Here is a 114,127-nt window from a genome sequence, read left to right as displayed (position 1 = left end):
ACAGGTCCTGTCTTCGTGGTCTTCGGTCATCCAGTATTGCCATGCCGCCATGGCGCACGAGACCCGCGAACAGTTCCGCGTCCTCTTCCTCGACAAGCGCAATGTGCTGATCGCCGATGAGGTGCAGGGCCGCGGCACGGTCGACCATACGCCGGTCTATCCGCGCGAGGTGGTCAAACGCGCGCTCGAGCTTTCGGCAACGGCGATGATCCTCGTCCACAACCATCCCTCCGGCGACCCGACCCCATCGCGCGCCGACATCGACATGACGAAGGTGATCATCGATGCCGCCAAGGCGCTCGATATCACCGTCCACGACCACGTCATCATCGGCAAGGACGGCCATGTCAGCCTGAAGGGGCTGAAGCTGATCTGAAAGGCACAGATCCGGCGGAATCGGCGGTCGTAAAACAATCTGTAACATTGACCGGCTAACGATGGACGGGCGACATTTTGCGTCGCAATATGATTCCTTTCCAATCCGGGGCTTGATGATGCTTCAGTACGATCTCGTTGTGGTGGGCAGCGGTCCCGCAGGGCGCCGCGGCGCGATCCAGGCGGCAAAACTCGGCAAGAAAGTGCTTGTCATCGAGCAGGGCAAACGCGTCGGCGGCGTGTCCGTGCATACCGGCACCATCCCTTCCAAAACGCTGCGCGAGACCGCGCTTAATCTTTCCGGCTGGCGCGAACGCGGCTTCTACGGCCGGTCTTACCGCGTCAAGGAAGAGATCAGCGCAGATGACCTGCGCCGCCGCCTGCTGATTACGCTCAACCACGAGGTCGAGGTGCTGGAACACCAGTTCGCCCGCAACCGCGTCCAACATATCCGCGGCGAGGCGAGCTTCATCGATGCGTCGACGCTGCAGGTGATCAAGGATGACGGCGAGACCACGCAGGTCACCGCCGCCAGCGTGCTGCTTGCCGTTGGCACAAAGCCGTTCCGCCCCGATTACATGCCCTTCGACGGCAAGACCGTTCTCGACAGCGACGAACTGCTCGACATCCAGGACCTGCCGCGATCGATGGTCGTCATCGGCGCCGGCGTCATCGGAATCGAATATGCGACGATCTTCAGCGCGCTCGACACGGCTGTCACCGTCATCGACCCGAAGGCGACGATGCTCGACTTCATCGACAAGGAAATCATCGAGGATTTTACCTACCAGCTGCGCGACCGCAACATGAAGCTGCTGCTCGGTCAGAAGGCCGACAAGGTGGAGAGGCTCGAAAGCGGCAAGGTCGAACTGACGCTCGACAGCGGCCGGCGCCTGACAACCGACATGGTGCTTTTCGCCGCCGGCCGCATGGGGGCGACTGATGCGTTGAACCTTCAGGCTATAGGCCTCGAAGCCGACAGCCGCGGCCGTCTCAAGGTCAATCCGGAAACCTTCCAGACATCGGTTGCCAACATCTATGCCGCCGGCGACGTCGTCGGCTTTCCGAGCCTTGCCTCGACCTCGATGGAACAGGGCCGCATCGCTGCCCGCGTCGCGGTCGGCGCGGTCGCCAAAGAGCCGCCGAAATATTTCCCCTACGGCATCTATGCCGTGCCGGAGATTTCGACCTGCGGCCTGACCGAAGAAGAGATGAAGGAGCGCGGCATTCCCTATGAATGCGGCATCGCCCGCTTCCGCGAGACGTCGCGCGGTCACATCATGGGACTCGACACCGGGCTTTTGAAGCTGATCTTCTCGCTGAAGACCCGCCGCCTGCTCGGCGTGCATATCGTCGGCGAAGGCGCCACCGAGCTGGTCCATATCGGCCAAGCGGTGCTGAACCTCAAAGGCACGGTCGAATATTTCGTCGAGAACACCTTCAACTATCCGACGCTCGCCGAAGCCTACAAGATCGCTGGGCTCGATGCCTGGAACCGGATGGGCGACATCAAGTCGGAGCTTTAAAACGCATCATGTAGACGGCGGAGCTGTCGTCTAAATCTGGCCGCCAAAACGGAGCCGAATGACATTGCGCATCATTTCGCTGAACGCATGGGGCGGCAGGCTGCATGAGGCCTTGATCGGCTATGTCAGGCAAGCCGATCCGGATGTCCTGTGCCTGCAGGAAGTGCTGCGGGCGCCAGGTACGGGCGGCGGATGGTCGATCTATCGGGACGCGGGGCTGGAGCTGCCGCAGCGCGCCAATCTGTTTACTGAGATCAGCACCGCCCTGCCCGGCCACGACGGCTTTTTTTGCCCGACCTCGAGAGGCGAGCTTTTCGATGGCGATACCGCGATTGTCGCCGAATTCGGGCTGGCGACCTTCGTGCGCAAGACGCATTCCCTCATCGCAGAAGGGCTGGATTTCGTGCACGGCCGTTTTTCCGCCGATGGCTGGGGCGAACATCCGCGACCACGAAACGCCCATTGCATCCGCCTCTTCAGCCATGAGCATGCTTCTACCGTGACGATCGCCCACATGCATGGCTTGCGCGATCCCGCAGGCAAGGGCGATACCGCAGCGCGCGAGGAGCAGGCCGCAGCGTTGGTCAGGCTCATCGAGCGCGTCTGGCCCGGCGGCGAAAATCTCGTCGTCTGCGGCGATTTCAACGTGTTGCCTGACAGCGCGACCTTTGCGATTCTCGCCAGACTCGGGCTTTCCGATCTCGTCACCGGAAACGGCCTTGTAGACACGCGAACCTCCTACTATCTGAAGCAGGGCCGCTTTGCCGACTACATGCTGGTGACGCCGGGGGTCAAGGTTGCCAAATTCGAGGTGGTCGAGGCGCCCGAAGTCTCCGACCATCGCGCATTGCTGCTCGATATCGGGTAGTATATTGAGGAGTGATACACTTCGCGAAGCGTTTGCGCGCCGTGCCTTTTTTTACGCCTTAGTTTGAACCCTCATAAATGGCATTGATACGCCGTGCCTGATATATGCCTTCAACGCCATTTTGCCTTCGGGCAAAAGCTTCTAGAGAAAGATAGATAGTCTTGTCCCATGTCTTGGAAGCTGCGCGCAGACGTTTTCAGCTGATCCTGATCAAGCCGTCGCATTATGACGATGACGGCTACGTCATCCGCTGGTGGCGGGCGATGATCCCCTCCAATTCGCTGGCGGCTCTTTATGGCATCGCCGCCGAATGCGCCGAGCGTAAGGTGCTCGGCGACGATACGGCGATCGACATCACCGTGATCGACGAGACCAATACGCGGATCGATATCGCCGGACTGCTGGCGCAGTTCAAGCGTCACGACAATTTCGGCATGATCGCGCTCGTCGGCGTCCAGACCAACCAGTATCCGCGCGCTCTCGATATCGCCCGTCCCTTCCGCGATGCCGGCCTGCCGGTTTCGATCGGCGGCTTCCATGTTTCCGGTTGCCTGTCGATGCTGGATGGCAAGGCCGTCGGGCTCGACGCCTGCCGCGACATGGGCATCTCGATGTTTGCCGGCGAAGCCGAGGGCCGGCTCGACATGGTGCTGCGCGATGCCGCCGCCGGCGAGCTGAAGCCGCTCTATAATTTCATGAACGACCTTCCCGGCATCGGCGGCACGCCGGTTCCCTTCCTGCCGAAGGACAATATCCAGCGCACGCTCGGGCTCAGCACCAGCTTCGATGCCGGACGTGGCTGTCCCTATCAGTGCTCGTTCTGCACCATCATCAACGTGCAGGGACGCAAGTCGCGCTTCCGTTCGGCCGACGACGTCGAAAAGCTGGTGCGGATGAACTGGGCGCAGGGCATCCACAAATTCTTCATCACCGACGACAATTTCGCCCGCAACAAGGATTGGGAATCGATCTTCGACCGGTTGATCGAACTCAAGGAGCGGGACGGTATCCCACTCGGCCTGATGATCCAGGTCGACACGCTCTGCCACAAGATCCCCAATTTCATCGAGAAATCCCGGCGCGCCGGCGTCACCCGCGTCTTCATCGGCCTTGAGAACGTCAATCCGGACAATCTGACCGCCGCCAAGAAGAACCAGAACAAGATCACCGAATACCGCAAGATGCTGCTCGCCTGGAAGGCACAGGGCATCATGACGCTTGCCGGTTATATCCTGGGCTTCCCGGCCGATACGCCGGAATCGATCCGCCGCGACATCGCGATCATCCAGGAAGAGCTGCCGCTCGACGTCATCGAATTCTTCATCCTGACGCCGCTGCCCGGCTCTGAGGACCATCAGGTCCTGTGGAAGAAGGGCATCGAGATGGATGCCGATCTCAACATCTACGATGTCGAGCACGTCTGCACCGCGCATCCCAAAATGAGCAAGCAGGAATGGGAAGACATCTACCACGAGGCCTGGTCGCTCTATTATTCGCCTGATCATATGAAGACGCTGCTGCGCCGCGCCGTGGCGACCGGGGTACCGCTGGCAAGGCTCGTCAAGGTTCTGGTCTCCTTCGCCACCACCGTGCCGCTGGAAAACGTGCATCCGCTGCAAAGCGGCCTGCTGCGCCTGAAGACGCCGTCGGAGCGGCGCCCCGACCTGCCGCGCGAGAATCCGCTGGTCTTCTGGCCGCGCTTTGCCTGGGAAACGTTCAGAAAACATGCTTCGCTCGCAGGCACGATCATAGGCCTGACGATTTCGGCCTTCCTGATTTCAAGGGATGCCAAGTCGAAGACCTATATGGATCAAGCTTTGACGCCGGTTGCCGACGACGAAGAGGAAACTCTCCACCTCTTCACACAGACCGCCGGCGGCGCCGCAGCCGTCAGCCATGTCAGGAAAGTGGCGCAACTGACAGCGCATTGAGCGGGAATTCTTGCAACGGCAGCTGACCGCCCTGGCGGCGGAAAACATGGACGGCATCAAACTCTAAAGCGCGGCGCAATCTTTCAGATTCGCTCCTCGCGCTTTAAGTCTTTGTTTTACGCATGTCGTTGTCGCAAAACCGCTGTACACTTTTGCGCGACATGCTTAGGCCAATGCATGTCGCTAAAGCGCGTCGCCTGAATCAAGTTTGACAACGCTTCGAAGGCTCCGACCTTGGTGGCCGTTTAAGCAACTTGGATCATCTTGGCCGTCTCGGCCACTTGCAGCGTGTCGACGAATTCGACGATCTTGACCAGTTTCCCATTCCGGAAATGGATCTTGTCGATGAATTCCGTATGGAAGCTCACGCCCGATGGGATGTGCCTGACCTCGCCTTCGCGGTGGGCAAAGACCATCTGCTCATCTTCGTCCACATAGATGCCTGTCCTGATCTTCGATAGATCCCATACTGTGATAAGCTGCGCTATCGCTTGGCGAAAATCATGCCCGCTTGATTCAGTCGAAATAGGCGCCAGCCGTGTATTGCCGACGATGCGGAAGGTGCAATCCTCGCCGATCAGCGCCAGCGTAGCTTCGACGTCGCCGCGGTCACGCACGGCATAGATTTCTTCCACCAGCTTCTTCATGTCATGCTTTGCAGTCATTTTCAGGTCCTCCCCCATCAGCGAATTTTTGCATCTAATTATACTTCAATGCAACTCTTTGTTGTTCAGGATGAATAAACACAATGGAGTAGCGTTCGAGAATGAACTGACCTGGACAATAGAAAAAGGCCCCGCACGATGGCGAGGCCCCTCCAAACTTCTGAACTGAAAAGCGATTATTCGGCGCTTTCGTCAGCCGCCTTCTTCTTCGGAGCAGCCTTCTTCTTCGGCGCGGCTTCTTCGCCTTCACCGGCGTCAGCTGCCTCGGCCTTGGCGGCAGCCTTCTTCTTCGGCGCGGCCTTCTTGGTCTCGGCCTTCGCTTCGCCTTCTTCCTCGGCGAGCAGCTCTTCCTTCGTCACCTTCTTGTCAGTAACGTCGATTTCGGTCAGCAGGTGATCGATGACCTTCTCTTCGAAGATCGGCGCGCGGATCGAAGCGGCGGCACCCGGCTGGCTGCGGAAGAATTCGAGGATCTGCTTTTCCTGGCCCGGATACTGGCGCAGCTGATCGTAGATGGCGCGCTGCATTTCGTCTTCGCTGACTTCGACGCCGGCCTTTTCGCCGATTTCGGAGAGAACGAGGCCGAGTCGAACACGGCGCTCGGCGAGCGTCTTGTATTCCTCGCGAGCCTTCTCCTCGGTCGTGTCTTCATCCTCGAAGGTCTTGCCGGACTGGGCGAGGTCGTTGTTCACCTGGCTCCAGATGCCGTTATATTCGGCGTCGACGAGCGAGTTCGGGGTCTCGAACTTGTACATCTCGTCGAGCTGGTCGAGGATCTGGCGCTTCAGCTTCTGGCGGGTCAGCGAGCCGTACTGCGATTCGATCTGGCCACGGACGATTTCCTTCAGGCGGTCGGCGGATTCGATGCCGAGCTTGGAGGCGAGTTCGTCGTTGATCTCGACGTCGGCAGGTGCGGCGACTTCCTTGACTGACACGTCGAAGGTCGCTTCCTTGCCGGCGAGATTCTTGGCCGGATAATCGGCCGGGAAGGTCACGGTGATGGTCTTCTCGTCGCCGGCCTTGACGCCGACGAGCTGGTCTTCGAAGCCCGGAATGAAGCGGCCGGAGCCGAGCACCAGTTCGGCGCCCTGGTCGGTGCCGCCTTCGAAGGCTTCGCCGTCGACCTTGCCGACGTAATCCATGGTGATGCGGTCGCCGTTTGCGGCCTTACCGGTCTTGGTCTCGTAAGCGCGGGCGCTTTCGGCGACCTTCAGGACCTGCTCGTTGACTTCGTCGTCCGAGATGTCGATGACTTCGCGCGTGACCTTGATGCCCTTGACCGACTTCAGTTCGATCGGCGGCAGCACTTCGTAGGAGAGCGTGAATTCGAAATCCTGCTCGGCGGCGAGGATCTTGTCGGCTTCGTCCTTGTCCTCCGTCATGGCGATTTCCGGCTGCGTGGCCGACTTCTCGCCGCGGCTGGACAGGATGGCGGCCGGCTGCTCGCGGACGATCTCGTTGACGAGGTCGGCCATGATCGACTTGCCGTAGACCTTCTTGAGGTGAGCAGCGGGTACCTTGCCCGGACGGAAGCCGTTGATGCGGACCTTGTCTTTCACATCGGCAAGACGCTCATTCATCTTGTCTTGCATGTCCTTGGCCGGGATAACGACCTTGATTTCGCGCTTCAGCCCTTCAGCGAGCGTTTCGATAACCTGCATGTCTTCCTACCTTCATTTCGTGGCGGCCGTGCCCAGACGCCGTTCGTTTCGATGAGCACGACGCCGGCGATCCTGCCGCGCGTGGCTTTTCCCAATTCCTGTATCATTCCGCCCACAGGGGAACGGCACTCGCGGGCTATTCGGGACAACTCTCGGCTGCCCTAAGCCAACCGATTTCAGTCTCCCGCCTGCAAACAGCTTGGTGCGGGTAGAGAGACTTGAACTCCCACGCCTTGCGGCACCAGAACCTAAATCTGGCGTGTCTACCAATTTCACCATACCCGCGTTCACAAAACCGCATGCCTATGCCTGCGCATGAGGCCTTCCGGAGCGCGGCGTCTCTATATCACCCGATTTGGTCGAGGCAAAGGAAAAATGAACGGCAAATGACAGGGGACTTGCGGCCCTGGAGCCGCCCTCCTCCGAAGTGCGGCCGGATCAGTAAAGTGGCTCGTCATAAACCGGCTTGCCGTCAACGAGAAGGCTGCGGATCTGTGCGCTTCCCGCTGGCGAGACGCGCACGGATATTGCGACATTGCCGTCGTTGCGGGCCTCCTCGATCGGCTTGCCCTCGCCTTCAGGAACGTAGTAGCGCTCGATGCCGTATTCGACACGCATGCTGTCGTCGGCGGCAAGTCCGCCGCTATAAAATGGCTGGCTGCGCAAGATCACAGTCTCCGGCTGCGGAGGCAGTTCGTGAAAGGACGATTCGGTCACCGTCCAGAAACCGTCCTCCTGCTTTTTCAACCGGACCCATAGCACACGTTCGCCGGCCTCAGCCGGAACGCCGTCGGAAACCGTCTGCACCGGCACCGAGGAAATGTCGTAGTTCAAGACGACATAATCACCGCGCAGGAAATCGCGCGGATCGACGGGCGCCGTCTTCAGCAGCACCTCGGCGCCGTCGCTGAGGATCGACGCCCGGCTCTGGATGATCGTGCCGAGAATCAGGGTCTGCAGACCGGCGACGATGATCGCCGAAAGCAGATAGCCCTTGCCGGATTGCAGCCTTGCCATGAACGAGCTCATGCGCGCTCCCCCTGTGCATTCGCCGAAAACCGCCGTTCGAGACGGATGACCATCCAGGCGACAAGCGCCACCACGAGACCGGAGAAAAGGAAGAGGCTCGACGTGCCAAGGATCGAGCCGACGGTGACGGAGGCGAGATAGAGCATCTCGGCGGCGAAAGTCGTATAGGCGAGATATCGCACGGCGCCGTTATCCCTGCCATGCAGGGCGATCGCCAGCACGGAAGCGGCAAGCGTCGCCACTCCGAGCACCACCAGCCGCCAGCCATCCTCGATCTCGATATGCAGCAGCAGCAAGCCGATCCCGGCCACAAGGAAGCTGTAGAAGGCCGGGGCCGCACCGGCGCTCCTGACCAAGGAGGCAATAGGCCGGAGCGGCAACGCCGTCAGCACGAAGGCCGCCATGCCACCGATCGCGAAGGCAAGCGCCACGGCGATCTCCTCATAGAGAGTATAGAGCCAGGCGAGCCAGCCGATCAGCAGCAGATAGGCGAGATGGCGGGCCCGCTCAGCGCCGGTAAAACGCACCAACCCGATGAGGATTACCGCCATGAGAGGCGCCATCCAGGGATCGAACCCTATCCAATGCGTGTCGTGGTTCTCAAGATAGACGGCGAAGGACGCCCAGGAGAGGAAGCCCGCGACGACGGCCACTGCGCCCGAACGGAACAGGATCGCCGAGATCGTCGCGATGGCGAACCAGAGATACATCACCGTCTGTTCGTCGCCGGAGAGATGATACATCTGCCCGACCAACGAGATGGCGCCGCCGAAGCTCATCGCGCCGATGACCAGCAACCCGCCTGCCGCCGCCGTCGCACCGCGGGCAAGCAGCCGGGCAGCGGCGATATGCACCACCCAGATCAGGGCAAGGATGGCGCCGACGCGGACGAGGCGCGGGATGGCCTCCCAGTTGGAGGCGATGACCAGCAGGATGGCAGCGGCAAGCAGCACCGCTGCCAGCGCCATCAGCACCCGGCCGAGGCTGAAGCTTGCCGGCCGGCTGTCATATTCGGCGAGAAGCGCACCTGCCGTTTCCTGCCCGAGCAGACCCTTACCCACCCAGAGCGAGAGATCCCGCTCCAATCTGCCGCGATACATGCTCAACCCCTCGATTTCCGCAACGTCGACTGCGGCGCTGCAGCTCACGCCGTTATAGACGCAGCACGGGTGTTCGCAAACGCTCTTGCGACAAATATACAAGTTCCTCATTGGTCTAAATAGTATCGAGTGTTAACCGGCCGCTAACGTCATAAGCGCTAATATAACCTATGAACGGAGAAAGGTATGCGGTTTTCGCATATCCCCCATGAATTTATTGCACTGCACAATACTCATTAGTCATACTATTGATCAACGCATCGAAGCGCGGGGATGGCGCCCCGGCCCGGCATTAGCCGGACGCCCGCGGATGCGTTGTCCGCGACGAGATTCGCAGCTGCGCACTCCTCCTCCCAGCGCGCTGCGATAGACTGACAACACTCCTCCTCCCAGTTGTCAGTCACCATAACACGCCCGCCGGATCCTCCCCCGGCGGGCGTTTTTGTTTAGCCAAAGCCTTGGCAGTGAGAGGATTTTCGTGGCATGGCGCCGTCATGCCACATTGCCGTCACGCCGCCCCACCAGCCTTGCGAAGAGGTGGGCGACGTCCGATCCGAAGCAGCACGCCTCTTTGCACCGGATGGACGCGGAACCGCCGGAGGGAGTAGCGTTTTTCCGCAACGAGGCCGCATTCGCCTCTCCAAATCGAATTGCTTTCCCAAAAGTCATTCTGCCTATTCGTTGACCAAAAAACGGTAAATCTGCGTCAAATACGCTTTGAGCATTGCAAGTCTCGCATAGGTGATCTGAAAACTTGGCTGTTTTAGTCTTTCGCGTCGCAACATATATTCCGGTGATCAAATAGAGGTCAGCGCCGATCGGTGGCTGCTGGCGGATGAAACCCTCGGAAAGGGGCTTAATATGAACTTCTCTCGCTCTTTCAATAACTGGCGCAAGTATCGTCAGACCGTCACGGAACTCGGCCGCATGACCAACCGCGAATTGCATGACCTCGGCATCGACCGTTCGGACATCAATCGCGTTGCCCGTGAGGCTTCTTCCCGCTAATTCAAGGCGATCGCTGCTCCTCCCAAGCACGATTGTTCTCGATCGAGACGCCCGCTGTACCCACAGCGGGCGTTTTCTTTTGTCTGAACGTGGTGGCCGCGGCGGTTGCATGTTTTCCCGTTTGATTAGCCCGCTCAAAAAATATTCACCGCCTAATTGTCGAGCATCATAGTGCACAATTGCATGGCAGACGCCTTTTATTTGCACTGCACAATCGGGCGGTTCTCGCCTATATAAACATCAACCGCAGAGAGACAGGCGATCCCGCCGTCCCGCGGACATAGGAAGAAGACAATGAACCCGATCCGCATTGCAAGAAGCTGGCTCAGCTACCGTCGTACGCTCAACGAACTTGGCGGTCTTTCCAACCAGACCCTGTCCGATATCGGCGTCAGCCGTTACGACATCCGGAATATCGCATCCCGCTCGTTCCGCTAATAGCGGGCGCGTTGCTTCCAAGACGGCGCCCCAGGGCGCCGTTTTTGATTCCGGGGTGTTGGATCGCACCGGCCGACATGGTATCAGCCCGGAATGAACACGATCTCCTCCTATTCCCCCATCCACGTCGTCGGCGGCGGGCTTGCCGGTTCGGAAGCCGCCTGGCAGATCGCCAGTTCCGGCGTTCCGGTCATCCTGCATGAAATGCGCGGGGTGCGCGGCACGGATGCGCACAAGACCGACGGGCTTGCCGAACTCGTCTGCTCCAATTCCTTTCGTTCCGACGATGCGACCAGCAATGCCGTTGGCGTCATTCATGCCGAGATGCGCATGGCGGGCTCGCTGATCATGGCCGCTGCCGATCGGTGCCAGGTACCGGCCGGCGGTGCGCTCGCCGTCGATCGCGACGGCTTCTCCGAGGCGGTGACCAGGGCGGTCCATGACCACCCGCTGATCACCGTCGTGCGTGAAGAGATTACCGGCCTGCCGCCTCACGACTGGGACCTGGCCATCGTTGCCACCGGACCGCTGACGGCGCCGTCGCTCGCGAGCGCCATCCAGGCGGAAACCGGCGAGGATTCGCTAGCCTTTTTCGACGCCATCGCGCCGATCGTCTACCGCGAGAGCATCGACATGGATATCTGCTGGTATCAGTCGCGCTACGACAAGGTCGGGCCCGGCGGCACCGGCAAGGATTACATCAACTGCCCGATGGACGAGGCGCAGTACAATGCCTTCGTCGACGCGCTGATATCAGGCGACACGGTCGGTTTCAAGGAATGGGAGGGCACACCTTATTTCGACGGCTGCCTGCCGATCGAGGTGATGGCCGAACGCGGCCGCGAGACACTGCGCCACGGACCGATGAAGCCGATGGGGCTGACGAACGCGCATAATCCGACAGTCAAGGCCTATGCGGTCGTGCAACTGCGGCAGGACAATGCGCTCGGCACGCTGTACAACATGGTCGGCTTTCAGACGAAGCTAAAATATGGCACGCAGGCAGAAATCTTCCGGATGATCCCTGGTCTGGAAAGTGCGGAATTTGCCCGTCTCGGCGGCCTGCACCGCAATACCTATATCAACTCCCCCACCCTGCTCGACCGGTCACTGACGCTAAAATCGCGGCCCGGCCTGCGTTTTGCCGGCCAGATCACCGGCTGTGAGGGTTATGTGGAAAGCGCCAGCGTCGGGCTGTTGGCCGGGCGTTTCGCCGCCGCCGAACGCAAGGGCGAGGCGATCTCGCTACCGCCGCCGACGACCGCGCTCGGCTCGCTGCTCGGGCATATCACCGGCGGGCACCTCGTCACCGACGAGGAGCCGGGCAAACGATCGTTCCAGCCGATGAACATCAATTTTGGACTGTTTCCGGAGCTCCAGCCGGGTTCGATCGTCCGGCCCGAAGGCGTCAAGCGCTTCCGCGGCAAGGACAAGACGATCATGAAGCGGCAGTTGATCGCACGGCGCGCACTTACAGATTGCGCCGCCTGGCTCGGTCAAGAATCGACGCTTGCCGAAAGCGCCTGACCGACGTTTTCAAGCGCGTCGCATCGCTGCACATTTTTGGCGACATGCATTACTGATTGTTGGCCGCCGAAATATTGCCGGTCGGCAGGTCTTTATCCGGCTCGGCGATATAATTGCCGAGCAGCCAGAGCGAGACCTCCGAGGCTTCCTTGGCGGAAGCGAATTCGAAATCGCCGTTGTGATAAGGTGCATCGAGGAAGTCGACCACCAGTCCCCGGCCCGTTTCCGAGCCCACGACGCGCACCCGACCCGGCTCGATCAGATGGCAGGCGAAATGGCGCGACATGTTGCGCATGAAGCCCGCCTTGTTGTCATGCAGGCGCACGAAGACCGCCTGACCGTTCTCCGTCGCCTGCAACTGACGGATCGCCTCGTTCGGAAAGGCGCGGCCGAATTCGATGATGGCGAGGCCCGTGTCATGCAGGCCGTCTTCCTTGTTCTGCGCGGCCATGCGCGTTGCCACAAAAGCAATGAAAATGACGATGGCGAAAAGAACGCACCAGACGATAATGCCCACGCCGAGTCTCTCCGTTCAAAGGGTAGCGGTGGAAGCCTTGTAACGCGCGAGACTTGCGCGAATTTGACCGATATTAGATTTTCCGGCGGGTTGCTGCCAGTCCCATTCGCAGCTGGCGGCTCCATTGCGGCGGCTGCAGTGGTCGGTCGAACAGCAAGGCGCCTCGTTTCTGCGCCCTGACGAGCACTGGTTCGGCAAGCGTCGCCGGCAGGAAGGCTGGAAAGACGGCCGGCGCAATCGGCCCCGCCGCCCTCGCCTTCACCAGATGTTCGCGACCAAGACCGGCGAAGGCCTCGATGGCGGCAGAGATGCGTGGCCTGTCTTTGCCGGCAAGGAAGGCATCGCGGTCGAGACCGGTGGCGGAAAGGATCTGCAGCGGAATATAGACCTGGCCGCGACGACGATGCAACGGCATCAGCAACAACAGTCCGGCGACCGCCTGGGCGACGCCGGCATGGCCGGCGGCGTCGGCCGAGCGTGCGGCTTGCTCCGGCGAAAGTACCAGGCTTGCGAGCTGGATCAGGGCCGATGCCGTTTCACCGGCATAGCCTTCAAGCGAAAGACGTGTCTCCATCGGATCGTCATAGAGATCGAAGGTGCGGGCTTCGATCATGTCGATCAGCGTCTTACGCGGCAGGCGGTGGGTTTCGATCGCGATCAGAAGGGCTGCGGCAATGGGATTGGCCGCTGTCGAGCCATGCGCGCTGCCCTCCAGAAGATCGTGCCAATATTGCAGCCGCACCTCGCCGGGCAACGGCTCATGCACGAGATCACGGATGCGGGCAAGCTCGGCATTGAAGGCATAAAGAGCTGCAAGCGCGCCGCGCTTTTCCTCCGGCGACAGCAGACAGGCGAGATAGCGGTCGCGATCGCTGTCACGCAGCATCGCCAGGCAGATGTCCTGGTTCGTCGCAATATGCGCTTCAGTCATCGTCAGACCGCAATCAATGCCGCGGCGACGGCGCGCTGTTCGGCAAGCATGATATTGAAGGTGCGCACTGCTGCGCCGGTGCTCATCGGATCGGAGGAAATGCCGCGCGACTTCAGCGCCAGCCTCAATTCCTCGGGCAGACGGCGAAGCTCGGTTCCGGTGCCGACGAGCAGAACCTCGATGTCGGCCGCCTCATCAAGCACTCGGCGGAAATTTTCAGGCGACAGCGGTTTCGACATATCCATGTCCCAGCCATGAATGCCGGACGGCAGGCAAAGGATCGAGCCGCGATGCGACATGTCGGCAAAGCGAAAACCGCCATTGCCGTAAGCGTCGATCGGGGCGCGTCCGGGGAAATGCGCGGCGCGGATTTCTATGCCTTTTGCCATGTTTTCAAACCACCGTACCGGATTTTACACCAGCATCCGTCTTGTTGCTCTCTTCCCCGTCGGGAGCCTCCGGCCGCAGCCGGAAGACGATCAAGACAGGAGCGGCGATATAGATCGAAGAGAAGGTACCGAGAGCGACGCCGAAGAGCATCGCAAAGGTGAAGGAGCGGATGACTTCGCCCCCGAAGAGAAAGAGCGCCAGCAAGGCGATCAGCGTCGTCGCCGCGGTCAGAATGGTGCGTGACAGCGTCTGATTGATCGAGGCATCGATCAGGATCGGCAGCGGCATCTTCTTGTATCGCTTGAGATTCTCGCGCATTCGGTCGTAGACCACGACCGTATCGTTAAGGGAATAACCGACGATGGTCAGCACCGCGGCGATGCTCGTCAGGTTGAACTCGATGCCGGTGAGGACGAAGAGACCGAGCATGATGATGACGTCGTGCAGCGTTGCGACGATGGCGCCGACCGCGAATTGCCATTCGAAGCGGATCCAGATGTAGATCAGGATCGCCGCAAGTGCCGCAAGCACGCCGAGCGTCGCCATCATCGTCAATTCGCCCGAGATGGCAGGGCCGACGACGTCGACACGGCGAAAATCATAATCTTCCTGGAGCTCACCGCGCACCAGCGTCGCCGCCGACTGCTCGGCATTCTCGCCGCCGCCCTGGGAAGCGATGCGGATCCGCGCGTTCGACGGCCCGCCCGTGCGCTCGACGCCCACGTCGCCGAGATTGAGATCATTGAGGCGCGAGTGGAGATCGGCGATGTCGGCATTGCCCTGCTTCGCCGTCACCTCGATGAGCGAGCCGCCGGTGAAATCGATGCCGAGATGCAGGCCGACGGTGGCAAAGGCGGCCATGGCGATCAGCGAGATGACCGCCGACGCCGTAAAGACATAGCGGCGGATTCCCATGAAGCGGATATTGGCATGCTCGAAAAGATGGGTCAGGACGCTCTTCGGCAGATGCCGGGGATGGCGCGCGCTCAGCCAGACGGCAACGATCGAGCGCGTCAGCGTGAAAGCCGTGAAAACGGTCGTCAGGATGCCGACCGCCAGCGTCACCGCGAAACCGCGGATGGATTCGCTGCCAAGGAAAAAGAGGATGATGGCGGCAATGAAGATCGTCACATTCGCGTCGACGATCGTTGAAAATGCGCGCGAGAAACCGCGGCCGACGGCCTCCGCAAAGAAATGGGTGGTTTTTTCCTCTTCGCGGATGCGCTCGTAGATCAGTACGTTCGAATCGACCGCCATGCCGACGATCAGCACGATGCCGGCAATCCCGGGCAAGGTGAGCGTCGCACCGACAAGACTGAGCACCGCGACGATGAGGATCAGGTTGAGGAAGAGCGACACGACGGCGATGATGCCGAGAATACGATAGAGGGCGATCATCAGTGCTGCGACCAGCACGACGGCGACAATGCCAGCAACGAGACCGTTGAAGATGGAATCGGCGCCGAATCTCGGGCTGACGCTGCGTTCCTCAACGCTCGTCAGCGTCGCCGGCAAGGCGCCGGCCCGCAGCGTGATCGCAAGATCGCGGACGCCGTCCTCGGAGAAGTTTGCCGAAATCCGGCCCTCGCCGCCGGTGATCGCCGCATCGATGACCGGTGACGACATCACCTGGTCGTCGAAGACGATGGCAAGGTGCTTGCCGATATTCTGCTCCGTCGCCTGCGCCAGCCGCTGCGTGCCTTCCGCATCGAGACGGTAGGCAATCGAGGTCTCCTGCGTCTGCGGATCGACGATGGGCTCGATATCGACCATGTTGCTGCCGGTGACGAAAGCCGTGCGGTCGACGAGATAGGGAACCGGCGGATCGTCGAGGGAATAAAGGATTTGCGACGTTGCAGGCCAGCGGCCGTTCAGCGCCTCCTGCCCCGACATGCTTTCGTCGATCAGATGAAAGGAAAGCTTGGCGGGCTGGTTCAGGATGTTCTTCAGCCGCTCGGCGTCGACCGATCCCAGCACCTGCAGGACGATGCGGTCGGCGCCATCGGAGCGAACGAGGAAATTTTCATAGCCGAATCCGGCGATGCGGCGGCCAACGATATCGAGCGACCGGCTCCGGGCGGACGCGACGTCAGCGGTAATGCCGGCGTCGGAAATCTGCAGTGAGAGTTGCCCCTCCTCGCCCTGCTGCAGCGCGACCTCAGATCCGGAATGTCCACCAGCCGTCGTCAAAGGCTTCAGGAGATCGACCGCCGCCTTTGTCTGGGCCGGATCGGTGATGCGGACGGTGACGGTCTGGTCATTGCCGGTCAGCCCGGTATAGCGGATGCTGGCACCGCGCAGCGCATTCCGCACATTGGCGACCAGCTCCTCCAGGCGGTCCTTGACGACATCGGAACGCTCGACCTTCAGAACGATATGCGAGCCGCCCTGCAGGTCGAGACCGAGCGTCAAGCGGTCGTGCCCCAACCAGTCCGGCAGGGAGGATCGCTGCGCCTCAGTTAGCAGATTGGGCGCAGCGACAACGATGGCCGCAAACGCGACCAGCCAAATCAGAAGTGTTTTCCAGCGGGAAAAATGCAACATTCTCTCGACGATCTTCCGATCCGGCGGTCCTGCCGTTATCGCTTGTTACGCCGCGTCGGCCTTGACCGGTTCACCCTTGACGCGAATTTCGGAGATGCCGCTGCGGACGATGCGCACACGCACGCCATCAGCGATCTCAACTTCGACTTCCTTTTCGTCAACGACCTTGGTGACCTTGCCGACGAGACCGCCGCCGGTGACGACCTGGTCGCCGCGACGGATCGCCTTCAGGGTTTCCTCACGCTTTTTTGCCTGTGCGCGCTGCGGACGGATCAGCAGGAAGTACCAGACGACCATCAGCGGCACGAACAGGATGATCATTTCGAAACCGGAGCCGCCGAATCCCGTTGCGGTATCGGTCGCACTCTGGGCGAATGCCGGGGTGATGAACATGCTAAACTCCTCAGGCTTGGGCGGCGGAACTCCGCCTCTCTTTTCAGGTTGCCGGACTATAGTTACGGCTTCGATGAATGCAACAGAAACAGCCGGAAACAGTACCGATTCCGCTGCCTCATAACCTTTCCGCCGTCAAAACGCCATGCTAAAGCGCGTCGCATCGAACTTGATCGATGCGACGCGCTTTAGCTCTTCTGTTTTCAAGCATGCCGTTATCCGGAACCGCTCCACACTTCCGGGCGACATGCATTAGCGGCATCGAAAGATCAAAGCGGATTGCCGCAGTGAGAAATCAGGAGGCCACCGATGACCGAGGAAATCAACACAGCCCTGCTCGCCGAACTGAGACGGCTCGCTCACGCCGTCGAACGTCTTGCCGGACCGGCACCTGCCCTCAACGATTGGGACGCTGCCGACTGTTTCGTCTGGGTGCCATTGCGCCAGCATCTGCAGCCGGTCAAGAAGCCGAACCGGGTGGCGTTGACACTCATCCGCGGCGTCGATCATGTGCGAGACATCCTGCATGAAAATACGGTGCGTTTCGCCGAGGGGTATGCCGCCAACAATGTGCTGCTCTGGGGCGCGCGCGGCATGGGCAAATCCTCGCTGGTCAAAGCCGTCCACGAAGATGTCAGGCGCGAAAGCAGCATCTTGCTGAAGCTGGTCGAAGTCCATCGCGAGGATATCGCCAGCCTTCCCCATCTGCTCGACCTCCTGAAGGACACGCCCTACCGCGTGATCGTCTTCTGCGACGATCTTTCCTTCGATCACGACGACACTGCCTACAAGTCGCTGAAGGCGGCACTCGACGGCGGCGTCGAAGGGCGGCCGGACAATGTGCTCTTCTACGCCACCTCCAACCGGCGCCACCTTCTGCCGCGCCACATGATGGAAAACGAGCAGTCGACGGCGATCAATCCATCGGAGGCGGTCGAGGAGAAGGTTTCCCTTTCCGACCGCTTCGGCCTCTGGCTCGGCTTCCACAAATGCAGCCAGGAGGATTATCTCGGGATGATCGACGGCTATGCCGATCACTTCAAGCTCGGGCTCGAACGCGACAAGATGCATGCCGAGGCGCTGGAATGGGCAACGACGCGCGGCGCGCGCTCCGGCCGCGTCGCCTGGCAATATATCCAAGACCTGGCCGGACGCATGCGTGTTCACATCGACAGAGCCTGAAACAACAAAAGCCCGGCTGGCGGCCGGGCTTTTGCGCTTCCTGGTACGCAGTACCTATTCCAGGAAAGTCATCGGGTTGACCGGGGACGCGTCCTTGCGCACCTCGAAATGCACCTGCGGCTGCTTGACGTCGCCGCTCATGCCGGAGACGGCGACGGTCTGGCCGCGCTGGATCTTTTGGCCGCGAGTGACGCTCAGCGTATCGGCGTTGCCGTAGACGGTGACCGTGCCGTCGTCGTGACGGACGAGAACGGTGTTGCCGAGTTCCTTCAGGCCGTTGCCGGCATAAATGACGACGCCGTTTTCAGCGGCCTTGATCGGCGTGCCCTGCGGTACCGAGATATCGATGCCGTCATTGCGGCTGCCGTTGACGTTGGCGCCGTATGAAGCAATGACCTGGCCGCGCACCGGCCAACGGTATTTGCCGATGCCGGTCGATTCCGGTGCGGCGGAGCTGACGTCCGACTTCTTCTCGACATCGTCGACGGTCTGGGTAGCGGCCGGCGCCTTATAGGGCGCGGGCTGAACGGACGCCGTCTGCTGGGCAGCCGCCGGCTGGGTCGGCTTCGGATCGACTTTCTCTGCTGGGATCGAGGCCGTCTTGATATTGTCGGCGGTGCCGTTCGGGATCTTCAGGGCCTGACCGATCCGCAGCGAGTTGGCCGACAGATTATTGGCGGCCTTGAGGTTGTCGACATTGCTGCCAGTCGCCTTGGCAATCTTTGCCAGGGAATCACCTTGCTTGACGACATAGGTGCCGGCAGGCGCTTTCGGATCCTTGCCGGTGCCGGCGGGAATTTTGCCGGTGGTATCGGCACTCGCCAACGTCTTGTCGCGGGCTGAATTGGCGCCTGGAATGACGGCAACGTTCTGCTCAGGCGCCTTCGGCGCCTCCGGCATCTTGCCGGGCTTGGAAAGATCAGTCGCTTGCGATGCCGCCTTGGCGGCATTGCCGCCGTTGAAGGTCGGGATCAGGATCGCCTGGCCAGGCTGGGCGGCAGATGCCGTCTTCAGAGCATTGACGCGCAGAATTTCTTTTTCCGGTACACCAAAACGCCTTGAGAGCGTGGCGATGCTTTCACCCGGACGCAGCGTCACCGATGGAGCGTTGGTCGCGGACCAGCCGGAAACCTTCGGCGTCGTGCCGGTCGTCAGCGTATCGGGCGTCATCCTGGGTGCCGCCGGCGCAACCAATCGCGGCTTTTCAGCCTGCGGCGCAGACGGGAAAGGCTGGGCGAGCGCGACTTCCTTTTCCCGCTGCCGGGAGGGGGCAACAGCCGTCGGCGCGGCCAGCTCGGAACGCTGCACCGAGACCGGCGCCGAAGCGAGACGCGCGCTCGAACTCGACGTGCGGGTCGGATCGTAACCCTGGCGTGCGGGATAAGGCTGGTTCAGCGCGTCATTGCCGCCGCCGTAGCCCGACTGGCTGGCAACGGCCAAACCGCCGAGATCGGCGCGCGGCACCGGATCGCCCTGAGAACCGTTCATATTCCTGCGCGGAATGGAGCTTGTGGTGATCTGGTCCTGCCCGGAGGAGGAAAACAAACCGCCAAACCGTGTCACATCGGAACTGCAGCCCGTTGCGGCACTTGCCAGCAGGCCAACAACCAGAAGATTACCGGCCGACTTCCCGAACTTTGGCGAAAGACTGAAACGCATGACTCGACCCACTGAAGAACGCAACCATTTGTGAGTCTATTAAAGCGCGTTAGTATTACCACGCGGTTAAGATGCTGGAATCAGTGCGATATTTTTGAGAAATTGATAACCATAGCTTACGGATGAAAAATCGCAGTGTGGCGAGCATGATGCCAAAAAGCCTGAGCGGCTTTCGCACAACCTCATGCTCTGTTTTTTTGATGGTCGGATTTCAGGCCGATGCGGCCTGAAGTCGTCCACATCTACAGCAGTGAGGCAAGGCGCGGAACGATCGGCAGATATGGAGCGTCGAACAGTTCCTCGCGTTCGAAGCGGCTGCCGGTTTTCGTCAGCCGCACCATGCGACACTCGTTCTCGGAAATCATCAGCGGCGCAATCATCGAGCCGCCGGAAACGAGCTGGTCGGTATAAAAGCGCGGCATCGCGTTGAAGGCGGCCGTCACCAAGATGCGGTCGAAGGTGCCCTCACCCTGCATGCCGGCGCTGCCGTCGGCGTGGCGGATGACGACGCTGCGCAGGCCAAGCGATTCCATGCGCCGCTGCGCTGCCGTCGTCAGCGTCTTGTAGCGATCGATGGACAAGACACGCTCGGCCATGCGGCCCATGACGGCGGCGGTGAAACCGCTTCCGGTGCCGATCTCCAGGACGCGTTGGCCGGGCTTGAGCTTCAGGTGATGCAGGACGCGGACGGCAAAATCGATGCCTTCGAGAAAAGAGCCGCATTCGATCGGGATCGTCCGGCTCGAATAGGCGTCATCGGCAAATTGCGGCGGTACAAACTGTGAGCGCTGCGTCTGCTCGACCGCCGTCAGCAGATCGAGGTCGGAGATGCCTTCGGCACGCAATCTAAGGACGAGCGCAGCAAAGCCCTCCTTCTCCGCCAGTCTTGCCGTCAAACTTGTGCTCCGTATCCCAAGGCCCGCGCCACGCGGTCCGTCACGGAATAATCGGTCAGATCCAGTTTCAAAGGCGTTACCGAAATCTTGTTATGCTTCAGGGCGTGAATATCGCTGCCTTCGATGAAGGCGCCGGCGCGTTCGCCAAACTTCAGCCAGTAATAAGGAAACCCCCGGCCGTCGGAGCGGGCGTCGACCTGCAGGTTGAAGGCCAGCTTGCCCTGCATAGTCACCTCGGCGCCATCGACTTCGTCGGGACGGCAGTTCGGGAAGTTGAGATTGAGGAACGTGCCCTCCGGCAGGTCCAGGACCATCAGCTTTTCCAAAAGAGCCGGGGCATGGGTCTCACAGACCTCCCAGGGCACGATGCGCGCGCCGTCCTCATAGAGATAGGCCTGGCTCAGCGCGAAGGAGCGCACGCCCTGCATGGTGCCCTCGATGGCCCCGGCGATCGTGCCGGAATAGGTCACGTCGTCGGCAACGTTCGAGCCTGAATTGACGCCGGACAGGACGAGGTCCGGCTTGATGTCCATCACCTGCCTGATGCCCATGATGACGCAATCGGTCGGCGTGCCGCGCAGAGCGAAATGCTTCTCGGAAATCTTGCGCAGCCGCAGAGGTTCGGAGAGGCTCAGCGAATGGGCCAAGCCGCTCTGGTCGGTCTCGGGCGCCACGATCCAGACATCGTCGGACAGCGTGCGCGCGATCCGCTCCAGTGCAGCCAAGCCTTCGGCGTGAATGCCGTCGTCATTCGTAAGCAGGATGCGCATCGCCTCAGGCCGCCCGTTCGATCTTGGTCAATCCGCCCATATAAGGCAGCAAAACGTCCGGAATCGTGACGGAACCGTCCTCATTCAGATAATTTTCGAGGACGGCGATCAGGCAGCGACCGACGGCCGTGCCGGAACCGTTCAGCGTGTGGACGAACCTGTTGCTCTTGTCTTCCTTGCCGCGGTAGCGCGCGTTCATTCGGCGGCCCTGAAAATCGCCACAGACCGAACAGGAGGAGATTTCACGAAAGGCATTCTGTCCCGGCAGCCACACTTCGAGATCGTAGGTCTTGCGCGAGCCGAAGCCCATATCGCCGGTGCAAAGCGTCATGGTGCGGAAATGCAGGCCGAGGCGTTTCAACACTTCCTCAGCGCAGGCAGTCATGCGTTCATGCTCGGCAACGGCGCTCTCGGCATCGGTGATCGAGACGAGTTCGCATTTCCAGAACTGGTGCTGGCGCAGCATGCCGCGCGTATCACGGCCGGCAGAGCCTGCTTCCGAGCGGAAGGACGGCGTCAGCGCGGTGAAGCGCAACGGCAGATTTTCCTGATCGAGGATTTCCTCGCGTACCAGATTGGTGAGCGTCACTTCGGCCGTCGGGATCAGATAGCGGCCATCCGTGGTCTTGAAGAGATCCTCTTCGAACTTCGGCAGGCTGCCGGTGCCGAACACCGCTTCAGCGCGCACCATCAGTGGCGAGCTGACCTCGGTATAGCCGTGCTCGCTGGTGTGGAGATCGATCATGAACTGGCCGAGCGCGCGCTCGAGCTTGGCGAGCGGCCCGGTCAGAACCGTGAAGCGCGAGCCGGAGAGCTTGGCGGCGCGCTCGAAATCCATATAGCCGAGCGCCTCGCCGATTTCGAAGTGCTCCTTCGGCGTGTGGTTCCAGCGCGGCTTTTCGCCGACGGTGCGGGTGACGACATTGTCATGCTCGTCCTTACCGACCGGGACGTCGTCGAAGGGGATGTTCGGGATGCGCGACAAAGCGTCGTTGAGTTCGGCCGTCAGTTGCCGATCCTCTTCCTCGATCGCCGGCAGCAGGGTCTTGAGTTCGGCGACCTCGGCCTTTAGCTTCTCGGCAAGCTCGCTATTCTTTTGAGCCATCGCCGCACCAATCTCCTTGGAGGCGAGGTTGCGGCGGGACAGCAAGTCCTGCGCTTTCTGCACGGCGGAACGCCGCTTTTCATAGAGGGCAACGAGACTTTGGGCCAGAGGCTCCGCGCCGCGCTTGGCAAGGGCGGCATCGAGCGCTTCGGGATTCTCACGGATCCATTTGATATCGAGCATCGTCGTTCCAGGTCATTGCAATAGAGATGACCCGGCCAAAGCCTGATCGGGCCTCGGCCGGATGTGAAACGGCGTTCACAAAGGAGGATTGGGATCGCCGCTCAGACGCTGTCCGTCTTGGCAACGTCCGCGGATCCGGTGTCCTTTTCGACCGCCTGCCGGGCACGCTGGCGCTCCACGAGTCGCGCCGCATAGATGGAAATCTCGTAGAGAAGGATCGTCGGGATCGCAAGGCCGATCTGGGACATCGGGTCCGGCGGCGTCAGCACGGCAGCGACGACAAAGGCGAGGACGATGGCAAACTTGCGCTTTTCGGCGAGCCATTGCGACGTCAGAAGACCGACACGGGCGAGCAGCGTGGTGACGACGGGAAGCTGGAAGACGAGACCGAAGGAGAAGACCAGCGTCATGATCAGGCTCAGATATTCCGAGACCTTCGGCATCAGCGAGATCGCTATCTCGTCATGACCCGGCGCCTGCTGCATCGATAGGAAGAACCACATGACCATCGGCGTGAAGAAGAAATAGACGAGCGCGCCGCCCATCAGGAACAGGACCGGCGAGGCAATCAGGAACGGCAGGAAAGCCTGGCGCTCATTCTTGTAGAGGCCGGGCGCCACAAACTTGTAGACCTGGGCGGCAATGATCGGGAACGCGACCACAAGGCCGCCAAACATCGCCACCTTGACCTGCGTGAAGAAGAATTCCTGCGGCGCGGTGTAGATGAGCTGGGCCTTCTCGACGTCGAGATGCGCCCACACGACGGCTGTCTTGTAGGGAATGACCAGATAGTTGAAGAGATGCTTGGCAAAAAAGAAGCATGCTATGAAGGCGACGAAAAACGCGCCGATCGACCACATCAGCCGCTTGCGCAGCTCCATCAGGTGCTCGATCAACGGCTGCGGCTTGTCTTCGATATCACCGCTCATGCCTCGTCCTTCTTCGTCTGCGCCGGCTTCTTCGGCGTTGCAGGCTTCCTGACTGCCGTCGTGCGTTTCGGTTTTTCCACAGGCACGGCAATAGCGGCCGCAGCGTCGACCTTGTCGGCAGCCTTGACGCGCGGCTTGCGCACGGGTTTCGGCTCGGCGGCAACCGTATCGGCCTGCACGATCGCTGCTGCGACGGGTTCCGACGGCGCAGGCGTCGCTACCAATGGCGGCGTCTCCGGCAGGCTCATCGACGGCGTCGGGGCTGCGACAGCGTCGGGCGGCACCTCGGACTTGTTTTCCGTGATCGTGGTCGACTTCTGCAGGTCGGCCTTGATCTCATTGCCCATCTGGCGAAGCGGGTTCATCGCCTCGCGCAGGCTGTTGACCGGGTTCAGTTTCTGGGCGTCGCTGATCGTCTGGCGGACATCGTCAAGCTCGGCTTCGCGCAACGCTTCGTCGAACTGCGCACGAAATTCACCCGCCACCTTGCGGGCGCGCTGCGTCATCTTGCCGAAAGCGCGCAGCATCGGCGGCAAATCCTTGGGACCGACGACCACGATCAGTACCACCGCGATGACCAAAAGCTCGGTCCAGCCAATATCGAACATGCAAGGCTCCTGGACGGGAAGCGCGGGGGCTGCGCTTTTTCCCGGACTTGGTTACTTCGTTTCGTCGGCCTTGTGATCGACGGTCTTTGCCGTGTCCGGCGCGTCCTCGTCCGTCATGCCCTTCTTGAAGCTCTTGATGCCCTTGGCGACATCGCCCATCAGTTCCGGAATCTTGCCGCGACCGAACAACAACAGCACGACGGCCAGAACGATCAGCCAGTGGTAGATGCCAAAAGAACCCATTACGCTTACTCCCTGTTGTGATGTTCCCTAATGTAAGAATTTCCCACACCGTTTCCAACATCAAGCCCTTTGAACTGTGCTTAATGTCACGGTATCGCCCTTTGTGACAAGCCACAGATCCGTCGAAAAATGGTGAGCACTATTGTTTTCGTCATGCGTGGCAAAAGCAAGACGAAGTCCTTCAATCTTCGGAGGTAGAACGCGGGGCCAGCAACCCCAGTTCTTCGAGATCCATCTGGGTGATCGGATCTTCGTCCTCGGTCAATTCGTCGTTCATCAACGGCGAGGGAATATTGAAGTTCGCCGGGATGCGGCCCGACAGCAGGCCCGCCCCCTTCAATTCTTCGAGACCAGGCAGATCGCGCAACTCTTCCAGGCCGAAATGGTCGAGAAAATCGCGCGTCGTGCCCAATGTCACCGGCCGGCCCGGTGTGCGCCGGCGGCCGCGAAACCGTACCCAGCCGGCTTCCATCAGTACGTCGAGCGTGCCGCGCGAGGTCTGGACGCCGCGGATATCCTCGATTTCGGCACGCGTCACCGGCTGGTGATAGGCGATGATCGCCAGCACTTCCAGTGCGGCGCGCGAAAGCTTCTTCACCTCATTCTCATCACGACGGATGACGAAGGACAGGTCGGCGGCGGTGCGGAAGGCCCAGGCGCCTTCGACCTGCACGAGATTGACGCCCCGCGGCGCATATTGCTCCTTCAGGCGCAGCATGATCGCGTGCACGTCGGTCTTCTCAGGCAGGCGCTCGGCGAGGAAGCCCTCGGAGACCGGTTGCGAGGAGGCGAAAACCAGCGCCTCGGCGATGCGCTCGGCCTCGATCTCGGCCTGCAGATCGCGGCCCCGGTCTTCGAAATTGCCGTCGAATTCCTCTTCGCTCCTCGGATCGATCAAGCCGGCTGCTCCTGTTCGACCACCTGCAGCGTGGCATGTTTCGGACCGCGGCGCATATATATCGGCTGAAAGGCGCCGTCCTGGCGGATTTCGAGCTTGCCCTCGCGCACCAGCTCCAGCGAGGCGGCAAAGGCGCTGGCGATTGCCGTGACGCGCTCCTCGGGCGCGGCGAGATAACGCAGCAGATAATGCTCCATCGCCGTCCAGTCGCCGATCTCGCCGATCATCTGGGCCAGCAGTTCGCGGGCGTCGGTCAGCGACCAGACGGTACGCCGCTCGATCGTCACCTGGGTGACGGCATGGCGCTGGCGCAGCGCCGCATAGGCGGTCAAGAGATCGTAGAGGCTTGCCGCATAGGCGGATTGCTGCCGGTCGGGTATATGCTCGGGTGCGCCGCGCACGAAGATATCGCGGCCGAGGCGGTTGCGGTTGACGAGACCGTCCGCCGCCTGTCGCATGGCTTCGAGACGTTTCAGGCGGAAGGCGAGTGTTGCCGCCAGCTCCTCGCCGGAAGGGCCGTCATCCTTGGCCTGCTGGGGAATGAGCAGCTTCGACTTGAGATAGGCAAGCCAGGCTGCCATGACAAGGTAATCGGCGGCAAGCTCGATGCGGATACGCCGGGCGCTTTCGATGAACAGCAGATATTGCTCGGCGAGCGCCAGCACCGAAATGCGCGACAGGTCGACCTTCTGGTTGCGGGCGAGATAGAGCAACAGGTCGAGCGGGCCTTCGAAGCCGGCAACGTCGATCACCAGCGCCGGCTCGTGGCTGGCGCGCTCGGCACCGTTATCCTGCCACAACTTGTCCATTGGCGTTGCCGCCCGCGGACGTTCCGTCCCCTTGATCGTGCTCACCACCCTGCTCCCTTACGATCAGACCGTCGCAAACATCGCCTCGAATTCCATCCTCAATTCCGCTTCATCTGAAGTATCCGGCGCCGCGAAGCCCGCTTCCACCGCTTTTGCGCGGGCAAGCGATATGCCGGCGAGCGGCGGAACATTTGCCACGACATCTAGCATCTCGTCCATATTGCCGTTGCAATGCAGCACGATATCGCATCCGCCTGCAATGATATTCGCCGCACGTTCACCGATCGTGCCGGAAAGTGCGTTCATCGAGCTGTCGTCGGAGAGCAGCAGACCGTTAAACCCGATGTGTTCGCGGATGATGCCATCGATCACCCTGCGCGAGGTCGTCGCTGGATTGTCCGGGTCGATGGCGGCGAAAACGACGTGGCAGGTCATGGCCATCAACTCGCCCTTCATCGCGACAAAGGGCGGGAAATCATGGAGTTCCAGCTCATGGCGCGAGACAGTGACGACCGGCAGCTCCAGATGCGAATCGGCAAAGCCGCGGCCGTGGCCGGGCATATGCTTCATTACAGGCAACAGGCCGCCGGCCTTCAGCCCTGCGGCAGCCGCTTTTCCCATTGCGATGACGGTCTCGGGATCGCCGCCATAGGCGCGGTCGCCGATGACGTTGCTGCTGCCCTCGACCGGCACATCGAGCACCGGCAGGCAATCGACATCGATGCCGAGGCTCGAAAGGTCGAAGGCGTGCAGCCGCGACATCAGCCAAGCGGCGCGCAGGCCGAGCGCGCGATCGCAGCGATAGAGATCGCCGAGCGCCTGGCCGGAAGGATAACGCGCCAGAACGGGCGGACGGATGCGCTGGACGCGGCCGCCCTCCTGGTCGATCAGCACCGGCGCATGCCAGCCGACGCTGTCGCGCAGTTCGGCGACGAGATCGGCGATCTGCGGTGCTTCGGAGATGTTGCGCCCGAAGAGGATGAAGCCCCAGGGTCTTTCGCCCCGGTAAAAGGCCTTCTCTTCGGATGTGAGGGCAAGGCCGCTACAGCCAAGGATCATCGCTTTTGATTCGGTCATATCGGAATCATAGACGGCGCCCGGTCAAATGCGAGCAAGGTCCGGCGCGATGCACAAAAAAGAGCGGCGGACCGATCCGGCCCGCCGCTCTTAAATTCTATCCAAAAAAACCGATTCTACTTGGAGATCAGGCAGCTTCCGCCCGCTGCGCGATACTGTTCGCAGAGTGCTGCGGCCTCGTCCTTGGAGCCGGCCGGAATGCGGACACGATAGAAAGTGCCCTTGCCAGCGATATCGGCCCTGCGGATCTCATGACTGCGGCCACCAAGCACGCTGGCGAATTTCTTCGACAGGTTGGCATAGGATTTGGTCGCCTCGTCTTCCGAAGGCAGCGAGGCGATCTGGATGCCGTAGCCGCCGGCGGATGCGGCCTGCTGCGGCTTTGCGGCGACTGGTGCTGCGGCCGCGACCTCAGTCGTCTTCGGCTGCTGCGCGGGCGGGCGGACATTGCCCTTCTCGGTGACGGTGCCGACGACGTTGACGGGCTGATCGACCGGACGGGCGGTCGGGATCGGAGCGGTATCGGTGATCGCCGAGCTCTTGATCGGGCGCACCGGCGGAGCGACCAGAGCGGGATTTGCGGCCTGCGCGTCGGCACCGCTGGCGAGCGGCGGCTGTACCGGTGCGGTTTCGACCGGGGCTGCAGAACGCGCATCGGCGGAAGCGACCTCGGCGCTTGCCGGGAAGCTCGCAGCCGTTCCACCGACTGGCGGCACGGGCGGGGTCGATTGCACGGATGGGGTCGACTGAGCCGTCAACGGTGGCTGAGCCGGCGGCGTCGCCTCGGCAGACTGTGTCACCTGAGCAGACTGCGTCGCCGGGGCAGACGGCGATGGCTGATCGACGGGCGCCGGTTCCTCGCGGGCGACCAACGTACCGTCAGGCTTGACGATCATCGTGCGGACCTTGCGCGGCGAAACGGACGGCGTCTTGTCGGCGTCGCTTGCGAGAGCCTTGTCGGCGTTGTCCTGGTCCGGCAGCAGACGCGGATCCTCCGTCTCACCGACCGCAGTCGGCGTGACCTGATCGTCGGCGTTGGCGTTCTCGTCGTCCTCAGGCAGCGCTTCCGGTGTCAGCGTGCGCTGGACGACATCGACGGGCGCCTCGTCGGAAGAAACGAGCGCCTTCTGCTTCGGCTCTTCGGCAGAACCCGCAACGCGGTCGTAGACGGCCTTGTCCTGGTTCGGCACGGTCTTGCCGCCAGGATTTTCCGGAACGACCTTGACCGGCTCCTTGTCGGCGGTGATCACCCGCGGCTCACCGGACGCGACAATGCCGAGCCCTTCGCCGTTCCAGACGGAGGAATAGACGCCATAACCGACGCCGGCAAAGACCACGAGCGCTACGGCCCCGGCAAGCAGCCGACGCATCGATCTGGCGCGGCTGAAATCAGCGGCCTGGCTTGCCGATTCGATACGAACTTCGGAGGTCTCACGGCGCTCGACCGGTTCACGCACGCTGCGGCGGAAATCCTCCTCCAGCGCCCGTTCGAAATCGTCGAGGCCGTCGGCGATGGTAGGCTTGACAGGCTTTGCCGCGGCGGCAGCCGTATCCCGGGCAGGCGCCGGTGTTTCCCGCGGCTTGGCCGGTTCAAAGAAGCTGGCGATCTCTGCGTCGAGATCGAACTCGTAATCTGCTGACTTCGCGACCGGGGCGGGCTGCTCCACTGACGGCAGCGCCGGCACGTGCATGTCATCGACGGTCTCGGGACGATCCTCCGGGTCAGAGATCATCGCCGGATCGAATGGCAGGTCTTCGGTTGAGTCGCCGGCGGACGCCCAGTTGAAGGCCGGAGCCGGAGCTGGAGCCTGCGGCTCGGGAACGAAGGCTGGAGCCGGCCGTGAGGGGGCAGCGACCTGCTGGTAAGCCGGAGTTTGTGGCTCAGGAGCAAAAACGGGATCGGACCGAGGCAGGACGGCCGCTGCCTGCTGGGGAGCAGGCGCCGGCATCTCAAGCTGCGGCGCGGGCTCGGACGGCTCGGAGAAATCGAGATCGGCGAGTTCCAGCTCGATGCCAGCAAGATCCAACTCGAAATCATGGCCAGCGAAGGGGTCTTCGGCTTCCGGTACCGGCTGCGGCGCCCGCGAATATGCCGTTGCAGCAGGCTCTGGCGCAACGACCTCTGCAAGCTGCGGCGCGACCGGCCTTGCGGCTTCGGCAGCATAGACCGGAGCAGGCCGGACGGGCACTGCGGCGACTGGTGGGGGGGCGATCACCTCGGTCTGGACAGGTGCGTCTGCCACGGGGGCGGCAGGAACGGGCGCGGCCTCAATCGATGCGGGCGGCGGCGTGACGGGCGCCGAATTGGCACGTTGCGGCACCGGATAACGCGAGACGTCGGCGAGCAGATCGTCAAGATCGAAAGTGCCGGCGGTGTGCGGAACATCCGGCACGACCTCGGTCAGCGCGGCATCGGCCTGGATCTCGCCCTCGACGGCGGCGGCGATCAGATCGAAACCGGCATCGGACCCGAAATCCTCCAGTTCTTCCTCGACTTCGACGAATTCTTCGGCCTCGGCAGTCTCTTCCGGCGCGATCACCTCATCATGGCGGTCGAGTTCGGCGGGGAAGCCAAGCGACGGAGAAGCGGATTCGAATTCCTCGGAAGGCTCGATAGCGGCGACAGGCGCCGGCGGTTCGATGACAGGTTCAGGCTCCAGGACAGGAAGATCGACAGACGGCACTTCAGCTGCCGGTGCTACGACCGTCTCGGCCACAGGCTCCGGCAAAACGACCGGTTCTTCGCGTTTCGGAGCATGGAAATTGGCAAGCGGCAGCCTGATGCTGGCAGCCGACCATTGCGGCGCCTTGGCGGGCTGCGCCAGCGAAGAGACGGGTGCGGCGCCGATCGACAGCTCAAGCTCCTCGATCAGGTCGCGCGCACCGCCGAATGCTGATTGCAGCGATGCCTCCGGCTCTGGGGAAAGCTGCTCTGCCCAGTCGGCGGCAGATGCGTCCCCATTCCCTGTGGCAGGCACAGCTGCTTCTTCAGCCTCAACCGCGGCGATGGAAACCGGCTCAGGAACCTCCGCATTTCCGGTAGCCGGAGAAGCATCGAGAACCGGCTCGATGTAATCTTCAGGCATGTCATCAGAGATCGGCTCGGCGGGTCGGTCGAGCTCTGCGAGCGGACGGGGCGAATCGTAACGGTCGAACTCACGTCCGAGCTCGTCCTCGAGATCGAGGGCGGGCTCGCGGCGATCGGCCTCGGTCACGGTATTCGCTGCAACACGCGGCTCGAAGCCGACGATACGGGCAAGTTCAGCCAACGGATCATCGTCGCCAAACAGATCGTTTTTTCCGCGCGTATAATACGCAAGTTGTTTATCAGCCATGCCTATCCCACTCGCAAACGCCAACGCTCAAATGCCAGCGCATTGTGGGGAAATGGTGACGTTATCGCATTTCGTCCGGTGCGGCAGTGCCTGTAATGGCGAGTCCCGACTTCAAAACCGACGCGACGGCGTACACCAGCCCAAGTCTGGCAATACTTGATTCTCGGTTTTTATCATTAACAAATCGTAATTCCGTCTGATCTTTACCTTTGTTCCAGTGCGCGTGGAAGGAACTGGCGACGTCGTAGAGGTAAAAAGCGATGCGATGCGGCTCCTGCGACTGGGCCGCTGCCTCGACGACACGCGGGAATTCAGCAAGCTTGGCGACGAGCTGCAATTCGGCCGGATCGCCAATGCCTGCAACGGTTTTCGCGAGTTTCTCGGGCGAGACATCGAGGTCGGGAAAAGCCTCCCTCGCCTGCCGGAAGACCGACATGCAGCGAGCATGCGCATATTGCACGTAGAAGACTGGATTATCTTTCGATTGTTCCGTCACTTTAGCGAAATCGAAGTCGAGCGGTTCGGAATTCTTGCGGTAAAGCATCATGAACCGGACCGAATCACGTCCGACTTCTTCGACGACGTCCCGAAGCGTGACGAAATCGCCTGAGCGCTTCGACATCTTCACCGGTTCGCCGTTGCGATAGAGCTTGACGAGCTGGCAGAGCAGGACTGTCAGCTTCGCCTTACCGTCCGAAACGCCACGTGCAACCGCTTCCAGGCGTTTGACGTAACCGCCATGGTCAGCGCCAAGCACATAGATCATCTCGTCGAATCCACGGTCGAACTTGTTCTTGAAGTAGGCGACGTCGGCGGCGAAATAGGTGTAGGAGCCATCCGACTTGATCAGCGGCCGGTCGATATCGTCGCCCACTTCGGTCGAGCGGAACAGGGTCTGTTCGCGATCCTCCCAATCCTCGGGCAGTTGGCCCTTCGGTGGTGGCAGCGTGCCCTTGTAGACATAGCCCTTGAAGGTCAGGTCGTTGATCGCCGTGCGGATCGCGGCCGCGCCATTGGCATGCAGGGTGCGTTCGGAGAAGAAGACGTCATGATGGACGTTCAGCGCCGCCAGATCGTCGCGGATCATCACCATCATCGCATCGATCGTGCGGTCCTTGACGATCGGCATCCATTGATCTTCCGGCATGTTGTGCAGCCGCACGCCGTAATCGGCGGCAAGCGACTGGCCGACGGGCACGAGATAGTCGCCGGGATAGAGACCCGAGGGGATTTCGCCGATCTTTTCGCCGAGCGCTTGGCGATAGCGCAGGAAGACGGAGCGGGCGAGCACGTCGATCTGCGAGCCGGCGTCGTTGATGTAATATTCCTTCTCGACGCCATAACCGGCAAAAGCGAGCAGATTGGCGAGCGCGTCGCCGACGACGGCGCCACGGCAATGGCCGACATGCATCGGCCCGGTCGGGTTGGCCGAGACATATTCGACGTTGACCTTCCTGCCCTTTCCGAGCGTCGAGCGGCCGTAATCGGTACCGGCGCCGATCATCGAGGCGAGCAGCCGCTGCCAGTAGCCGACGGCGAGACGGATGTTGATGAAGCCGGGACCCGCGACCGAGACATCGGCGACGTCGGAATCTTCTTTCAGCTTGGCGATGATGACATCGGCCAGCGCGCGCGGGTTAGTTCCGAGCGGTTTTGCCAGCACCATTGCGGCATTGGTCGCGACATCGCCATGGCTCGCGTCACGCGGCGGCTCAACAGTGATGCGGCCGAAATCGAGCTCGGATCGCTTTTCCCTGACCGGATCGATCTGTTCAAGGGCGGTTTTGATCCTGGCTTCGAAGTCGGTAAAAAGGTTCATCGCACTCTTCCATGCATAGGCTGTGCCAAAGGCTCAAATCGGCCCCCGGCGTGGGCGACCGCTGCCTATCGCAAATCAGGAGTGTGGTCAAACAGCCGCCTGTGGGCGCTGATCGCATAGGTGTCGGTCATGCCGGCCAGATAATCGCCGACATGGCGGGCCTTCGGCGCATCGGACAGGCCGGCGATATGATCGACCCAGTAATGGCTTTGCATCTCCTTCGGATTGGTCATGTAGGCGGCAAAGAGATCGGTGACGATCTGGGCGGCACCGGCACGGATACGCATGATGTCGGGATTGCGGTAGATGCGTTTGAAGAGCATCGTCTTGATCTGCCGGTCGGTCTCGGCCATCCCCTCGGAAAAGGTGGCAATAACCTGGCCGGCGCCGCGGATGTCGCCCGCACTCTCAGGGCGCAAGAGGGACAGGCGCTGCTGCGCTACGCCGATCACGTCTTCGACCATGCGGGTGATCTGGCGGCGCATGATCTCATGGGTGAAGCGGCTCGGCTCCAGGTGCGGATATCGCTCCCTCACCTCGGCCATTAGCCCGGCAAGAAACGGGATTTCCTCCAGCATGTCGAAAGTCAGGTAGCCGGAACGCAGGCCATCGTCGATATCGTGGGTATTATAAGCGATGTCGTCGGCGATCGCCGCGACCTGGGCTTCGAGGCTGGCATAGCTTGCAAGCTCGAGATCGTGCAGCTCGCAATAATCGAGGATCGGCTGCGGAACGGGACCGTGCGTGCCGACTCCATCGGGCGTCAGAAGCGGACCATTGTGCTTGACGAGACCTTCCAGGCTTTCCCATGTCAGGTTGATGCCGTCAAATTCGGCATAACGCCTCTCCAGCTTGGTCACGATGCGCAGCGATTGTGCATTGTGGTCGAAGCCGCCATAGGGCAGCAGCACCTCGTGCAGCGCATCCTCGCCTGTATGACCGAACGGCGTGTGGCCGAAATCGTGCACGAGCGCCACGCCTTCGGCCAGATCCTCGTCGAGCTTCAGCGCGCGGGCCAGAGCGCGGGCGATCTGCGCCACTTCGATCGTATGCGTCAGCCGGGTGCGGTAATGATCGCCGTCCTGGGCGATGAAAACCTGGGTCTTGTGCTTCAGCCGGCGGAAGGCGGTGGTGTGGACGATGCGGTCGCGGTCACGCTGGAAATCGGAGCGGGTCGGGCTTCCGTCCTCCTGATAGAGCCGTCCGCGCGTCGTCCAGGGGTCGGCCGCATAGACCGCCCTTTCACTGCTGCCGAAACCCAAAGCCCGCGTATCGATCGTCATTCTTCACCGTCATCCTGCAAGTTGCCGCATCTGCCCATTGACGCCGCTTTGTGCTCTTCATACCTATAGGTCGATGAAACGGCAAAGAGGCTCTTCCCTAATCGCTTCGACGCATCATCGCCTTTTCGTGAAGATCATGGTAAGTTTCTTTGATATCAGGCATTTGAACATTCGAGTGCCAAAACCCATTCTCTCCGGATCTTGACCCCGGCAGGAGGAAATATGACGGATACAAGTGTAACCCTTTCAGATGCCGCGGCAAAGCGTATCGCTGCGATCGTCGGCGCCGAAGCCGGCAAGAGCGCCTTGCGCGTTTCCGTCGAAGGCGGCGGCTGTTCGGGCTTTTCCTACAAGTTCGATCTTGCCGACAGCGCAGCGGACGACGACATCATCGTCGAGAAGAACAATGCCAAAGTGCTGATCGACAGCCTGTCGCTCGTCTACATGGCGGGCTCGGAGATCGATTTCGTCGACAATCTGCTTGGCCAATCCTTCCAGATCAAGAACCCGAATGCGGTGGCAAGCTGCGGCTGCGGCACCAGTTTCTCGATCTGAACGTCTAAACGCACGGACTCCTCATCAAACCGGCCGAAGAATTCCTTCCGGCCGGTTTATCGTCTTGTCCGCCGGTGAAAGACCGCGATAAAAGAAGCGCACTAAAGTGCGCTGCATCGACGCTGATTCATGCGGTGCGCCTTAGCCCTTTGTTTTTATGCCTGTCGTTATCCCAGAACGGCTGCACACTTCTGGGCGACATGCATTATGCGGAACGAGACAGAGCCATGAAGATCGCGACCTGGAACATCAACGGCGTCAAGGCGCGCATCGACAATCTCACGCAATGGCTGAAGGATTCCGATCCGGATATCGTCTGCCTGCAGGAGATCAAGACGGTCAACGAAGGTTTCCCGCGGCTGGAGATCGAGGCGCTCGGTTATCACGTCGAGACGCACGGCCAGAAAGGCTTCAATGGCGTGGCGATCCTCTCCAAGAATTCACCTTTCGAAGTGAACCGTGGTCTGCCCGGCGATCCGCTGGACGAACAGGCGCGTTTCCTCGAAGCGGCGTTCACGCTGTCCGATACGCGCATCCTGCGCGTCTGCTGCATCTACCTACCAAACGGCAATCCTGTCGAAACGGAGAAATATCCATACAAGCTCGCCTGGATGGAGCGTCTACGGACGTTCGCCGCTGAACGGCTGGCCTATGAGGAGATGCTGGTTCTTGCCGGCGATTACAATGTCATTCCGGAACCGCACGACTGCTTCGATCCCAAGGTCTGGGAAAACGACGCATTGTTTCTGCCACAGACGCGGGAGGCGTTCCGAAGGCTCGAAAATCTCGGGCTGACGGATGCGGTGCGCGCGACGACGGATGCGACGCAGTTCTATTCCTTCTGGGATTATCAGGCCGGCGCCTGGCCGAAAAACAACGGCATCCGCATCGACCATCTGCTGCTATCGCCGGAAGCTGCCGACCGAATGACATCGGCAGCGATCGAAAAACATGTGCGGGCCTGGGAAAAGCCGTCCGATCACGTGCCTGTCATCGCCTATTTCGATTTGGCGGGCTGAGCGCCCGATCGGCGCTTAGAGCGGTTCAGCTTTTACGGGCGCAGGACCGCTCTAACCTTTTGTTTTGACGCAATTCCGGACGGAAAACCGCTTCGCACTTTTCCCGGAACTGCTCTAGTCGGAACCGCTCGCGATGGTGTGCGACAGCGATACCGCCGTGCGTCGGTCGGATTCGTTGGCAACCGAGAAGGCCTGCTCCTGCAGCGCTTCCATCCAGCCGCAGTCCTTGGGCTTGCAGCGGTCGAGTGCTGCCGTCATTAGCGCCAGGCCGCGAGCCGTCTGGCCTTCGTCGAACAGAATATTGCCGAAGACCGCCATGGCGCCAGGATGGCCACTCTTGCGAGCCTGGTTTAGCCATTTCTTGGCTTGCTGCGGGCTGGCATTGCCGCCCTCGCCGGCCAGCATCATCTGCGCCAGCTGGAACTGCGCCTCGGGCACGCCAAAGGTGGAGGCCACCTGAAAATAAAGCTGGCGCGCCTGGCTGAGGTCGATCCTGACCGGGCTGCCGGCAATGCCATGCTTGTAATAACTGGCGAGCGAGAGCAGCGCGTTGACGAAGAAACCCGTATCTTCCGAACCAGGTTCGACGCCCTGCTGGGCGATCTCGCTATAGATCTTGAAGGCTTCAAAATCATCCTGCGTGACACCGTCGCCGTCGGCATACATGTTGGCGAGCGCCCAGCGCGAGCCTGTGTGCCCCTTTTCGGCGGCGTATTTATAAGCTTCGACCGCCTCTTCCTTCTGGCCGTTCTTATAGGCTTTGAAGCCGAACTTGAAGAGATCGAAGGGGCCGGATTCCTTGCTAACGCCGCCTTTGATATCGAATGCGCGGCATGGACCGGACAGCGCCAGCGCTACGGCTATCGACATGCCCACCAGCATGAATTTGAACAGTTTGAACTCGGACGTCACCATTTCAACCGATTTCTTTCGTTCATCCCAGGCAGGCGGCAACGGCGCTGGCGCCGTGCATCCCGCGGATGTATTCCTTCGAGGCGAGCGATCCCGCGGCGAGCTCCATGGCTCCTTTGCCCGCGTCGCATCCAGCCCACTGGCCTTTTCTCAAAGGCGATATTCTCAGCACATCCTTCAGAGCCACCCGGCTCCCGGCATGGCCCGACCGCAATTTCCGCGGCACTATTTCGGCAGGTGCGGCATCCGCCTTCCCGCCCTCATCGCATTCGTAAACACTAAATGTGACGAAACCGGTATCGACATTTCCGGCAAAGCCGGGCTGCTCATCCGAGCGGGTCGAAAACGATGACAATGAATGGATCGACGACTTAGTCGCGAGGCCGGATTGGCGGCTGGAACAGCCGTGTTCGAAAAGCGAAACGACCGCAATCAAACGATTATTGCCAATCGCGCAGTACGATCTGTTGTACCCGGAAAAAAATCGACCCATGCTACTCTTTACACGCACCGTATGCCTGCCATCTCCTCGCCCGCAAATAGCGCTGCGCCCTCTTTGTGGCGGGAAATGGACAAATTCGCCCCACTACCACCATACGCCAAACGTCGTAAAAATGTGTTGCTGAATCGTCACAAAGCGGGACCGGGTAATGGCATGATTAACGGGCGCGAATAAAGTAGAGCCCGGCACCGCCGGGCTCTTCAATTCTTCAAATGGGAGAATTAGAACTTGATCTTTAGGCTCGTCGACAGCGCGGCGACCAGATCGTTGCCAAAGGAATAGGAGACATCATCTCCAAATGTGACGCCGTTCTGGGTCACGACGCCGGATGAACCGCTCGTCAACACGCCCACGGCACCGGCGACGCGCCATTCGATATGTTCGGTCGGCGTGAAGGCTGCACCGAGCCCCAGCGTCCAGCTATCGGTCTGCGCGCCATAGCCCTGGCTGGTGCCGCGGTCCCAGGTGAGGCTGACTGCACCTGCCCACTGGTCGTTGAACTTGTGGCCGACACCACCGGAGATCGTCCAGCCGTCCTGGTAAAGAAGGTCGAGCGAAGTTAGACCACCCGCTGGGCAAGGCAACCCGTTGGTCGGGCAGAATGCTACCGACTGCAGGACACTCCAATTTGTCCATTTAACCGATCCGAATGCAAGCCAATCCGGAGCGATGCCGCTTTGTAACTTCAGCTCCAGAGAATCCGGTGCTTCGGCGGAACCGGAAACAGGTGTGACCTGGCCCCCATATAGCGGCACAATTGGAACCTGACGCAGATCAACGGTCCCGGTCAGGTTATCGTAGTTGACACGGCTGTTATAGACGAGGCTCGCACGCATCGCATATTCCGGTATCTCGTAGGCGAGACCGGCGCGCCAGCCCCAGCCGCTATCGTCGATATCGAGGCGACCGACGCCAGTTCCGGTACCGAGCAGAAGCGGAAGCGTTGAAACCAGACGTTCCTTGAAGCCTTCGACTTCCTGATAGAAAGCGCCGCCGATGAAGCGAAGCTGCCCAGGGCCAACATCAAAACGATAGGAGCAGGTGCCGCCATAGTTGCGGGTTTTGATCTCTGTCTCAATGTTATTGTTGGCGCCGGCCCAGTTCACACCGGGGTCGGTATGCCCGCCGAAGGGCTCTGAATAGTCGACCAAGCAGTCGATTGCGTCGCCAAATCCAGCCTTAAAGCCAATATAAGGGAGGGTGTAATTTGAGGTATCGTCAGCTGTGTTTGGACGGCTGTTCAGATTGCCGCCGCCTGAGAATATCGACGTATCCGTATCTCGGACATCCTTCAGCCTGCGTTGCGGTGTGACGTAGGTCACACCGGACTGAAACGTGAAAGGCGACGTGTCGAACAACTGATCGATGTTATAGCCGCCGCGCTCCAGCCCCCCGGCGAAGGACGGCGATGCAAGCGACGAAAGAAGAACGAGCGACGTTATGCCCCTGGAAAGCCTACGAGATGCCATTGTGTCTCCCCCACTCCAGCAATTGATTTGATCCCACTCTAGTAAGTGTTCGCGTGATATGGCAACGCGCCCTACGGCAGCGCTCCCGGGCATTGCAATGACCAACTTACGTAAAGAAATTGACGGACACGTCAAAAAACCTGGTTAATAAAATTTTATTCCAGACTTGTCTAATTTCAGGTGGGCTTTTGGGTTTTCATTCCAAACATTGCGGAATCTGTATCAATCCCACAACAGCGGCAGTTTCCGCCCTCTGGACGCCCGTTCAGCCACAATCCACAGGTTCCGCGCCCGAAACTGGCCGTTTTCGCGACCGAATCGCATGCGCCCAGAACGACAAAAAGACGCGCCGGCGGAGGGCGCGTCTTTGAAATAACTTACCAAAATGGGCCGGTGAAACTTACCCGGCTTCGCTCACCCTGGAAAGAGCGATCCTCAGGCTGGCGATCTGATCCTTCAGTTCCTCGAGACGATCGCGCTCGGCTTCGACCACGTCGGGATTGGCGTTGGCGACGAACTTCTCGTTGGAGAGCTTGCCATCGATGCGGGAGATCTCACCTTCCATCTTGGCAATCGCCTTTTCCAAGCGAGCCTTTTCGGCGGAAAGGTCGATCAGATTGCCGAGCGGCAGGCAGATGGTAGCCTCGGCGACGACGATCTGAGCGGCACCCTTGGGCGCATCCTCAGCCAGCGATATCGCCTCGACGCGCGCAAGCCGCTTGATGGCGGCGTCGTGGCGGAACAGCCTTTCGCGTGTCAGGTTATTGGCCTTGACGACGACGAGCGGCGCTGTCGCCGACGGCGGCACATTCATTTCGGCGCGCACCGAACGGATGCCGGAAACGAGGTCGATCAGCCAGTTGATCTCGTCGGCGGCCCGGTCGTCGGCATAGGACGGCGCCGGCCATTCGGCATGGCAGACCAATGTGTCGCGCTCTTTGCCTTCGCCTGCCGTATGCGCCCAAAGCTCTTCGGTCATGAAGGGCATGAACGGATGCAGCAGCTTGTAGATCTCTTCGAGAATATAAGCGCTGCAGGCCTGGGCTTCCGCCTTGGCGCCCTCGTCTTCGCCATTGAAAACCGGCTTCAACAGCTCGAGATACCAGTCGCAGACCTCGTTCCAGACGAAGCGATAGAGCGCACCCGCGGCATCGTTGAAGCGGAAGGCTTCCAGCGCTTCCGTAACGTCACGTTCCGTACGGGCAAGTTCCGTCAGGATCCAGCGGTTGATGGTGAGTTCGGCGGCCTCCGGCACGAAGTGCGGGTCGCTCTTCGCACCATTCATCTCAGCGAAGCGCGTGGCGTTCCAGAGCTTGGTGCCGAAATTGCGGTAGCCGGCAATGCGGGCCGGATCGAGCTTCACGTCGCGGCCCTGCGCCGCCATGATCGCCAGGGTGAACCGCAGCGCGTCGGCGCCATATTCGTCGATCAGCTCCAAGGGATCGATGACATTGCCCTTCGATTTCGACATCTTCTGCCCATTCTTGTCGCGCACCAGCGCGTGGACATAGACGGTCTGGAAGGGCTCGATGGGTTCGCCGTCCTCGTCCTTCATGAAGTGCAGGCCCATCATCATCATGCGGGCAACCCAGAAGAAGATGATGTCGAAGCCGGTAACGAGAACATTGGTCGGGTAATAACGCGCCAGCTCCGGCCTCTCGTCCGGCCAGCCGAGCGTCGAGAAGGGCCAGAGTGCTGAGGAGAACCAGGTGTCGAGCACGTCCTCGTCACGCGTCAGGATCTCGCCCGGCTTGAAGTTTTCGAGCAGGTCCTCGACATAGGCCTTCATCGACCCCTCATGCGAGAGGTAATGCTGGATCGCCGCCTGCAGCGCCTCTTCCTCGGTCTTTTCAACGAAGACCTGGCCGTCCGGGCCGTACCAGGCGGGGATCTGGTGACCCCACCAGAGCTGACGGGAGACGCACCAGGGCTGGATGTTTTCCATCCATTCGTAATAGGTCTTGTCCCAGCTCTTCGGCACCATCCTGGTGCGGCCTTCGCGGACCGAGGCGATCGCCGGCTCGGCGAGCGTCTTGGCATCGACATACCATTGTTCGGTCAGCCGCGGCTCGATCGGCACGCCGCCGCGGTCGCCGTGCGGGACCATGTGCTTGTGCGGCTCGATCTTGTCGACGAGGCCCGCCTCTTCGAGAATCTCGACGATGACCTTGCGCGCATAGAAACGGTCCTGCCCTTCCAGGCGGTCCCAGGCGCCATGCAGCGCCGCCGGATTGTCGAGGCCTTCGAGGAAATCCTCATTGTCCTTGATGGTGATCGTGCCGTCGCCGTTCATGATATTGATGACGCGAAGACCTGCGCGCTTGCCGACGTCGAAGTCGTTGAAATCGTGCGCGGGCGTTATCTTCACCGCGCCGGTGCCGGCAGCCGGATCGGCATAATCGTCGGCAACGATCGGAATCCTGCGGCCGACGATCGGCAGAATGACATGCTTGCCGACAATGCCCTGATAGCGTTCATCCTTCGGATTGACGGCCACACCGGTATCGCCCAGCATGGTCTCCGGTCGTGTCGTTGCGACGACCACATAATCGCGCGTCTCGAATTCGGTCGGCTTGCCTTCCTCATCGAATGCAATCGGGTATTGGTAGGTTACGCCCTTTTCCAGCGGATAGCGCAGGTGCCAGAGATTGCCCTTGACCTCGTGCTGCTCGACTTCGATATCGGAAATCGCCGTCAAGAGTTTCGGATCCCAATTGACCAGACGCTTGTCGCGATAGATCAGGCCCTGCTTGTAGAGCGTGACGAAAACTTCGAGAACGGCCTTCGACAGGCCTTCGTCCATGGTGAAACGTTCACGCGACCAGTCGCATGACGCACCCAGGCGCTTCAGCTGGTTGAAGATCAGGCCGCCCGATTCAGCCTTCCATTCCCAGACCTTGTCGATGAAGGCTTCGCGGCCCATGTCGCGGCGGCCCGGCAGCTGCTGTTCCATCAGCTTGCGCTCGACGACCATCTGCGTGGCGATGCCGGCGTGGTCCATGCCCGGCTGCCAGAGCACGTCCTTGCCGCGCATGCGCTCGAAGCGCACCAGGATGTCCTGCAGCGTGTTGTTCAGCGCATGGCCCATGTGCAGCGAACCGGTGACATTCGGCGGCGGGATTACGATGGTAAAGGTCTCGGCCCCGGCTTTGGCGTTCGCGCCGGCGCGGAAAGCGTCCGCCTCATCCCATATCGCGGCGATTTTCGGTTCGACGGCAGCGGAATCATAGGTCTTGTCGAGCATTTTCTGACCAATTTCGAGGTTCGAGGATGGGCGTTTGTAAATAGGATGGCCACGGCCAAGTCAATAAAAAAGCCGCCCCGGAGACCGGAGCGGCTTTTCAGGAAAAAGCAATCCGATCAGCGGCGCGGGCCGCGGGCCACGCGCTCGATTTCCTCGCGCACCAACCGCTCGACCAGTGTCGGCAGATTATCATCCAGCCATTCGCGCAGCATCGGGCGCAGCATGTCCTCTGCGATCTCGTCCAGCGAGCGGCGCTCGGCACCGTCGATCGCGGCGGCGAGTTCCTCGAAGGAGCGGCTGATCTGCAGGCCGGCATCCTCCGAAAGCAGCGTCGGCTGGACCTCGTCCATGACGCTCGGCAGGAAACGGTCGGTCGACGACTGGGCGGGTTCCAACGCCGGCGGCACTGTTTCGACAGCAGGCGCTGGCTCGGCGACGGCCACCTCGGGCGTTTCCATAACAACCGGCTCGGCCGGCTGCTGGGTTGCAACATGCTGAACGGGCGCTGCGGCAGCCGAGAAAACAGGCTGCGGCTGTGGTGCCGCGGCGCGCAGCGGTTCCGGCATCACGGCCGACTGCGGTTCGGGCTGGCGGAAACCGCTCGGAATTTCGCGCAGCGCCTGACCGGCTTGCACGGCGCTGCGCTCGGAGGCAGCGCGCACGCGGGCGGCGACATCGGCAAGCGACAGCGCGCGGGCCGGCACTTCTGCTTCGGGAGCGGTGCCGGCCGAATTGGCGGCGACGAAACGCGGATCGGAGGAGCGCATGACCGGTTCGGGGAACTCCACACCGGCATAGGTGTCGTCGACCGTCAGATGGATTTCGGAGCTGTTATCATCCTCGTCGGCGCCGTAGACCGGCGGCAGGGATGCAGAAATCGCCTTGCCGGCGCCGGGCTCATTGCTTTCGATAATCTGGCGGATGGAGGCCAGAATTTCTTCCATGGACGGTTCACGCACTACACTTGGCTGAGCCATATCTATCCCCGTTATTCCAAAACAACGATCGGATGGTGTGGAGCATTCATCCGAATCACCACGACCTTAGAATACCCCAGGCGTGAAAAAAATCATCGCGAATCAAATGAATGCGGCCATGCACAGTTTTGTTACCTGAAGTTTGCCACCCGCAAAGCCTGTCGCGATGTTGCGGAGGAAACATCCCGTGAAACAGAAGTTCAAGCGCATCACATCCATCCGGTCCGGCGTGGCGACGTCAGGATAAACGACGTTTGTGAAGGCTTTCCAGCGGCGCGGATAAAAAACGGGCGCCGATGGCGCCCGTCGCTGAATTTCGTCGGCAAGAACGATGTCAGAAAACGAATTCGCGCGTCTTGGCGAAACCTGGCAGCGGCTTGACCGAGGCATTGAAGAAGACGTTTTCCGAAATGGCGCCGCGCTCGGCGACGAAGACCTTAGCGCGGGCGGCATTGCCGTAACCTTCGACCGTAATCAGACGGCCACCATCGCGCAATTGACCGAGAAGGGCGGCCGGAACCTCTTCGACTGCGCCGTTGACGAAGATCAGATCATAGGGAGCGCCGGCAGCATAGCCCTTTTCGAGCGGGCCGGTCACGACTTCGACTTTGGCGTAGCCGGCAAGCTGCGCCTTCGCTTCAGTGGCTAGCGTCTCGTCACATTCAAGCGCGATGACGGAACCGGCAATGATCGATAACAGCGCCGATGTGTAACCGGTGCCGCAACCGACTTCGAGCACGAAATCATCCTTGGTGATCGCGGCCAGCTGCAGCAGCTTGGCGAGCGGCGACGCTTCCATCAGGAAGCGGGGCGGCTTTCCCGGTGCGGCTGCGGAGATCTCGACATCGTTGTCGATATAAGCCAGCAGTTTCGCCTTCTCCGGCACAAAAGCCTCACGCGGCACCGTGAGAAACGCCGTCAGCACGGAATGCGAGGTAACGTCCGTCGTGCGAACCTGGGTATCGACCATCTTTGCGCGCGCTGCTTCGAAATCCATCATGTCCTCTCGCTCTTAAAAAGCGGTTCCTGTCCCTCGTCTCTTAATCTCCGCCACGGATGCTTTCAAGGCTTGGCAGCCGCCCGCGAAAAGAATCCGGCCGACGCCTCTTCCGCGCCACAGGGGCAGGATGGACGCTGCAACCCCAGCGTCGAACTTTCCGCCCCTTCATGTTATGATCTGCAACGGAGGAATAGGAGGAGCAGGCCATGTCTGCGATTTTCGAGTATTTCACGCTGTTCGATTTTTTCATCGTCGCAGTGCTCATCGGCATATTCTGCTGCGGGCTGCTAGACGGCGAAACGACTTGGAAGCGATAGGGCGACGAAACGCGCTCGGAGATACCTTGCATGGCGTCTGCGGCAATCATGCCCGGCGCAGGTCTGGCACGCGTTCGTTTCTTTTTGAAATCCAGTCCCGACAGCCGCACGCGCATTAACGTTACGTCAACCATTTTGTTGCGGCGCCCTCGCCTTGCGCTATGGGTGTGCACATGCAAACCTTCATGATCCAATCGCGCGGCATAGAAGCGCTTCACTACAATGCCGATGCCCGCCTGCTGCTGATCAAATACAGCAGCGGCGACAATCGCAGCTTCACCCGCATTTCGCCCCACGGCATGCGGCGGCTTCTCGGCACCGGCCGCGAAATCGAAACCGGCCCCGAATTGAGCGACCTGCAATATCAGGCGCAAATCCGGAGAGGCGGCCTGAAAGCGCTCTGCCGCCTCACGAGAATCAATCCGTTACAGTTCGATTTTTCGCCCGGCCAGCGGGTCTGGTAGCATCGCGCCTCAGGCATTAACGCGGCGCCGCTGAGCCTGCAGCGTTTCACATAGTTTATGTCATGTAGAAGATGTTGGAGGCCTCGCCCGGAATTGAACCGGGGTACAAGGATTTGCAGTCCTCTGCGTCACCACTCCGCCACGAGGCCTCACCTGTGACCGACATCGAAAAATATCGTGTGGTGGCCGCGATTTAGACCAGGTCTAGAATGAGCGCAAGACTTTTCATCCTGAATGCGGTCCTTTTTTATTCTGAATAGCCGTTTGCTGAACGTTCCGGAACCGCCCTGCCCGATCTCGTAAACTGCCGCTTTGTCGGACGCGGCAGCGGGCCTTTGTCGGTCGACTGTTGAACAACCGAACGCTTGGTAACCATTGTCACAAAAGTCCAGAAATAGTGCTTGCGCAATTACTCGCGTGAGCTGTAGCTAATTACTTAGGGTGGGGAACATTCATGAACATAATAAATCACGCGGGCATCGCCCCGGCGGTAGCTATAGCGTCGCCGGACGAGGAAGTTATTCAGCTTCTGTATATGACAGCGAAGGAAGCTGATCTCTGCTGTCTCATGACTGACGGGGAATGGGAAGATTACGACAAAACCGTTGTAAATCGCGCATGCGATCTCGGTCTCGTCAGTATTCATAGCCCTGGTGGCGGGTGGAGTTACGTGACCGGTTGGCGGCTTACAAAACTCGGCAAGCGGACAGTCGGGATCCCGGTAAAGTCTGGCATCCTATCCCGTCTACTGGCCTTCTTCATCCAGCCTTGAGCGTTAAGTCGACTGCGTAAACGGCCGCGGTATCCTGCTCCTCCCGCAGCCCCTTATAAGACGCGTGCCGGAGCTTCCCGTCATGCGTCCAGGCTCGATATTCGATCTCAGCAACAAGCTCCGGGCGGACGAAGACGGCATTTCGCTTCCTTCCTGTGTCGATGGCGGGCTTGGCGATGATCAGCTTGTCCATCTGCTCCCGCAGATCAGCGGCGGATCGTTCGTTAAACCCGGTCCCCACTCCCCCAACATAGACGAGTTCATCTCCCTTGCGCGCGGCGAGCAGAAGGCGCCCGATGCCTCCCGAACGATGCCGTTGATTTCTCATAGCCGACAATCGCGAAGCCGTCGCTCTGGATGCACTTGATCTTCAGCCATTCGCCGCCGCGACCGCTGCGATAGGTGCTATTCCGGTCTTTCGCGATGATCCCTTCGAGCCCATGCTCGCAGGCGATACGCAACAGCACGTCACCATCAGCCTCGATCTCCTCGGATAGCCGGATGGCTTCTTCGCCGCCGGCGGGTACCAAGCCCTCGAGGAGATGGCGCCGGGCGCCAAGCTCGGCTCCGGTAAGGTCGCGGCGTCAAAATAAAGCAGGTCGAATGCCATCAGGACCGCCTCGCGCGACATCCTTTTACCGACGCGGCCGCCAAGCGACTGCTGAAGCCTGCCGAAATCCGACCGGCCACGCTCGTCGAACACGACTGCCTCGCCGTCCAGAATGGCTGTGGCGACAGGAAGGCGCCTTGCTTCGGCGGCGATCGCGGGAAACGATCCGTCCACTCGTGGCCGCCGCGGGTCAATATCCTCACGCCGGATGGCTCGATGTGGACGGCCAGGCGATAGCCGTCCCACTTCACCTCGAAGGCCCACTGCGACCCTTTGGGCGGCTTCGGCTTGAGGAGAGCGAGACAGGGATCGATCCGATCCGGCATTGACCGATGATCCGGCGGCCTGCCCTGCCACTGGGGACGTTTGTCCAGAGGATGCCGATCGATGTGAAGCGGAGATGAGCGTGATCCTCGTTTACGAGGTCAGCCGCCTCATCGATGAAGGATGACCGCGCCCATTCGAGAAGATAAGGCGCCGGCTCGAACCGGATGCTGGTGTCATCGATCATGTCTTCGGGGGGCATCGGCCGCTGCTGAATAGCCGGTCCACCACGCATCTTTTTATTTCCGCTTTGATTAAATTCAATTTTCTTTGGAACCTGTGCATCCACCTCGCGCGGCCGGCTCACCTTATCGGATGTGCGGGATCACTCCGCCTTGTCGAAGGTCAGTCGGTAGACGCCGCCGATCTCGAACTGCTCGATGGCGTCCGGGTTAATCACGGTCATCGAAAGTTCGCCTTGGCGCGCTCTCACAAGGTGGTTGCGCTGGCGACCGCGGGCGGTATTGGATCTACCTCGGTCCTAATAGCTGCATGAGCTGTCGCCCTTGGCCTGGAAGCCGTCCGTGCAGCCGAGGTTCAAAGGCTCGTTCATCGAGCGCGCCCCCGGCCCTCCGGTGCTACATGACGAAATGATAGCGGCGAGCAAGAGGAAAGCGATAGCTGCGATTGTCTTGTGCGCGCGGATCATGGGACTTCTCCAAATTGAGACCGGAAAGAGCCTGACCGGCGAAACCTTCCGACTCCAAGTAAATCGGTGTTTGTTCCATGGTCGGACCTGCTGATACAGCTAAGCGGCGTAAGCATCTCTGTCCCCAATAGGCAATGTTATCAAAGCGACGCGCAAAAAGGTCTAGGGACAGCCAAGGACATCATGAACCTGTACTCGCCTTTTGGAAAGAGTAGAGGCAGGAATACATGTTCTGAAGACTTCCCTGTCGGATGCTGGCCTGCTGTGCTTCGGGACGAGCATGCGGCCGCCTATGTCGACGAGAAGACGGTTGAGGCGTTTCTCAGCCGTGTCGGCACGATCTGGCCCAAGCCGTTCATCGAAACCGGGACCGGCAAGGGCAGATTCAGAGCGTGGCGGAAGATCGACCTGGACAAGGCTATTGGCGGAAACGTCGAAAGCGAGCAGTGGGAGGTACTGTAATGGTGCCCATCGCTATGCCGCAATACACCTCGTTCAAGACGCTCGCTAATGGCTCGACGGGCTATTACTGGACGTGCCCCACGCTCTACCGGAAAGCCGGCTGCCCATATCGGAGCGCCGCGCTTGGCGTCAACCTATCCCAGAAAGAACTATACGAGGCACCAGGCGTGTGGAACGCTCGGCTGGAGGATGGGCGCCGGGAACGGTCTTCCGCGCGCGTGGAGCCAGATGTGAGCCGCTACGGCACTGTCGAATGGCTGATGAACGCCTACCTGAAACATTCGTCATTCCTCGAACGCGTCGCCGACTTCAGTAGGCCAGATTACAAGCGCGTGCTTGATCGCGTCTGCGATGTCGTTCTGAAGGCCGACATGACTGGAAACAGCGTGCGCGTCGGTGATGCGAAGGTTGGGCAGATCGGCGACAGCATGGCTTGCTGTCGAAACGGCCATTTTGTCTTCCCAAAACGGCACGCGCGCGAGGCCGGAATTTCCATGGCCATGACGATGCCCCATTTCCTGCCAATGATGGCATTTGAAACAAATTCTTGACTTGACTTCGATCCTCCTCCGGGACTCAATTATTTTCGGGAGGGTATAGGAGCTTGCGATGGATTGGGCTGCCCTCAAATCGAAGCACGTACATGCGGCATACGACGCCGAATCCCGGGATCTCTATGTAAAGTTCCCCGGTTCTCCGCCTGTGAAGCATGTGGATATTCCGTTGCACGTCTACCAGAACCTGCTGGAAACCGATGATCCGCACTTCTATTACAAATATTATATAGCGCCGTGTCGCGTATCACAGGGCCGTCGACAACCGGTCTCCGTGGTGTCCTATGCAGTGAAGCTCGTCATCCTCCTTGCCGCCTGCAGCCTGTTGTTGGCAACAGGTCTCGATCCGGACCATGGCGGGACTTTCGAGGAAAGCGAACTCAGATCGAACTAGATGTGCAGGCTGCACGCTCAGATCAATCACAGGGCTTGTGGCAACGCGGCTGGTTCCCGAGTTGAAATTGTCACTTCTGTTCTGAGAACGGTAGCGGCGATCGTTCCGCTCACGGTCGTTCCTCCCATCACGCTCGTTTCGGCCGTTAAAATTGCGATAGTTGCGAGGTCCGTTGTAGCTACCGCCTTGACCATGGTCGACCACACAGCCTTCGGGACGGCGACAGATGCCACGAGCGTCAAAGCCGCGGCTGTCGATGGCTTGGGCCTCGGCGGAAATGCCTGAGAGGACAGCTGCCGACAGGACGACAACAAAAAATGCCTTCATTTCCTCACCTGGACCATCGTGACGCAATTTTGGGCTTTACATTCCATAAACCACGAATGCGAAAAGCGATCCACTGTTCCACAAAACCCCTCCCGAGGTGGCCGTCAGTCAGCCGGGTTTCGCCGCCTGTGCCACCAGACAGCCAGCCGCCGCCGAAGCCGGCGTGCGAACGGCAGATCATGCGAGAGCACGAGGAAACCGAGCGGCAGCATCCAGAAGCCGAGAATGGGCAGGAAACCCAGTAATCCGCAGAAAATGAGGGCCACGCCGAGTGCCATCCGCGCGATGCGCGAGCGCGGCATGCCGATACTGAAGGAGCCGAGCACAAGCCTGCCGCTTGCATGATCAATGCCGAAGCGCCCTGCCCGTGCCTTGCGCTTTTCGCCGCTACCTGTCTCACTGCGATCATTCACGTTTGTCATTGCCCAGAGATGGGCGCAGGCAACCCAAATACAAGTTCATTTCATTTTTTTGAAAAAACCGCTTGGCAAATCGGGAAAGCGTTTGTATTAGCCCACTCACACCGCGCCAAGCAGTGATCCCTGGTAGCTCAGCGGTAGAGCATTCGACTGTTAATCGACAGGTCGCCGGTTCGAATCCGGCCCGGGGAGCCATTTTCAAGTAAGCGCCTGTTGTCGTTGATAAATCCGAAAGCAGGCGCTTTCTTTCCCATTCCCTTCCCGCTTTGTGGCACGATGAAAACCCGCCGGTTGGTGAGACCAACGGCGCGCTGATGATGGCTTCGGTGGTCACGGCGGACAACGCGCTTTTACGATGGATAGGCAACCGCTGGCCAAAAAACTGCCGGCGGTGTACAGCAAATGCCATGGCGCTAGATCCCGAAAAAGCATTCTTAGATTACAGTACGGCGGACTGCAGCGTGCAGTTCTGGACCGCCAATGCACCGGCGGTGCAATTCACCTCTTTGGAAGCCGCCGTCAGGTTCGCAAAAGACCATGGCGGCAGGTGGCAAGAGATCGAGATAACAGTCCATCTGCCGCGCGAGGACATCGCCTTCGCTACCGGAAAAGTGCATCAACTTATTGACGCTTTGCCCGGTGACCTGCGGAAAAAACGGTAGCGAAGTGAATTGGCAGTCAAATCAACCAGCCGGCTCGCTGCTGGTGTTGGCAACGGGAGGGCGAGTGGGATCGGGGTCGCCGGTGCCGGCCGGATCGCAGCGGATGGGGAAGGTTGACCGCACCAGTGAGCTGAGACGCCCTGACCGCTGCAGCACGTCGCAACAAGCGTTGCCGTGACCGGGGTGACCGATGCGGTGTGGTTTGTTAGACCTCAACCTCGATGACCATCATCAGGCCGCCGCCCCCTTCGGTTTCGGTATTGTTGTTGGTCGTGTGGTGCCCGATGTGGCAGTGAATGAGCCATTTGCCGGGATTGAGCGCCTTCCAGATAACGTCGTAGCGCTGTCCTGGGCCGACATTGACGGTGTCCGCCTGAAAGCGCGCTGTTGGCGAGAGATTGATGCCGTCACGGGCAACGACGGTAAATGGCCCACCATGAATGTGCATGGGATGGATGAAGCCATTGTTCGACCCGACAAAGCGCACCTTCAGGGTTTCGCCGACCTTCATTTTGATGGTGTCGGTCTCGGGATAGGCGCGGCCGTTGATGGTAAAGTAGTTGGGCTGCCCGCCATCCATCGGCATGGCTGGATAGGTGAGGCCCTCGCGCTTCAGCCATTCCTGCAAGAGAATGACATAGTCGCGGTCTGCGATCGTGGTCGGATCGGCTTGCGCCGGATCGATCATCAGCGCGCCATAGAGGCCCAGAGCCTGCTGCCGGTCGACGTGATCGTGCGAGTGATAGAAATATGAACCCGACTGCCCGGCAGTAAATTCGTAGACGTAGGTCTCGCCCGGATGGATCGGCGGTTGGGTAATTTCTGCCGGTCCGTCCATCTCGTTGGGAAGGACCAAACCGTGCCAATGCACTGACGTGCTTTCGGGCAGGCTGTTTTTCACGTTGATGCGGACGCGATCACCCTCACGGATCTGAAGCCGCGGACCGGGTAGCTGACCATTGAAAGTGTAGGCGTCGACCGTGATCCCCGGCAGAATCGTCCAGCGAACGACCTTGGTCTCCATGTCGAAGACCTTGACGCCGTCCTCGATGCGCGGTTCGAGCGCACGGTCGCCGCGCGTGTCGAGGCCATAGGTAGCGGTGATATAGCGCGGGTGGATCGCCGCCATATCCAGCATCGCTTCGGCCGAAGTGTCGCGATCCATGATCATGCCCGGCGGCATGATGGCACCCCCGACATCGCGCGCACTCAAAGTCATATTGACCCAGTTGGCAGGGGCGACCATGCCGAACAGCAACAACATCAGTGAAATGCCGCCAACCGCGGCGAGCTGCGGCACAGGCGCATCCGGGACCATGTCGTGGCCGGAACCGTGGCCATCATGATGACGAGCGCTCCCGTGACGTGGCGACCGCGGAGCTTCCATCGCCGCGTGTTGCTGGTTTTCCTTGTGCTCATGCGCTGGCACCGCGGGCTCCGAACGGTTTTCGCGCGCATGCTTGGCATGATCCGAATCGCCGCGATCGGTCATCAGACCGTGCTTGAGACCACGGGCGACCATCCAGACATTGGACGGGTAGGCAAGCGCGAACCCGGCCATGACGCCCAGCGACATGACGCCCCAGAATAGGAGTTCGGTCGGTTCCATGGCGCGCATATCGCGGCCCATCATCAGGAAGCTCATGACGGGCGCCATGCCAGCCATCATGAAATTCATGGAGATGAACTCAGGCAGGAAGGACTTTCGTACGTTCTCCCAGTAGGTGCCGCCCATCATGTTCTTCATGAAGAGGGCCTGGAAGATGAAGAGGCCGACCGCGAACCCGGCGATGTACTCGACGATCAGGTCGAGCCACATTGGCAGACCCATTAGCGCGACGATCACCGCGGCGATGATAATGCCGGTGGCATCTCCCGCCACACAGTGGATCGTGGAGCCGATGCCCTGCTTCCACAGCGGTTTGACGAAGTCCTCGTGCGTGCCCGGCCATGGCTCCTTGTCGGCGAGCACATAGATCAGCAACCCGAAGGGACCGAGGTAGAGCGTGACGAGGATGAAGCCCCACTTCATCACCACCGGTTCGGGATTGTTGGTGTACTGGTCCCAGGCAACGTACAAGGTGGACGCAAGGGCAAGTGCAAACCAAACAAGCAGAAAGTAATCAATTGGCTGAATGAGCATCGTTCCGCCTTTGATAATATTGGCAGTTGATTTGGAGCGGGCGCCGCCGCCGGCAAGGGCGACGCCGTCAAGACAAACGCTTCAATTAGAAAATCGCGCCGTGTAGCCGAGGTCGTTCACGGCATCGGCAAACCGGGCTGCCGGTCGCTCGCCCTCCGCCGTTGCGTTACTTGATCGATTTCTCAGGTCGGCGGAACGGTCCAGGAACGTCAGGCGTTCGGTCTCAACAGCAACTCACGGCATGGGAGCGACATCATGCGCATCGTCATCGTCGGCGCTGGTATTGCAGGTTTGGCTGTGGCAAGGGGTCTCAGCCTCATCGGCCACGAGGTCGAAATCTATGAACAGGCGGCGGAGTTAAAGCCGATCGGTGCGGGCCTGAGCCTCAGCGCCAATGCGTTGCGCGCCTTGCGCACGCTCGGTCTCTATGATGCCGTGCTCGCCGAGGCGCAGCGCATTGACCGCATCGATCTGTTGGATCAGAGGGGTGACGTGCTGCAGATGACGGACTTGGCTGCCCTCAGCCAGCGCTATGGCCATCTCAGCATGGTGGTGCTTCATCGCGGCCGCTTGCACCACGCCCTGTTATCGGCGTTGCCTCAATCAGCCATTCGCCTCGGCATGGAATGCGTGGGCGCACGAACGCATGAGGCCGGTGCCGTACTGAGGTTTGCAAATGGCCATACCGTCGAAGCCGACCTCGTGCTTGCCTGCGATGGCGTCCATTCCGCCGTACGCAAGGCGGTATTCCCCAAAGCGCGTGAGCGTTTCGCGCGCTATACGTGCTGGCGCGCAATCTCGCCTGGAATACCGGCGGGATTTGATCCGACCCGCCTCTCGGAGAGTTGGGGCGCTGCCGGCAAACGTATCGGCCTGGCCGCCATTCCGGGCGAACGGATTTACTGGTTCGCGTGCTGCGGCGCCCGCAGAATCAAGGATCCTGACTTGGCCAAGATTGGGCTCACCGAACTCCAGGGCATGTTTGCCGAATTCCACGATCCTGTTCCGGAGGTGCTAGCCAGCACCTCTTCAGACGCCGTGATCTGGACTGACATCGAGGATCTCGACCCCATGCCGTCCTTCACGCATGGCAGAATTGTCCTGCTCGGCGATGCTGCTCATGCCGTGACGCCCGATCTCGGACAGGGCGCGGGCTTGTCGATAGAGGATGCAGCGGTACTCGCATCGCTTCTCGGCCGCCTTCCGATCGATGAGACCCTGCACGAATACGATGCCCGGCGCGTCGGTCGCGCGCATCGCCTCGCCTCCGGGTCCCGCCTCTACGCAAAGGTGGCCCAGTGGCAAAATCCACTCGTTGTTCCACTTCGCAATCGAGTGGTGAAGAGTATCCCGGAGCGCTTCATGGATCGCCAACTCGACGCGGTCCTCGACATCGATTTCGAGCCGGTGCAGGCTGCGGCCTAAACAGATCGTACAACGGTGCGCAAGGTATTGCGACAACGACAGGCTGGTCTGGAGGCGATCAGCCGCCCCTGGGTGTTCTGATTAAGACACCCAATATACCCGCTTAATTCCGTTTTCGCCGGAACTCTCGCAGCCGGCAGCTGTTTTGCATCCAGGCAACGAAACGGAGGAAAATCATGACTTCCAAACATCCCAAGTCAACTCGCCCTACCGATGCAGATCTCGAGCGAGATCCGGGTATCGGACAATCGAAGGGGCTGCATCGTGACACTGGCGCCGACGATATTGCCGGGCAGAACACTGAAGAAGGCGATGTGGCCAACGACACCAACCGATTTGGCGGCATAAACCCGAAACAGCGCGGTCGCGCGAACAAGTAGAAAAGATCCATGACGGACGATTCCGCCATCGCGCACTGAACAACCACGAGAGCAGGCATGCTCGATAAAACCACCGGCTGGCGCGCTTATTGCGGGTCGCCAACCGGCGAAATAGCCCGCCGGTGCCACGCCGATTTCGCGCTCCAGGAACCTGAGCGCTGAAGCGTCCGGACAGCGCATGCTTGTACCGACAAACAGACGCCGGCCCCTAGTAGCTGCATGAACGGCCGTCGCCGGGTCGGAATCCATCCGCACAGGCCGGGTTCATTGAATCGCCCGGCTGATATCCTGATGCTGAGCCATATGAATTTGGTGGTGTCGAGCAGGCCGAGGTCATGGCGGCAAGGCTGATTGCCGCGGCTGCTACAAATGCCTGAAATCTGTTCATCTATGCTTCTCCAGTTTTCGACGCGATGAGAGCCCTCTCCCCTTCGGAATGCCGGGAGAAATTTTCCCAGAACTCATCTGCTCCCAGATATCTTGAGCCTCAACATATAGGCGCGCTCCTCGGTTGGCGTTAGCTCCGAATGTGCAAGATTCTCTTCGACCTTCGTAGGCTCTGCAACGGCAACCGGGGCTCTCGAACTGTTTCCGTTTAAACGCGACGGAAACTCCGCTTCGGCCACTCTTGACTCGCGAACCGAACGGAACATAATAGCAACATCGGCTTAGTGGCCGCCAATCTGAAAACTTGCGGTGGAAACTCTGAAGGAGAGCGAGGTCGTGCGTCCGCAGATAGCTGAAAAACTGGCAGAAGAAGCGCTGAGAGGAGAAGTCGACGCAGTTGTCGCCTTGCACGATGGGGACATCCGCGCCGCCATTACGACATTGCTGCTGGATTGCCGTCACCTGCGGCTTCAGCTTGCTCTTGCGGAAAGAGGGATGAACTGCGGCATGACACGTAGATGGACACCGACTGTCGAACGGGCATGAAACATCGCCGCAGTATTGAGCTCGCACCCCCTGATAGCCATGCAGTCGAAATCGAAAAGGAAACGCTGTCGACCCTGCCGCGGTGGTATATCATCCATGCTCGTTGCCGCAGATGCCTTCACGAAACATCTATCGACCGGCAGGAAATTGCCCGGCGCTACGGCGGTGACCTGTCTCTCGCCAAGCTCGCCAGGCGCCTCAAATGTCAAGGATGCGGCAACCGGTCCGACAATGTGCTGTTACTTCAGAAGCTGCCGCGCGATTGAAGGAGATTGCGCCAGATCGTGTCGGGTTTCGGCTGAACCCGCGCGGGCAAGCCGGCCCACGTGAGCGGCTCAGCCGCTGCTGAAGCAGCCCAGCTTGGCGCACAACCCAGATAGAAGCCGCTCGGGAACAAACGCCGTGGATAAAAGTTGAGTGGCATCAACCACGTAACGTCAGTTTCTGACAGGAGGTCTCTCATGGGTCGCGGTATTCTGCTTTGGCTGCTTGGTGTTCCACTGCCGATAATCATCCTTCTTGCTCTGTTTATGCGATAGGAACAGATCATGTCGGTTTCAATGACAGGTTCCGGGGAGATTGCTACCCCGGTTGAATCCTCCAATTCCGCCATGACATGGGGGCCGATCTTCGGGGGCGCCGCTGCGGCCATCGGAGTGACCCTCATACTTTTGCTCCTTGGGTCCGGGGTCGGGTTGACGATGGTATCGCCCTGGTCGGGGCAAAGCAGTTCACTCGGCACGGTCGGGGTGACGGCGGCGATCTGGCTCGTTGTCGTGCAATGGCTGTCCTCCGGGCTCGGAGGCTATATCACCGGCCGGCTGCGCACGAAGTGGGCAGCCGTGCACACCGACGAGGTGTTCTTCCGCGATACCGCGCATGGCTTCATCAGCTGGGCGCTGGCGACGATCTTCGTTGCCGGATTTCTAGCGTCGTCGCTGACCTCGCTTGCCGGTGCGGGGGCACAAGCCGTGGGTTCGGCCGCCACCGCCGCAGGTACGGCGGCAGCGTCGACGGCATCGACCGCAGATCTGCCCACCGCCTATTTTACCGACGCTTTGCTGCGTCCTGAACAGGCCCGCGCAGGAGCAACATCCGATGATACTGCTGCAACGGCTGAGGTTTCTCGCATCCTCCTCAACGGTGCTGCCGCCGGCCAGATCCCGGATGACGACAAGGCCTATCTGGCCACCATCGTCTCTGCTCGCACCGGTCTTTCCGAGGCCGATGCACGCACCCGCGTCGACACTGTGCTGAAGCGCATCGACGACGCCAAAGTCGCCGCTCAGAAAGCTGCTGATGAGGCACGCAAGGCTGCCTCCACCACGGCATTGCTCGGCGCGTTGTCACTTCTGATCGGGGCTTTCATCGCTGCTGCCGCCGCTGCCTTTGGCGGGTCGCAACGCGACGAAGAGGAAGACCTCCTCGTCACGCCCCGGATCTAACGCCCAAGGCTCAGGGTCAACGGAAATGGGGCGCGGGGTCGAAAGGCCCCGCGCCCCTTTTATGCGGGCCCATCCCAGGCTCTGCTGCGGTTGGATGATCGTGCGCTGCAAGGCTTTTTCCCATGGCGGTTTATTTCGCATCGGACGGAACATGTCGCCGTTGGGGAGCTTCGGTTAGGTCAAATCTTTTCCGGAGAATCTACATGGCCAAGAAGACCTCCCAAACCTCGCCCTCGGACAACGCAACGATCCATGATCAAAAACTGCACCGGGGTGCAGGCGGCGAGCTTCATCAGTTTGCCGAAGACGGCAAACCGGTGCTGACCACAGCTCAGGGCGGACCCGTCTCAGACGATCAGAATACGCTTCGTCTCGGTGCCCGCGGCCCCGCCCTCATCGATGATTTCCATTTTCGCGAGAAGATCTTTCATTTCGATCACGAGCGCATCCCCGAGCGGGTCGTCCATGCGCGCGGTTACGGCGCCCATGGCTATTTCGAAACATATGAATCGCTGGCCGCCTATACCCGGGCCGATCTTTTCCAGCGGCCCGGCGAAAAGACGCCGGCCTTCGTTCGGTTTTCGACCGTTGCCGGCAGCAAGGGTTCCTTCGATCTGGCGCGCGACGTGCGTGGTTTCGCGGTCAAGATCTATACGCAGCAGGGGAATTGGGACCTCGTCGGCAATAATATCCCGGTCTTCTTCATTCAGGACGCGATCAAGTTTCCCGACGTCATCCATTCTGTAAAGCCGGAGCCCAACAAGGAATTTCCGCAGGCGCAGTCGGCGCATGACAATTTCTGGGACTTCATCAGCCTCACGCCCGAAAGCATGCACATGATCATGTGGGTGATGTCGGACCGCGCTATCCCGCGATCGTTCCGTTTCATGGAGGGTTTCGGCGTTCACACCTTCCGCTTCGTCAACGCAGCGGATGAATCGACCTTCGTCAAATTTCACTGGAAACCGAAACTCGGCCTGCAATCCGTCGCCTGGAACGAGGCAGTCAAGATCAATGGTGCGGATCCGGATTTCCATCGCCGCGACCTCTGGCAGGCGATACAGTCGGGAAACTTTCCGGAATGGGAACTCTGCGTGCAGCTTTTCGATCAGGATTTCGCCGACACGTTCGACTTCGACGTCCTCGATCCGACGAAGATCATTCCCGAGGAGATCCTTCCAGTCAAACCGATCGGCCGTCTCGTGCTCGACCGAATGCCCGACAACTTTTTTGCGGAGACCGAACAGGTCGCCTTCATGACGCAGAACGTGCCCCCTGGCATCGACTTCAGCAACGATCCCCTTCTGCAGGGACGGAACTTCTCCTATCTCGACACGCAGCTGAAACGTCTGGGCGGTCCGAATTTCACGCATCTGCCGATCAACGCGCCGAAGTGTCCCCTCCACAATTTTCAGCAGGATGGTCATATGGCGATGCGCAATCCCGTCGGCCGCGTCAATTACCAGCCGAACTCGTGGAATGACGGGCCGCGGGAATCGCCGGTTCAAGGCTACCGCCACTTCTCTGCCAAAGAACAGGGTGCCAAGGTTCGGCTGCGGCCGGAAAGCTTTGCCGATCATTACAGCCAGGCCAGGCAATTCTACATCAGCCAGACTCCACCGGAACAACGCCATATCGCCGCGGCGCTGACCTTCGAACTGAGCAAGGTCGAAACGCCGGTCATTCGTGAGCGCATGGTCTCGCATCTGATGAACATCGATGAGACCCTTGCCAGCAAGGTCGGCCACGCACTCGGCTTCAAATCGATGCCGAAACCTGCCGATGCCGCCATGCCGACGCGGCAGGATCTCGAGCCGTCGCCGGCGCTCAGCATCGTCGAGCGCGGTCCGAAGCGGTTCGAAGGACGCAAGCTCGGCATTCTTGTCAGCGAAGGCACCGATGCCGCGATCTTCAAGGCGCTGCTTGCCGAAATCACCGAGCAGAAGGCAGCATTCGAAGTGATCGCGCCAAAGATCGGCGGCGTGACACTCTCGGACGGCAATTGGATCGAGGCGCATCAGATGATCGACGGCGGACCATCGGTACTTTACGACGCCGTCGCCCTCCTCCCCTCAGCCGAGGGAACCGGCGATCTGCTAAAGGAGGCAACGGCCCGCGATTTTGTGGCGGACGCCTTCGTGCACTGCAAGTTCATCGGCTATGTGGAAACAGCGCTGCCACTGATGCAGAAGGCCGGAATTGCTGATTCCCTGGATGAGGGCGTGATTGCGCTCGTAGCGGCGGAGGATGTTCGGGCTTTCATCAAGGCGATCGGCAAACTGCGTGTCTGGGGTCGGGAGCCATCGGTCAAATTGAATTGACCGTTTTGTCGTCATGTCCGATGAGAATGGCTAGTCGTCTGAATAAAACCCGCGGAAACGCGGGTTTTACGCTGTCTGCGGTGCCCTATTTACTGGGCCAGGTGATGGAAGCTACTCCATCTTCGGTTTTACGCGCTGTGGAGAGCCGTATGCGCTGGCGCTTTCGACAAATCTCTGACTTGGCCGTCCTATGCGCAGGCCATTGTGTGGTCCCTGTCACGCTGATCGCGTTCGCAGTCATTTGGGCGGCAGTGGGTCTCAGATTTTCCTTCCCACGGCAGTGGTTTCTGCTGACCAATATGGTCGGTAACCTCATCGTATTTTTTATTTTGCTGCTGGTGCAGCACTCCCAAAACCGGGACATGAGGGCGCTCCATGCCAAGCTCGACGAACTGATCCGATCGAGCAAGGCAGGAAACCACTGGATTGCGGCTGAGAAGAAAGATGCCGATGCAATAGAGGGAATGCGCCAGCAACACCACGGCCAAACCTCAGAGACTGCGACCTAAAGCGCGTGGCAATCTTTCAGATTCGCTCCTCGCGCTTTAGGTCTTTGTTTTACGCATGTCGTTGCCGCAAAAACGCTGCACAGTTTTGCGCGACATGCCTTAGGCGGACGCTGCCTCTGCGGCAGATTTCTCATCCGCCTTGTCCTCGACGCATTCGGCTTTTTCGGCAAGGGTCTTGCTCATTTCCCTGAGTTCGCCCTCGTCCAGCTTTTCGATGCCGACAAACTTGTTGGCCGCCTGGCTCGTCAGGATGAGTTCGTCAAGTTTGGCCTGCAGAGCCTTGCCGTCACGGTTCTGGCTGTTCTGCAACACAAACACCATCAGGAAGGTGATGATGGTTGTGGTGGTATTGATCACGAGCTGCCAGGTTTCCGAATAGCCGAAAAAGGGGCCGGAAACCGCCCAGACAAGCACGAGCGCCAAAGCCGCTACGAAGGTGAACGGCTTTCCCGAGAGATCGGCGACGGCGGTCGCAAAGGAAGAGAAGAAGTTGGATTTGTTCGACATCTGAAAAGCCTCGTTGGGTCGCAGCGTCAACGCTGTCAATCGACAACATCAACTCCACATCCCGGCCGAAGTTCCTCGTGCCGCCGATGTCAATCCAGTAGTCGGACGCCCAACAGTTTGCACCAGGGAAAAACATTGTGCACCGCAACCTTTTCGTAGACTGACGCGTTTAGTTCAGCATCACCGCCATCCCGGCTGCTGATTGGCGGAGACTTTCATGAGATCTATGTCAGACACTCTCGCACGCCTTGCTGCGCTGCGAGGAACCCTTCGCGCCCAACCCGCGCAGGACAACCCCGACCTCATCGCCTTGGAAAGGTTTGGCTCGAACCCGGGCGCTTTGGGAGGTTATACCTATCTGCCGTCAAAGCGCGGGAAAAACATGGCCCTGGTCGTTGTCCTGCACGGCTGCACCCAGACTGCCGCCGGATATGATATCGGGTCCGGGTGGTCGCGACTGGCCGAGGATTACGGCTTCGCGCTGCTGTTTCCCGAGCAACGACGGGCAAACAATCCAAACCTCTGCTTCAATTGGTTTAACCCGGAGGACATCCGCCGGGATCACGGCGAGGTCTTTTCCATTCGCCAGATGATCGCAAAGGTCGTTGCGGAACACGGTATCGACGGCAGGCGCGTGTTCGTGACCGGACTTTCGGCCGGCGGTGCGATGGCCGCCGCCATGCTCGCCACCTATCCCGAGGTCTTTGCCGGCGGCGCAATCATTGCAGGCCTGCCATATGCCAGTGCCGCAACCATTCCCGAGGCGTTCGACCGAATGCGCGGCCACGGCGGCCCGACCGTCAGAGAGCTTCAACAGCGGTTGAGAAATGCTTCAGAGCACAAAGGACCGTGGCCGACATTATCGATCTGGCAGGGAAGCGCAGACAGAACCGTCGTGCCATCCAACGCAAATACGATCGTCGAGCAATGGAGACATGTCCACGGCGTCGACGCATTGCCGGGGCACGTTGAAGATATCGGACGACATCAGCGAAAGGTCTGGACCGACGCTCATGGTGTCGATGTGATCGAGCTCTATACGATTGCCGGGATGGGTCACGGCACGCCGCTCGATATCGGCACCAGCTTCGGGGCAAGCGGCCCTTTCATGCTTGACGTCGGAATTTCATCGACCGTCGAAATTGCCAGGTTCTGGGGTCTGGTGCCCTCATTTGAAAAACGGGGCGATGCAAAAGCCTCTGCTGCACAACCCGAAAACGTCGCAGGCCCATTCGGCGCGGACAGCGACCGAGGCGGCATTCAGAAAATCATTGAAGACGCCCTTCGGTCCGCCGGACTGATGCGGTAATCGCAAAGACAATACGCCGACCCACTGGAGCCGCGAGATCGCCGCTATCGGTTCTGAGACTTGGGCAGTGGTCCGTTTTGGTGGCTGAAGACCAGTTCGCTTTGGACATCTTGCTGAAACTGCAGCACCCGCTGACCGACATCGCTCTCCGGCATCCCTGCCGCCAGAAGCTGATCGGCAAGCCTGCGGCATTCGGCCTTCCAGAATTCTATCGCATCTGCGCCATGCCGCCGGCCGAGTTCACGCGCGCAGCGCTCAACATTGGCAGTTCCGGTTCCAGCGAGAAAGGCGATAATCTTGCCTTCATTGGCGCCGGCAGGCCGGCGGGTCATTTCAGTAGCCATCGAACACAGGTTCCTTTGATCCTGTTCGTTGTCTACGGGACTATGGTTAATGCTTTCTATTTGCTGCAGTAAGAAGATCAATCAGGTGGAAATTTAGCGGGCCGCAATGTCACCAGACAATCGGATGGGTTTTGCCGGTGAGCACGTTCACGAACCCCTCCGGCGCCAGCGCCGACGGCGCGACCAGGACCCAGCGCCAGGGTGAGCAGGTCAGGGTCGCAAACGACAGGCGTTCGGGAAAGCCCGGCCACCACCGAGGCGAAAAGCTCGGCTCGTACATCCAGTCGATGCCGGCGCCGGCGGCATAAAGAGCCTGCATTTCCGCATTGAGGACTTCGGCCGAACGTGCCGTCATCAGGCCGCCGACCTCGTAGCGGACGCGGGCGAGAATCTTGCCGCCGGATACCAGCACCCAGCCGCCCTGCTGCTCGTTCAGGGCATTGACTGATATCGCCATCGCCTCGTCCGATGAGCCGACCGTCCAGATATTGTGCTTGTCGTGCCCGAGCGTGGAGGCGAGCGCCGTCTCCGGCGTGCGCGGTCCGGTGCCCAGCCAGAACATCCTGGAGACCTTGGCCTCCCCGGAAAACCGGTCGACAATCGAGAATTTGGTGACATTGCGCGCGGGATCCCGCTGCACGGCGCCATCCTCCACCGGCAACTCCATGGTGATGAAATCGTCGTGCCAGTGAAACGGCCGCAAAAGTGCAGCGTTGACCGTGGCCCGGTTCGGCGGCGCCTCGATGCGGAAATCGTCTGATGTCACCGTCCTGTCTATTTTCACGGTGCGCGTCGCCCATTGCGGCCAGTCGATTTCAGGGCGCACGCCGATGAATGTCGCACCTTCGGACACAGGACGCCCGTCCGCCCACACTTTTTCGATCGACAGGCTGGCGACGTCGCTGAGAAGAACGAAATCGGCGAAACGGCCCGGCGCGATCGATCCGACCCACGGTGTCAGCCGCATGTGGCGCGCCGGATTGAGGGTGACGCACTGGATGGCGATCTCCGGCGCAAGGCCGTTTTCAATGGCGAGCCGGACATTGTGGTCGGTCGCACCGATTTTCAGCGTGTCCGAGGCGCTGCGGTCGTCGGTCACCAGGGCGATCTGCGACCAGTCCGTCAGCCCCTTGTCGATCAGCCCTCGGATGACCTCCGGCAGGGAATGCGGCCTGAGCTCGATGAAAAGACCGTGGAGAAGCTTCTGCCAGATCTCATCGAGAAACCAGCCTTCGTGATCGGAGGCGAGACCTGCTGCGGCAAAGGCATTGATCGAGGCCATGTCGCGCAGTCCGGCACCGTGGCCTTCGACCACGCCGCGCTGCTCGAAGGTCGCGCCGATCATGCCCCAAAGCCGATCGTAGGAAGGATTGCCGGGATCGGATATGGACGGCCAGTCCATGACCTCGTCGAGCCCGGCGACCATCAGGCTTTCGGAAAGGAAGGCCTTCTGTTCGTCGTAGCCGAACCAGCCGCCACCCCACTCGTAAGCGGTCGGCGGGACGGCTGAGCCAGGCAGGGGAAAGATTTTCATCGGCGATCCGCGCCGGCGCGCTTCCAGCCAGAATTCCAGATTGCGGGCGCCGTTGACGTTGGAAAATTCGTGGCTCGCCTCGCATGTCCAGGTCACGCCATGCGGCATCACCAAAGCCGCCTCCCATTCGGGGGTCAGATGGGAGCTTTCGATATGTTTGTGCGCCTCGCCGAAGCCCGGCACGGCTGCAAGATCCGGCTCGGAGAAGCGCTCGTTCACCTCGCCTGCGTAACTGCCGGCGGGGCCGACATAGGCGATGCGGCGGCCCTTGATGACGATCTCCTGATCCTCGAGCCATGTCCTCGAATGGACATCGAGCAACCTGCCGACCCGCAACAGCCTGTCGGCGGGCCGGCGTCCGAGCGCCGTCAGCACGAGATCCTGGCGCGTCAGCACCTCGTCGGACGCGTTGATCAGCAGATCGTCGGGAAGGGCAGTGCACGAAGTGGCCATGGATGAAATGCCCGTGAGAAGCTGGAACCGCCGGACCGTAAAGACCACAGGCCGATGTGTAAAGCGATGCTCCGGTCTTGGAAAATTCTTCGCACAAGAGCGTATTTGCTCAATTATTGAGCTTGCGACCCGATCGATCAAAAAATAGTATCCCCCAAATCCTGGGGGTATCATCCCGATTGCCAACGCCGCTTTTCAGAGAAGGACATTGCTCATGAAGGCCAGATGTTTTGCCCGAATCCTGTCTCTCGCGCTGCTTGCCGCCGTCGGCAACACCGCAGCGGCACATGCGCAATCGAAGACGCTGACTATCTCCTGGTGGGGCTATAATGGCGAGAAGATGAATGCGAACATCATCACGCCGTTCAAGAAGATCTGCGGCTGCGAGATCGTGTTCGAAACCGGCAACAATGCCGACCGGCTCAACAAACTGAAATTGCGCGACGGCAAGGGCGTCGATGTCATCTATCTCACCGACAGCTTCTCGCAGCTCGGCATCGAACAGGGACTGTTCCAGGAGATCGATGCGTCGACGATCCCCAATCTCGCGGATATCTACGAGCTGGGCAAGGCGCCTCAGGGCAAATACGGCCCCGCCTATACGATCGGTCGCGTCGGCATCGTCTATGATTCCGCCAAGGTCAACCCGCCGATCACTGCCTGGGGCGACCTGTGGCGCGACGATCTGAAAAGCTCCGTCTCCTTGCCCGGAATCACCACTACGGCCGGTCCGCTGGTCGTTCTGGAAGCCGGCAAGCATGGTGGCGCCGATGCCTATGAAGACACCGACAAGGCCTTCTCGGAAATCGAGGCACTCAAGCCCAATGTCGTCAAGAACTACAACACCGGCTCGGAGCTGGTGAACCTGATATCAACAGGCGAAGTGCGCGTTGCGCTGGCCCAGGACTTTACCCTGGCATCGATGCAGGCGGCCGTTCCGACGATGACATGGGCCAAGCTTACGGACGGCGATATCGCCACGCTGAACACCGTGAACATCCCGAAGGGTTCGGAAAATGTCGAACTCGCCCATCAGTTCATCAACTTCATCCTGTCCAAGGACGTCCAGCAGGCTGAAGCCGAACAAGGCGTCGATGCGCCGATCTCGATGAAGGTCAGCCTGACGCCGGACCAGGCGAAGATCTGGACCTATGGCCCGGATATGGTGGCGGGCCTTACCCGCATCGACTATGCCAAGATGAACGCTGCCAAGGCCGACTGGATCGATCGCTGGAACGAAGTCTTCGGTCAGTAAGCTGCGCGATATCCCGGCCTGAGGCCGGTTCATTGCCAGTCCTGGGCCAGACCTGGAAGTGCCGCACATCCGAATCCGAGATGCGGCGCTCCTGATATCAGGACATGCCACGAGTTTTAAGATGAAGCATTTTGCCAGATGGGGATTGACGATGCCGGCGACGATTGCCGTCGTTGTGCTTCTCGTCATTCCCGTCGCCATCACCATCGCCGCGACGTTTGCCGAGCCGAAGGGCGTGTTTGCGCCCTATGTGACATTCTTCAACAGCGGCTTTCGCCGGGCGGTTCTTTATCGGACGCTGGAGGTCGCCCTGGTCACGACGGCGATTTCGCTGACCGTCGGTTTCATCACCGCCTATGTGATCGCGCAGATGCCCGGTCGTGCGAAGAGCATCATGATCATCGCGGCGGTCTTTCCGCTGCTGACCGGTGTCGTCGTCCGATCCTTCGCATGGCTGATCATTCTCGGAAAGAACGGCATTCTGAACGCCATGCTGATCTCGACCGGCGTCCTCAGTGAACCGCTTTCGATGCTCTATACCGAAGGTTCGGTGATCGTTGCCATGGTCTACCTCTTCGTTCCCCTGATGATCCTGACGCTCGTCGGGGTGCTTGAAGGCATCCCGCGCGATCTGATCGATGCCGCCGCCTCGCTCGGCGCGAAACCGCTGATGACATTCTTTCAGGTGATCCTGCCGCTTGCGACACCCGGCCTCATCGTCGGCGCGGTCCTGGTCTTCACCGGCAGCTTCACCTCCTATGCGACACCGCAACTGCTCGGCGGAGAAAAGCAGATGATGATGGGGACCTTCCTCTACCAGCGCGCCATGGTGACCTTCGATTGGGTCGGAGCATCGACGATCGCCGCCATCATGGTGATGCTGACGCTCGGCGTCGTCCTCATCATGAGCCGCATCGCACGCCGGCTCAATCCGATGGCGGTGTGATGGAGAGGCGCGTTCACCCGATCCTCGCCGCCTTTGCGGCCTGCGTTTTCTTCTTCCTGCTCGCACCGCTGGTCATCATCATCGGTGCGGCCGTCAGCGACACGACCTACCTGACCTTCCCGCCGCAGGGCCTGACATTGCGGTGGTTCGTCAATATCTTCCAGATCGAGGCCTTCCGCACGACCGCGATCACCAGCCTGCAGGTCGCCTTTCTCGGCACGGCGCTCTCCCTGCTGATCGGCGTCCCGGCCGCCTATGCAATCAATCGCTATCGGGTGGAATTGCCGCGCTGGCTGTCCACCATCTTCGTACTGCCGATTCTGGTGCCGGAGATCGTCTTCGGATTCTCGCTGATGAAATCGGTGACGATCGGCTTCGGGCTGCCGATCTTCATCAGCCTGCTGGTCGGCCACGCCCTGCTGATCCTGCCCTATTCGGTGCGTATCGTCGGCGCCAGCCTGGCGGCCTTCGATTTTTCCGTCGAGGAGGCGGCGATCAGCCTCGGTTGCCCGCCGCTGAGAACCTTCCTGACCGTGGTCCTGCCGAACATCCGCGCCGGGGTCATTGCCGCCTTCATCCTCGCCTTCATCACCTCGATCAACGACGTGTCGGTTTCGGTCTTCCTGACCGGGCCGGGCATCTCGACGCTGCCGATCCAGATCCTTGCGCATATGGAACAGTTCTTCGATCCGACGATCGCATCGGTCTCGGTGCTGCTGATGTTCGTGACAGTCGGCGTCATGGCCGTCGTCGAGGCCACGCTCGGCCTCACCTTCCTGACAAAGTAGAACGCTCTTGACCGTATCCCTCACCATCGATTCCATCTCCGCCCATTACGGCAGCACGCAGGTGCTCAAGGATCTGTCGATCTCAATCATGGCCGGGGAACTGGTCTCCTTGCTCGGCTCCAGCGGCTGCGGCAAGACGACGACATTGCGCCTCGTGGCCGGTTTTCTGCAGCCGAGCAGCGGCAGCATCAAGCTCGGCGAGCGCGACCTGACCGGCCTTCCCGCACATGCGCGCGACATCGGCCTGGTCTTTCAGAACTACGCGCTTTTTCCTCACCTGAGCGTGCAGGACAATGTCGCCTTCGGCCTGAGGCAGCGTCGTATTCCCCTGCCGGAACGGACGAAAAGAACGATGGCCATGCTGGAGCGTGTCGGTCTTGCCGCCCTCGCCGACCGCATGCCGTCGGCTCTGTCAGGCGGCCAGAAACAGCGTGTGGCGCTCGCCCGGGCCCTGGTCATCGAGCCGCCGCTTCTGATGTTCGACGAGCCGCTGTCCAATCTGGATGCAAAGCTCAGAATCGACATGCGCGTCGAAATCAGGCAGCTCCAGCGCGCCAATGGCACGACATCGCTTTACGTCACCCACGACCAGGAGGAGGCATTCTCGATCTCCGACAGGGTGGCGATCATGAATGCCGGGCGCATCATGCAGCTCGACGCGCCTGAGGTGCTGTATCGCCAGCCGGCCAACGCTTTCGTCGCCCGCTTCGTCGGATTCGAGAACCTGATCCGCATGAAGGTGACCACGCGCAACGGCGCGCTTGTAACCGCCGAAACGACGGGCGGAGCCCGCCTGCAGCTGTCGCAGGACACATTCGGGCCGATCAAGGACGACTTCGTGCTGGCCTGCCGCGCAGACGGTCTTGCCGTCAGCCGTGACGGCGATGGCATCGCGGCCGTGCTCGGCACGCGCACCTATCTCGGCCGGGCCTATCAGTACAAATGCATGACATCAGCGGGAGAGATCACCGCCAATGGGGCGCTGTCCGATCCGCTGGAAACGGGAGCGTCCGCGGTGCTGACGCCTCTAGCAGAGCAATGCTGCATCCTAGATCCGGAAGATTGAAACGCTGAGGAGAGACGATGACTAGTGCCATGGACCAAGATATCGATGCCGTTCTTGCCCATGTGGACAAAAGCCTCGATGGCAGCCTGGCGCGGCTTTTCGAGCTGATCCGCATTCCAAGCGTCTCGACCGACCCGGCCTATCGCGATCACTGCCGCACTGCTGCCGAATGGCTGAGCCGCGATCTCGCTGCCATCGGCTTCGAAGCATCGGTGCGCAAAACGACCGGCCATCCGATGGTCGTCGCCCATGAAAAGGCGGCATCCGGACCGCATCTGCTGTTTTACGGCCATTACGATGTCCAGCCGGTCGATCCGCTGGCGCTGTGGACGAGCGATCCGTTCGAGCCGCGCATGGAAGCCTTGCCGAACGGCGATACCGCGATCGTGGCGCGCGGCGCGTCCGACGACAAGGGACAATTGATGACCTTCGTCGAAGCCTGCCGCGCCTGGAAGAGCGTCACCGGAAAACTGCCGGTGCAGGTAAGCGTGCTTTTCGAAGGCGAGGAAGAGGCCGGCAGCCCGAGCCTCGCGCCCTTTCTGGATGCCACGGCAGACGAGTTGAAGGCCGATGCGGTTTTCGTCTGCGACACGGATATGTGGGATCGCGAAACGCCTGCCGTCACGACGATGCTGCGCGGTATCTTTAGTACGGAAATCGAAGTCACCTGCGCCGATCAAGACCTGCATTCCGGCATGTTCGGCAATGCCGCGCGCAATCCACTGCAGGTGCTGTCAGACGTGGTTTCGAGCCTGCGTCGCGCCGATGGCAGCGTCGCGGTCGAGGGTTTTTATGATGGCGTGAAAGAGCTCCCGGACGCCATCAAGGCCCTGTGGAAAAGGCTGCCCTTCGATGAGGAGGCCTTTCTCGGCGATATCGGCCTGAGAGATCCGGCCGGCGAGGCAGGCCGTTCCGTCCTCGAACAGATCTGGGCGCGGCCGAGCTGCGAGATCAACGGCATGAGCGGCGGTTATACAGGCGAAGGCTTCAAGACGGTCATTCCGGCGAAGGCAAGCGCCAAGATTTCGTTTCGCCTGGTGGAAGGACAGGATCCCCAGGCGATCCGCGATGCCTTCCAGCGGCACGTGCGCGCACGTATCCCTCAGGATTCTTCGGTCAGCTTCAGGGATTACGGGCTTTCGCCGGCAACGGTCATGCCGATCGACAGTCCGTTTCTCACCAGAACGCTTCAGGCGCTTTCGTCAGAATGGCAATGCGAAGCGGCCCTTGCCGGCACCGGAGGCTCGATCCCCATCATCGGGGAATTCAAACGCCGGCTCGGATGCGATGCCCTGCTGGTCGGCTTCGCCCGCTTTGACAACCGCGTCCATAGCCCGAACGAAAAATACGATCTCTCCAGCTTTCATAAAGGCATACGATCCTGGGTCCGCATCCTGGCGGCCCTCGCCGACTGACGCGAGTGTACCGCGCCGCGCGGCTTTTCGGGAGCCGCAAAGGGCGCTGTAACACTTTGAACTGCTGCATTATGCAGTAGGCTATGGTGCAGCAAGCGCCCCACATCACCACCGATACCGAGGCAGCAGAGACCACCGATGACGATAACCGCTCCCCGCGATTTCCTGAAAGGCCTGTTCGACGCGGCGGTTCGCGCCGCCGATCCGCTGACCGGCATCAAGGCGCATCTGCCGGAAAGGCCGAAGGGAAGGACCGTGGTGATCGGCGCCGGCAAGGGCGCGGCGCAGATGGCGCGGGCGCTCGAAAGCGTCTGGGACGGACCGCTCGCAGGTGTGGTGGTCACCCGTTACGGCTATGGCTGCGAGACACGCGGCATCGAGATTATCGAGGCCGCACATCCGGTGCCGGATGCGGCTGGCCTTGCCGCCGCAAAGCGGCTGACGGAGACGGTAAACGGGTTGACGGAAGACGATCTGGTGATCGCGCTGATCTGCGGCGGCGGCTCGGCGCTGCTGCCCGCCCCACCGGACGGGCTGACCCTTGAAGACGAGATCGCGCTCAACGAAATGCTGCTTGCCTCGGGCGCGCCGATTTCGGCGATGAATGTCGTGCGCAAGCATCTCTCCACCATCAAGGGCGGCAGACTTGCGGCAGCGACCGAAGCGAGGGTCGTCAGTCTGATCGTCTCCGACATTCCCGGCGACAACCCGGCCCATGTCGCCTCCGGGCCGACGGTCCCTGATGGTTCGACACGGCACGATGCGCTCGAGATTGTCAGGCAATACGGATTGCAATTGCCGCAGGCAGCACTCGACCATCTGAACTCGCCGAGGGCCGATGCACCGCGGCCGGACGATCCGGTCTTCTTGCGGCACGCGCATCACATCATCGCCTCCGCCGGCGTTTCGCTGGAGGCCGCCGCGGCCTTGGCGAAGTCGCAGGGGATCGAGCCGGCGATCCTTTCCGATGCGATCGAGGGGGAATCGCGCGACGTGGCGCTGGTGCATGCGGCGATTGCCCGCGAGGTATTGGGCCGCAACAGGCCGTTTTCCAAGCCGGTCGTCATCCTTTCCGGCGGCGAAACGACGGTGACGCTGAGAGCCAAAGGCGGCAAGGGCGGACGCAATGGCGAATTCGCGCTCGCCATGGCGCTTGCGATCGACGGACATGAGGGTATTCATGTCCTCGCTGCCGACACCGACGGGATCGACGGCTCGGAGGATAATGCCGGCGCCTTTGCGGATGGCGGCACGGTGAGGCGCTTGCGCGCCGCCGGGCTCGATCCGCGCCGGCTGCTCGACGGCAATGACAGCTATTCGGGCTTTGCGGCGACCAGCGATCTCTTCGAAACCGGCCCGACCGGAACCAATGTCAATGATTTCAGGGCGATCCTGATCCGTTAGAGCAATTTCAGGAAAAGTGCGAAGCGGTTTTCCGTCCGGAATTGCGTAAACAAAAGCAGCCGGCCGCCGGCGGCGCTGGCGGATCAGGTCTCGATCCGCCCCTGCCCGACCAGCCAACCCACGGATTCCTGCACCGCCTGCAGGGAGGTGTATCTCGGAGTGTAACCGAGCAGGCGTCCGGCTTTTGCGATCGAACAATTCGGGCTGCGGGCGATATGTTCCCAGGTCGCCTTCGCATCCTCAGCCGTCTGACTTTCGGCCCAGGAGTCGAAGGGGGCGAAGCTGAGCTGCGGCTCGTGCCCGAACCAGCGAGACATGGATTCGGCATAACCGCGAAGGGTCAACGCCTGCTCCGAAACCGCGTGGAAACTTTCGCCGGTCGACGCATTCCAGTTGGCGATCGCATCCATGAACATCGCCGCCACGTCATCGGCATGGACGTGATGAACGGTCTCCAAGCCGAAATGGGGCAGCGCCAGGGTCTCTCCGCGGGCAAGGGTTGAAAAGACCTGCAGGTTGAAATTGCCGGCCGGATTGAGCGGCGTCCAGCCGGGACCGACAATGTGCCCGGGATGGATGATGGTTGCCGGAAATCCGCGAAGCCTTGCCTGCTGCAGCAGATAGGTTTCGATTGCCGCCTTCTGCGTCCCGTAGTCGCCGAAGGGAAATTTCGGCGTCTCCTCCAGCGTGGGTACGACCGTCGAATGGCCATGCGTCCAGATCGTGCCGGTATGCAGGAAGTGACCGACATGCCCCGACAGCGCCGTCACCAGATGCTCGGCACTTTCCAGCGTGAAGCAGATCATGTCGATGACGATGTCGGCTTCCAATGCACGCACGGCCGGGCCGAAATCACCCGTCCGCTCCATGGCTGCCCGATCCATCTGACGCTGATCGACGGCAGCCCAGGCGTGGTTTGCCGTATAAGGCTTTGCCGTGCCGCGGCTGATCGTGACAACCTCGTGACCGGCTTCCACCAGACGGGGAACGAGATAGGTTCCGACATGGCCCGTTGCTCCGATTACCAAAACCCGCATTATCGTTCCTCCCTTGGCATTTCCGTGTTGAATATGCTGCGCTTAGGCGATCCTGCAAGCAGACTTTTCGTGATCAAGGAGCTGGAAAGCCCCGCTATCGATTCTTGAAAACCAGACAGGTGCCGCCGTGTTTGCGGATCTGACTGCAGAGGTCGTTGGCTTCCATGCGCGTCTGCCGGCCGATGCGGGCAGCATAACGCGGCCGAAAACCGAAGCTGCGATCGCGCTGGCGCAAGATCAGCGGCTGCTCCGCATTCAGGGGCGCGGGCAGATCCTGCACGGCATCGAGAAACATACGCCGGGCCACCGCGACATTCGCATTCGCCGCAAGCTGGACGCCCCAGGGCGCCCATTCACCCTCCTGACGCCAGGGCGTGTCCTTCAACGTCCGTCTCTCCGCAAGCGCCACGCAGCCATCGAGGAAGGACTTGTCCTTGTCGAGCGGGGCGGCCGCATCTTCTGGTGGGTTATCCTTCCATTCCTCGACCGTATGCGCGGTGATCGCCATGACGTAGCCACGCGTCTCGTAAGGTAATCTGCCTGACGCAAGGTAAGTGGCAAGGCCGTTTTCACCGGCATTATAGGCGGCGGCGGCAAGGCCGAGATTGCCGAAACGATTGCGCAATTCGTCGAGATACTGCGCCGATTTCCGCAGCGCTTCCAACACCTGGTAGCTGTCTTCGAGACCGCGCAGTTTCGCCGTTCCGGGCATGAACTGCGCAATCCCCTGGGCTCCCTTGAAGCTGACTGCATCGGGGCGAAAGGTGCTTTCTCGCCAGATGAGACGGGCGAAATAGTCCGCTGGCAATTGATTGGCGCTGGCGAAATGCTCGATCGCGACGCAAAGGTCGTAGTTGAAACTGTCTTTCCGGATGCAGAGCGTCTCACCCGATCCCGCCGCCGAAGGTCCCGAATACAAGCAGGCCGGCGACCCGGCGCTCCCCTCAGGCTGGGCCTTTACTGTGTCCACGGCGGGAAACAGCAGACAGAGCGAAAGCATGGCCTTCGTCGATCTCCTCGCAATGTCGGACTGACGCTTTCGACGTATCATCGGATCTCGGCGGGTTCGAACTTCCATCGCGACGCTGGATTCTAGATACCATTGATGAAGGCGCGACGCTTCCCCCATTTCCATACCTGCACCCGAATTGGTGCCGGGGGCGGTCACAGGTTTCTAATTTCACCACCGATTTTGGAACAAACATATTCGACCTGCCATGGTCGTAGCGTCATCCTGTTTGCCAGGAAATCCCGAGCGAACGAGGATAAGCAGATGATTGATCTCCACTACTGGCCGACGCCGAACGGCAAGAAGGTTTCAATCTTCCTGGAGGAAACGGGCACGCCCTACCGGCTGGTGCCGGTCAATATCGGCCGTGGCGACCAGTTCAAGCCTGATTATCTCAAACTCAACCCCAATCACCGCATGCCTGCCATCGTCGATCACGCGCCTGCCGATGGCGGCGGTCCGTTGAGCGTCTTCGAATCCGGTGCGATCCTCTTCTACCTCGCCGAGAAGACCGGAAAATTCTGGCCGCAGGATCCGCGCGGCAAATACGAGGTCACGCAATGGGTGATCTGGCAGATGGCGAACCAGGGGCCGAAACTCGGCGAGGCCGGTCATTTCCGTCGCCTTGGCGATCGCGAAGGAGATCAGTCCTATGCGGTGCGGCGCTTCACCGACGAAGCCAACCGCCTCTACGGCGTTCTCAACATGCGGCTTCGCGACCGGCGCTATCTTGCCGGTGACGAATTCACCATCGCCGACATCGTCAGCTATCCCTGGACCGTCAACTGGCAGGCACAGGGTCAGGACATCGACGAGTTCAAGCATTTCAAGCGATGGTTCGAGGAGATCGGCGCAAGGCCCGGCGTCCAGCGCGGCCTTGCGGTCGGCGCCGATCTCGGCACCGACAACAGCAAGCTCTCCGAAGAGGAACAGGCGCGCATCCGCAAGATCCTCTACAACCAGCGCGCCCTTCCCGTCCCGGATTGAGCACCGGCCCGGCCAAGGAAATTCGCTTCTCCGAGCTTCGCCTTGTTCAGGCTGCTAACGGATCTGCCTTGGCGGTCGCAAAAGCTCTTGCACCTGCATCACGACCAAGGATAACCATATGGTGACAGCCGAGCCGGCAGTCAGCCCGAGACCGGTTCCGGTTTCACGGCGTTGCAAATCACCTGCCCGAGGGGCCAGGCGGCTTGGGTAGCAGCTGGCGTTGCGACTTGGGGTGTGACAAGCAATGGCAAGACCTGTAATCGGCATCATCGGGAACGCCCGCATCGTCGAAAGCCGCTTCTCGACCCAGCTTGTCGGAGAAAACAATTTGCGAGCCGTGGCCGATGTCGCCGAAGCGTTACCGCTGATGTTTGCCGGCAATCCTAAACTGGCCGATATCGCGGATCTGCTGGCTGTCGTCGACGGCATTCTGCTGACGGGTGCCAGAGCCAATGTCCATCCCAGCCGATTCAACATGGTGCCGGATCCCAAGCATGAGCCATATGATGAGGATCGTGACGGGCTGGCGCTGCCATTGATCGAAGCCTGTGTTGCGCAAGGCGTTCCTGTTTTCGGCATATGCCGCGGTTTTCAGGAAATGAATGTCGCCGCCGGAGGCTCGCTGCATCCCGAAATCCGGGAATTGCCCGGACGCATGAACCACCGAATGCCGCGCCTGGAAACCGGTGAGATCCATCCCGACCCTGCCATCGTTTTCGGCGATCGACACGACGTTCAGCTCGTTGCGGATGGGATGTTTGCGCGTATCCTCGGCCGGGAGACGATCCGGGTGAATTCCCTGCATGGACAGGGCATCCTCGAGCTCGGCGAGAGGGTCGTTGCCGAAGGCATTGCCGAGGACGGGACGATCGAGGCGATACGGTTCAAGGACGCGCCGGGATTTGCTCTGGGTGTACAATGGCATGCCGAATACGATCCGCAAACCAACCCTGTTAATCGTGCGCTGTTTCAGGCATTCGGCGATGCGGTGAGAGCCCATCAAGCCATCGCTTGGTCTGATCAGTAAAAAGCCGCCGCGAAGTGCTTTCGCGGCGGCTTGGGGGATGGCTTGAAAGCAGTCGTCAGGCCGTCGGCTGCTTGGTCTTTCTGAGATAGGGCAGAACCGTATCGAAGGAGCCGAAACGCGTGATCGCGTCTTCGTTGGAAACCGCGGCGGTGATGATGACGTCCTCGCCCTGGTTCCAGTTCGCCGGTGTCGCCACCTGGTGCTTGGCCGTCAGCTGGATGGAATCGATGGCGCGCAGGATTTCATTGAAATTGCGGCCCGTCGTCATTGGATAGGTCAGGATCAGCTTGATCTTCTTATCGGGACCGATGATGAAGACCGAACGCACCGTCGCGTTGTCGGCAGGCGTGCGGCCTTCCGAGCTCTCGCCGGCGCCGGCCGGCAGCATGTCGTAGAGCTTGGCGACCTTGAGGTCCTTGTCGCCGATCAAGGGATATTCGACGTCGAAGCCGGTGGCGGTCTTGATGTCGTTCTTCCACTTGGCATGGCTTTCCACAGGATCGACGGAGATACCGATGATCTTGGCGCCGCGCTTGGAAAACTCTCCTGCAAGGCCGGCCATGGCGCCGAGTTCGGTCGTGCAAACCGGCGTGAAATTCTTTGGATGCGAGAACAATACGGCCCAGCCGTTGCCGATCCAATCATGGAAGCTGATCGGTCCCTGTGTGGTGTCGGCAGTGAAATCGGGGGCAATGTCGTTGATACGTAAACTCATGGTCGGCCCTCCAAAGCCTTGTGTTAAATGTTGTTCATCCCAATCGAGGTCATGGGATCCGTCCGCCGGAAACGGTTGCTAGATTGCAGTCATCAGGATCGCGCCGGCTAAAGGTAAAAACGTCCCATCCCAGAATTTTCAGTAAGTCATATACCACGATCACCGAAGGCATGCTCTTTCGATTTCCGGCCTGCTCCGGCATTATTTTTCCGGCAAGTCCGCGGGATGACAAGACCGAGGGTTTTTCCATTAGGTCTCGTTCAAGCTGCAGGAGGACCGCCCACTCGCTCAAGCGGCCTGGACCGATTTGATCCTGTCGATGCCGCCGACAACAGGCGCGAAATCGTCCCACACACCCTGGGCGCCCTTCTGCCATTCGTCGAAGGCTTCCGGCTTCAAAAGCTTTCCGCCGTTGGCAAGCGCCGTCTCGACGGATTTGGCTTCGTCGTCGACGATCAACTGGTTGAAATAGGCAGCCCCTTCGCTGGAAGCCTGCTGGAACACCGCCTTCTGCTCGTCGTCGAGGCCGGCCCAGAAGGTCGAGGCATAATAGATGACGCCTGATGCCCAGATGTGGCCGGTCTCCGTCATGTCTGGCACGACCTCGTAGAGCTTGAAGCCGGCATAGGCCGATTTGGTCAGGTCCATCGCGTCGGCGACGCCAGTTGCGAGCGCATTATAAGTCTCGGTGATCGGAATGCCGATCGGCGTCGTGCCGAATGCGCTCCAGAGCTTGGTGTGCAGCGGGCTCTGGATGACACGGATGCGCTTGCCCTTGAGCTGCTCCGGCCGCGTCACCGGTTCCTTGGTCAGGAGATGGCGGGCGCCGTAATTGATGAAATCGCCGACGACGAAATTCTGCGCCTGCAGTTTCTGCTTAAGATCGGCGCCGACATCGCCACCGACGGTCTTGCGAACATGGTCGGCATCGCGGAAGAGAAAAGGCAGATCGAGGATCTGCACTTCCGGCGCCCAGCCGGAAAGCGAGGAGACCGTCGAAAGACTGGCCTGGATGGAACCGAGACGCACGCCTTCGGCCACTTCCTTCTCGCCGCCGAGCGCACCATTCCTGACGATATTGAACTTGAACTGGCCGGGAAGCTTCGCTTCGACCAGTTCGCCGATCTTCACCCAGATCTTCGTCTCCGGCTTGTCGTCGCCGAGCAGCGAAGCAATCGTGATCGTCGTCGTGCGGGCGGCAGCCGTGCGGACGAAGGCGGGCGCTGCAAGCGCCGTTCCGGCGAGAGCTGTCGTCTTCAGGAAATTGCGTCGGTTGAGATTGTCCATGGGGTTGTCCTGTTGATTAGAAGATGATGGCCCAGGCGCAGAGGATTGCGAGCGAGACCAGGAGAGCGAGCAGATAGGGAACCACCGCCCGAAAGAGCTCCGAGGCAGGAATGCGCGTGACGCCGCTGACGACGAAGATCAGCATGCCGAGCGGCGGCGTCAGCCCGTGGATCATCAGGTTGACGACGATGATCACGCCGAATTGGATGGGATCGATGCCGGCGGCAACCGCTGCTGGCAGCAGGATCGGACCGAAGAGCAGGATCGCGGCGCCGATATCGAGAACCAGGCCGACCACCAGCAGGATGACGTTCGACAGCAGGATGACCGCAAGCGCACTGCCGCCGAACGCCGTCGTCAGATGCGAGATCAGCCCCGACACGTCGTCGACCGCCAGCAGGAAGGCAAAGGGGCCGGCCGTGCCGATGAGGAGACCGATCGCCGCCGCTTCAACGGCCGCCTGGCGAAAGGCGGCATAGAGCGAGAGAATGCCAAGGCGCGCACTGATGCCGAGCAGCAACGTGTAGAAAGCAGCAAGTGCTGCGGCTTCCGTGGTGGTGACGATGCCGATGCGGATGCCGACGACGACGATGATGCCGAGCCCGAAAGCCGGGATCGCCTGGACCGCCGATTGCCAGCGCTGTTTCGCATTTGCGCGTGGCAATGGCACCTGTTCGCTGACCGTCAGATGGATTGCGACCGCCAGGCATATGGCCATCAACCCGCCAGCAAAGAAGCCGCCGACGAGCAGCGAGCCGACGGAAAGATTGCTGGCCGTCGCAAGAATGAGAAAGGCGATCGACGGCGGGATGACATTGTCGAGAACCGATGTCGAGGCGATGATCGCCGCTGCCTGCGCCGGCCGGTAGCCGTGTTTGACCAGCTCGGGCTGGAAGGTCGATGCGCCGAAAGCGGCATTTGCGACCGAAGAGCCGGAGGCGCCGGAAAAGAGAACGCTGGTGAGCAGAGTCGTCTGCGCCAACCCGGCCCGGCGATGACCGATCATGGCGGCGGCGAAGCGCACGAGCTGGTTGGCGACTCCGGAGGCCGTCAGCAGCCCGCCGGCGAGCAGGAAGAAGGGGATGGCGAGCAGCAGGAATTTCGAGATGCCGGTGACGGTCGCGGAAACGATCGCCGGCTCCGGCAGGCTGCTGCCGAAGGCGATGACGACATAGGCTGCGGCAAGAAAAGCGTGCGGCAGCGGCGCAGCAAGCACGAGGCCGACCGCGGCGATCAGTCCGAGAAAAATGCTCGGCGGCCTGTCGAGATCGAGCGCGACATGCGGAATGCCGGCATAGAGCGCGACACCGACGGCAAGCGAGAGCAAAACCGGCAGGATCCTGCCTTCAGCGATGCGTTGCAGAAGCAGCACGACGAGGATCAGCGCGCCGCCGGCGCCGAGGAAGCCGAAACGGATCCATTCCGGCACGCCGAGCGTCGGCGAGACGCCGCCAAGCATCGTCATGATCTCGCTACCGCCGAAGCTCAGGATCAGCGCCGAAAGCACGGTGAACACATCGGCGCCGATCGGCGTCACCTTCTGCAGGCTTTCCGGCAGCATCTTGACGAAGACGTCGAGGCGCATGGCAAGCGCGCTGTTCAGGCTGAGCGGCGCGCCGAGCGCGATCAGACCCACATGCAGCCAGATACCGAGATCCTCGGCGCCGATGAAGCCGGCGCTGAAGAAATAACGCAGGCAGACGGTGACGAGCACCATGACGAGCAGCACCGCGAGAACGAGTGCCGCCGAAATGCCGAGAACCGCTTCGATCGCTCTCAAGGCGCGCGCGGCAAGTCCGTTATCCAGAGCAGTCCGTTCGATCGGATGAAATTCGCTGGTGGCCACAAAACGTACCTTCTGACTTCCCTGCTAACATCGAGCCGCGGCAGCTCCTTTTCGCCGAAACGATAGGTTTCCTCAAGCAGCGGATGTTGGAAAAGATGAAAGTATCGACAACGGCCGATCAGGCCGGTTTCTGGCGGCCATAGAGCAGGAGCATGCCGATGATGACGGCGCCGTAGATGAGCTGGCGGCCGGCCTCCTCGATTTGCATTACCGAGAGGATGGATTGCAGCAGCGTGATCAGGATGACGCCCGCCACCGTTCCGAGGTAGGAACCTTTGCCGCCGAGCACATGCGTGCCACCGAGAACGACGGCCGCGATCGACGGCAGCAGATAGGCGTCGCCCATGGATTGCGATGCCTTCGACGCATAACCCGCCAACAGAACGCCGCCGAGCGCACTCAACCCTCCTGAGATGACGAAGGCCAGAAGCGTGATCCGGCGGGTGTCGATACCGGACATGTACGCGGCGCGCTCGCGGTTTCCGATGGCGTAAAGGGATCGGCCGAAGGTCGTGCGCGTCAACGTGAAGACCGCGGCCAAGCCGACGCAGAGCCAGACGAGAACGCCGTTCGGAAGTCCCGGAATGGTGTAGCCGGTGGCCAGGAACCGCATGGCCGGCGAGGCCGAATCTTGCGGGGAGAAGCCGCCGGTGTAGACGACCATCAGTCCTTGCGCGACGGCATTGGTCGCCAGCGTGATGATCATCGAGGGAATGCGGAGATAGGCGACCGCCAGGCCGTTGACGAGACCGATCGCAGCGCCGCAGAAAATGCCGAAGGGGATCGCCAGAACCGAGCCGGTCGTGCCGTAAGCGGTCGCGGCGCAGGCCATCATCGCGCCTGACGTCACCACCCAAGGCACCGACAGGTCGATCTGGCCGAGCAGGATGACTGCCATCATGCCGGTGGCGATGACGCCGAGGAACGAGGCCACCTTCAGCTGCTGCAGCAGATAATCCGGCGACAGGAAATTCGGCGAATAGATCGATCCGGCGAGCAGAAGCAGGATGATGCATCCGAAGGCGGTCGCCACCGCCGGATCGACGCCGCGCAGGCGCGTGGGAATTCGAAGCTGCCGCATGGAGGATGCGTCCTCGCTCATTGAAACCACTCCAATCGATTGCGGACCCTGGAAAGACCGATGCAGCCGATCCCGATCGCCAGCATCAAAACCACACCCTGGAACAGCGGCTGCCAAAGCGGATCGAAATCGAAGACGAAGAGCAGGTCGCCGATCGTACGAAAGGCCAAAGCTCCGAAGACAGCGCCGACGGCGCTTCCCTTGCCCCCCGCAAGGGAAACGCCGCCGAGCACCACCGCCGCGATCGAATAGAGCGTGTAGGCGTTGCCGCTCGCAAACGCCGCTTCGCCGGTGTAGGAGAAAAAGGTGAGATAGAGCCCGCCGATCGCCGAAAGTAGTCCGCCCAGCGCATAGGCTGTCAATTTCGCCCGCTTGACGGGCATTGCCGACATATAGGCGGCGTTCTCAGCCGACCCCACCGCATAGGCCGCCCTGCCGATCGCCGAGCGGCTGAACGGCACCCAGATGACGACAATCACGGCGAGAAGCACGACGAGGCTTGCCGGAACGACCCCTAGGAGTTTCGAGGTGAAGGCATCGGCCAGATCCTCGTTGACAGAACCGCCGGGTGTCGGTCGCAGCAGGAGCGCCAGCCCGTAGAAGATCGCGCTGGTCGCGATCGTGGCCACGATAGGCTGCAGCCGGCCGAAGATGATGATGAGCCCGTTCAGCATGCCGCAGCCGAGCCCTGCGAGCAGCACGACGACGGCACCCGCTCCGGTTTGCAACGGCGTGCCAACGACAAGCCAGGATGCAAGGCAATTGCAGAGCACAAGAACCATGCCGGCTGAGAGATCGATGCCGGCGGTGATGACGACCAAGCACTGCGCCATGGCGACGAAGGCGAGCAGCGTCGCCTTGTTCGAAGCCGTCTGCACGACGTTGGGCGTGAAGCCCGCCGGGTGGTTCGAGACGTAGAGGGCGAACATGGCGACGAAGAGGAGTGCTGCAAATAGCGTTCCCTTCTGCTGCGCATACCAGAACCGCCGGTCGCCGGAAGCATGCTTGTTCATGGGGCAATCCTTTGCGCTACGTGGTCGCCGGCGATGTTGAGAGCTGCGCCGATCAGTTCGTGCTCGTTGATCTCGGCGCCTTCGAGCTCGCGGATGATGCGGCCGTCATACATGACGAGCACGCGGTCGCAGCAGCCGATCAGTTCATCGTAGTCGGTGGAATAGAAGATGATCGCCGCGCCCGCATCGGCAAGCTTGTGCAGCAGCAGATAGATTTCCTGCTTGGTGCCGACGTCGATGCCGCGCGTCGGATCGTTGAGCAGGATGATACGCGGCCGGTTCATCAGCCATTTGGCGATAACCACCTTCTGCTGGTTACCGCCGGATAGTGCGGCAACGGGCATGTCGATCGTCGCGGCCTTGATCGCCAACAGCTTGAACAAATCGTCGATCTCGCGTCGTTCGGCCGCCCGATCGATGACGCCATTGCGCGAGACGCGGTCAAGGGCTGCAATCGACAGGTTCTCGCGCACCGTCATCGGCAGCATCAGCCCCTCGGTCTTCCGGTCCTCGGGGATCAGCGCCATGGATATGCCGCCGGACTTGGCATGACGGGGGCTTTTCAGCGTCACCGGCCTGCCGTCGATCGCGACTTCGCCCTTCACGTCGCGCAGCACGCCGAAGAGGGCCAGCAGCAATTCGCGCTGTCCCTGCCCGTCGAGCCCCCCGACGCCGATGATCTCGCCGGGCCTGATATCGAAAGTGATGCCAGAAAGCCGGTCACCCCAGGAAAGGTCGAGGCAGGAAAGGACCGGTTTTTCCTCTCCGCGATGGGCCGGTTTCGGCGGAAAGACATTGCTGTATTCGCGGCCGATCATCAGTTCAACCACCTGCTGGTCGGTCTTCGTGCCGGCCGGATAGGATTCGATGCTGCGGCCGTTGCGGAAGACCGTGCACTCATCCGCCAGCTGGGCAATTTCGTGCATGCGGTGGGAGATGTAGATCAGCGCCATTCCCTCGGCGCGCAGGCGCTTCAATACGGCAAAGACCTTTTCGACATCCGATTGCGTCAGCGCCGAGGTCGCCTCGTCGAGGATCATCAGCCGTGGCTTGCGGGCAAGCGCCTTGGCGATCTCGACCATCTGCCGCCGGGACAGGGGTAGATCCTTGACCAAGGCGGACGGATGAATGTCGGAGGCACCGGCCCGCGCCAGCGCTTCCTCGGCGATCCGCCGTTGCCGGCGCCGGTCTATCATGCCGAATCTCAGCGGCGGATTGCTGATGACGATGTTGTCGGCGACGGAGAGGTCTGGGATCAGCGAAAGCTCCTGGAAGACGCAGACGATGCCCGCCGCATTGGCGGCGGCCGGCGAGGCGAAGGCGATCTCCTTGCCGTCGAGCAGCATGCGTCCTTCATCTGGCGCCACGACGCCCGCCATGATCTTGATCAGCGTCGATTTGCCGGCGCCGTTCTCGCCAAGGACGGCATGGATCGCTCCCGGCCGGATGGCGATATCGGCATCCTTAAGCGCGACAGCACCGCCATAGCGTTTCGATATGCCTTCCGTGCGGAAAAGCGGTTCGGACAAGGTCATGCGTCCAGCCTCCATTCGGTCTATCACCTTCGAGATTGCGGGTGCGAACACCCGCAATCAGATCCGGAGGACGGCTGCTATTGGTTCTCTTTGGACTGCCCCATGATTTCCTGAGCGCTGAAATTGATGCCGCAGGTGGGGAAGGAATTGCCAACGAAGAAGTTGTCGGACTGGGTGGGATAGTAATCCTCGCCTTCCTTGAAATCCGGATCCGAAACAATCGCGGTCGGCAGCTTGACGGCCTGCGGCACGACCTGACCCTCGAGTGCTGCGATCGCCGTCTTGATGGCGACGGCGACCTGGGCCGGGCCAGTGCCGGCGGACGAGCACTTCAGGCCGTCGGCGGCATGGGCAGCGCAGAATTTGCGGAAGCCATTTTCCGTCTCACCGCCGAAGGGCACGAAGGGATGCTTGGCATCGATCATCGCCTGCACGACGCCGGTATCGCCGCCCTGCGCAGTGATGCCATCGAACGGGCCGTTGGTGGCGATCGCGTCAGCCGTCGCCTTCTGGGCAACACCGTCATCCCATTTTCCGACGACCTCGGTTACCGTGAACTTCTTGCCCGAGGCGTCCAGGGTTTCGTGGATGCCATTGTGGCGATCCGTATCGACCGACGTACCGGCGACGCCACGCACTTCCAGCACCTTGCCGCCGCTCGGCAGATGTTTCACCAGCCAGTCGGCCCAGAGGACGCCGAGACCCTTCTGGTCGACGTTGACGTTGATCGCGTCCTTGGTATCGAGGATGTTGTCGAAGGCGACGAGAATTACACCGGCCTCCTTGGCGCGCTTGATCACCGGCCCGAAAGCGGTCGGGTTCTGCGCATTGACGACGATGGCATCATAACCGGCATCGATGAAGTTGTTGATGGCGGAAATCTGCGCCGGCACATCCTCGCCTGTCGAGACGACCTTGAACTCCTTCAGCTTGGCTGCGACGTCGGGCTGGGCGGCATAGGCCTTGGCTGTCTGCACCATCTGGATTCGCCAGGTATTGGCGATGTAACCGTTGGCGAGCGCGATGCGATAGGGGCCGTCCTTCTTTGGATATTGCAGGAACTGTGTGTCGGCGGCCCACGGCACCATGCAGCCGGGCTCGGCGGCTGGGCCGGACACGACCTTCGGTTCCGCGCTGGCCGCGCCGCAGAGCAGCGCAAGCGCGGACACGGAAAACGCGGCAATGCGAGCCAATTTGGCTTCTTTCACCTTAAACATGAATGTTCTCCTCCTCAGGCGGACCTAGCCGCCTCTCCTATGCTTTGATTTGCATACTTGGTCCCGGAAGGCTCCACCCCATCCCTTTCCGGTACAATTTTAGGTTAACATAGTTGACAGCGCTGTCAAATCGTATCTGCTAGCGCTGTCAACAACATCAATGAGCAACTGTTCTCTATTTTTAAAGAATATGAGAATCAATATTCTGTGACGAAAAGCGGGACTTGCATGCGGCGGATAACACTTGATGACGTGGCAAATCTTGCCGGCGTCAGCCCGATCACAGTTTCGAGGGTGCTGCGCAAGCCCGATGCGGTCTCGCCAGGCCTGCGGCTGCGCGTCGATGCCGCCGTCAAGGAACTCGGCTATGTGCCGAATATTGCCGCGAGCCGCCTCGCCTCCTCGCGCACGCATGCGATCGGCGTCATCGTTCCGACCCTCTACAACGTTATCTTCGCGGAATATCTGTTTGCGCTTCACGAGGTGCTGGTCGCCGCCGGCTTCCAGGTGATCGTCGTCAACAGCCGCTATTCCGAGATCGAGGAGGAAAACGCCATCAAGGCATTACTCGGGCAAAGGGTGGAGGCGATCATCATCGCCGGCACTCATCACACGCCGCTCTCACGTCAGCTTCTCGCCCAGGCTCGTCTGCCCGTTGTCGAGACCTTCGAGCTCTCTCCAAACCCGATCGACCTCAACATCGGCATGTCGCAGGAGCATGCCGGGCAAACGGCGACGCAGCACCTGATCGAACGGGGTTTCCGCCGGATCGCCTTCCTGACCGGCAATCTCGACCACCGCGCCCAGTCGCGTTTCGACGGATACCGGCTGGCGATGCAGGAGGCGGAGCTGCCGAATCTGGAGATCATCGCCGAGAAGCCCCGCCATAGCTCCGTGGTAGTCGGCTCCGACCTCTTCGCCATGACGCATGAACGTGGCGACGTGCCGGAGGCGATCTTCTGCACTGACGACAATCTGGCGCTCGGCGCCATGCAGGAATGCCGCAAACGCGGCATCCGTGTGCCCGATGACATCTCGATCATCGGATTTCACGATCTGGAATTCGCCGCCTGCGCCGCACCCTCCCTCTCCTCGATCGCGACTCGGCGTTTCGAAACCGGAAAACTCGCGGCCGAAAGGGTGCTTGCCGCTTTGAATTCCTCCGTGGTATCGAGGGCCGAGCAGATCGACCTCGGCTTTGCCTTGATTCTGCGCGAAAGCACGGCAATCTGATCATATTTTATGCATACTTAGTTTTTGCACATTTTTCAGGCTGTCGGCTTGCCAAATTTGCTGCGCTGCGTCATGATTATAATCATGACGCATCTCGATCTGACAATTCTGGTGATCGACGAAAATGCCATACGCGCCTCCATCATCGAAGAAGGACTGCGCGAGGCAGGGCATGTGCGCGTCACCGTGGTCCACGAGGTCAACGGCATCGCGCGAATCATCGAAACGCTGATGCCCGACGTGATCATCATCGATATCGAGAATCCAAACCGCGACATGATGGAGCATCTGTTCCAGCTGACGCGCACGGTCAGCCGCCCGATCGCCATGTTTGTCGATCGCTCCGACACGGCCTCGATCGAGGCTGCCGTGGATGCCGGGGTCTCGGCCTATATCGTCGACGGATTGAAGAAGGAACGCGTCAAACCAATCCTCGACATGGCCGTCAGCCGTTTCAATGCCTTCAACCGGCTACGGCGGGAGCTTGCCGATGCCCGCTCCGCGCTCGAGGAACGCAAGCTCATCGAGCGCGCCAAGGGCATATTGATGAAGATGCGCGGTCTGTCGGAGGAAGAGGCTTTCGCCCTGCTGCGCCAGACAGCGATGAACGAAAAGAAGAAGATGTCGGAAATCGCCCAGAGCGTCGTCACTGCCGCGGGGCTGTTGATGTAATGGCCGACCTGATGAATTTCCGGAGGAAACCGGAGTGGATATGATAACAACGACCTCCAACTCCGGCGGCGACATGCCCTCGCCCGTGCGGGTGAACAACGAAGGGCCGAGAGTACTGCGGGCCGGCTTCATTCCGCTCGTCGATGCATCGGTGCTGATTGCAGCGGCGGAATTCGGCTTCGCGCGGAAGGAAGGCCTGACGCTCGATCTCGTCAAGGACGTCTCCTGGGCGAATGTGCGCGACCGCCTGGCATTCCGCCAGTTCGACATTGCCCACATGCTGTCGCCGATGCCGGTGGCCTCCATGCTCGGTCTCGGCTCCAATCCCTCGCCGACGATCACGCCGTTTTCGCTGGGGCGCGGCGGCAATGCGATCACGCTGTCGACGCGGCTCTTCGACAGGATGCGGGATGAGGCGGGATTGCAGGAAACGGCAAGCGCGCTCGACAATGCCCGCGCCCTGGCAAAAACATTGGCGGCAATGAGGGCGCGCGGCGAGCCGCTGCCGACTTTCGGGGTCACCTATCCCTTCTCCTCGCACAATTACGAATTCCGCTACTGGCTGGCAGCCGGCGGCATCGATCCCGACAAGGACGTCAAGCTTGTCGTGGTGCCGCCGCCCATGACTTCGGATGCTCTGGCAGCCGGTGCGATCGACGGTTTCTGCGTTGGTGCGCCGTGGAACATGGTCGCTTCGGAGCGCGGCGTCGGCCGCATCGTCGCCGCCAAGCAGGACATCTGGCCGTCGGCACCGGAAAAGGTAATCGGCATGCGGCCGGACTGGGCGGAAAGCCATCCGGAAACCGTTTCCCGACTGATCGTGGCCCTCGACGCGGCAGCGCGCTGGTGCGACCGGCCGGAAAATCACGACGCGTTGGCGGCAGCTCTTGCCGACCCGCGCTATATCGCTGCCCCCGTCGAGATTATTCGCCGTGTGGTCGCCGGCGAATTCAGCCTCGACGCAAAAGGTAACCGCCGCATCATCACCGATTATTTCATGTTCCATTCCGGCTTCGCCAATTATCCCCGGCCAAGCCATGCGCTGTGGATTTACAGCCAGATGATCCGCTGGGGACAGGCCGAGGTCAGCCTTAACATGGCAAGGGCCGCAGCATCCGCCTACCGCCCGGATCTCTATCGCACGGCTCTGGGTGACGACAACGCACCCGAAGATGCCGACATCCGCATCGAAGGCAGTGACGATGGCGACCATTTCATGGACGGTCACGTCTTCGACCCCGCGAGGCTGCCGGACTATGTCGCAGGTTTTGCCGTCAAAAGCGCCCTCCCCTTCGATTGTAGCGACGAGGTATAACCGATGCCGGCCTGCACAAAACGCCAGCACGCATCTGCCTGCCTCACGACAAGCGCACAAAATATTTGCATGATTGGGTGGCGGCCTGAAAAACAAGCAGCCGGCACATTTCAGAAAACGTCATTTATATTCAGTAGTTTGCATGACGGACACCAAACTGGCACGCAGCTTGCATCGTCTTTATTGCACCGGTCAATGGCGATCAGCGCAGCATGAGCGTGCGATAGACGCTCACCGAAGACACAGAGATTACTCTTCAGATTGAAGAGGTAGGTTTTAGCCTGAGTAATCTGGCCAACAGATTGCCTCCAGGCAAGTGGGCAGAAGGCCCAAGAATTCGGCGTCCAACGGCGGGCGCCACCAGCAAAGCCGCTGATCAGGATATTTCGCGCACCTCGTCTATGCGCGTCCTGACCAGCGGCTTTTTGTTTTAACCCTCAGCGATGGATCGGCACGACCTTGTCGGGCCTCGGAGAAGTTATGTCTGTCATCGAGAAATCACAGCCAATGTCGGCCGGCGAACCAGCCAAAGCATTGTGGATCTCCACTGTAGCCTTCACCCTCTGTTTTGCCGTGTGGACGATCTTCGCGATCATCGGCATTCGCATCAAGCAGGATCTCGGGCTGAACGAGGCCGAGTTCGGATTGCTGGTCGGCACCCCCGTCCTTACCGGTTCGCTCGTGCGCATCTTTCTTGGCATCTGGACCGGGCGCTACGGCGGCCGTCTCGTTTACACGCTCACCATGCTGGCCGCCGCATTGGCGACCTTCCTGCTCTCCTACGCCCAGACTTATACGCAAATGTTGATCGCCGGGCTCGGCGTCGGCCTCGCCGGCGGCTCCTTTGCGGTCGGTGTCGCCTATGTCTCGCCTTTCTTCCCGGCCGAGAAGCAGGGAACTGCGCTCGGCATCTTCGGTGCCGGCAATGTCGGCGCGGCTGTGACCAAGTTCGCCGCCCCCTTCGTGCTGCTCGCATGGGGCTGGCAGGCGGTTGCCGAGATCTGGGCCGTCTGTCTGGCAGTGATGGCACTCGTCTTCTGGTTCACCACGACCGATGATCCGGCCTACCGTCTCCGCCGCGAACGCCGCGTCGCCACCAAGAGTTTTGGCGAGGAATTCGCGCCGCTGCAGAACGTTCAGGTCTGGCGCTTTTCGCTCTACTATTTCTTCGCCTTCGGAGGCTTCGTCGCCCTGTCGCTGTGGCTGCCGCGCTACCTGGTCGGCGTCTATGGCTTCAACCTGGAAACTGCCGGTATGATCGCGGCTGCCTACTCCATCCCCGGCAGCATCTTCCGCGCCTTCGGCGGCGTGCTGTCGGACAAGAAGGGCGCGCGCAGCGTGATGTACACGATGCTTGCCGTGTCGGCCGTCGCCACCCTCATTCTTTCGCTGCCGGCTGCTTCGCCCGGGACGGGTCCGGCGTTCGGCATCACCCCCGTCATTTTCATCGTCGTCATCTTCGTGCTCGGCTTCTTCATGAGCCTCGGCAAGGCTGCCGTCTACAAGCACATTCCGGCCTACTACCCCGAAAACGTCGGCGCCGTCGGCGGCATCGTCGGGATGATGGGCGGTCTTGGCGGCTTCATCCTTCCGATCGCCTTTGGCCTCCTCAAGGACATGACCGGCCTTTGGTCCAGCTGTTTCCTGCTGCTCTTTGCAATCGTCGTGATCTCTCTCATCTGGATGCACCTGTCCGTCAAGCAACTGTCGCGCCAAGGGCACTCGGCGCCCGTGGCTGCAACCTGATCTAAGGACCTGGAAATATGACCGAAAAACTTGTCATCATCGGCAATGGCATGGCGCCCGGGCGCATGCTGGAGCACCTCTTCGAGCAGGCGCCGGGTCGTTACGAAGTTACGATCTTCAATGCCGAGCCGCGCGTCAATTACGACCGCATCATGCTGTCGCCGGTTCTCTCAGGAGAAAAGGACTACGAGCAGATTATCATTCACGGCGACGGCTGGTACATCAAGCATGGCATCATGCTCTACAAGGGCCACAAGATCGTCAACATCGATCGCGCCGCCAAGACCGTGACCTCCGACCACGGCGTCACCGAAAGCTACGACAAGCTGGTGATCGCAACCGGTTCCGTGCCCTTCATCATTCCCGTTCCCGGCAAGGATCTGCCCGGGGTCATCACCTATCGCGATCTCGACGACGTGCAGGCGATGCTGCTTGCCGCTCAGTCGCGCGAAAAGGCTGTCGTCATCGGCGGCGGCCTGCTTGGCCTCGAAGCAGCGGCCGGCCTTGCCCAGCGCGGCATGGACGTCACCGTATTGCACGTCATGCCGACGCTGATGGAGCGCCAGCTCGACCCCGCCGCCGGCTATCTGCTGCAGAAGGCAGTCGAGGAACGCGGCATCAAGGTCATCTGCAAGGCGAATACCAAGGCGATCGTCGGCAATGGCAAGGTCGAAGGCATCGAGCTTGATGACGGCCGCATCATCCCGGCAACGCTGGTCGTGATGGCCGTCGGCATTCGTCCGAGTGTGGGCCTGGCGAAAGACGCCGGCATTGCGGTCAATCGCGGCATCGTCGTCGATGCCGGCATGCAAACCTCGGACGGCGATATTCTCGCGCTCGGCGAATGCGCCGAGGTAGGCGGCATGGTCTATGGCCTTGTTGCGCCGCTCTATGAAATGGCCCGAATCGCTGCCGCGCATCTCTCCGGCGATCGCTCGCCTGCCTTCGTTCACGCCGATACGCCGACCAAGCTCAAGGTCACCGGCATCGAGCTTTATTCACTCGGCGATTTCGCTGATGGCGACGACCGCGAGGAGATCGTGCTGCGCGATGCCAGCGCCGGCGTCTACAAGCGCCTGGTGCTGAAGGACAATAAGATCATCGGCACCGTGCTTTACGGTGAGACCGCCGATGGCGCCTGGTTCAACGACCTGAAGAAGAAGGCGACCGATATTTCGGAGATGCGCGAGACGCTGATCTTCGGACAGGCCTATCAGGGAGGGTCGCCGCTGGACCCTATGGCGGCCGTTGCAGCCTTGCCGGATGACGCGGAGATTTGTGGCTGCAACGGCGTATGCAAGGGCAAGATCACCTCAACGATTTCAGGCAAGGGGCTGACGTCGCTCGACGACGTGCGCGCCCACACGAAGGCATCCGCCTCGTGCGGCTCCTGCACCGGCCTCGTCGAACAACTCATGGCGCTGACGCTCGGCGACAGCTACAATCCGGCTGCGGTCCAGCCGATGTGCACCTGCACCGAACTCGGTCATGACGATGTTCGCCGGCTGATCAAGGCGAAAGGTCTGAAGAGCATCCCTGCCGTCATGCAGGAACTCGAGTGGAAGACCTCCTGCGGCTGCGCCAAATGTCGGCCGGCGCTCAACTATTACCTGGTCTGCGACTGGCCGGATGAATATGCCGATGACTACCAGTCGCGGTTCATCAATGAGCGCGTGCACGCCAACATCCAGAAGGACGGCACCTACTCCGTCGTTCCGCGCATGTGGGGCGGCGTCACCAATTCGAACGAGCTGCGCGCCATCGCCGATGTCGTCGACAAGTTCGAGATCCCAATGGTGAAGGTCACCGGCGGCCAGCGCATCGACCTGCTCGGCATCGAAAAGGAAGACCTGCCCGCCGTCTGGGCGGATCTCGGCAAGGCCGGCTTCGTCTCCGGCCAGGCTTATGCCAAGGGTCTGCGCACCGTGAAGACCTGCGTCGGCTCCGACTGGTGTCGCTTCGGCACGCAGGATTCCACCGGCCTCGGCATCCGGATCGAAAGGTTCATGTGGGGCTCCTGGACGCCGGCCAAGCTGAAGATGGCTGTCTCCGGTTGCCCGCGCAACTGCGCGGAAGCAACCTGCAAGGACATCGGCGTGATCTGCGTGGATTCCGGTTTCGAGATCCATTTCGCCGGTGCAGCCGGTCTCGATATCAAGGGCACCGAGGTCCTTGGGCTTGTCCGGACCGAAGACGAGGCGCTGGAGCATATCGTGGCGCTGACGCAGATGTACCGCGAGCAGGCCCGCTATCTCGAGCGCATCTACAAATGGGCCAAGCGCGTCGGCCTGGAGGAAATCCGCCGCCAGATCATGGGCGATGCCGAAAAGCGCAAAGCCTATTACGAGCGCTTCGTCTTCTCCCAGAAATTTGCCCAGGTCGATCCCTGGTCGGAGCGTGTTTCCGGCAAGGACAAGCATGAGTTCAAGCCGATGGCGACGATCGGCTATCCGCAGGCTGCAGAATAAGGAGATGGACATGAACTGGATCGCAATCGGTGACATCTCCGATATCCCGCTGCGCGGGGCGCGCTGCGTGAAGACGCCGCAGGGCAAGATCGCCGTCTTCCGCACGGCCGAAAACGAGGTCTTCGCCATCGAGGATCATTGCCCGCACAAGGGCGGCCCGCTCTCCCAGGGGATCGTCCACGCCAAGTCAGTCACCTGCCCGCTGCACAATTGGGTGATCTCGCTGGAAACCGGCAAGGCGCTCGGCGCCGACGAGGGCGAAGTCCGGACGATACCGGTGTTGAACGAAGGCGGCAGGCTGTTCATCGCTTTGGAGAGCCTGATGATGGCGGCGGAATAGATGGCGGCTGAGGTCAAGACCACCTGTCCCTATTGCGGTGTCGGCTGCGGCGTTATCGCCACGGTCGACGAGGCAGGCGCAGTCAGCGTCAAAGGAGATCCCGAGCATCCGTCGAATTTCGGCCGGCTCTGCTCGAAGGGTTCAGCCCTTGCCGAAACCGTCGATCTCGATGGCCGGCTTCTCCATCCCGAGATCGAAGGCAAACAGAGCGGCTGGGACGAGGCGCTTGATCTGGTCGCCCGGCGTTTTTCTGAAACGATCGCCGAATACGGGCCCGATTCCGTTGCCTTCTATGTCTCCGGCCAGTTGCTGACCGAGGATTACTATGTCGCCAACAAGCTGATGAAGGGCTTCATCGGCTCCGGTAATATCGACACCAATTCAAGGCTCTGCATGTCCTCTTCCGTGGCGGGGCATCGCCGCGCCTTCGGCGCCGATACGGTTCCCGGGACCTATGAGGACATCGAACTTGCGGATCTGGTGGTCCTGACCGGCTCCAACCTCGCCTGGTGTCATCCGGTCATCTACCAGCGGCTTGCCGCCGCAAAGTCGGCGCGGCCAAACATGCGGATCGTCGTCATCGATCCGCGCCGGACGATGACCTGCGACATCGCCGACCTGCATCTCGCCATCCGTCCTGATGGCGACGTTGCGCTGTTCATGGGACTGCTTGCCCATCTCGCGACCAGTTCGGCAGTCGACCAGAATTATATCGGCGCCCATACCGAAGGTTTCGGCGACGCTTTTGCGGCCGCCGCCGCGCTTGATATCAACGATCTCCTGGAACGGACCGGCCTGCCCGCCATGCAGATCAGGGAATTGTTCCGCCTGTTCGAGACGACACCGAAGGTCGTGACCTGCTACAGCCAGGGCGTCAACCAATCCTCCTCTGGCACCGACAAGGTCAATGCCATCCTCAACTGCCACCTGGCGACCGGCCGCATCGGCCGCCCCGGCATGGGACCGTTTTCGCTGACCGGCCAGCCGAACGCCATGGGCGGGCGTGAGGTCGGCGGCCTCGCCAACATGCTTGCCGCCCATATGGCGATCGAGAATGCCGAAGACCGAGACCGCGTGCAGCGCTTCTGGAACTCGCCCGTTATCGCCGCAAAGCCCGGCCTGAAGGCGGTCGACATGTTCCAAGCCGTGGCCGACGGGCGCATCAAGGCGCTCTGGATCATGGCCACCAATCCCGTCGTCTCGATGCCGGATGCCGACAGCGTCGAAAGCGCGATCGCCGCCTGTCCCTTCGTCGTCGTCTCCGACATCCTCAAGGAGACGGATACGACCCGGCACGCAAATGTGCTTTTGCCCTCGCTCGGCTGGGGCGAGAAGGACGGCACCGTCACCAATTCCGAACGGCGCATTTCAAGGCAACGACCGTTTCTCGACATCCCCGGCGATGCAAGGGCCGACTGGTGGCAGCTCGCGGACGTTGGACGCCGCATGGGATTTGCCTCCGCCTTCGATTTTGATGCGCCGGCCGCGATCTTCGACGAGCACGCGGCGCTTTCCGCCTTCGAGAACAACGGCAGCCGCGATTTCGACATCGGCGCGCGCGCCGGCATGAGCGGCGGGGCCTATGACGAACTGTCGCCCTTCCAGTGGCCGCAGGCGGCAGGGACAGAAGCAAGCATCACCCGCTTCTTCGCCGAAGGTGGTTTCTTCCACCCCGATCGCAAGGCGCGTTTCGTCGCGGTCAAACCGCCCGCAACCGATCGCACCAATGCCGAGTACCCCTTTACGCTGAATACCGGGCGCATCCGCGACCAATGGCACACGATGACGCGAACCGGAAAGAGCGCGCGGCTTTCCGCCCATATCGCCGAACCCTTTGCCGAGATCCATCCGCGCGACGCGATCGAGACCGGTATATCAAGTGCGGGCCTCGTCGAGATCGACAGCCCGCACGGCAAGGCAATCGTCAGGGCGCTGGTCACCGATCGCCAGGCGCGCGGCGGCATCTTTGCGCCGATGCACTGGAACGACCAGTTCGCCGCAAGAGCGCGGATCGACGCCGTGGTCGCACCGATAACCGATCCTGTTTCCGGTCAGCCGGCGTCGAAGAACGTTGCTGTCGCCGTCCGGCCGTTCCGCGCCACCCATTACGGTTTCGCCGTCTCTGCCACAAAACCTGCCACACCTGACGCCGCCTATTGGGCGCTGGCAAAAGCCGCCGGCGGCTGGCGGCTGGAGCTTGCCTTCGGCGATAACGTCGAAGACTGGACGGCCTGGTGCCGCACGGTTTTCGCCATTCCGGCAGAGATCGAACCGCTTGGTTATGCCGACCGGCAATCCGGCGACCTCAGGCTCGCCTTCTTCGATGGCGAGGTCTTGCTTGCCGCGCTGTTTCTTGCTCGCGAGCCCGTCGCTGTCGCGCGCAACTGGGCGATCTCACAGCTTTCAGCCTCGCATGGCGACCTCAGGAAACGCTTTGCGCTCGTTGCGGGTCGTCCCGGTGCCGGTAGGCCGGATCCGGGCGCCACCGTCTGCTCTTGCTTCAGTGTCGGGGTCAACCAGATCGCCGCTGCCGTGCGCGGCGGATGTCACAGCGTCGAGGCGGTCGGCAAGGAAACCAGTGCTGGAACCAATTGCGGCTCCTGCCGCAGCGAAATCGGCAGCATCATCGATCGCTGTCTTGCCGCAGCCGCGGAGTGAACTGCGGAGAAGCAAGCAGGACGCAGCCGGAGCGCCGTCAGGCCGCGTTGGGGACGATCAGCATCCGGTGATCGGAAGAGATGCGGACCGAGATCTCGTCATAGGATGAAAGGGTCGGGTGCGGCGTCTCCATCTTTTGGTGATGTGTTGCCGTGATGACCATGACATCGGCACCCGCCGCCTCGCCGGCGGTAATGCCGGCTGCGACATCCTCGAACACCAGGCAATCCTGCGTGCTGACGCCGAGGCGCTCGGCGCCCAGAATATAACATTGCGGGTCGGGTTTTCCGACCTTTACGTCCTCCGCCGTCACCATGAATCTCGGCACCGGCAGGCCTGCCGCCTCCAGCCGTCGGTGAGCAAGGCGCAACGGCGAGGAGGTGACGATCGCCCAGCGATCCGGGGGCAGCGAGCTCAGAAAGGTCGCGGCGCCGGGAATGGCCACGACGTCGCTGACATCGGCGATTTCGGCCTCGGTCACCAGCTTCGATTCATGTTCGGGATCGACTCCAGGCAGGTTCAGCCGGGTGATCGTGTCAATGCCGCGCGATCCATGCATCTTCGGTAAAAAGGTGGCGACATCGAGCCCCTGACGCCTCGCCCAGTCGCTCCAAACGCGCTCGGCTGCACGGATCGAATTGAGGATGGTGCCGTCCATATCGAACAGGAAGGCGGCATAGGGCTTCTCGAAGCCACGGGGCATCGGCATAGACAAAAGGCTGAATCCTTCAGGGAAAGAGTCGGACGGTGGTCGCTATCGCGATGAAACGGCAAATTATTGGGTTTTGCAAGCTTTCGAGAGGATAGCAGTGACGCCTCCAAACCGCCTTCACCAGCATCGGCCCGAAAATCGGGATCGATTTTCGGCAAGCACGATGCGAGGATTGAAAGAGTTAGAGCGTCCTTTGTGCGTCCGAAAGGACGCACGGCGCTCTAAAAAGCCGCAGTACCGGAGGTGACGATCAAGTCGCAGGAAAGCCGGAGGCCGATCGGGTCGTTGCACAGGTCATCGGCACTATCGGCGAGTTCCAGTGCGGCCGAAGCATCGGCGCGCAGGTGGGCCTGCGTAGCCGGATCGACGCGCATCGGAGCCGCGGTCCAGAGCGAGGGACGGCTGACGTCGATCGCTGAAATTATAGCCTTGTCATTCCTGACGGCGTAGGAGGCGACCGCAATGGCACTCATCGTCAAGGTGAGTGCAAGGACGATCTGAAGACCGAGATCTGCGCCTTCGCGAACGGAGATGAACATAGCGGCCTCATGCCACGGTTTTTTAGTATCTTCGCATGCAAGTGAGACATGCGCTGGCGCCGACCAAGCGACATCGCCCGTTAAGGTTTACGCATAACCATGCTGGTATTCCGCGAGGCTTGAATGCAGGTTTTCGGTAAATTTCGGAACAATGATTCCATCAGGCAGTTACCCCTGGGTCATCCAAGATGAAAATCCAAGGAGGATATCCCATGTCTAAGTCCCTTATCGCCGCTTCGCTGCTTGCGATCGGCATGGCGTCGTCAGCCTTTGCCCAGTCGAACCCCGATCCAATCGGGCCGACGAATGGCGGCTCGACTGATCCGAGTTCGGGTACCTATTCATCCGACTACACCAACGATGACAACGGTTTTCGTCCGGTACCTGCCTCGCCGGTCGATCCAACGACGACACAGAGCATCGGACGACCGCAGACGATGGAATGCCCCGGCATGCCGCAACAGATGTCCGGCGTCGACACGCGCGGCGGCCAGAGCGGCGCATCGATCAGCGAAGCCTGCCGCGAATACGACAACTAAGCGACAGACTACCGCTCTCAGAAAAGGCCGGTTCACGCCGGCCTTTTTCATGTCGCCGACACCCGCCGAAACTTTTGATCCGGACGGTCCGTACATCCGTAGCGGGTTGAAAAGAACACAGGCGGGCCTCTGGCTGAAGGGTGCGCGCTACCTCAGGCGTCCGGCGCCTCCACCCCGCAACCCGTCCGCTTGCGAACGCAGCGGAATGACATTACAGCGCCGCGCGTCTTTTCAGACGCGCAAAGGACGCCGTAACGCTTTGAACTGCTGCATAATTTTATCCGCAAATCGGTTCCGATTTACGGAATTATGCGGTAGCCTTCAATACAATGGCCGGGGGCCGGTCGAGCGCATCGTCACGGATGTATCGCCGTCCCTAACCGGCAAGAAAGCGCTGGAGGAGGAGAGATGAGCAAGGCGCAGGACTGGAATCTGCTGGCCCGTGACGCGGTGACGCTGACGGGCGAAAACATATCCCCTCTGGTGAAGGGTTTGCCCTTTAAGGCGAAGCTGGCGCTGCGCGGGCTTCTGCGCATGCAGCACGGTTCGCTTGCCGTCACCCTCCCGGACGGCCGCAGGCTGCTGATGGAGGGCAAGCAGCCCGGACCGAAGGCGGCGCTCAGCCTCAACAACTGGAACCTTGCCTATCGGGCGCTGACGAGCGGCACGATCGGGGTCGCCGAAACCTATATGGACGGCGATTGGGACAGCCCCGACATCACCGCCTTCCCTTGAACTCTTCCTCGTCAATGGCGAGGCCGCGCACAGCTATGCGCACGGCAAAGGCGGCGTCAGCCGCCTCTTCGAGCGCGTCCGCCATTGGATGAACGCCAATACCAAAACGGGCTCGAAGCGCAACATTTCCGCCCATTACGATCTTGGCAATGATTTCTACAGGGAATGGCTCGATCCGAGCATGACCTATTCCTCGGCGCTCTATTCCACAGGCGCCAACGATCTGCAATCGGCCCAGAACGCCAAATACCGGGCTCTTGCCGAGGCGACCGGCATCGGGCCCGGCGATCATGTGCTGGAGATTGGTAGCGGCTGGGGCGGTTTTGCCGAATTTGCCGCAAGCGAGCTGAACTGCAAGGTGACGGGGCTGACGATCAGCCGCGAGCAGCTCGCCTTTGCCGAGGAGCGTATCCGCAAGGCCGGCCTCGACGACCGCGTGGAATTCCGCTTCCAGGATTACCGCGATGAAGCAGGGCTCTACGACCGGATCGTCTCGATCGAGATGTTCGAAGCGGTCGGCGAGAAATACTGGCCGTCCTATTTCTCCAAGCTCAGACAATGTCTGAAGCCGGGCGGCAAGGCTGGCCTGCAGATCATCACCATCCGGCCGGAATCCTTCGACCAGTATCGCAGCAACCCCGACTTCATCCAGAAATATGTCTTTCCCGGCGGCATGCTGCCGACGCGCAACCATCTGGCCGAACTCGCCGGCAAGGTCGATCTGTCGCTGGTCAAGGATTACGGCTTCGGGCTCGATTACGCGCGGACGCTTGCCGAATGGCGCGAGCGTTTCTGGTCGGTCTGGGAACGCATCCGCCCGATGGGCTTCGACGAGCGTTTCAAGCGGCTCTGGGAATTCTATCTGTTCTATTGCGAGGCCGGCTTCCGTGCCCGCAATATCGATGTGCGCCAGGTCGTATTCTCGCGGCGTTGATCATTCCGCCGCATGCGGTGTCACCGGATGGCGACCAGCCAATGATGGCCGCTCCCGCCAGCCGGTCACGCGGTTCACCAGCGTGAAATAAGCGCCATATGGGAGCAGGCGCGCCAGCTTCAGCATGGTGGTGAAGCGCTTCGGGAACGTGATCTCGAAGGCTTGCGATTTCAACCCGGCGGCAATCTCCCGCGCGGCCTCCTCGACGGATATCAGAGCCGGCATCGGAAAGGCATTCTTCCTCGTCGCCGGCGTGTCGACGAAGCCCGGGCTGACGAGCTGGATGCGGATGCCCATCTTGTCGAGATCGAATTTCAGGCTTTCGGCCATATTGATCAGCGCCGCCTTGGTGGCGCCATAGGCAGCCCCCGTCGGAAAGCCGCCATAGCCGGTGACGGATGAAACGATGGCGATCTGTCCCTGCCCTTTCGCCTTCATATGGCGGATCGCCGGCAGCAGACAGTTGACGACGCCGGAGAGATTGACGGCGAAGCTCTTCTCGAAATCAGTGCGGTTCAGATCCTCGGCATGGACTGGCAGGTGGACGCCGGCATTGAGGATCGCCATGGCCAGCGTGCCGTGCTCATATTCGATGGACGCCATGACATGTTCCATGTCCTCGGCATCGGTGACGTCGCCGTCGAGAACGACAATGCTGCCGGAAAGGCTGCTGGCCTCGGCCTGCAGTTCGACCAGCTTTTCGTGGCTTCTGGCGGTGACGGCGACCTTATATCCTTCGCCGGCGAGCTTTAACGCAAGCGCCCGGCCGATGCCTGAACTCGCGCCCGAAATCCAGACGATTCCATGTTCGGGATGGGCAATGAAATCACGCATGACATGTTCCTCCGGGCTCCCTGATCAATGCGAAAACAGGTCCGGAAGTTCCTCAACCCCCCTCCGGATTTACGGCTCTATCACACCATTGTGGCTGCTTTCAGCCGATCAGGTCGCCAATCATCTGACGAAAGGATCCCGTGAGCTTGACCGGTCCGTCCGATACGGCAAAGGCGATGCACGGCCTGTCCTTTTCGGCAATCGGCCTGTGGTCGACCGTCTCGTCGGCGATGGAGATGCCGCCGGGACCGAAATGGCCGCGTTCATCGTTGAAGGCGCCGTCGAGAATGAGGATCAGTTCCATGCCTTTATGGGTGTGCGCCGGCAAGGCGCGGCCAGGCCGGATCCACATCAGGCTGACCTCGCAGCCGTCCATGTCGAGCGAATATTCCCTGAAGCCCGGCAACCGCTTGCGCCAAGGCGCGTTCTCAGCCTCGAAGCCCAAGAGATCGCGCAACGCTTGTGGAAACAGCGCATTTTCCGGCCGCGCGGCCGTGCGTGGCGCCGGGACGGGAGACGTAGAGGAAAAGATCGCCGCGAGCCGCCCGTCGCGATCGGCAATGGCAACTTCAGGCGCGCTTTCCAAAGCCTCCCCGGCCAGCAGCTCGAGGCTGTTCACCAGGCTGCGATTGTCCGGTTTCATTTCCAGATGAGCCTGCACCAGCACACGCGCCGGCTCGGGCAAGGAGCCGGCAACATAGTGCGCCATCAATGCATCAATCGTGTCGATCTGCTCGTGAACCATGTCGGTTTCGGTCACGCCCTGTTACCGCGCTCCGTTTTCGCTTTGTCGTCATCCGTACGCGGAATGTCAATCTTCGGATCACCCCTTACACGGCGGGATTGCGGGTCGTGCGTTATTTCGGGGGAGGAAAGCAAATTTTATCGTGTCCGCCAGAGGCGTGGAATAGCATTTCTTGCCAACTCAGCCTTGTGAAGGGAAAAGACCGTTCCTAAAGTAAGAGTTCGAATAGAGGCAGATTCCATGACCTTCCACCCCTCCGTCCTCGAAGCCATCGGCAACACGCCCCTGATCAAACTCAAGGGCGCCTCAGAGATGACCGGCTGCACCATCCTCGGCAAGGCGGAGTTCCTGAACCCCGGCCAGTCGGTAAAGGATCGCGCCGCGCTGTACATCATCCGCGACGCAGAGCGGAAGGGATTGCTTCGTCCGGGCGGCGTCATCGTCGAGGGTACGGCCGGCAATACCGGCATCGGGCTGACGCTGGTCGCCAAGGCGCTCGGTTATCGCACCGTCATCGTCATCCCGGAAACGCAGAGCCAGGAAAAGAAGGACGCCCTGAAGCTGCTCGGCGCCGAACTCGTCGAAGTGCCCGCCGTTCCCTACAAGAACCCGAACAACTACGTGAAGATATCCGGGCGGCTGGCAGAGCAGCTGGCAAAGACCGAGCCGAACGGGGCGACCTGGGCAAACCAGTTCGACAACGTCGCCAACCGTCAGGCGCATGTCGAAACGACCGCCAGGGAAATCTGGAAAGACACTGACGGCAAGGTCGACGGCTTCATCTGCTCTGTCGGCTCCGGCGGCACGCTGGCAGGCGTGGCTGCCGGCCTCAAGGCTTTCAAGGCAGACGTCAAGATCGGCATCGCCGATCCCGACGGCGCCGCACTCTATGAATTCTACCAGAACGGCGCGCTGAAATCCGAGGGATCCTCGATCACCGAGGGCATCGGCCAGGGCCGCATCACTGCCAATCTCGAGGGCTTCACGCCCGACTATGCCTATCGGATCTCCGATGCCGAAGCGCTTCCCTATCTCTTCGACCTCGTCGAGAACGAGGGCCTCTGCCTCGGCGGCTCGACGGCAATCAACATTGCCGGCGCGGTCAATCTCGCCCGGGATCTCGGACCTGGTCACACGGTGGTGACGATCCTCTGCGATTACGGCAACCGCTATCAGTCAAAACTCTTTAACCCGGATTTCCTGACGTCGAAGGGACTGCCCGTTCCGGGCTGGATGGCCAAGTCGCCCGATATCCACGTTCCCTACGAGCCCGTGTGAGACCCCATGCCCGTCAATGCCCTCTACCGCGACGACTTCTATCTCTCGACGTGCGAGGCGGTCGTCACCGCCGTTCACGAAGACGGGGGCATCGAACTGGACCAGACCTGCTTCTATGCGACATCAGGTGGCCAACCTGGTGACACCGGCCTGTTCGAACGCGCCGACGGCAGCAAGATCGCGCTCGGCCAGACGAAGCATGGTCCAAGCAAAGATGTCATCATCCATGTGCCACTCGAAAACGAGCCGCGGCCTGTGGTCGGCGAGACGCTGGTGCTGCACGTCGACTGGCCGCGCCGCTACCGACTGATGCGCATGCACACGGCCTGCCACCTGCTTTCCGTCGTCTGCTCCTATCCGATCACTGGGGCTGCCGTCGGCGAGGAGGAAAGCCGCGTCGACTTCGACATGATCGAGACGATCGACAAGGACGTGGTGACGGCCAAGCTGATGGAACTGGTCGAGCAGAACCATCCGGTCACTCTGCAGTGGATCACCGACGAGGAGCTTGTGGCCAATCCCGACATCGTCAAATCGAAGAACGTGCGCCCGCCGATGGGCCTTGGGCGCGTCAGCCTTGTCTGCATCGGCGAGAACTCCTCGATTGACAGCCAACCCTGCGGCGGCACACATGTTTCCGAGACTCAGGAAGTCGGCCGGATCCATATCGCCAAAATCGAGAAGAAGGGCAAAGAGAACCGGCGCTTCCGCATCCGCTTCGGCACGCCCGGCGACGAAGCCTGACCATCAAGGGAGACCATCATGAGTGAGATCAAGAGCCGCTTTGTCGTTTCGGCCGACTGGCTGCAGTCCGAGCTCGGCAAAGCTGACCTGCGCGTGCTGGACGCCTCCTTCTATCTGCCGGCGCAGAAGCGCGATGCCGATGCCGAATATGCAGCCGGCCATATTCCCGGCGCCATCCGCTTCGATCAGGACAAGATCGCCGACCATTCGACGTCGCTGCCGCACACGATCCCCTCGCCCGATTATTTCGCCGCCGAAGTCGGCCGGCTCGGCATCAGCGAGAATGATCGGATCGTCGTCTATGACGGCATCGGCCTGTTCGCCTCGCCGCGCGTCTGGTGGCTGTTCCGGGTGATGGGCGCGAAAAATGTCTTCGTGCTCGATGGCGGTCTCGACGGATGGAAGGCCGAGGGCCGTCCGCTGGAAACCGCAGCACCCAATCTTGCATCGGCGACCTTTACGCCGAATTTCGATGAAAGCCGCGTGGTGACGCTCGATAGGATGCGCGACATCGTCTCCAGCGGCGCGATGCAGATCGCCGATGCTCGCAGCGCCGGCCGCTTCGCAGCCGCCGAGCCCGAGCCGCGTGCCGGCATGCGCTCCGGCCATATGCCTGGCGCCCGCAGCCTGCCCTCCGGCGTCTTCGCCAGCCAGGGCCGTTTCAAGTCGCTGCCCGAACTCAAGCAGACGATCGAGGATGCCGGCATCGATCTTTCCAAGCCTGTCGTCACCTCCTGCGGCTCGGGAATCACCGCCGCGATCATCACGCTGGCGCTGGAATCGCTCGGCCATCACGATAACAAGCTTTATGACGGCTCGTGGAGCGAATGGGGCAGCCGTGACGATACGCCCATCGTCACTGGTCCGCCGACGCCGGTCAAAGCCTGATCGCCATGGGGAAGACACCCGCTTCGCTGAAAGCTCACATCACCCGGCTCGAAATGACGGCACCGCCGAAGGCGAGCATGCCGGTGCCCGTCAATATCCAGACGGCGATCATGCGCGCTCCCGAGATCCCGTTGCCCTTCTACCGCTATCTCTACCGGCAGGTGGGTGCGCGATGGCAATGGGTGGATCGGTTGCGCATGAGCGACGAGCAGCTTGCCGAGACACTGAACGACAAGCGCAACAATATCAGCGTTCTCTACGTGAACGGCGCGCCCGCCGGCTTCTACGAATATTTCTGCGAAGACGAGGATATGATCGAGCTCAGCCATTTCGGCCTGATCGAACATGCGCTCGGTCTCGGCATCGGCAAGTGGTTCCTGCTGCAGGCGCTCTATGCAATCTGGTCGCTCAATCCGAAGCGGGTCACCACCACCACCAATAATCTCGACCATCCGCGCGCGCTGCAGCTCTACCAGATGTACGGCTTCTCCCCCGTCTCGACCGGCACCGGCATCGTCCGGCCGCTCAGTGACAAGGAGCTTCTGGAGATTGCGCGGAAAAGCTGACGGCTTCTTTCCCGACGTAAGTGGAGGTGACTAGCGCTGCGTCAGGCTGTTCGGGCGGCGTGGGTCGTTGCGTCGCTCGAAATCGAGCGTGCGGCCCGACTGTTCCTTCAGTTCCGCCACTTCCCGCCGCAGAGCCCTGAGCTCTTCCAGTATTTCTGCATTCTGTTGCGCCAGCAGCGCGAGATCGACGTCGGCCATGGGGCTTCTCCTTTCGCCTGCAGCGTTCGGACAGAAGATACTTGGATCTCGCTCTTCGGCGATCTCATATCTAGAAGTAGGCAAGAATCGGGTGGTTTGCGCGTTCGTCCAGGTGCATTTCATGGCAATCACAACGGAGACCTGCCATGACCGCCATTCGTTTTGTCGCCATGCCGACGACTGACGCCGAAAACCTCTGGAACGGCGGCCGCGACGCCTATGACAGGCTGCCCGAGGCGATCGTCTCCGATGGTCCCGGTCATCCCTGCCGCCATTGCCTCCAGAATATCGATGCCGGCGAGGAGTTGCTGGTCTTCGCCTATCGGCCCTTCCCGGAACTGCAGCCCTACGCCGAAACCGGCCCGGTCTTCCTGCACAAGCAGCCTTGCGCACGCTATGCCGCCGAAGAGATCATGCCGCCGGTGCTGACGACGAGCCGTGACTTCATCGTCCGCGGCTATAGCGAGAACCATCGCATCGTCTATGGCACCGGCGCGGTGACTGAGATCAGCGATATTCCAGCCTATGGCGAAGAGCTGCTGGGACGATCTGATATCGCCTATGTGCATGTGCGCTCCGCGCGTAACAATTGCTTCCAATGCCGGATCGACAAGGTAAAGGCGCCGGCCCTAGCGGAGTACGGCGCCTCTATCTGACCTATAGTCAGGTATCTTACGCCACGCTCAGCACGCTCTCCGGCGCGAAGGCCTCATAGCCCAGCGCGTCGGCGACCGGCTTGCTGGTGATGCGGCCCTTGTGCACGTTGAGGCCGTTCCTCAGATGCTTGTCTTCGGCGATGGCGCGCAGGCCGCGATCGGCAAGCGCCAGGCCATGAACCAATGTGGCATTGTTCAGCGCGTGCGCCGAGGTGACCGGTACGGCGCCGGGCATGTTGGCGACGCAATAATGCACGACGCCGTCGACCTCGTAGGTCGGATCGGAATGGGTCGTCGCATGCGAGGTCTCGAAGCAGCCGCCCTGGTCGATGGCGACGTCGACGATGACGGAGCCCTTCTTCATGCCGGAGAGCATCTCGCGGGTGACGAGCTTCGGAGCGGCAGCGCCAGGGATCAGCACCGCGCCGATAATGAGATCGGCCGAGAAGACTTCCTCCTCCAGCGCCTGGATACTGGAATAACGCGTGTGGATGCGGCCTGCGAAGATATCGTCGAGCTGGCGCAGGCGCGGCAGCGACTTGTCGAGGATGCTGACATCGGCACCAAGGCCGGCAGCCATCCTGGCCGCATGCAGGCCGACGACGCCGCCGCCGATGACTGCGACCTTGGCCGGCAATACGCCGGGTACGCCGCCGAGCAGGACGCCAAGGCCACCATTGGCCTTCTGCAGCGCAGTCGCTCCTGCCTGGATCGACAGGCGTCCGGCTACCTCCGACATCGGCGCCAGCAACGGCAGGCCGCCGCGCTCGTCAGTCACCGTCTCATAGGCGATCGCGGTGACGCCGGAGGCGATGAGACCCTTGGTCTGTTCCGGATCCGGCGCCAGATGCAGATAGGTGTAGAGAAGCTGGCCGTCACGGAGCTGCGCCCATTCGGCGGGCTGCGGCTCCTTCACCTTGACGATCATATCGCACTTTTCGAAGATATCCTTGGCGGAGGCGGCGATCTTCGCGCCAGCCGCGGCATAGGCGGCATCATCAGCGCCGATACCGACGCCCGCCTTGGTCTCCACCCAGACCTCGTGACCGTGGGCAACATATTCGCGCACCGAAGCCGGCGTCAGACCGACGCGATATTCATGATTCTTGATTTCCTTCGGGCAACCGACACGCATGCGCGTTCCTCTCAATTTTATCTCCGCAGCCGCGGATTTTTTCAGATGAGGAATCCAATCATCAAGGCCGCGAAATGTCCTTGCAAAGACTATTTGCGAAGACACGATTTTTCGGCGATTATTGCATGCACTCTATCTTTTTTCGAAGGTTCTTCGAATGGCCGATCTCGATACAATCGATCTTGCGATTCTCCGGGCATTGCAGGCCAACGCCCGCATCACCAATGCCGAGCTTGCCGAAAGGATCGGACTGTCGCCTTCCGCCTGTTCGCGCCGGCTCGACATCCTGGAAAGAAGCGGCGTCATCGGCGGCTACCATGCGCGGCTTTCACACAAGGCGCTCGACTACAAAATGATCGCCATCGTGCATATCTCGCTCTCCGGCCAGTTTGCCAAGACGCTGGCGGAATTCGAGGCAGCGGTGAAGCTCTGCCCGAACGTGCTCGTCTGTTATCTGATGTCGGGCGAATACGACTATATCCTCAGGGTCGCCGCCCGGGACCTCGAGGACTATGAGCGCATCCACCGCGACTGGCTGTCGGCCCTGCCCCACGTCGTCAAGATCAATTCCAGCTTCGCGCTCAGAGAAATCATCGACAAGCCGAATGTCGGGCTTTGAGGCCTTGCATCTTCGCCGAAAGCCTGCCCAGACTTTTCACGCTCGCGGGCGTTTCCCGCTCATTGGCAAGTCATGACATCGAAGACCCAAGGCTATATTTTCGTTCTGCTGGCGCTCACCATCTTTTCACTGCAGGACGCCATCTCGAAACATCTGGCGACGGCCTATCCGCCAATCTTCGTGACGATGATCCGCTATTGGGCCTTTGCGCTTTTCACGATTATCGTCGCTTCGAAGATGCGCGGCGGGATCAAGGCGACGGCCCGCACCAAACGCCCCTTCCTGCAGGTGACGCGCGGCGTTCTGCTTGCAGTCCAGGTGGTTCTCGCCATCACCTGCTTTGCGGTGATCGGCCTTGCCCGTTCACAGGCGATCTTTTCCGCGACGCCGATCCTGATCGCGCTGCTGGCGATGCCGATCCTCGGCGAGCGGGTCGGCTGGCGGCGGTGGTCAGCGATCAGCGCCGGACTTTTCGGGGTGCTGCTGATCCTGAAGCCGGAAGGCGATTTTTTCGACGTGAAGCTGCTTCTCGCCGTCATTTCCTGCTTCAACTTCGCCTTCTACGTCATCGCCACCCGTCTGGTCAGCCGCGACGATTCGTCGATGACCAGCTTCTTCTATACCGGCGTCGTCGGCGGCATCACGATGACGCTGGTCGGACCGTTCTACTGGAGCTGGATGTCGCCGGGCGACTGGGGCTGGATGGCGCTCGTCTGCGTGACCAGCATTTCCAGCCATTATTTCCTGATCCGCGCCTATGATATTCTCGATGCCGCCGCCGTCCAGCCGCTGACTTATCTGTCACTTGTCTACGCCTCAATCATCGGCATGGTGATCTATGGCGAAACGCTCAGCTTCAACATGATCGTCGGCTCGGCGATCGTTGTCGCTGCCGGCATCTTTACCGTCTGGCGCGAACATGTGGTGGGACGCAGAGCGGCCGTCGCCAATTGACGGTTTCACTGCAATTTTAGCCAAGCCCCTAAAACCATTTCAATTTTCCGGCGTTATGCTTCCCGGCAGTACCAAGGGAGACAGTATGACCCGCAACTTGAAAATCACGGCCCGAAAGGCCGATCGGAAAAACTGCCGCGTGTTCGGCCATGTCAAATATCTGAGCAGCCAGGTGGATGCCCGCATCCTCAACCTATCGCCGACCGGTGCCGCCCTGGAGATGAAGGGGCCGCTCCATGCCGCTTCCGGCAGCAAGGTACGCATCGAGGCCGAAAACCTCGGGCTGCTCGAAGGTGTCATCCGCTGGAAGCATAATGGCCGCGTCGGCATCCAGTTCGACGTGAATTCGAATGCGAGGGCGCAGATCTCCTCCTATTTCCGCTTTTTCCATAAGGAGATGCGGCCGGTACTGGCAGTACGCCCGCTGGTTAGAACCGCCGTCATCGTCGAGCGGACGCCTCAGTTAACAGCATCGACGCCAAACTCGTAAGGTTGCCCGGCCTTTGCGCTGAAAGAGCGGCTGAGATCGCTTCAGCGGCTGCGGTTGACACTGACGCCGAGGATGACCGCGCCTTGCGTTCGCGGCAGCCTGGCGCCGGGTGACTGCGCCATAAATTGCATTTCCGAGCCATGACGCTTTTCCGGCGGATTGTTTTGACGTCCTGTCATTTTCGCAGTGTACTCCCCGCCAAATCGTCCTAACTCTGACGGGCCGGACGATGCATGACCCTGAAGGAGAGTTTGCATGTCTTCCATTTTCGATGTTGGCGTAATGAGCCGCCGTTCCCTGCTCGGCGGACTCGCCGCCACTTCCGCCCTGGTGCTGCTGCACCCTTTCAGCGCCCGCGCCAGCGCCAACCAGGCGCATCTGAGGTTGATGGAAACGACCGACATTCACGTCAATGTCTTCCCCTATGACTATTATGCCGACAAGCCGAACGACACGATGGGTCTTGCGCGCACCGGGACGATCATCGACGGCATCCGCGCCGAGGCTATCAACTCACTGCTGATCGACAATGGCGACGTGCTGCAGGGCAATCCGATGGGCGACTACATGGCCTATCAGCATGGCATGAAGGACGGCGACGTCCATCCGGTGATCAAGGCGATGAACACGCTCGGCTATACGGTTGGCACGCTCGGCAATCACGAGTTCAACTACGGCCTCGACTTCATGTTCAAAGTACTATCAGGCGCGAACTTCCCCTTCGTCTGCGCCAACCTCACCAAGGGCCAGCTCGCCTCGGACCCGAAGCGGGACGATCTCTTCTTCAAGCCCTACATCATCTTGGAAAAACAGATCAAAGACGGCGCCGGCAATGAGAGCCCCGTCAAGATCGGATTCATCGGCTTTGTACCGCCGCAGATCATGGTCTGGGACATCAAGAACCTCGAAGGCAAGGCGCAGACGCGCGACATCGTCGAGGCCGCCAAGGCCTGGATTCCCGCCATGAAGGAAGCCGGCGCCGATATCGTCATTGCGCTCTCGCATTCCGGCATTGATGGCAGCACACCGTCCGAAAAGATGGAGAACGCCTCGCTGCATCTCGCTGCCGTCGATGGGATCGACGCGATCTTCACCGGCCACCAGCATCTCGTCTTCCCCGGCCCGAAAAGCTGGGACGGCATCGCCAATGCCGATCCCGTCAAGGGCACGCTGCACGGCAAGCCCGCCGTGATGGCTGGCTTCTGGGGTTCACATCTCGGCCTTATCGACCTGCTGCTCGAAAAGGACGGCAACAGCTGGAAGATCGTCGATTTCACCTCGGAAGCACGGCCGATCTATCATCGCGACGACAAGAAGAAGGTGGTCGCCGACTACGCCGACAAGAAGGACGTGATCGAAGCCGCCAAAGCCGAGCACGAGGCGACACTTGCCTATGTCCGCACCCCGGTCGGCAAGACGTCCGCGCCGCTCTATTCCTATTTCGCGCTGGTTGCCGACGATCCCTCGGTACAGGTCGTCAGCCAAGCCCAGACCTGGTATATTAAGCAGATGCTCGCCGACACCGAGTTCAAGGATCTGCCGGTGCTTTCGGCGGCGGCCCCCTTCAAGGCCGGCGGTCGCGGCGGCGCCGACTACTATACCGATGTTCCGGCCGGCGATATCGCCATCAGGAACGTCGCCGACCTCTATCTCTACCCGAACACGGTGCAGGCTGTTGCTATCACCGGCGCCCAGGTGAAGAACTGGCTCGAAATGTCGGCCGGCATGTTCAATCACATCGAGGTCGGCTCGAAGGATGCGGCGCTGCTCAACACCGATTTCCCGTCCTACAATTTCGACGTGATCGACGGCGTCACCTACCAGATCGACCTGTCGCAGCCGCCGAAATATGATTCGTCAGGCAAACCGATCCATCCGGACGCCAACCGCATCCAGAACCTCGCCTTCAACGGCAAGCCGATCGATCCGGCTCAGAAGTTCGTCGTCGTCTCGAACAACTACCGCGCCGGCGGCGGCGGCAATTTCCCGGACATCAAGGCGGACAAGGTGATCTTCCAGGCGCCTGATACCAACCGCGACGTCATCGTCCGCTATATCCATGATCAGGGCACGATCAATCCGTCGGCCGACGCAAACTGGACCTTCAAGCCGCTCCCGGGCACGACCGCAACCTTCGAAAGCGGCCCGAAGGCGAAGCAGTTCCGCGCCGAGGTCAAAAGCGTGAAGATCGAGGATGCCGGCGAAGGGGCCGACGGTTTCTCGAAGTTCAGGCTGGTTCTTTAGGCGAAAAAATATGTCGACGAAGGCGCGGCACCCGCGCCTTCGTCATTCTGCCGCAAGCGGCGTAGCGGGTTCAGACAGCTCCGCCATCCGAGCATGGAAATCGGCCTGGCTCGGGCAGGCGGAAAGCCGGGTGCGGAACGCGTCGATCATCCAGGTGGCGGCAGGTCCGGGCGGGTTGGCGAGTTGGCGCACCGAATATATCGGATACTCCCCCTGTTCGTAGGCATCCAGATCGAGATGGACGAGCGTGCCACTGACGAGATCGTCATGGATCACGGAAGCCGGAAGGCCGCCCCAGCCGAGGCCGGCCTTGATGAGCTGGTGCTTCGTCGCAATATCGCTGACGCGCCACGTCTTGTAGGACAGAACGTTGAAATCGCGCCCCTTCGTCCGGCCCGACGCATCGGTGACGACGAGTTGCACTTCCTCGCGCACGTCGCCCAGCGTCAGCGGCCGACCGATCCCGGCAAGCGGGTGGTTGCGCGCGGCAACGGGCAACATGAAGGAATGACCGATCCGTTCCGTGACGATCGAATCGTCCTGCTGGACGACTGCACCACCAATTCCGACGGTCGCCTTGCCGCTCAGGACAAGATCCATGACCATTCCGAGCTCACCGACATTGAGGCTTAACGAAACGGACGGAAACATCTCGCGAAATTCGCGCAGGACCTCCACCAGGGCTCGCGAAGGCACCATGACGCTGATAGCGACGGAAACCTCCGCTTCGAGCCCTTCTCTCAGGCTCTTGACGCGCGCCCGCATGACCTGCAGGTCGCCGAGAATGCGCCGCGCATCCTCCAGCATCGCCTTGCCCGCCTCCGTCAGCTTCGGCTGGCGCGCACCAGAGCGCTCGAAAAGCGGCACTTCGAGCTGCGCCTCCAGATTGGCGATCGTATAGCTCACGACCGACTGCGCACGGTTCAGCGCCCGCGAAGCGGCCGAGAAGCTGCCGGTCTCGGCAACGGTCAAAAACACCTGCAATTGGTCCAAAGTCGGGTTCGGCAGCATCTTCTATCCATTCCATCGATAGTTTCGATCGACATTATCACCGTTTTTTCGATAGCAGGCCAGATCTATTTTCCTCATCGAGACTGCGGCTCACCTCCCAGTAACGGGCCGTCAAATTCCATTCGAAAGGAAATGCACCATGTCGTCCATCCTTCTTCTGACGTCCAGCCCGCGTGCCGAATCGCTCTCGACTCCGATCGCCGTCGATCTCGCCGAAAAGCTGAAGAGCCAGAATCCGGGCAGCGTCGTCGTCCGCCGCGACCTTGCCGCCAACCCGCTGCCGCATATCGATGACCTCTTCACCGGCGCGATCCGCAAGCCGGCCGAGGCCCGCACTGCTGAGGAAGCCGCAGCCGTCGAGACTTCCGACGAACTCGTCAACGAACTGCTCGCCGCCGACACGATCGTCATCAGCACCGGCCTCATCAATTTCAACATCTATTCGTCGCTGAAGACCTGGATCGACAACGTCGCCCGCGCCGGCCTGACCTTCAAGTACACGGAAAGCGGCCCAGTCGGCCTCGCAACCGGCAAGAAGGTTTATGTGGTGCTCGCCTCGGGTGGCGTCTACTCGCAGGGTCCGGCCGCCGCCTTGAACCATGCCGTGCCTTACCTGAAGTCGGTTCTCGGTTTCCTCGGCATCAGCGATATCGAGACCATCTATGTCGAAGGCCTGGCCTTCGGTCCGGAAGCCGCAGAAAAGGCGATCGACGCCGCCAAGTCGCGCGTCCAGGAAATCGCGCTGGCCGCCTGATCGGCTCAAATTCTTATGGAACGGCCGGCCTTTCGCCGGCCGTTTTTCATTTGTCGATGTCGGCGACAAAATCCCGGGCCGTTGCCAGGATTTCGGCGGAGAGTTCTTCATCGGACGAGATCCTGGCAAGGCCGCGCCGCCGGCCATCATCGCGAAGGCCATGATCGCCTTTCGCCGCCTTTCTCCTTCATCCGCTCGCGCAGCCTTGCTCGCCAATGACGCGAAATTACGCCTGAGCCCGTCCGTCGCTATTGTCTCCTACGGACGCCTTCTTTCGTTCTTGCGTTGCACGGTGAGCAACACGAAATAGGACGATTGCCAAATTCAGGACGGCAAGCAGGAGCAATACACAGAGCATGGTCTATATGCCGGAGCCACGGGCTAACTGAGTTTCACCACGCCGGAGCGGCCGACGACGCAGTTGCGGCCGCTCTTCTTTGCCGCGTAGAGCCTGCCGTCGGCAGCCGTCAGCACGGCGGTGAAATCGACGCCGTCCTCATCGGCGGTCGCAACGCCGATACTGACCGTGACCGGCCTGTCATCCGGCGTTTTGACGCTGGTCGCGATCGTCCAACGCAGTCGCTCGGCAAGCAGCAGACCTTCTTCGTGATCGGTGCCCGGACAGACGGCCACGAATTCCTCGCCGCCGAAGCGGAAGACACGATCACTCGAGCGCAACGTCGTGCCCAATCGGGCGGCGATCGCCTTCAGCACCTCGTCGCCCTGGAGATGGCCGTAGCCGTCATTGACATCCTTGAAGTGATCGGCGTCGATAATGAGGACGGTAGCGAACAACCCCTGCTTCAGTGCCTCCAGCAGCATCAGCGGCGCTTCCATTTCCATGCGCGTCCGATCGTAGACGCCAGTGAGCATGTCGCGGCCGGTGCGCTCAAGAAGATCGTTGTAGCGCTCGCGAAACGTCAGGTCGCCGAATACGTCGCTAATCGAGCGTGCGGACCCGGCTACGCCGATACGGCGAACACGATACTCATAGATCGCAAACATCGCCGCATAGAGGCAGACGGCAAGCATTTTCGCCTTCCATCCGCCCCAGAATGCGGCGATCGGCACATCCAGGAAGTAATGCAGCGCGGCGAAGAAGCCGATCTGGTCGAAGGTCAGCAGCACGAAGCCCGAAATCAGGAAACGCAGGACGACGCGGCGGCGGAAGAAATCGCCGAGTTTTTCGTAAAGCAGGATGATGCCGAGCGAATCGACATAGAGCAGCGCCGTGCCCCAGACCATCAGCCAGCCCATCTCCTTGAGAAAATCGACGTCAGGCGTGTGGTTGGTCGACATCTGCAGCGGCTGGTGCAACTGCAGCACCCAGGCAATACCGACGGTGAGCAGGTTGCCGAGGAACAGGCCGTAGATCGGCTGGCGCACCGTCGCCGCATCCTCCTGCAGGTAAAGCATCAGGATCATCATCAGCTTGCCGGAAAAGAAGATCGATGAGCCCGGCGACACATCGCCAAACGGCAGCGAGACGTAGAAGACCGCCGCCAGATAGGTCTCCATGAAATGCATGACGCCGAGCGCCGTCAGGAAAACCCCGAGACCGAGCCGATGACGGAAATGCAGAAGCGTCACCATCAGCACGAAATAGGCGATGGCTTCGACGACGAAGAGAAGGAGGTTGAGTGTCTCCATCATGAGACCTCGGCTCCGGACGTTCGGCCTCCTGCTGGCGCGGTGATCGCGACAACGAATCCTTTGGTCAATCGTCCGAAACAGTCAAACACGGGGGTGTCCTGCAAATCCTGCAGGCGATACCTTTCACCGCAATCCTTTAAGATTGCGTGAGTGAGAACGCGCTTGCTGGAGAGCACCCGGATCACACACAGGAATAGTTACAGCCGGTATCAAGGACCTATGCCCGGATCCCGATTTCAGACCTGACGAAGCTTCTCGCCGTCACCAAAGAGCGACGAACCATGCTGATCGATAATCTGCTGCGCCTTGCGCACCGTGCATTCGATCGCATCGTCGGAGGAGGTAAACAGATCGGCGCGGATGAAATTGCGCACCAGCACCTCGTCGCCGACCTTCTTTTCGATACGGCCGGCCAGGCGATACTGGCTGCCCTCCCTACGCGGCTCTGCATAGATCGTGCAATCGCCGTAAAGCTGCGGCTCGCCGGAAGGGCCTGCCGATTCCGTCGCCGGTTTGCTGCCGCCGGAGAACATCGAAAAGATATTTGAAATGAACGAAGCCATGCTCCGCCTTTAGCACGGCGATATCGCTGTCGCCAAGTCAAATGATCAGGTTGGCGAGGATCTCGTTTTCGGTAATATCCTCGTAACCCATGCCGGCTGCTTCGAAATTTCCGATCAGCCGGGCGAAATTCTCAGGCGCCTTGGTTTCGATGCCGATCAGAATCGAGCCGAAGTTGCGCGCCGATTTCTTCAGATATTCGAAGCGGGCGATATCGTCGTCGGGGCCGAGCAGATTGAGGAAATCCCGGAGTGCGCCAGGGCGCTGCGCGAGCCGCAGGATGAAGTATTTCTTCAGCCCTGCGTAACGCATGGCTCTTTCCTTTACGTCAGGCAGACGCTCGAAATCGAAATTGCCGCCGGAGACGACGGCAACGATGGTCTTGCCGCGGATTGCTTGGCCGTCCATCGCGGCGATCGCCGTCAGCGACAGGGCGCCGGCTGGCTCCAGCACGACGCCCTCGACATTCAGCATCTCCTGAATGGTGACGCAGATGGCGTTCTCCGGCATCAGTTGCACCTGCTCGGTCGGAAAATCGCGAAGGGCCGCGAAATTCAGGTCGCCGATGCGCGCCACTGCGGCGCCATCAACGAAATTGTCGACCTTGGGAAGCGTCGTCACCGCGCCCGCCTCGATGCTGCGCTTAAGGCTCGGCGCGCCGGCTGGCTCAGTGAAGACGAAAGCCGATTTCGGCACCGTGCCGTCGAGATAACCGGTGATGCCGGCAGCAAGTCCACCGCCGCCGACCGGCAGGACGACCATGTCCGGCACCGTGCCCTCCGGCAGTTGCTGCATGATTTCGGCGGCCACCGTCGCCTGACCCTCGATGATGTCGGCATGGTCGAAGGGCGGCACCATGACGCCTCCGACTGCCTCCACATGTTCGCGCGCGGCCTGGTAGCACTGGTCGAAGAAGTCGCCGAACAGCCGGATGGTGATGAATTCGGCGCCGAACATGCGGGTCTTGTCGATCTTCTGTTGCGGTGTCGTCACCGGCATGAAGACGACGCCCGGCACGCCGAAATGGCGGCAGACGAAAGCAAAGCCCTGGGCGTGATTGCCGGCCGAGGCGCAGACGAAGGTCTTGCCGGCAGCACCCTGCCCGATCGCCTTGCGGAAGAAATTGAAGGCGCCGCGGATCTTGTAGGAGCGCACCGGCGACAGATCTTCGCGCTTCAGCCAGATATCGGCCCCGTAGCGGGCCGAAAGATGATCATTGAGTTGCAGCGGCGTTGCCGGAAACAGGCTGCGCATCGCCTCTTCGGCGCTTTCGACATCGAGTTTCGTCACGGGCGTGGTCCATTCTCTCAATTAGCCACCGCCGCTATGGCACAGGCCAACCGGCAAAAGAAAGCCCGTTTCGGCCGTTTCCGGTTCGCTCCCGGACCGGTTCGCTCCCGGACCGGTTCGCTCCGAAGAAGGCTTTCTTAAGCCAATCGCGAATTGGCGGCACATGAACTGATTTTAACTGTCAATGAAAAGGGCGGCCACTTATATGAAGCTATGATGATCTTTAAATTCGCAAAACCGCTCGCCTGGCTGCTGCTCGCCTTCATCATCTTCGTCACGGTTTCGCCGATCGGAGAGAGGCCGGATACAGTCACGATGGTCGATGTTGACCGCGCGGTTGCCTATCTACTTCTCGGCCTCGCCTTCGCGCTTTCCTATCCGAAACAATGGAAAACGGTGGCCGTGCTGCTGATCGTCGGCGCATTCGCCATCGAATGGCTGCAATATTTCGCGCCGACCCGCCATCCGCGCCTGCATGACGCGAGCATCAAGGCGATGGGTACAGCCCTCGGTCTGCTGGCTGGCTGGGTGATTAACAAATGGCGCGATACGAAGGCGCCAAACGCCCTTCCGTTCGCAGAACGCTGAATATCAGCGGGATCGGCTAGAAAGCGCGTAATTGCACTGCCCAGAAGAACAGTGGTATCGCGGCCATCGCAGTTCCGAGAACAAGCGCGACACTGGTCTTGAAGACGCGGATGCGCCTAGTCCTTGCCCCACTCCAATCGTAAACCATCGTCTTACTCCCACAAGACAACACTTACTCCACCGCCGCGGCGCAATCCTTGCACCGAAAATGCCATATGCAAGCAATAGCGCGCTTTTATCCACAATATACACGCATAATACAAGCATATTCGAACGGGATTATAAAGGTGGTGCGGGCGACGGGGGTCGAACCCGTACAGCCAAGGCCGAGGGATTTTAAGTCCCTTGCGTCTACCAGTTTCGCCACGCCCGCTTGCGGCGTTTTCAATATCTTGCGTCATGGGCGATGGGAAGAGCCGCAAGCCGTAAAAATCATGCCTGTCTTGGCCAGTTGCACCGCCGAATGATCCGTCACACATTTTCCGCCGGAAAGCCGCGACCGATCAAGGGGCCCGGTCTGTCGCGGGAGAAACGGAAAAGACGCGGCGAGCCTCACGCCCGCCGCGCCTTTATCATTTCAGTGCCGAAGATCAGGCGAGCTTGGCGGCAAGCTTGGCGATGTGGGCGCCCTGATATTTCGCGCCTTCCAGCTCGATCTCGGAAGGCTGGCGCGAGCCGTCGCCGTTGGTGATGGTGGAAGCGCCGTAGGGCGAGCCGCCCTTGACTTCCTCGGTGCCCATCTGGCCCTGGAAGGCGTAAGGCAGGC

107 protein-coding genes, 4 tRNA genes and 5 pseudogenes (2 of these 116 only partly in view) are annotated in these 114,127 nt (G+C 60.7%); 52 read left to right on the top strand and 64 right to left on the bottom strand.

All coding sequences use genetic code 11. The annotated features are described in order from the left end of the window. The 4 genes from radC to HFO99_RS20670 all read left to right on the top strand — a co-directional run. Positions 1-376, top strand: partial view of a RadC family protein gene (radC, locus tag HFO99_RS20685; RefSeq protein ID WP_222335859.1) — the 3' end only. 452 nt of this gene lie to the left of the window's left edge; the window shows 376 of its 828 coding nt (coding positions 453-828); the start codon falls outside the window, past its left edge; the stop codon is at positions 374-376. Positions 377-494: 118 nt separating this feature from the next. Then, a complete protein-coding gene (gene sthA / locus HFO99_RS20680) occupies positions 495-1,901 on the top strand; it encodes a Si-specific NAD(P)(+) transhydrogenase (RefSeq protein WP_222363251.1) in 1,407 nt (468 codons plus the stop codon). A 58-nt stretch (positions 1,902-1,959) separates the two neighbouring features. Further along, a complete protein-coding gene (locus HFO99_RS20675; protein WP_222363249.1) occupies positions 1,960-2,769 on the top strand; it encodes an endonuclease/exonuclease/phosphatase family protein in 810 nt (269 codons plus the stop codon). Positions 2,770-2,930: 161 nt separating this feature from the next. Next, a complete protein-coding gene (locus tag HFO99_RS20670; protein ID WP_222363247.1) occupies positions 2,931-4,700 on the top strand; it encodes a B12-binding domain-containing radical SAM protein in 1,770 nt (589 codons plus the stop codon). Positions 4,701-4,945: 245 nt separating this feature from the next. Here HFO99_RS20670 and HFO99_RS20665 read toward each other — a convergent pair whose 3' ends face one another. The 5 genes from HFO99_RS20665 to HFO99_RS20645 form a co-directional block, all read right to left on the bottom strand. After that, the gene (locus HFO99_RS20665) at positions 4,946-5,365 is read right to left on the bottom strand and encodes a nuclear transport factor 2 family protein (RefSeq protein ID WP_222363245.1); all 420 of its coding nucleotides are present in this window, start codon (positions 5,363-5,365) and stop codon (positions 4,946-4,948) included. A gap of 176 nt (positions 5,366-5,541) precedes the next feature. Then, the gene (gene tig, locus HFO99_RS20660; protein WP_222363243.1) at positions 5,542-7,026 is read right to left on the bottom strand and encodes a trigger factor; all 1,485 of its coding nucleotides are present in this window, start codon (positions 7,024-7,026) and stop codon (positions 5,542-5,544) included. A gap of 200 nt (positions 7,027-7,226) precedes the next feature. Next, positions 7,227-7,311: transfer RNA gene (locus HFO99_RS20655), tRNA-Leu, on the bottom strand. A 153-nt stretch (positions 7,312-7,464) separates the two neighbouring features. Further along, on the bottom strand, positions 7,465-8,055 hold the full coding sequence (locus HFO99_RS20650; protein ID WP_222363241.1) for a GDYXXLXY domain-containing protein: 591 nt from the start codon (positions 8,053-8,055) through the stop codon (positions 7,465-7,467). After that, on the bottom strand, positions 8,052-9,155 hold the full coding sequence (locus HFO99_RS20645; protein ID WP_222363239.1) for a DUF2157 domain-containing protein: 1,104 nt from the start codon (positions 9,153-9,155) through the stop codon (positions 8,052-8,054). Before HFO99_RS20645 ends, HFO99_RS20650 begins: the two co-directional genes overlap by 4 nt. A gap of 861 nt (positions 9,156-10,016) precedes the next feature. On the opposite strand from HFO99_RS20645, the gene HFO99_RS20640 reads away from it, so the two are divergent. The 3 genes from HFO99_RS20640 to trmFO all read left to right on the top strand — a co-directional run bounded on the left by HFO99_RS20640 (position 10,017) and on the right by trmFO (position 12,128). Beyond that, positions 10,017-10,163, top strand: coding sequence for a DUF1127 domain-containing protein (locus HFO99_RS20640; protein WP_164009286.1), 147 nt, complete (start codon positions 10,017-10,019; stop codon positions 10,161-10,163). Between the two features lie 294 nt (positions 10,164-10,457). Next, positions 10,458-10,601 carry a DUF1127 domain-containing protein gene (locus tag HFO99_RS33960; RefSeq protein ID WP_003539017.1) on the top strand — a complete coding sequence of 48 codons (144 nt, stop codon included), beginning with the start codon at positions 10,458-10,460 and terminating at the stop codon, positions 10,599-10,601. 93 nt (positions 10,602-10,694) lie between these two features. After that, complete coding sequence (gene trmFO / locus HFO99_RS20630) at positions 10,695-12,128, top strand: methylenetetrahydrofolate--tRNA-(uracil(54)-C(5))-methyltransferase (FADH(2)-oxidizing) TrmFO (RefSeq protein WP_222363237.1); 1,434 nt, start codon at positions 10,695-10,697, stop codon at positions 12,126-12,128. A gap of 49 nt (positions 12,129-12,177) precedes the next feature. On the opposite strand, the gene HFO99_RS20625 is transcribed toward trmFO, so the two are convergent. The 5 genes from HFO99_RS20625 to yajC form a co-directional block, all read right to left on the bottom strand. After that, a complete protein-coding gene (locus tag HFO99_RS20625) occupies positions 12,178-12,645 on the bottom strand; it encodes a hypothetical protein (protein ID WP_222252786.1) in 468 nt (155 codons plus the stop codon). A 73-nt stretch (positions 12,646-12,718) separates the two neighbouring features. Further along, complete coding sequence (locus HFO99_RS20620; RefSeq protein WP_222363236.1) at positions 12,719-13,576, bottom strand: phytoene/squalene synthase family protein; 858 nt, start codon at positions 13,574-13,576, stop codon at positions 12,719-12,721. A 2-nt stretch (positions 13,577-13,578) separates the two neighbouring features. Then, positions 13,579-13,965 carry an Mth938-like domain-containing protein gene (locus HFO99_RS20615; protein ID WP_003539009.1) on the bottom strand — a complete coding sequence of 129 codons (387 nt, stop codon included), beginning with the start codon at positions 13,963-13,965 and terminating at the stop codon, positions 13,579-13,581. Between the two features lie 4 nt (positions 13,966-13,969). After that, positions 13,970-16,510, bottom strand: coding sequence for a protein translocase subunit SecDF (gene secDF / locus HFO99_RS20610; protein ID WP_222363234.1), 2,541 nt, complete (start codon positions 16,508-16,510; stop codon positions 13,970-13,972). Between the two features lie 45 nt (positions 16,511-16,555). Next, entirely contained in the window at positions 16,556-16,903 is a 348-nt protein-coding gene (yajC, locus tag HFO99_RS20605; RefSeq protein WP_003558894.1) for a preprotein translocase subunit YajC, read from the bottom strand. 309 nt (positions 16,904-17,212) lie between these two features. On the opposite strand from yajC, the gene HFO99_RS20600 reads away from it, so the two are divergent. Continuing rightward, positions 17,213-18,085 carry an ATP-binding protein gene (locus HFO99_RS20600; RefSeq protein ID WP_222363232.1) on the top strand — a complete coding sequence of 291 codons (873 nt, stop codon included), beginning with the start codon at positions 17,213-17,215 and terminating at the stop codon, positions 18,083-18,085. A 54-nt stretch (positions 18,086-18,139) separates the two neighbouring features. On the opposite strand, the gene HFO99_RS20595 is transcribed toward HFO99_RS20600, so the two are convergent. The 13 genes from HFO99_RS20595 to HFO99_RS20535 all read right to left on the bottom strand — a co-directional run bounded on the left by HFO99_RS20595 (position 18,140) and on the right by HFO99_RS20535 (position 33,699). Then, positions 18,140-19,744: a M23 family metallopeptidase gene (locus HFO99_RS20595; protein WP_222363230.1), complete on the bottom strand. Its 1,605-nt coding sequence runs from the start codon at positions 19,742-19,744 to the stop codon at positions 18,140-18,142. 242 nt (positions 19,745-19,986) lie between these two features. Beyond that, positions 19,987-20,640, bottom strand: a complete 654-nt coding sequence (locus tag HFO99_RS20590) for a protein-L-isoaspartate(D-aspartate) O-methyltransferase (protein ID WP_222302193.1) — start codon at positions 20,638-20,640, stop codon at positions 19,987-19,989. Continuing rightward, entirely contained in the window at positions 20,637-21,410 is a 774-nt protein-coding gene (gene surE, locus HFO99_RS20585) for a 5'/3'-nucleotidase SurE (protein ID WP_222252793.1), read from the bottom strand. The genes HFO99_RS20590 and surE overlap by 4 nt, the downstream gene beginning before the upstream one ends. Positions 21,411-21,414: 4 nt before the next feature. Continuing rightward, positions 21,415-22,698, bottom strand: a complete 1,284-nt coding sequence (gene serS, locus HFO99_RS20580) for a serine--tRNA ligase (protein ID WP_222363228.1) — start codon at positions 22,696-22,698, stop codon at positions 21,415-21,417. A 101-nt stretch (positions 22,699-22,799) separates the two neighbouring features. Beyond that, on the bottom strand, positions 22,800-23,627 hold the full coding sequence (gene tatC, locus HFO99_RS20575; RefSeq protein ID WP_222363226.1) for a twin-arginine translocase subunit TatC: 828 nt from the start codon (positions 23,625-23,627) through the stop codon (positions 22,800-22,802). Then, entirely contained in the window at positions 23,624-24,235 is a 612-nt protein-coding gene (gene tatB, locus HFO99_RS20570) for a Sec-independent protein translocase protein TatB (RefSeq protein ID WP_222363224.1), read from the bottom strand. Before tatB ends, tatC begins: the two co-directional genes overlap by 4 nt. Positions 24,236-24,286: 51 nt before the next feature. Next, positions 24,287-24,478 (bottom strand): twin-arginine translocase TatA/TatE family subunit, encoded by a 192-nt coding sequence (locus tag HFO99_RS20565; RefSeq protein ID WP_018073376.1) that lies wholly within the window; start codon positions 24,476-24,478, stop codon positions 24,287-24,289. Positions 24,479-24,659: 181 nt separating this feature from the next. Continuing rightward, positions 24,660-25,376, bottom strand: a complete 717-nt coding sequence (scpB, locus tag HFO99_RS20560; RefSeq protein WP_222363222.1) for an SMC-Scp complex subunit ScpB — start codon at positions 25,374-25,376, stop codon at positions 24,660-24,662. Beyond that, positions 25,373-26,230 (bottom strand): segregation and condensation protein A, encoded by an 858-nt coding sequence (locus tag HFO99_RS20555; protein ID WP_222363221.1) that lies wholly within the window; start codon positions 26,228-26,230, stop codon positions 25,373-25,375. The genes scpB and HFO99_RS20555 overlap by 4 nt, the downstream gene beginning before the upstream one ends. Before the next feature lie 18 nt (positions 26,231-26,248). Next, on the bottom strand, positions 26,249-27,262 hold the full coding sequence (gene nagZ / locus HFO99_RS20550) for a beta-N-acetylhexosaminidase (RefSeq protein WP_222363220.1): 1,014 nt from the start codon (positions 27,260-27,262) through the stop codon (positions 26,249-26,251). Between the two features lie 116 nt (positions 27,263-27,378). Next, complete coding sequence (locus tag HFO99_RS20545; RefSeq protein ID WP_222363219.1) at positions 27,379-30,597, bottom strand: SPOR domain-containing protein; 3,219 nt, start codon at positions 30,595-30,597, stop codon at positions 27,379-27,381. A gap of 61 nt (positions 30,598-30,658) precedes the next feature. Continuing rightward, entirely contained in the window at positions 30,659-32,416 is a 1,758-nt protein-coding gene (gene argS / locus HFO99_RS20540) for an arginine--tRNA ligase (RefSeq protein WP_222363218.1), read from the bottom strand. 65 nt (positions 32,417-32,481) lie between these two features. Further along, positions 32,482-33,699 (bottom strand): deoxyguanosinetriphosphate triphosphohydrolase, encoded by a 1,218-nt coding sequence (locus HFO99_RS20535; RefSeq protein WP_222363217.1) that lies wholly within the window; start codon positions 33,697-33,699, stop codon positions 32,482-32,484. A gap of 222 nt (positions 33,700-33,921) precedes the next feature. Between HFO99_RS20535 and erpA the strand changes: the two genes are divergently transcribed. Then, complete coding sequence (gene erpA, locus HFO99_RS20530) at positions 33,922-34,254, top strand: iron-sulfur cluster insertion protein ErpA (protein ID WP_018073369.1); 333 nt, start codon at positions 33,922-33,924, stop codon at positions 34,252-34,254. A gap of 227 nt (positions 34,255-34,481) precedes the next feature. Continuing rightward, on the top strand, positions 34,482-35,273 hold the full coding sequence (xth, locus tag HFO99_RS20525) for an exodeoxyribonuclease III (RefSeq protein ID WP_222363216.1): 792 nt from the start codon (positions 34,482-34,484) through the stop codon (positions 35,271-35,273). Between the two features lie 114 nt (positions 35,274-35,387). Here xth and exoR read toward each other — a convergent pair whose 3' ends face one another. The 6 genes from exoR to HFO99_RS20495 form a co-directional block, all read right to left on the bottom strand. Then, positions 35,388-36,188 carry an exopolysaccharide production regulator ExoR gene (gene exoR / locus HFO99_RS20520; RefSeq protein ID WP_222363215.1) on the bottom strand — a complete coding sequence of 267 codons (801 nt, stop codon included), beginning with the start codon at positions 36,186-36,188 and terminating at the stop codon, positions 35,388-35,390. A gap of 19 nt (positions 36,189-36,207) precedes the next feature. Continuing rightward, on the bottom strand, positions 36,208-36,678 hold the full coding sequence (locus HFO99_RS20515) for a hypothetical protein (protein WP_222363214.1): 471 nt from the start codon (positions 36,676-36,678) through the stop codon (positions 36,208-36,210). Between the two features lie 230 nt (positions 36,679-36,908). Beyond that, the gene (locus HFO99_RS20510; protein WP_222363213.1) at positions 36,909-38,156 is read right to left on the bottom strand and encodes an OmpP1/FadL family transporter; all 1,248 of its coding nucleotides are present in this window, start codon (positions 38,154-38,156) and stop codon (positions 36,909-36,911) included. A gap of 400 nt (positions 38,157-38,556) precedes the next feature. Further along, entirely contained in the window at positions 38,557-41,400 is a 2,844-nt protein-coding gene (locus HFO99_RS20505) for a valine--tRNA ligase (RefSeq protein WP_222363212.1), read from the bottom strand. 116 nt (positions 41,401-41,516) lie between these two features. Then, on the bottom strand, positions 41,517-42,377 hold the full coding sequence (locus tag HFO99_RS20500) for a PopZ family protein (protein WP_222363211.1): 861 nt from the start codon (positions 42,375-42,377) through the stop codon (positions 41,517-41,519). Positions 42,378-42,711: 334 nt separating this feature from the next. Beyond that, the gene (locus HFO99_RS20495; RefSeq protein ID WP_222335883.1) at positions 42,712-43,377 is read right to left on the bottom strand and encodes a protein-L-isoaspartate O-methyltransferase family protein; all 666 of its coding nucleotides are present in this window, start codon (positions 43,375-43,377) and stop codon (positions 42,712-42,714) included. A gap of 478 nt (positions 43,378-43,855) precedes the next feature. Between HFO99_RS20495 and HFO99_RS20490 the strand changes: the two genes are divergently transcribed. Continuing rightward, positions 43,856-44,158, top strand: a complete 303-nt coding sequence (locus HFO99_RS20490) for a hypothetical protein (protein ID WP_222363210.1) — start codon at positions 43,856-43,858, stop codon at positions 44,156-44,158. A gap of 75 nt (positions 44,159-44,233) precedes the next feature. On the opposite strand, the gene HFO99_RS20485 is transcribed toward HFO99_RS20490, so the two are convergent. Continuing rightward, positions 44,234-44,307 (bottom strand) — tRNA-Cys (locus tag HFO99_RS20485). Between the two features lie 305 nt (positions 44,308-44,612). On the opposite strand from HFO99_RS20485, the gene HFO99_RS33495 reads away from it, so the two are divergent. Beyond that, complete coding sequence (locus HFO99_RS33495; protein WP_261323245.1) at positions 44,613-44,930, top strand: hypothetical protein; 318 nt, start codon at positions 44,613-44,615, stop codon at positions 44,928-44,930. On the opposite strand, the pseudogene ligD reads toward HFO99_RS33495, so the two are convergent. The 3 genes and pseudogenes from ligD to HFO99_RS20475 form a co-directional block, all read right to left on the bottom strand. Next, positions 44,917-45,869 (bottom strand): annotated as a pseudogene (gene ligD, locus HFO99_RS20480) (non-homologous end-joining DNA ligase); the annotation flags it as partial. The gene HFO99_RS33495 and the pseudogene ligD overlap by 14 nt on opposite strands. Further along, entirely contained in the window at positions 45,788-46,051 is a 264-nt protein-coding gene (locus tag HFO99_RS33955) for a putative metallopeptidase (protein ID WP_409994939.1), read from the bottom strand. The pseudogene ligD and the gene HFO99_RS33955, both read right to left, overlap by 82 nt. Before the next feature lie 391 nt (positions 46,052-46,442). After that, positions 46,443-46,592, bottom strand: coding sequence for a hypothetical protein (locus HFO99_RS20475; RefSeq protein ID WP_222363209.1), 150 nt, complete (start codon positions 46,590-46,592; stop codon positions 46,443-46,445). 185 nt (positions 46,593-46,777) lie between these two features. Here HFO99_RS20475 and HFO99_RS20470 point away from each other — a divergent pair, with 185 nt between their 5' ends. Genes HFO99_RS20470 through HFO99_RS20460 form a run of 3 tightly spaced genes read left to right on the top strand, consistent with a single transcriptional unit; the run spans position 46,778 to position 47,923 of the window. Continuing rightward, complete coding sequence (locus HFO99_RS20470; RefSeq protein ID WP_131707002.1) at positions 46,778-46,975, top strand: hypothetical protein; 198 nt, start codon at positions 46,778-46,780, stop codon at positions 46,973-46,975. Then, positions 46,975-47,526: a hypothetical protein gene (locus tag HFO99_RS20465; protein WP_222363208.1), complete on the top strand. Its 552-nt coding sequence runs from the start codon at positions 46,975-46,977 to the stop codon at positions 47,524-47,526. Before HFO99_RS20470 ends, HFO99_RS20465 begins: the two co-directional genes overlap by 1 nt. A 58-nt stretch (positions 47,527-47,584) precedes the next feature. Further along, positions 47,585-47,923, top strand: a complete 339-nt coding sequence (locus tag HFO99_RS20460; RefSeq protein ID WP_222335886.1) for a KTSC domain-containing protein — start codon at positions 47,585-47,587, stop codon at positions 47,921-47,923. Here HFO99_RS20460 and HFO99_RS33490 read toward each other — a convergent pair. Both HFO99_RS33490 and HFO99_RS20455 read right to left on the bottom strand, forming a co-directional pair. After that, positions 47,921-48,250 (bottom strand): annotated as a pseudogene (locus HFO99_RS33490) (hypothetical protein); the annotation flags it as partial. The gene HFO99_RS20460 and the pseudogene HFO99_RS33490 sit on opposite strands and share 3 nt — an antisense overlap. 104 nt (positions 48,251-48,354) lie before the next feature. Next, positions 48,355-48,672 (bottom strand): hypothetical protein, encoded by a 318-nt coding sequence (locus HFO99_RS20455; RefSeq protein WP_222302291.1) that lies wholly within the window; start codon positions 48,670-48,672, stop codon positions 48,355-48,357. Positions 48,673-48,789: 117 nt separating this feature from the next. Between HFO99_RS20455 and HFO99_RS20450 the strand changes: the two genes are divergently transcribed. Both HFO99_RS20450 and HFO99_RS20445 read left to right on the top strand, forming a co-directional pair. Next, positions 48,790-48,864: transfer RNA gene (locus HFO99_RS20450), tRNA-Asn, on the top strand. Between the two features lie 212 nt (positions 48,865-49,076). Continuing rightward, positions 49,077-49,331 carry a hypothetical protein gene (locus HFO99_RS20445; protein WP_017964029.1) on the top strand — a complete coding sequence of 85 codons (255 nt, stop codon included), beginning with the start codon at positions 49,077-49,079 and terminating at the stop codon, positions 49,329-49,331. Positions 49,332-49,536: 205 nt separating this feature from the next. On the opposite strand, the gene HFO99_RS20440 is transcribed toward HFO99_RS20445, so the two are convergent. Continuing rightward, positions 49,537-51,474 carry a DUF4396 domain-containing protein gene (locus HFO99_RS20440; RefSeq protein ID WP_222363207.1) on the bottom strand — a complete coding sequence of 646 codons (1,938 nt, stop codon included), beginning with the start codon at positions 51,472-51,474 and terminating at the stop codon, positions 49,537-49,539. Between the two features lie 255 nt (positions 51,475-51,729). Between HFO99_RS20440 and HFO99_RS20435 the strand changes: the two genes are divergently transcribed. Then, the gene (locus HFO99_RS20435; protein WP_222363206.1) at positions 51,730-52,899 is read left to right on the top strand and encodes an FAD-dependent monooxygenase; all 1,170 of its coding nucleotides are present in this window, start codon (positions 51,730-51,732) and stop codon (positions 52,897-52,899) included. A 176-nt stretch (positions 52,900-53,075) separates the two neighbouring features. Beyond that, complete coding sequence (locus tag HFO99_RS20430) at positions 53,076-53,279, top strand: hypothetical protein (RefSeq protein WP_168281720.1); 204 nt, start codon at positions 53,076-53,078, stop codon at positions 53,277-53,279. 208 nt (positions 53,280-53,487) lie between these two features. On the opposite strand, the gene HFO99_RS33485 is transcribed toward HFO99_RS20430, so the two are convergent. After that, complete coding sequence (locus HFO99_RS33485; RefSeq protein ID WP_020049667.1) at positions 53,488-53,667, bottom strand: hypothetical protein; 180 nt, start codon at positions 53,665-53,667, stop codon at positions 53,488-53,490. Between the two features lie 308 nt (positions 53,668-53,975). Between HFO99_RS33485 and HFO99_RS20425 the strand changes: the two genes are divergently transcribed. From HFO99_RS20425 to HFO99_RS20410, 4 genes are all read left to right on the top strand, one after another. Beyond that, complete coding sequence (locus tag HFO99_RS20425) at positions 53,976-54,212, top strand: hypothetical protein (RefSeq protein ID WP_222363205.1); 237 nt, start codon at positions 53,976-53,978, stop codon at positions 54,210-54,212. 548 nt (positions 54,213-54,760) lie between these two features. After that, complete coding sequence (locus tag HFO99_RS20420) at positions 54,761-55,657, top strand: hypothetical protein (RefSeq protein WP_222252814.1); 897 nt, start codon at positions 54,761-54,763, stop codon at positions 55,655-55,657. A 203-nt stretch (positions 55,658-55,860) separates the two neighbouring features. Further along, the gene (locus HFO99_RS20415; protein WP_222363204.1) at positions 55,861-57,978 is read left to right on the top strand and encodes a catalase; all 2,118 of its coding nucleotides are present in this window, start codon (positions 55,861-55,863) and stop codon (positions 57,976-57,978) included. Positions 57,979-58,127: 149 nt separating this feature from the next. Beyond that, positions 58,128-58,487 carry a low affinity iron permease family protein gene (locus HFO99_RS20410; RefSeq protein WP_222363405.1) on the top strand — a complete coding sequence of 120 codons (360 nt, stop codon included), beginning with the start codon at positions 58,128-58,130 and terminating at the stop codon, positions 58,485-58,487. A gap of 99 nt (positions 58,488-58,586) precedes the next feature. Here HFO99_RS20410 and HFO99_RS20405 read toward each other — a convergent pair whose 3' ends face one another. After that, positions 58,587-58,994 carry a low affinity iron permease family protein gene (locus HFO99_RS20405; protein WP_018073353.1) on the bottom strand — a complete coding sequence of 136 codons (408 nt, stop codon included), beginning with the start codon at positions 58,992-58,994 and terminating at the stop codon, positions 58,587-58,589. A gap of 217 nt (positions 58,995-59,211) precedes the next feature. On the opposite strand from HFO99_RS20405, the gene HFO99_RS20400 reads away from it, so the two are divergent. Then, positions 59,212-60,303 (top strand): alpha/beta hydrolase family esterase, encoded by a 1,092-nt coding sequence (locus HFO99_RS20400; protein WP_222363403.1) that lies wholly within the window; start codon positions 59,212-59,214, stop codon positions 60,301-60,303. Positions 60,304-60,347: 44 nt separating this feature from the next. On the opposite strand, the gene HFO99_RS20395 is transcribed toward HFO99_RS20400, so the two are convergent. Further along, a complete protein-coding gene (locus tag HFO99_RS20395) occupies positions 60,348-60,647 on the bottom strand; it encodes a DUF6074 family protein (RefSeq protein WP_222363203.1) in 300 nt (99 codons plus the stop codon). A 109-nt stretch (positions 60,648-60,756) separates the two neighbouring features. Then, complete coding sequence (locus HFO99_RS20390; RefSeq protein ID WP_261323242.1) at positions 60,757-62,775, bottom strand: adenine deaminase; 2,019 nt, start codon at positions 62,773-62,775, stop codon at positions 60,757-60,759. Between the two features lie 73 nt (positions 62,776-62,848). Between HFO99_RS20390 and HFO99_RS20385 the strand changes: the two genes are divergently transcribed. From HFO99_RS20385 to HFO99_RS20360, 6 genes are all read left to right on the top strand, one after another. Next, the gene (locus HFO99_RS20385) at positions 62,849-63,889 is read left to right on the top strand and encodes a PotD/PotF family extracellular solute-binding protein (protein WP_222363201.1); all 1,041 of its coding nucleotides are present in this window, start codon (positions 62,849-62,851) and stop codon (positions 63,887-63,889) included. A 121-nt stretch (positions 63,890-64,010) separates the two neighbouring features. Continuing rightward, entirely contained in the window at positions 64,011-64,835 is an 825-nt protein-coding gene (locus HFO99_RS20380) for an ABC transporter permease (protein WP_222363200.1), read from the top strand. Beyond that, entirely contained in the window at positions 64,832-65,623 is a 792-nt protein-coding gene (locus tag HFO99_RS20375; protein ID WP_222363199.1) for an ABC transporter permease, read from the top strand. The genes HFO99_RS20380 and HFO99_RS20375 overlap by 4 nt, the downstream gene beginning before the upstream one ends. Positions 65,624-65,630: 7 nt before the next feature. Next, on the top strand, positions 65,631-66,689 hold the full coding sequence (locus HFO99_RS20370; RefSeq protein WP_222302308.1) for an ABC transporter ATP-binding protein: 1,059 nt from the start codon (positions 65,631-65,633) through the stop codon (positions 66,687-66,689). Positions 66,690-66,706: 17 nt separating this feature from the next. Further along, positions 66,707-68,104: a dipeptidase gene (locus HFO99_RS20365; RefSeq protein WP_222363198.1), complete on the top strand. Its 1,398-nt coding sequence runs from the start codon at positions 66,707-66,709 to the stop codon at positions 68,102-68,104. A gap of 138 nt (positions 68,105-68,242) precedes the next feature. Beyond that, positions 68,243-69,508, top strand: a complete 1,266-nt coding sequence (locus HFO99_RS20360; RefSeq protein ID WP_222363197.1) for a glycerate kinase — start codon at positions 68,243-68,245, stop codon at positions 69,506-69,508. Between the two features lie 83 nt (positions 69,509-69,591). Here HFO99_RS20360 and HFO99_RS20355 read toward each other — a convergent pair whose 3' ends face one another. Together HFO99_RS20355 and HFO99_RS20350 are read right to left on the bottom strand one after the other, a co-directional pair. Next, positions 69,592-70,545, bottom strand: a complete 954-nt coding sequence (locus tag HFO99_RS20355; RefSeq protein WP_222363196.1) for an NAD-dependent epimerase/dehydratase family protein — start codon at positions 70,543-70,545, stop codon at positions 69,592-69,594. Positions 70,546-70,639: 94 nt separating this feature from the next. Then, on the bottom strand, positions 70,640-71,623 hold the full coding sequence (locus HFO99_RS20350; protein ID WP_222363195.1) for a lytic transglycosylase domain-containing protein: 984 nt from the start codon (positions 71,621-71,623) through the stop codon (positions 70,640-70,642). A 195-nt stretch (positions 71,624-71,818) separates the two neighbouring features. Between HFO99_RS20350 and HFO99_RS20345 the strand changes: the two genes are divergently transcribed. Further along, entirely contained in the window at positions 71,819-72,541 is a 723-nt protein-coding gene (locus HFO99_RS20345) for a glutathione binding-like protein (RefSeq protein ID WP_222363194.1), read from the top strand. A gap of 244 nt (positions 72,542-72,785) precedes the next feature. Next, positions 72,786-73,568, top strand: a complete 783-nt coding sequence (locus tag HFO99_RS20340) for a gamma-glutamyl-gamma-aminobutyrate hydrolase family protein (RefSeq protein ID WP_222363193.1) — start codon at positions 72,786-72,788, stop codon at positions 73,566-73,568. A gap of 55 nt (positions 73,569-73,623) precedes the next feature. On the opposite strand, the gene HFO99_RS20335 is transcribed toward HFO99_RS20340, so the two are convergent. From HFO99_RS20335 to HFO99_RS20300, 8 genes are all read right to left on the bottom strand, one after another. Then, positions 73,624-74,283, bottom strand: a complete 660-nt coding sequence (locus HFO99_RS20335; protein WP_017964008.1) for a peroxiredoxin — start codon at positions 74,281-74,283, stop codon at positions 73,624-73,626. 49 nt (positions 74,284-74,332) lie between these two features. Continuing rightward, a complete protein-coding gene (locus HFO99_RS20330; protein ID WP_222302537.1) occupies positions 74,333-74,533 on the bottom strand; it encodes a hypothetical protein in 201 nt (66 codons plus the stop codon). 38 nt (positions 74,534-74,571) lie between these two features. Beyond that, positions 74,572-75,570 carry a TRAP transporter substrate-binding protein gene (locus HFO99_RS20325; RefSeq protein ID WP_222252829.1) on the bottom strand — a complete coding sequence of 333 codons (999 nt, stop codon included), beginning with the start codon at positions 75,568-75,570 and terminating at the stop codon, positions 74,572-74,574. Positions 75,571-75,586: 16 nt separating this feature from the next. Continuing rightward, positions 75,587-77,416 (bottom strand): TRAP transporter large permease subunit, encoded by a 1,830-nt coding sequence (locus HFO99_RS20320; protein ID WP_222363192.1) that lies wholly within the window; start codon positions 77,414-77,416, stop codon positions 75,587-75,589. Between the two features lie 118 nt (positions 77,417-77,534). Continuing rightward, the gene (locus tag HFO99_RS20315) at positions 77,535-78,518 is read right to left on the bottom strand and encodes an ABC transporter permease (RefSeq protein WP_222363191.1); all 984 of its coding nucleotides are present in this window, start codon (positions 78,516-78,518) and stop codon (positions 77,535-77,537) included. Beyond that, the gene (locus HFO99_RS20310; protein ID WP_222363190.1) at positions 78,515-79,510 is read right to left on the bottom strand and encodes an ABC transporter permease; all 996 of its coding nucleotides are present in this window, start codon (positions 79,508-79,510) and stop codon (positions 78,515-78,517) included. The genes HFO99_RS20315 and HFO99_RS20310 overlap by 4 nt, the downstream gene beginning before the upstream one ends. Then, the gene (locus tag HFO99_RS20305; RefSeq protein WP_222252833.1) at positions 79,507-81,045 is read right to left on the bottom strand and encodes a sugar ABC transporter ATP-binding protein; all 1,539 of its coding nucleotides are present in this window, start codon (positions 81,043-81,045) and stop codon (positions 79,507-79,509) included. The genes HFO99_RS20310 and HFO99_RS20305 overlap by 4 nt, the downstream gene beginning before the upstream one ends. Before the next feature lie 77 nt (positions 81,046-81,122). Next, on the bottom strand, positions 81,123-82,262 hold the full coding sequence (locus HFO99_RS20300; RefSeq protein ID WP_162118437.1) for a sugar ABC transporter substrate-binding protein: 1,140 nt from the start codon (positions 82,260-82,262) through the stop codon (positions 81,123-81,125). A 228-nt stretch (positions 82,263-82,490) separates the two neighbouring features. On the opposite strand from HFO99_RS20300, the gene HFO99_RS20295 reads away from it, so the two are divergent. From HFO99_RS20295 to HFO99_RS20265, 7 genes are all read left to right on the top strand, one after another. Further along, positions 82,491-83,495 (top strand): LacI family DNA-binding transcriptional regulator, encoded by a 1,005-nt coding sequence (locus tag HFO99_RS20295; protein ID WP_222363189.1) that lies wholly within the window; start codon positions 82,491-82,493, stop codon positions 83,493-83,495. Positions 83,496-83,579: 84 nt separating this feature from the next. Beyond that, entirely contained in the window at positions 83,580-84,167 is a 588-nt protein-coding gene (locus HFO99_RS20290; RefSeq protein ID WP_032982374.1) for an ANTAR domain-containing response regulator, read from the top strand. Between the two features lie 34 nt (positions 84,168-84,201). Further along, positions 84,202-85,482, top strand: a complete 1,281-nt coding sequence (locus HFO99_RS20285; RefSeq protein ID WP_222363188.1) for a CmpA/NrtA family ABC transporter substrate-binding protein — start codon at positions 84,202-84,204, stop codon at positions 85,480-85,482. Between the two features lie 480 nt (positions 85,483-85,962). After that, positions 85,963-87,228 carry an MFS transporter gene (locus HFO99_RS20280; RefSeq protein WP_222363187.1) on the top strand — a complete coding sequence of 422 codons (1,266 nt, stop codon included), beginning with the start codon at positions 85,963-85,965 and terminating at the stop codon, positions 87,226-87,228. A gap of 17 nt (positions 87,229-87,245) precedes the next feature. Further along, positions 87,246-89,696, top strand: coding sequence for a nitrite reductase large subunit NirB (nirB, locus tag HFO99_RS20275; protein ID WP_064251202.1), 2,451 nt, complete (start codon positions 87,246-87,248; stop codon positions 89,694-89,696). Positions 89,697-89,700: 4 nt separating this feature from the next. Continuing rightward, complete coding sequence (gene nirD, locus HFO99_RS20270; RefSeq protein ID WP_222252838.1) at positions 89,701-90,036, top strand: nitrite reductase small subunit NirD; 336 nt, start codon at positions 89,701-89,703, stop codon at positions 90,034-90,036. Then, on the top strand, positions 90,037-92,694 hold the full coding sequence (locus HFO99_RS20265; RefSeq protein WP_222363186.1) for a nitrate reductase: 2,658 nt from the start codon (positions 90,037-90,039) through the stop codon (positions 92,692-92,694). Between the two features lie 37 nt (positions 92,695-92,731). On the opposite strand, the gene HFO99_RS20260 is transcribed toward HFO99_RS20265, so the two are convergent. After that, positions 92,732-93,409, bottom strand: a complete 678-nt coding sequence (locus tag HFO99_RS20260; RefSeq protein ID WP_064251204.1) for an HAD family hydrolase — start codon at positions 93,407-93,409, stop codon at positions 92,732-92,734. Between the two features lie 218 nt (positions 93,410-93,627). Beyond that, positions 93,628-93,945, bottom strand: a complete 318-nt coding sequence (locus tag HFO99_RS20255) for a hypothetical protein (protein WP_222363185.1) — start codon at positions 93,943-93,945, stop codon at positions 93,628-93,630. 212 nt (positions 93,946-94,157) lie between these two features. Here HFO99_RS20255 and HFO99_RS20250 point away from each other — a divergent pair, with 212 nt between their 5' ends. Continuing rightward, positions 94,158-94,484, top strand: a complete 327-nt coding sequence (locus HFO99_RS20250) for a hypothetical protein (protein WP_222335909.1) — start codon at positions 94,158-94,160, stop codon at positions 94,482-94,484. A gap of 408 nt (positions 94,485-94,892) precedes the next feature. Further along, positions 94,893-96,153, top strand: a pseudogene (locus HFO99_RS20245) (class I SAM-dependent methyltransferase). On the opposite strand, the gene HFO99_RS20240 reads toward HFO99_RS20245, so the two are convergent. Both HFO99_RS20240 and HFO99_RS20235 read right to left on the bottom strand, forming a co-directional pair. Continuing rightward, complete coding sequence (locus HFO99_RS20240) at positions 96,154-96,987, bottom strand: SDR family NAD(P)-dependent oxidoreductase (RefSeq protein ID WP_222363184.1); 834 nt, start codon at positions 96,985-96,987, stop codon at positions 96,154-96,156. It lies immediately after the preceding pseudogene. 100 nt (positions 96,988-97,087) lie between these two features. Then, the gene (locus tag HFO99_RS20235) at positions 97,088-97,747 is read right to left on the bottom strand and encodes a ChrR family anti-sigma-E factor (protein ID WP_222363183.1); all 660 of its coding nucleotides are present in this window, start codon (positions 97,745-97,747) and stop codon (positions 97,088-97,090) included. A gap of 225 nt (positions 97,748-97,972) precedes the next feature. On the opposite strand from HFO99_RS20235, the gene HFO99_RS20230 reads away from it, so the two are divergent. The 4 genes from HFO99_RS20230 to HFO99_RS20215 are packed head-to-tail and all read left to right on the top strand — an operon-like array spanning position 97,973 to position 101,208. Continuing rightward, the gene (locus HFO99_RS20230) at positions 97,973-99,010 is read left to right on the top strand and encodes a cysteine synthase A (RefSeq protein ID WP_222363182.1); all 1,038 of its coding nucleotides are present in this window, start codon (positions 97,973-97,975) and stop codon (positions 99,008-99,010) included. A gap of 6 nt (positions 99,011-99,016) precedes the next feature. Next, on the top strand, positions 99,017-99,754 hold the full coding sequence (locus tag HFO99_RS20225; protein WP_222335913.1) for an alanyl-tRNA editing protein: 738 nt from the start codon (positions 99,017-99,019) through the stop codon (positions 99,752-99,754). An 18-nt stretch (positions 99,755-99,772) separates the two neighbouring features. After that, entirely contained in the window at positions 99,773-100,642 is an 870-nt protein-coding gene (gene sseA / locus HFO99_RS20220; protein ID WP_222335914.1) for a 3-mercaptopyruvate sulfurtransferase, read from the top strand. 5 nt (positions 100,643-100,647) lie between these two features. Next, entirely contained in the window at positions 100,648-101,208 is a 561-nt protein-coding gene (locus tag HFO99_RS20215) for a GNAT family N-acetyltransferase (protein ID WP_017963991.1), read from the top strand. Positions 101,209-101,238: 30 nt separating this feature from the next. Here the strand turns inward: HFO99_RS20215 and HFO99_RS20210 are convergent. After that, positions 101,239-101,474, bottom strand: a pseudogene (locus HFO99_RS20210) (hypothetical protein). Positions 101,475-101,552: 78 nt separating this feature from the next. Between HFO99_RS20210 and HFO99_RS20205 the strand changes: the two are divergent. Then, positions 101,553-102,062, top strand: coding sequence for a DUF1203 domain-containing protein (locus tag HFO99_RS20205; RefSeq protein ID WP_222335915.1), 510 nt, complete (start codon positions 101,553-101,555; stop codon positions 102,060-102,062). Positions 102,063-102,078: 16 nt separating this feature from the next. Here the strand turns inward: HFO99_RS20205 and ald are convergent, their stop codons facing one another. After that, complete coding sequence (gene ald / locus HFO99_RS20200; protein WP_222335916.1) at positions 102,079-103,197, bottom strand: alanine dehydrogenase; 1,119 nt, start codon at positions 103,195-103,197, stop codon at positions 102,079-102,081. 157 nt (positions 103,198-103,354) lie between these two features. Here ald and HFO99_RS20195 point away from each other — a divergent pair, with 157 nt between their 5' ends. The 3 genes from HFO99_RS20195 to HFO99_RS20185 all read left to right on the top strand — a co-directional run bounded on the left by HFO99_RS20195 (position 103,355) and on the right by HFO99_RS20185 (position 105,260). Next, complete coding sequence (locus HFO99_RS20195; RefSeq protein WP_003538804.1) at positions 103,355-103,816, top strand: Lrp/AsnC family transcriptional regulator; 462 nt, start codon at positions 103,355-103,357, stop codon at positions 103,814-103,816. A 72-nt stretch (positions 103,817-103,888) separates the two neighbouring features. Next, entirely contained in the window at positions 103,889-104,770 is an 882-nt protein-coding gene (locus HFO99_RS20190) for a DMT family transporter (protein ID WP_222363181.1), read from the top strand. A gap of 85 nt (positions 104,771-104,855) precedes the next feature. Then, positions 104,856-105,260, top strand: coding sequence for a PilZ domain-containing protein (locus tag HFO99_RS20185; RefSeq protein WP_222363180.1), 405 nt, complete (start codon positions 104,856-104,858; stop codon positions 105,258-105,260). A gap of 41 nt (positions 105,261-105,301) precedes the next feature. Here the strand turns inward: HFO99_RS20185 and HFO99_RS20180 are convergent, their stop codons facing one another. Then, on the bottom strand, positions 105,302-105,439 hold the full coding sequence (locus HFO99_RS20180; RefSeq protein WP_261323240.1) for a hypothetical protein: 138 nt from the start codon (positions 105,437-105,439) through the stop codon (positions 105,302-105,304). Positions 105,440-105,515: 76 nt separating this feature from the next. On the opposite strand from HFO99_RS20180, the gene HFO99_RS20175 reads away from it, so the two are divergent. After that, positions 105,516-107,504 (top strand): bifunctional 2',3'-cyclic-nucleotide 2'-phosphodiesterase/3'-nucleotidase, encoded by a 1,989-nt coding sequence (locus HFO99_RS20175; RefSeq protein ID WP_222363179.1) that lies wholly within the window; start codon positions 105,516-105,518, stop codon positions 107,502-107,504. Positions 107,505-107,546: 42 nt separating this feature from the next. Here the strand turns inward: HFO99_RS20175 and HFO99_RS20170 are convergent, their stop codons facing one another. After that, complete coding sequence (locus HFO99_RS20170) at positions 107,547-108,515, bottom strand: LysR family transcriptional regulator (RefSeq protein ID WP_222252855.1); 969 nt, start codon at positions 108,513-108,515, stop codon at positions 107,547-107,549. Positions 108,516-108,654: 139 nt separating this feature from the next. Between HFO99_RS20170 and HFO99_RS20165 the strand changes: the two genes are divergently transcribed. After that, on the top strand, positions 108,655-109,269 hold the full coding sequence (locus HFO99_RS20165; protein WP_029873022.1) for an FMN-dependent NADH-azoreductase: 615 nt from the start codon (positions 108,655-108,657) through the stop codon (positions 109,267-109,269). Between the two features lie 46 nt (positions 109,270-109,315). Here the strand turns inward: HFO99_RS20165 and HFO99_RS33475 are convergent. The 4 genes and pseudogenes from HFO99_RS33475 to ilvA form a co-directional block, all read right to left on the bottom strand. Further along, positions 109,316-109,521: pseudogene (locus HFO99_RS33475) on the bottom strand (TetR/AcrR family transcriptional regulator); the annotation flags it as partial. A 129-nt stretch (positions 109,522-109,650) separates the two neighbouring features. After that, entirely contained in the window at positions 109,651-110,922 is a 1,272-nt protein-coding gene (locus tag HFO99_RS20160; protein WP_128403019.1) for a sensor domain-containing diguanylate cyclase, read from the bottom strand. 236 nt (positions 110,923-111,158) lie between these two features. Continuing rightward, on the bottom strand, positions 111,159-111,485 hold the full coding sequence (locus tag HFO99_RS20155; protein WP_128403020.1) for an HlyU family transcriptional regulator: 327 nt from the start codon (positions 111,483-111,485) through the stop codon (positions 111,159-111,161). A gap of 37 nt (positions 111,486-111,522) precedes the next feature. Beyond that, positions 111,523-112,773 (bottom strand): threonine ammonia-lyase, encoded by a 1,251-nt coding sequence (gene ilvA / locus HFO99_RS20150; protein WP_128412142.1) that lies wholly within the window; start codon positions 112,771-112,773, stop codon positions 111,523-111,525. Between the two features lie 153 nt (positions 112,774-112,926). On the opposite strand from ilvA, the gene HFO99_RS20145 reads away from it, so the two are divergent. After that, entirely contained in the window at positions 112,927-113,361 is a 435-nt protein-coding gene (locus tag HFO99_RS20145) for a VanZ family protein (protein WP_128403022.1), read from the top strand. 288 nt (positions 113,362-113,649) lie between these two features. Here HFO99_RS20145 and HFO99_RS20140 read toward each other — a convergent pair. Further along, positions 113,650-113,734, bottom strand: a tRNA-Leu gene (locus tag HFO99_RS20140). 217 nt (positions 113,735-113,951) lie between these two features. After that, a protein-coding gene (gene wrbA / locus HFO99_RS20135) for an NAD(P)H:quinone oxidoreductase type IV (protein ID WP_017993703.1) crosses the window boundary here: on the bottom strand, positions 113,952-114,127 show its final stretch. It continues 421 nt past the right edge of the window; 176 of the gene's 597 nt are visible here — the last part of the coding sequence; its start codon lies beyond the right edge, outside the window; its stop codon occupies positions 113,952-113,954.

Origin of the sequence: Rhizobium leguminosarum (assembly GCF_019798305.1) — a bacterium.
GTDB classification, from domain to species: Bacteria; Pseudomonadota; Alphaproteobacteria; order Rhizobiales; family Rhizobiaceae; genus Rhizobium; species Rhizobium leguminosarum_U.
This window is presented reverse-complemented; position numbering and strand designations above follow the sequence as displayed.

Excerpts from the sequence above, each read along its gene's own strand:
- HFO99_RS20495 (WP_222335883.1), bottom strand. The coding sequence starts at position 43,377 with ATGATGGATTTCGAAGCAGCGCGCGCAAAGATGGTCGATACCCAGGTT.
- erpA (WP_018073369.1), top strand. The coding sequence starts at position 33,922 with ATGACGGATACAAGTGTAACCCTTTCAGATGCCGCGGCAAAGCGTATC.
- HFO99_RS20330 (WP_222302537.1), bottom strand. The coding sequence starts at position 74,533 with ATGGAAAAACCCTCGGTCTTGTCATCCCGCGGACTTGCCGGAAAAATA.
- HFO99_RS20325 (WP_222252829.1), bottom strand. The coding sequence starts at position 75,570 with ATGGACAATCTCAACCGACGCAATTTCCTGAAGACGACAGCTCTCGCC.
- surE (WP_222252793.1), bottom strand. The coding sequence starts at position 21,410 with ATGCGCATCCTGCTTACGAATGACGACGGCATTCACGCCGAAGGCTTG.
- HFO99_RS20230 (WP_222363182.1), top strand. The coding sequence starts at position 97,973 with ATGACCTTCCACCCCTCCGTCCTCGAAGCCATCGGCAACACGCCCCTG.
- HFO99_RS33485 (WP_020049667.1), bottom strand. The coding sequence starts at position 53,667 with ATGAACAGATTTCAGGCATTTGTAGCAGCCGCGGCAATCAGCCTTGCC.
- HFO99_RS20615 (WP_003539009.1), bottom strand. The coding sequence starts at position 13,965 with ATGGCAAAAGGCATAGAAATCCGCGCCGCGCATTTCCCCGGACGCGCC.
- HFO99_RS20505 (WP_222363212.1), bottom strand. The coding sequence starts at position 41,400 with ATGCTCGACAAGACCTATGATTCCGCTGCCGTCGAACCGAAAATCGCC.
- tatC (WP_222363226.1), bottom strand. The coding sequence starts at position 23,627 with ATGAGCGGTGATATCGAAGACAAGCCGCAGCCGTTGATCGAGCACCTG.
- HFO99_RS20155 (WP_128403020.1), bottom strand. The coding sequence starts at position 111,485 with ATGGCTTCGTTCATTTCAAATATCTTTTCGATGTTCTCCGGCGGCAGC.
- HFO99_RS20290 (WP_032982374.1), top strand. The coding sequence starts at position 83,580 with ATGACGCATCTCGATCTGACAATTCTGGTGATCGACGAAAATGCCATA.
- HFO99_RS20305 (WP_222252833.1), bottom strand. The coding sequence starts at position 81,045 with ATGACCTTGTCCGAACCGCTTTTCCGCACGGAAGGCATATCGAAACGC.
- trmFO (WP_222363237.1), top strand. The coding sequence starts at position 10,695 with ATGAACACGATCTCCTCCTATTCCCCCATCCACGTCGTCGGCGGCGGG.
- HFO99_RS20240 (WP_222363184.1), bottom strand. The coding sequence starts at position 96,987 with ATGCGTGATTTCATTGCCCATCCCGAACATGGAATCGTCTGGATTTCG.
- sseA (WP_222335914.1), top strand. The coding sequence starts at position 99,773 with ATGAGTGAGATCAAGAGCCGCTTTGTCGTTTCGGCCGACTGGCTGCAG.
- sthA (WP_222363251.1), top strand. The coding sequence starts at position 495 with ATGCTTCAGTACGATCTCGTTGTGGTGGGCAGCGGTCCCGCAGGGCGC.
- HFO99_RS20295 (WP_222363189.1), top strand. The coding sequence starts at position 82,491 with ATGCGGCGGATAACACTTGATGACGTGGCAAATCTTGCCGGCGTCAGC.
- HFO99_RS20170 (WP_222252855.1), bottom strand. The coding sequence starts at position 108,515 with ATGCTGCCGAACCCGACTTTGGACCAATTGCAGGTGTTTTTGACCGTT.
- HFO99_RS20350 (WP_222363195.1), bottom strand. The coding sequence starts at position 71,623 with ATGGAAGTTCGAACCCGCCGAGATCCGATGATACGTCGAAAGCGTCAG.
- HFO99_RS20180 (WP_261323240.1), bottom strand. The coding sequence starts at position 105,439 with ATGACAGGACGTCAAAACAATCCGCCGGAAAAGCGTCATGGCTCGGAA.
- yajC (WP_003558894.1), bottom strand. The coding sequence starts at position 16,903 with ATGTTCATCACCCCGGCATTCGCCCAGAGTGCGACCGATACCGCAACG.
- HFO99_RS33955 (WP_409994939.1), bottom strand. The coding sequence starts at position 46,051 with ATGATCGATGACACCAGCATCCGGTTCGAGCCGGCGCCTTATCTTCTC.
- HFO99_RS20195 (WP_003538804.1), top strand. The coding sequence starts at position 103,355 with ATGGCCGATCTCGATACAATCGATCTTGCGATTCTCCGGGCATTGCAG.
- HFO99_RS20165 (WP_029873022.1), top strand. The coding sequence starts at position 108,655 with ATGTCGTCCATCCTTCTTCTGACGTCCAGCCCGCGTGCCGAATCGCTC.
- HFO99_RS20465 (WP_222363208.1), top strand. The coding sequence starts at position 46,975 with ATGGTGCCCATCGCTATGCCGCAATACACCTCGTTCAAGACGCTCGCT.
- HFO99_RS20620 (WP_222363236.1), bottom strand. The coding sequence starts at position 13,576 with ATGACTGAAGCGCATATTGCGACGAACCAGGACATCTGCCTGGCGATG.
- HFO99_RS20535 (WP_222363217.1), bottom strand. The coding sequence starts at position 33,699 with ATGACGATCGATACGCGGGCTTTGGGTTTCGGCAGCAGTGAAAGGGCG.
- HFO99_RS20645 (WP_222363239.1), bottom strand. The coding sequence starts at position 9,155 with ATGTATCGCGGCAGATTGGAGCGGGATCTCTCGCTCTGGGTGGGTAAG.
- HFO99_RS20400 (WP_222363403.1), top strand. The coding sequence starts at position 59,212 with ATGAGATCTATGTCAGACACTCTCGCACGCCTTGCTGCGCTGCGAGGA.
- argS (WP_222363218.1), bottom strand. The coding sequence starts at position 32,416 with ATGAACCTTTTTACCGACTTCGAAGCCAGGATCAAAACCGCCCTTGAA.
- HFO99_RS20420 (WP_222252814.1), top strand. The coding sequence starts at position 54,761 with ATGTCGGTTTCAATGACAGGTTCCGGGGAGATTGCTACCCCGGTTGAA.
- HFO99_RS20345 (WP_222363194.1), top strand. The coding sequence starts at position 71,819 with ATGATTGATCTCCACTACTGGCCGACGCCGAACGGCAAGAAGGTTTCA.
- HFO99_RS20355 (WP_222363196.1), bottom strand. The coding sequence starts at position 70,545 with ATGCGGGTTTTGGTAATCGGAGCAACGGGCCATGTCGGAACCTATCTC.
- HFO99_RS20640 (WP_164009286.1), top strand. The coding sequence starts at position 10,017 with ATGAACTTCTCTCGCTCTTTCAATAACTGGCGCAAGTATCGTCAGACC.
- secDF (WP_222363234.1), bottom strand. The coding sequence starts at position 16,510 with ATGTTGCATTTTTCCCGCTGGAAAACACTTCTGATTTGGCTGGTCGCG.
- nirD (WP_222252838.1), top strand. The coding sequence starts at position 89,701 with ATGGACATGAACTGGATCGCAATCGGTGACATCTCCGATATCCCGCTG.
- xth (WP_222363216.1), top strand. The coding sequence starts at position 34,482 with ATGAAGATCGCGACCTGGAACATCAACGGCGTCAAGGCGCGCATCGAC.
- ald (WP_222335916.1), bottom strand. The coding sequence starts at position 103,197 with ATGCGTGTCGGTTGCCCGAAGGAAATCAAGAATCATGAATATCGCGTC.
- HFO99_RS20360 (WP_222363197.1), top strand. The coding sequence starts at position 68,243 with ATGACGATAACCGCTCCCCGCGATTTCCTGAAAGGCCTGTTCGACGCG.
- HFO99_RS20265 (WP_222363186.1), top strand. The coding sequence starts at position 90,037 with ATGGCGGCTGAGGTCAAGACCACCTGTCCCTATTGCGGTGTCGGCTGC.
- nagZ (WP_222363220.1), bottom strand. The coding sequence starts at position 27,262 with ATGACCGAATCAAAAGCGATGATCCTTGGCTGTAGCGGCCTTGCCCTC.
- HFO99_RS20510 (WP_222363213.1), bottom strand. The coding sequence starts at position 38,156 with ATGGCATCTCGTAGGCTTTCCAGGGGCATAACGTCGCTCGTTCTTCTT.
- HFO99_RS20650 (WP_222363241.1), bottom strand. The coding sequence starts at position 8,055 with ATGAGCTCGTTCATGGCAAGGCTGCAATCCGGCAAGGGCTATCTGCTT.
- HFO99_RS20455 (WP_222302291.1), bottom strand. The coding sequence starts at position 48,672 with ATGACAAACGTGAATGATCGCAGTGAGACAGGTAGCGGCGAAAAGCGC.
- tig (WP_222363243.1), bottom strand. The coding sequence starts at position 7,026 with ATGCAGGTTATCGAAACGCTCGCTGAAGGGCTGAAGCGCGAAATCAAG.
- HFO99_RS20460 (WP_222335886.1), top strand. The coding sequence starts at position 47,585 with ATGGATTGGGCTGCCCTCAAATCGAAGCACGTACATGCGGCATACGAC.
- HFO99_RS20430 (WP_168281720.1), top strand. The coding sequence starts at position 53,076 with ATGACTTCCAAACATCCCAAGTCAACTCGCCCTACCGATGCAGATCTC.
- HFO99_RS20665 (WP_222363245.1), bottom strand. The coding sequence starts at position 5,365 with ATGACTGCAAAGCATGACATGAAGAAGCTGGTGGAAGAAATCTATGCC.
- HFO99_RS20405 (WP_018073353.1), bottom strand. The coding sequence starts at position 58,994 with ATGTCGAACAAATCCAACTTCTTCTCTTCCTTTGCGACCGCCGTCGCC.
- HFO99_RS20215 (WP_017963991.1), top strand. The coding sequence starts at position 100,648 with ATGGGGAAGACACCCGCTTCGCTGAAAGCTCACATCACCCGGCTCGAA.
- HFO99_RS20280 (WP_222363187.1), top strand. The coding sequence starts at position 85,963 with ATGTCTGTCATCGAGAAATCACAGCCAATGTCGGCCGGCGAACCAGCC.
- HFO99_RS20385 (WP_222363201.1), top strand. The coding sequence starts at position 62,849 with ATGAAGGCCAGATGTTTTGCCCGAATCCTGTCTCTCGCGCTGCTTGCC.
- HFO99_RS20435 (WP_222363206.1), top strand. The coding sequence starts at position 51,730 with ATGCGCATCGTCATCGTCGGCGCTGGTATTGCAGGTTTGGCTGTGGCA.
- HFO99_RS20335 (WP_017964008.1), bottom strand. The coding sequence starts at position 74,283 with ATGAGTTTACGTATCAACGACATTGCCCCCGATTTCACTGCCGACACC.
- serS (WP_222363228.1), bottom strand. The coding sequence starts at position 22,698 with ATGCTCGATATCAAATGGATCCGTGAGAATCCCGAAGCGCTCGATGCC.
- HFO99_RS20545 (WP_222363219.1), bottom strand. The coding sequence starts at position 30,597 with ATGGCTGATAAACAACTTGCGTATTATACGCGCGGAAAAAACGATCTG.
- HFO99_RS20410 (WP_222363405.1), top strand. The coding sequence starts at position 58,128 with ATGCGCTGGCGCTTTCGACAAATCTCTGACTTGGCCGTCCTATGCGCA.
- tatB (WP_222363224.1), bottom strand. The coding sequence starts at position 24,235 with ATGTTCGATATTGGCTGGACCGAGCTTTTGGTCATCGCGGTGGTACTG.
- HFO99_RS20395 (WP_222363203.1), bottom strand. The coding sequence starts at position 60,647 with ATGGCTACTGAAATGACCCGCCGGCCTGCCGGCGCCAATGAAGGCAAG.
- HFO99_RS20315 (WP_222363191.1), bottom strand. The coding sequence starts at position 78,518 with ATGAGCGAGGACGCATCCTCCATGCGGCAGCTTCGAATTCCCACGCGC.
- HFO99_RS20190 (WP_222363181.1), top strand. The coding sequence starts at position 103,889 with ATGACATCGAAGACCCAAGGCTATATTTTCGTTCTGCTGGCGCTCACC.
- HFO99_RS20225 (WP_222335913.1), top strand. The coding sequence starts at position 99,017 with ATGCCCGTCAATGCCCTCTACCGCGACGACTTCTATCTCTCGACGTGC.
- HFO99_RS20340 (WP_222363193.1), top strand. The coding sequence starts at position 72,786 with ATGGCAAGACCTGTAATCGGCATCATCGGGAACGCCCGCATCGTCGAA.
- exoR (WP_222363215.1), bottom strand. The coding sequence starts at position 36,188 with ATGGTGACGTCCGAGTTCAAACTGTTCAAATTCATGCTGGTGGGCATG.
- HFO99_RS20490 (WP_222363210.1), top strand. The coding sequence starts at position 43,856 with ATGGGTGTGCACATGCAAACCTTCATGATCCAATCGCGCGGCATAGAA.
- HFO99_RS20255 (WP_222363185.1), bottom strand. The coding sequence starts at position 93,945 with ATGTTCATCTCCGTTCGCGAAGGCGCAGATCTCGGTCTTCAGATCGTC.
- HFO99_RS20310 (WP_222363190.1), bottom strand. The coding sequence starts at position 79,510 with ATGAACAAGCATGCTTCCGGCGACCGGCGGTTCTGGTATGCGCAGCAG.
- HFO99_RS20415 (WP_222363204.1), top strand. The coding sequence starts at position 55,861 with ATGGCCAAGAAGACCTCCCAAACCTCGCCCTCGGACAACGCAACGATC.
- HFO99_RS20475 (WP_222363209.1), bottom strand. The coding sequence starts at position 46,592 with ATGGAACAAACACCGATTTACTTGGAGTCGGAAGGTTTCGCCGGTCAG.
- HFO99_RS20595 (WP_222363230.1), bottom strand. The coding sequence starts at position 19,744 with ATGCGTTTCAGTCTTTCGCCAAAGTTCGGGAAGTCGGCCGGTAATCTT.
- nirB (WP_064251202.1), top strand. The coding sequence starts at position 87,246 with ATGACCGAAAAACTTGTCATCATCGGCAATGGCATGGCGCCCGGGCGC.
- HFO99_RS20365 (WP_222363198.1), top strand. The coding sequence starts at position 66,707 with ATGACTAGTGCCATGGACCAAGATATCGATGCCGTTCTTGCCCATGTG.
- HFO99_RS20185 (WP_222363180.1), top strand. The coding sequence starts at position 104,856 with ATGACCCGCAACTTGAAAATCACGGCCCGAAAGGCCGATCGGAAAAAC.
- HFO99_RS33960 (WP_003539017.1), top strand. The coding sequence starts at position 10,458 with ATGAACCCGATCCGCATTGCAAGAAGCTGGCTCAGCTACCGTCGTACG.
- HFO99_RS20175 (WP_222363179.1), top strand. The coding sequence starts at position 105,516 with ATGTCTTCCATTTTCGATGTTGGCGTAATGAGCCGCCGTTCCCTGCTC.
- HFO99_RS20380 (WP_222363200.1), top strand. The coding sequence starts at position 64,011 with ATGAAGCATTTTGCCAGATGGGGATTGACGATGCCGGCGACGATTGCC.
- HFO99_RS20515 (WP_222363214.1), bottom strand. The coding sequence starts at position 36,678 with ATGGGTCGATTTTTTTCCGGGTACAACAGATCGTACTGCGCGATTGGC.
- HFO99_RS20300 (WP_162118437.1), bottom strand. The coding sequence starts at position 82,262 with ATGTTTAAGGTGAAAGAAGCCAAATTGGCTCGCATTGCCGCGTTTTCC.
- HFO99_RS20250 (WP_222335909.1), top strand. The coding sequence starts at position 94,158 with ATGTCTAAGTCCCTTATCGCCGCTTCGCTGCTTGCGATCGGCATGGCG.
- HFO99_RS20445 (WP_017964029.1), top strand. The coding sequence starts at position 49,077 with ATGGCGCTAGATCCCGAAAAAGCATTCTTAGATTACAGTACGGCGGAC.
- HFO99_RS20500 (WP_222363211.1), bottom strand. The coding sequence starts at position 42,377 with ATGGCTCAGCCAAGTGTAGTGCGTGAACCGTCCATGGAAGAAATTCTG.
- HFO99_RS20205 (WP_222335915.1), top strand. The coding sequence starts at position 101,553 with ATGACCGCCATTCGTTTTGTCGCCATGCCGACGACTGACGCCGAAAAC.
- HFO99_RS20675 (WP_222363249.1), top strand. The coding sequence starts at position 1,960 with ATGACATTGCGCATCATTTCGCTGAACGCATGGGGCGGCAGGCTGCAT.
- HFO99_RS20440 (WP_222363207.1), bottom strand. The coding sequence starts at position 51,474 with ATGCTCATTCAGCCAATTGATTACTTTCTGCTTGTTTGGTTTGCACTT.
- HFO99_RS20565 (WP_018073376.1), bottom strand. The coding sequence starts at position 24,478 with ATGGGTTCTTTTGGCATCTACCACTGGCTGATCGTTCTGGCCGTCGTG.
- HFO99_RS33495 (WP_261323245.1), top strand. The coding sequence starts at position 44,613 with ATGAACATAATAAATCACGCGGGCATCGCCCCGGCGGTAGCTATAGCG.
- HFO99_RS20160 (WP_128403019.1), bottom strand. The coding sequence starts at position 110,922 with ATGATGGAGACACTCAACCTCCTTCTCTTCGTCGTCGAAGCCATCGCC.
- HFO99_RS20600 (WP_222363232.1), top strand. The coding sequence starts at position 17,213 with ATGACCGAGGAAATCAACACAGCCCTGCTCGCCGAACTGAGACGGCTC.